The sequence below is a fragment of the Rhodanobacter sp. K2T2 genome, assembly GCF_013408815.1.
Taxonomy (GTDB): Bacteria; Pseudomonadota; Gammaproteobacteria; order Xanthomonadales; family Rhodanobacteraceae; genus Rhodanobacter.
This window is the reverse complement of sequence record NZ_JACCCA010000003.1, coordinates 1-115343: the sequence shown is the minus strand read 5'-3', so window position 1 is coordinate 115343 and position 115343 is coordinate 1. Positions and strand designations below refer to the sequence as shown.

The following is a 115343-nucleotide window of genomic DNA, read 5'->3' as shown; positions in this document are numbered from 1 at the left end:
TAACGATCGCGCCACCGACGGCCTGCGCCAGGTCGGGCAGGCCGAGCTGGCGCAGGCCGATGCCGCGCTGCTGGCCGGTCATCTCGACCAGGCCGCGCAGCAGGCCGCCTCCGCCCGCGATCTGCTGGGCGGCGGCAGCGACGTCGACCGGCTCGATGCACAGATCGCGCAGGCGCGCGCGGCGCAGGGTTCGTCGCAAGTGAAGACCGTCGACCTGGTCGATCAGGCCCAGCAGGCGCTGGCCGACGGCAAGCTCGAAGGCCCGCACGGCGCCGGCGCGCTGTACAAGCAGATGCTGCAGGCCGACCCGAACAACGCGGTGGCTGCGCACGGGCTCGATCAGGTCGGTGATGCGCTGGCGGTGCAGGCGCACAAGGCATTCGACGCCAACGACAGTATGACCGCCAACGCGCTGGTCGAAGAACTGGCCGCGCTGCAGCCGAACAGCGGCGCGCTGCCAGCGTTGCGCGCGCAGCAGGCGCAAACGCGCAAGCAGGACGACAGCGCACTCGACACCGAACTCAAGCAGGGCGCCGACGCGTTTCGCGCCGGTCGCATCGTGGGCCAGGGCGACGACACCGCGCTGGCGCATTACAAGGCAGCGCTCGCCATCGACCCGGACAATGCCGAGGCGCACGCGGGACTGGGCAAGGTGGCGCAGGCGCTGACCGTGCAGGCCAGCGCGGCCATCGACGCCGGCGATACCGCACAGGCCACTCAGCTGCTCGATCAGGCCACGGTGCTGGCGCCGAAGTCGGCCGACCTCGCGGCGGCGCGTGCGCGCCTTAACGGCGCAGCGGCGCAGGGCGCATCATCCCAGGCGGGCGATCCGAACAACGCTTCGCCCGACGACGCCGTCGAAGCGTCCGCGCCGGTCGTACTGTCGCCGCAGCAAAGCGCTGCCGTCGCGCGCATGGTGCAGCGCGCGCAGATTGCCGCCGCGCGCGGCGACATCATGCTGCCGCCGGGCAACAGCGCCTACGATCTGTACCGCAACGCGCTGGTGATCGACGGCAGCAACGCGGCCGCGCTGCAGGGTTTGCAGGCGCTGCCGGTGCAGGTTGAAAAACAGTTCAACCAGGCGCTGGCCAACGGCAATCTCGGACAGGCCAGCAATATGCTGGACAACCTTGCCGAGCTGGCACCGGGCGAAGCATCGCAGGGCGCGCTCAGCGATCGCCTGGCCGGCGCATGGCTGGATCAGGCCGAACAGCAGCTGCGCGATGGCGATCGCGTCGGTGCGACGCAGTCGCTCGATCGGGCCCGCAAGCTGTCGCCCAACCAGCCGCGCGTGCTCGATCTAGCCGCGCGCCTGCAGGGCAGTCCGTGAGCCGCGCATGATGCCGGTTTTGAGCCAAAGGAAGTCGCCTTGACCGTATTGGTTCTCGGGGGAAGCAGCCAGATCGGTCATTTTCTGCTGCCGCGCCTACTCGATCGCGGCGAGTTGGTTATCGCGCTGAGCCGGCATCCGCCAGCCAATGCACCGTCATCGGCGCAGTGGCGGCTCGGTCAGCTGCCCTATGCCGTGCCGGCGCTGCCGCCGCTGTCGGCGATCATCAGCTTCGGCCCGTTGCTGGCGCTGGCGCAATGGCTGGCGGACAACCCGCTGATTGGCGCGCCGCGCGTGATCGCCACCAGCTCGATGAGCGCCGAAACCAAGCGCGATTCCAGCGTGCCGGTCGAGCGGGAAATTTCGCGCCAATTGCGTGACGGCGAGACCGCGCTGGCGGCGGCGTGCGCGCGTCACGGTTGCAGTTGGACGGTGCTGCGACCCACGCTGATTTACGGCGCCGGCAAGGACAAGAGCCTGACGCCTATGGCGCACCGGGCGATGCGCTATCGGCTGTTTCCATTGCCGTCCGGTCGCGGCCTGCGCCAGCCGGTGCACGCCGACGATATCGCGCAGGCGGTGATCGCCGCGCTTGATTGCCCGGCCTCGGGCGGGCGCATTCTTTCGATCGGCGGCGGCGAGCGGCTGACTGCGGGCGAAATGTTTGCCCGCGTGCATCGTAGTCTGCCGTGCGCCACGTTGCCGTTGCCGCTGCCAGCGTGGCTGTTGCGGCTGGGTCGCCACGGCTTGCCGCGACTTCGCGGTCCCCTACATCGGCTCGACGCCGATCTGATTGCCGACAACGGCGAACTGCAGCGCCTGCTCGGCATCAATCCGCGACCGTTTCGCCCCGACGCCTCGGTCTGGATGCCGACGCGTCGCTGAGCGCGCAGATTTGAATGTGTAAAGGCCCTTCACGGATTGCCCGCAAATTGCCTGCAAAGCGGCTGCTGCGTTCATGGGCGCGCGAGGATGCAGGCCTTATGATCGGCGCACCTGATTGCCGGATTTTCCCACGTTGGATTTTTTGAATCGTCTTGGCGCGTTCGCGCGCCGCTGCTGGCCCTGGTTGCGGATTCCTGTTTGGGTCGGTATGGGTCTGTTGTTCGGCTTCGTGCTGCCGTATACGCTGATCCTCAACAAGCGCGTGCAGGATCGCTTCAACGATCTGGTGTTCGCCGTGCCCACGCGTGTCTATGCCCGTCCGCTGGCGCTGGCTGTCGGCACGCCGATGACGCCCGCTGCGCTGGAGCTGGAGCTGACCTTTTCCGGCTACAGCCGCGACGGCGGTCAAATCGCCGGCAGCTGGAGTAAGCGGGGGGCCACGTACGTCATTTCCTCGCGCGGCTATGCCGGCCCGGACGGGGGCGAACTGCCCAAGCGCGTGGAGGTGACGCTGGGCAACGGCAGCGTGCAGCAGGTGCGCGACGCCGTTACCAAGGACGCGATTCCGCTGGCGCATCTGGACCCTGCACGTATCGCTACGCTCTACGGAGCCAAGCAGGAAGAACGCCGCTTTGTACAGCTGGCCGACGTGCCGCCGCTACTGCTCAGTGGACTGCAGGCGGTCGAGGATCGCGACTTCAAGCATCACATCGGCATCGATTTCAGCGCGATTGCGCGTGCGATGTTTGCCAATATGCGCGCCGGCCACACGGTGCAGGGTGGCTCGACGCTGACCCAGCAGCTGGTGCGCAACTTGTTTCTCACGCGCGATCAGAACTTCACCCGTAAATTCAACGAAGCGCTGATGTCGCTGCTGCTCGAAGCGCATTACAGCAAGGGCCGCATCCTTGAGGCCTACGTCAACGACGTGTTCCTCGGCCAGCAGGGCGATCAGGCGGTGCACGGTTTTGCCGCGGCGGCGGAGTTCTACTTCGGTCGCCGAATGGAAGATCTGCGCCCGCAGGAAATCGCCCTGCTGGTGGGCATGGTCAAGGGGCCGAGTTATTACGACCCACGCCGTTCGCCCGAGCGCGCGTTGGCGCGGCGCAATCTGGTGATCCAGGAATTCGCCAATACCGGCCTGCTGACGGCGGCGCAAACCAATGCCGCACAGGCCTCGCCGCTGGGAGTGATCAGCGACGGCCAGCTGCCGCACAACCGCTTCCCGGCGTTTATGCAACTAGTGCGCTCGCAGATTACCGCAGACTTCGACGAGCAGTCGTTGCGCGACGGCAACCTGTCGATCTTCACCACGCTCGATCCGACGGCGCAGCTGTATGCCGAGCAGGCGATCACCACTGCGCTGAAAGGTCTGGGCAAGCGCGCGAACGAGGTGCAGGCCGCCGGTGTAGTGACCGATGCGCCTACCGGTAGCGTGCTTGCCGTCGTCGGCAGCCGCACGCCTGGCGAGCAGGGCTTCAATCGCGCCATCGATGCGCGGCGTCCGATCGGTTCGCTGGTCAAGCCCTTCGTCTATCTGGTGGCGCTGACCCAGCCCGATCGCTGGAACCTGGCGACGCTGCTCGACGACAGCCCGGTCAGCCTGCGTCAGCCCGACGGCAGCTACTGGGAGCCGCACAACGACGACAACCAGAGCCACGGGCAGCTGCCGATGGTCGATGCGCTGGCGCATTCGTGGAATCTCGCGACGATCCATCTCGGCCTCGCCGTGGGCCTGCCGCGGATCCAGGCCTTCCTGAAATCGTTCGGACTGGAAAACGTCAGCCCGAGTCCTTCATTGCTGATCGGTGCACTGGATCTCTCGCCGCTGCAGGTGGCGCAGATGTACCAATACCTCGCCGCCGACGGCCACGCGCTGCCGCTGGTGGCGGTGCGCGGTGTGGTCAATGGCAGCGGTCAGACGATCAAGCGCTATCAGGTGCAGACGGGCCAGGGCGAATACCAGGACGCGGTGCGCCTGACCACGTGGGCACTGCAGCAGGTCACCCTGTTCGGCACGGCGCATTCGATCGGCGACTCCGACCTGGCGCGCCTCGATGCGGCCGGCAAAACCGGCACCAGCAACGACATGCGCGACAGCTGGTTCGCCGGCTATACCGGCCAGCATCTGGCGGTGTTCTGGATGGGCCGCGACGACAACAAGCCGACCGTGCTGTTCGGCGCTACCGGTGCCTTGCGCGCCTGGCGCGAGCTGTTCGAGAAGCTGCCGACCAAACCGCTGTCGACCACGCCCGCGCCGGGTCTTGAACTGGCGTGGATCAATCCGGCCGACGGCAAACCGACGTCGTCGTCGTGCCAGGGCGCGCGGCAGTTCGAGGTGGTGGCTGGCTCTCTGCCTGCGGACACCGAGGGCTGTTTCTGGCAAGGTGTGAAAAGCCTGTTCGGCGGTGGCGATCAGCCTGCAGTTGCGGGTAGCGCGCCGCCGCCACCCAACCCCGATACACCGCCCGATAACACGCTCCGGAATTGATCATGCTGCCTGTCACGAAACCCGTTTCCTTTCTGTTGCTGGCATTCGCCGTCGTTTCGCTGGGCGCGTGCAGCTTGTTCGAGCCGCAGCCGACCGTGCCGGCCAAGCCGGCCTATACGCCGCCCGCTTACGATCTGGTCGCCGCGATTCGCGCGGCGGGCGCGCACGAAAAATCGGTGATCGACGTCAACCCGTTGCGCGACGCCGGTGTGGCCGGCCTGCAGGACGCGGCGAAGAGCGACGAACAGGCCGGCCGCTACGCCGACGCTGCGGCCAAGCTCGATCAGGCGCTCAAGCTCAGCCCGAACTCGCCCGATCTGCTGCAGGACCGCGCCGAGATTGCCGTGCGGATGAAGGATTACCCGATGGCCGAAAGGCTGGCGCATCAGTCGTGGTCGCTCGGTCCCAAGCTCGGGCCGCTGTGCGCACGCAACTGGCAGACCGTGGTGGAAATGCGCCTGCAGCAGAACGATCAGGCCGGCGCCGAGACCGCGCGCAAGTGGGTGCAGCAGTGCCACAAGCCGGGCCAGCCGCGCTATTGATGTCACGCATTCGCTGCCGTGGTTTTGACGCATCGCCGCGGCAAGCGATACTGCATGAATGATTGAACACGACGACATCGGCGCCTTGCTCGGCGCCGACGGGCCGTTTGCCCGCGAGTTGCCGAACTTCGTGCCGCGCGAGGCACAGCAGACGATGGCGGTCGCCGTACAGCGGGCGATCACCGGCCGCGACACGCTGATCGCCGAGGCCGGCACCGGCACCGGCAAAACCTATGCGTACCTCGTGCCGGCGCTGCTGTCGGGCGAGCGCGTGATCATTTCCACCGGCACCAAGGCGCTGCAGGATCAGCTGTATTTTCGCGATTTGCCGAAGGTGCGCTCGGTGCTGGGCTCGCGCCTGAAAACGGCACTACTGAAAGGCCGCGCCAATTACCTTTGCCTGTACCGCCTCGACCAGACCGTGCGCGAGGGCGCCACCTTCGACCGCACGCAGGCGTCGCAACTGGCGACCATTCGCGCATGGTCGGCGCGCACGCGCCGCGGCGATCGCATGGAGCTGGCCGAGGTGCCGGAGGAATCGCCGCTGTGGCCGCGCGTCACCTCCACGCCGGAAAACTGCCTCGGTGTCGAGTGTCCGTTCTTCGACGACTGCCATGTGGTGAAGGCGCGACGCGAAGCGCAGGAGGCCGATGTGGTGGTAGTGAATCACCATCTGCTATTCGCCGATCTCGCCTTGAAACAGGAAGGCTTCGGCGAAATCCTGCCTGGCGCCGCGGCCTTCATTCTCGACGAGGCGCATCAGATTCCCGAACTCGCCGGCCAGTTTTTCTCGCAGAGCATCAGCGCGCGCCAGCTCACCGAACTGGCGCAGGATGCGCTGGCCGAATGCAGCGGCATCACCGGCGCGATCGGCCTGTTGCTGGAGCCGGTCGAAGCCCTGCAAAACGCCGTGCGTCAGCTGCGCTTGACGATGGATGCGCTGCCGGCACGTGGCGCGTTTCAGCAGCTGGAAGCTCAGCCGGGTGTCGACGCGGCCCTCGGCGATCTGCGCGATCTGCTCTCCACCCTGGCCGAATTGCTGGCATCGCAGGCCGAGCGCTCGCGCGGCTTCGACAACCTGCACGAGCGCGCGCTGCTGTTGGTCGGTCGACTCGATCGTATCGTCGAAGATCACACCGATCGCGACGTGCGCTGGTATGAGCATTACCCGCGCGGCTTTGTTTTATATGCCACGCCGCTCGATCTGGCCGAACCCATGCGCGGTCTGCGCGAACGCACGCAGGCGGCGTGGATCCATACCTCGGCCACGCTGTCGGTCGCTGGCGACTTCGGTCACTTCGCGCGGCAGATCGGTCTGGACGATCCGCAGACGCTGAGCCTGCAGAGTCCGTTCGATTATGCGCGACAGGCGCTGTGCTATCTGCCGCCGCCGCTGCCCTATCCCAACGCGCGCGGCTACACCGACAAAGTCATCGAGGCGGTGCTGCCGGTGCTGCACGCGTCGAACGGCCGCGCGTTTTTGCTGTTCACCTCGCATCGCGCGCTGCGTCGCGCGGCCGAACTGCTGCAGGACAAATGCCCGTGGCCGCTGTTTGTGCAGGGCACGGCACCGCGTCCGCGCTTGCTGGAAGAATTTCGCGCCAGCGGCCACGGCGTGCTGCTCGGTGCCGCCAGCTTCTGGGAAGGTGTCGATGTGGCCGGCGAGGCGCTTTCCGTGGTGGTGATCGACAAGCTGCCGTTCGCCGCACCTGACGATCCGGTACTGATGGCGCGGTTGCAGGCACTGGAACAATCCGGCATCAATCCCTTCATGGGCTGGCAGGTGCCCAACGCGGTGATCGCACTGAAGCAGGGCGCCGGCCGGCTGATACGCGACGTGCACGATCGCGGCGTACTGGTGCTGTGCGATCCGCGTTTGATCAGCAAAGGATATGGACGTCTGTTTCTGGCCAGCCTGCCGCCGATGCCGCGCACGCGTGAGTTGGCTGATGTGCGGAGTTTCTTTGCTGCAGAGGTGTCTTCGAGGGTCGCTTCTGGTCGTGAGGAAGGCTGATCGACAGTTGTCGTGCTGCTCGGTTGAAGCCGGTTTGTTGGAAATTACTTCCAGAGCAAAAACTTTCTCTTGCGTGGACAAGAGAAAGTAGCCACTGCCCCGCAGGAGCGGCGCGAACAGCGAAGCTGGCCCGAAGTAAAGAGAAGGTCACCCCACTTGGCGCTTGCGGCTGCGCCCGCCAAGTACGTGAGCCGAGGTCTGGCTTTTCGCCAGTACGTCCATGTACTGGCGAAAAGGAATCGACACCCCTGTCGATTCCCCTTGCGGGCCTGGCGACCTCGCCTCACCGCTGCATAGGGGTTTGGTAGATCAACTGCAAAAGCTATGAAAGCTAAGTATTCAAGGCCAAAGCCCTTAGCTCAGAGCAGTTGCGGCACTTATTTTATTTTTACCGCTCACCCTGAGCGTGGACCCGCGGGCCGAAGTCGAAGGGGTGGGGGTGATCAATGGAGTCGCCGTGAATACGCGATGCTTTGTCTTTCGACTTTCGTGCGCCACACAGCCGTCATGCAAAACACCGACGTTGCCTGAAGTACGCCTCCGCCGGCTGTTCTGATCGACGCTCCCCACGTGGAGATCGACACGATGAATGGATGGATGCAAACGGTAACAGCGAAAGTTCTGGGTATCGCCTTGTTGGCACTGCTGATGACGATACCGCTGATGCAGGTGAATGGGCTGGTGAGCGAGCGTCAGCAGCTGCGCGAAAAGGCGATTGCACAAATTGCACAGGGTTGGGGCGGCGAGCAGGTGCTGGGCAGTCCTGTGCTGGTGGTGCCGACGCATGAGGCGTTGCCGGTCGCGAGCGGCAGCCCAGCGCAGTGGCGTGCCGGTACGCAAAGCATGCTGGCCGACAGCACGACGCTGGACGTGGCGATGGCGGTGGAGAAGCGCAGCTACGGCATCTACAGCGCACCGGTGTTCGTTGCCACGGTGCAGATGCATGCGAGCTATCGCGCCGATGATCTGGCGAAACTGCGCCAGGCCGTCGGCACGCCGTGGCAGGGCGGCAAGGCCGAATTGCGTGTACCGATCAGCGATCTGCGCGGCCTGCAACAGGTGACCCATCTGCTGGTCAACGGCAAGCCGGCGCGGTTCGATTCTTCGGCGGAACATCTCGGCGCATGGACCACCATCGTCGTGCCGGTCGATCTGGATTCACTGGCTGGGACAACGGGGCCTCAGGTCACGGATCAGCCGCTGCAGGTCGACATCAGCTTCAAGCTCGCAGGTACGCAATCGCTGCAACTGCTTCCACTGGCGCGCAGCACCGACGTGACGATGCATGCGCCGTGGCGCGATCCCAGCTTTATCGGTGCGGCGCTGCCGCTGGAGCGTCGGGTAGATGCCCACGGTTTCAGCGCACACTGGCATATGCTCGATCTCAACCGCAATTACGGTCAGCACTGGACCGATGGTGCGGCGGACATGACTGGCGCACTGCAGGCCTCCATTTTCGGCGTGCAGCTTTATCAGCCGGTGGATGTTTATCAGCGCAATGAACGGGCGGGCAAATACGGTCTGCTTTTCATTGCGATGACCTTTGTCGCGTTCTTTCTATTCGAAACGTTGAAAAAGCTGCGCGTGCACCCGGTGCAGTATCTGCTGGTCGGCGCTGCTCTGGCGACGTTCTATGTCGTGCTGCTGGCGTTGTCCGAGCAGATAGGTTTTGCAGCGGCCTACGCGTTGGCGGCCAGCGCGGTCGTGCTGATCGTAGGCGGCTACGCTACCGCCGTGCTGCGCGCCGCACGCGCGGGTGCCTTGCTGGCCGCCGTCCTCGGACTTATCTACGTGATGCTGTACGCACTGATCGCCGCAGAGCAGTACGCGCTGCTGATCGGCGCACTGGTGCTGCTGACGATGGTGGCGCTGATGATGTATCTCACCCGCCGCATCGACTGGTACGCACACATTGCCAGCGTATCGGCGCCGACAACACCGCCGCCGGTTATCATGGAGCAGCCATGAACATTCTCGCCATCGAAACCGCTACCGAAGCCTGCTCCGTTGCCTTGATCCATGGGCAGGACATCATCGCGCGCAGCGAAATTGCCCCGCGCCGGCATACCGAACTGGTCTTGCCAATGGCCGATGCCCTGCTGGCCGAGGCTGGCATCGGCCGTCATGCGCTCGATGCCATCGCGGTGGGCCGTGGCCCCGGCGCCTTCACCGGTGTCCGCCTTGGCGTGTCGCTGGCTCAGGGCATGGCGCTGGCGCTCGACCTGCCGGTGATCACCATCTCCTCGCTGGCCGCGCTGGCGCTGGAAGCGCCCGAAGACGAGGACGCCGCCATCCTCGCCGTCATCGATGCCCGCATGGGCGAAATCTACGCGGCCTGCTATCGCCGCGATGACAACGGCGGCCTGGTCGCGCTGGACGACGAACGCGTCTGCACGCCCGAATCCCTGCAGCTGCCCGACGCACCAACCTGGCAAGTCGTCGGCACCGGCTGGGCGACTTACTCCACCCTTCTCAGCGAACGTTTCACCGGCATGCTCCGCTCCGCCGACGGCGCTCGCTACCCGCAGGCCGCGCACGTTGCCGAACTTGCCATGCGCGAGTTCAACGCGGGACACGCTTACACCCCCGAACTCGCGCTGCCCGTCTATCTACGCGACAAGGTCGCGTTGACCTTGGTGGAGCAGGGCAAGGTTTGAGTTGTTTTTGGGCGGGTAAAGGTGGGCAATTAAGAAGAACTTCGAATCCTGAAAATGGGTTTTACAGTGTCAGCCTAGAGCCAGAGATCGACCGTTTCACTTCATGCTTTGGGTTGCGAGCTTTCCTCTGCGCGCAATAACAATCTGCCGTGTACGGCCTTGTATAAGTCGAAGCTATCTTTGGACTCGTGGCTAGTATTCGATAGTATGCCCTGTGAAGCGGGGCTTTCGTGGCGAGTAGCGATCGTCTGACCATGTATCGAACCAGGGGTTGTGGAAATGTTGAATGGCGAAGGAAGAGCCAAGGTCGTATTGGCTTCTATTTTTTTACTGGTTTCGATGATACCCGCCACTACCCAAGCTGACGTCTACAAATGCAAGAAGGCCGGCTCCGTTTCCTATCAGGAAACTCCCTGTGAGGGCGCCAATGTGCAGTCCACCCATATCGAAGATCGGGATTCAAACCACTTCATCGGCTGTTTTGCAACGACGGAAAGTCGGTTTTCACGTTCGATCGAGGTACGCGCCAACGGAGCGGGAACATATCAATTAGTTGATGAGGTCAATCCTCTTGGGTCCGGCGTCGTTTTGAAGCAAGCCACCAGCGAAGAGTTGCTGGCAGTCAGCAACGGACTTCATCTAAAAGTCTCCAACGGTTTGAGCCGTTACACGGGTCAAAATGGGACGGTCGTTATCTACACGAGTCGTTTCGGAAGTCGTTATGTAACTCGTGGTTCTCCGGTAACACAACCCATAACGGCGGGAAGTTTGTACGGTATATACAGGGGAAAAGATTCACAGGGCTTGCCACTCACTCTCCTCTACACAGGCGGTGGTGTGCCGCAAGTCATCGAAAAATCTTCTTGTCCCAAATACTAGAGAAATTTGTCTCGGCACTATGAGTTCGAAGGCATCAACAACATGTCGCGTGTCGGCGCGGCGGTAATTGGACGTTCAACTGGAAGGTACGGGACAGCTCATGTCGCCTTCCTGACAGTGCAGATAGGTTTTGAGTTCCGTGATGCGTTTGCTCGTCAATCCCGCGCGGCATTGGGCGACCAGCATGGGATGAATGCTGCCTTGCGCGGTGGCCGATGTTGAAAACGCACACTCGGTGTCGCGAAAACCAAGCCAGCTTTTCTGTGCGGCGATCAGTAGCTGGGTCGTTTCTTTATCGGCTTTCAGGCGGGCAGTGATCTGCTTATAAACCGTATTGAGTTCGGCATCGGTTTTTCTGTAAGTCTGGTCCGCGCAACTATTCATGGTCGTCTGCGTGGAAGCGTTGGTGCAATCGTCGGCCTGCACGGCGGCGATCGGTGCTACAGCGACGATGCTCAGCAGCATAGTGAGAATACGCATGCGTTTCTCCGCAAGTGGATGATGAAGTGGTTCGCGATCTTTGGAGCGCATTCGCGCCATAGGGCCGCTTCCGTGGCGTAGTTGAACCTGAACAAGTGACGATTGCCGCGAGCGCCTTACATCAGCTCGACCCATGCCGTGCTGTGCAGCCAAAAATCTTCCCGATCGGCGATAAAGCCGCTGGCCTTTTCGTAAATCAACCAGGCGTTGACCACATCGAGCAGATTCTGATCGTTAAGGCGCACGGCGAAGGCATGCGCGGTCTTGCCGAACTTGCTGACGTCGAGCGAGCGCAGCTGATCGGCATAGGCGTTTGCGGTGGCTTGCGGCAGCGGCTGTTCGGCGATCAATCCGTCCAGTTTGCCACTACGCACATCTTTCAGCGCCTGGCTTTCGTCGTTGATGTCCACGACCTCGCTATTGCCCAGCCATGTGTTGGCGGTGGCCTGGGTGACGGTGCCAGCGAGCACACCGATGCGGTGCTTTCCGCCTTTTTCGAGAGCGAGCAGGTCGTCGTTGCCGAGCGACTTGCGATTCACCACGAGGCCGAGCGGAAAGTCGCCATAGCTCTGACTGTATTTCAACAGCAGCGTACGCTGTGGCGTCACGCTGAGGCCTGACGCCAGTAGGTCGAAATGGCCATCGCGCAGGTCGCCGATGGCGCTGGCCCATGTGGTCGGCACCAGTTCGAGTTTCCAGTGCATGTCCTTGGTCAGCTGCCGGATAAAGTCGATCTCCAGGCCGATCCACTGACCGTTTTTGTCGCGCAATACCCAGGGAGCATTGAGCGCTACGCCGACCCGCAGTACGCCGTTCTTCTGTACGGAGGTCAGCGTATCGCCCGATACATGCATCGAACTCGCGGTGCTTGGCGTCGCGGCAATAGCGGCTGGCATGGGGATCAAGAAATTCGCTGCCGCAATCGAAACCAGATAGCTCAAAACCCGGAAAAAGCGCATATATTTCCCCTCGTTGGCTGCCAAGAATGACTGCGTCGGCATGTGGATAAGACACCTGGGCGGCACACGATGCAAGCCCGATGGCGCCCTGCCGCGCAGAACGCGCCTCCCGCCACGAACTCATCGTTGGGTGGCAAGCGGCTAGATGCTTATACCCCAACTCGGCCGCGCCGTTGCAAGCCGGCGCGGCGTTTTGTGACGGGCTGTGGGTGGATCGTGCAGTGTGCCTTTTGACCAGCTTTATCTGGTCACGTGACGACGAGTTCGCAGGAGCGGCTTTGCGGAAACGTCAGAGCTGCCCGATCACCTTCTGCACCAGCAGGCTGCTGACCGCGACTGCCACCCAGACACCCAGTCCCAGCAGGATGGGCTTGATGCCGCTGGCGGCCATGCGGCGCAGATTGGCGGACAGGCCGATCGCGGTGAGCGCTACGATGATCAGAAACTCGGCGGCGAAGTGAATGGACGGCTGGATGGTCAGGGGAATCAGCCCGGCGGTGCGTATTCCGGAGGCCACCAGAAACCACAGGATGAACCAGGGAAAGATCTTGGCGAGGCTGAAGTTGCTGGCGCTGCCGTCCTTGGCTGCGTTGCGCTTTTCGCGCGCGGCGACGACGAACGCCAGTACCAGGCAGACGGGAATGATCAGCGTGGCGCGAGTCAGCTTGACGATGGTGGCAAAGTCACCGGCGGTCTTGCTGTAGCTGTAGCCGGCGGCGACCACCGAGGAAGTGTCGTTGATCGCGGTGCCGGCCCACAGGCCGAAGCCGAGATCGGACAGGTGCATCAAGTGACCGAGCAGGGGAAACAGCAGCACGGCGACCAGATTGAACAGGAAGATCGTCGAGATGGCGAAGGCGGTGTCGTGATCTTCCGGGCGGATGATCGGGGTGACGGCGGCAATCGCCGAGCCGCCGCAGATCGCCGTACCCACGCCGATCAAGATTTTCAGCTTGTCGTGCACGCCCAGCCAGCGGCCGAGCAGCCATGCCGAAAGAAACGCCACGGTCATCGTCACCAACGTGACAGAGAGCGACTGCAGCCCGGTTTTCGCCACCTGACTCAGGCTCAGGCCGAACCCCAGCGCGATGATCGACCACTGCAGCACATACTTGCCGGCAAAGGCGATGCCCGGCCGAAAGTGCGCGCCCGGCGAGGTCAGATTGCCGACAACGATGCCCAGCACGATGCCGATAACCGGCCCGCCGACCAACGGCAGCAGGTGGCCTAACCAGAGCGCCACCAGCGCAATGCCGGCCGCCAGGGCAATGCCGGAGACAATCGAGTGCTGCGGCGTGGGCTGGGCGTGGATGACCTGGGCGTTCATGATGTGTGTCCTTGGGATGCGCCATTGTCCTCGCCGTCATCCATCAGGAAAACTTGGAATATCTGATGGAAGCGATAAGATTGACTGATGATCAATATCAGCCCGCGCCAGCTTGAGGTGTTTGTGCAGATCGCTCTGCACGGCAGCGTGCGTGCGGCGGCGGAGCGCCTGCACCTGACCCAGCCGGCCGCCAGTATGGCGCTGGCGGAAATGGAGCGTCAGCTCGATGCGCCGGTGTTTGCGCGCGAGCGCGGTCGTCTGCGACTGAATGCGCGCGGCCGCGAGCTGCTGCCGCTGGCGCAGGAGCTGCTGGAGCGCCACGCCGAGTTCGGCCGTCGCGGCAGCGAAGGGGCGGCGGCTCTGGCCGGTGAGCTGCGCATCGGTGCCAGCAATACCGTAGGCAACTACCGCGTCGGCGAACTGCTGGGCGCCTTTGCGCGCAGCCATGCGCAGGTGGCGATACGGCTGCGCGTGGCGAATACCGAAACCATCGCCGCGGGCGTGCTCGATCACAGTCTCGATGTCGGCTGTGTCGAAGGCCCGGTGACGCATCCTCTGCTGGAGGTGCGGCCATGGCGCGATGACGTGCTGGTGGTATGCGCGCCGCCGGATCATCCGCTGGCGCGCAAGCGCGGCCTGAAGCCGGCAGATTTTTCCGGCGCGCGCTGGGTCATGCGCGAGCCGGGCTCGGCCACGCGCACGATCAGCGAACGCGTGATGGCGCAGCTGCCGCCCGGAGAAACGGTCCTGGAACTCGACCAGATCGAGGCGATCAAGCAAAGCGTGGTGGCCGGTCTGGGCATCGCTTTTCTGCCTGCCGTGGCGGTCATCGATGCGTTGGCTGTGGGCCGATTGAAGGCCCTGAAGACGCCGTTCCTCGATCTGCAGCGCAAGCTTTCGATCGTGCTGCACCGGCAGAAATACCGCGGCGTGCTGCTGGATGCCTTTCTGGAAAGTGTCGCGCCCAAACGCTGATGGGCCGGTCGCTTCAGTGAAAATCGCGCGACTTGACGTCGAGCGAGCCGAGCATCGGCGTGAGGTCTTCCAGCCGCTGCGCGATCAGGTGCTGCACGCCATGCTGGCTTTCCAGGTAACCGTGCACGGCCAGCAGGTTCGATTGCAGCAGCACGCGGCGCTGGCGTTCGGAGACGCTGGTCCACACCACGACATTGGTGAGGCCGTATTCGTCTTCCAGGGTGAGAAAAATCACGCCGCTGGCTGTCTGCGGCCGCTGCCGCAGGGTCACCATGCCGGCCACGCGGATGTGCCTGCCGTTGGGTATCGTGCCAAGTTCCGATGAATCGCGATAGCGCCGCCGTTGCAATTCGGGCCGCAAAAAGGCCAGCGGGTGCTGGCCTAGCGTAGTGCCGGTGAGCAGGTAGTCGGCGCGCATGTCCTCGCAGGCGGTGGGCACAGGCAGTACGACGGACTCGGACTCGGCTTGAGCCGGCAGATGAGCGAACAGCGGCAGCGACGACTCCACTGCGGCGATGGCCCAGCGCGCGCGGTGGCGATGGCCGGCCAGTCCGCGCAAGGCGCCGGCATCGGCCAGCAGTGACTGCTGGCGTCGATCGATCTGCGTGCGCGCGCAAAGATCGGCGACATTGACGAAGGGCCGCTGTTCGCGTTGGAGCGCGATTTTTTCGGCCGTCGCCGGATGCAGACCATTGATCAGGCGCAGGCCCATGCGGATCGCCAGTTGCATGTGGCGGTCGACGTGATTCTGCAGCGTGCAGTCCCAGTGGCTGTGGCGTACGTCCACCGGCAGCACGCGGATGCCGTGACGTTTAGCATCCTGCAGCAGCTGGTCCGGCGAATAGAAACCCATCGGCGCGGAGTTGATCAGCGCGCAGGCGAAGGCGGCCGGCTCATGGCATTTCAGCCAGCTGCTGACATAGACGATCAGTGCAAAGCTGGCGGCGTGCGATTCGGGAAAGCCGTAGCTGCCGAAGCCCTTGATCTGTTCGAACAGGCGCTCGGCGAAGTCGGCGGTGTAGCCATTTTTCAGCATGCCGGCGAGCAGCTTTTCGCGATGCGACTCCAGTCCGCCGTGGCGCTTCCACGCCGCCATCGAGCGTCGCAGCTGATCGGCTTCGCCGGGCGAGTAATCGGCCGCGGCGATGGCGATCTGCATCACCTGCTCTTGAAACAGCGGTACGCCCAGCGTGCGCTTCAGCACCGTCTCCAATTTTTTCGAGGGGTAGACCACCGGCTCCTGTCCGTTACGTCGGCGCAGGTAGGGATGCACCATGTCGCCCTGGATCGGGCCGGGGCGCACAATCGCCACTTCGATCACCAGGTCGTAATAGTTGGCTGGTTTCAGCCGCGGCAGCATAGCCATCTGTGCGCGCGATTCGATCTGGAACACGCCGACCGTATCGGCGCGACTGATCATGGCGTAGGTATCCGAGTCGTTCGGCGGGATGCTTTCCATCGTGTGGTCGCCGCGGCCGTGTTCGCGCAAAAGCGCCAGTGTCTTGCGCACCGCGGTGAGCATGCCGAGCGCGAGGCAGTCGACCTTGAGCATGCGCATCACGTCCAGGTCGTCCTTGTCCCACTGGATGACCGTGCGGTTTTCCATCGCCGCGTTCTCCACCGGCACCAGGGTCGACAGCGGATGCTCGGAAATCACGAAGCCGCCGGGATGCTGCGACAGATAATGCGGAAAACCGATCAGCTCGGTGGTCAGCGCGATCACCTGACGCAGCAGCGGCGAATCCGGATCGAAGCCGCACTCGCGCAGATACGCCGGGATCGGCGCGTCCTCGTTCCAGCGGTCCATCGTGGCAGCCAGCTCACCGGCCAGATCGGATGACAGGCCCAGCGCCCGCGCCACATCGCGCACGGCGCCGCGGCCGCGGTACTGCGTGGCGACCGCCGTGAGCGCAGCACGATCGCGGCCGTAGCGGTTGAACACGTATTGCAGCACTTCCTCGCGCCGCTCATGTTCGAAATCCACGTCGATATCCGGCGGCTCGTCGCGCTCGCTGGAGATGAAGCGCTCGAACAGCATCTCCATCTGCGTGGGATCGATCGCGGTGATGCCGAGCACATAGCAGACGACCGAGTTGGCCGCCGACCCGCGGCCTTGGCAGAGGATTTTTTCCCTGTGTGCAAAGTTCACGATGTCGTGCACGGTCAGAAAGTACGAGGCGTATTTCTTTTCCGTGATCAGCGCCAGCTCGTGCCCGATCTGTTGGCGCGCCTTGTCGGGCGTGCCCTTCGGCCAGCGCCAGCGTTCGCCTGCTGTCGTGAGATGGCGCAGCCAGCTATTCGGGTCGTGGCCCTCGGGCACCAGCTCGCGGGGATAGGCGTATTTCAGATCCTCCAGCCGGAACTGGCAGCGATCGGCAACCGCCACGCTTTGCGCCAGCAGCTGCGGTGGATAGATCGCGGCCAGAGCCTTGCGCGTGCGCAGATGGCGTTCACCGTTGGCGAACAGGCGGTGTCCTGCCTCAGCCACGGTGGTCTTGTAACGGATCGCGGTGAGCGTGTCCTGCAGTGCGCGGCGCGAGCGCACGTGCATGTGCACATCGCCACTGGCGACCAGCGGCAGCTGCAGGCGTTCGCCGAGTGCCTGCAGCCAGGCGAGCCTGGTTGCATCGTCGGCGCCACGATGCAGTTCGATGGCGAGCCAGCCGCGATCGGGGAAGCGCGAGACGATCCATGCACCGTGAGCGTCGTCGCGCGCGGCATCTCTTTCCTCGGGAGGAAGCCACAAGGCCAGCAGGCCATCGGTATCCGTCACGTCCTCGCAGCGCAGTTGATAGTGGCCTTTCGGCGCGCGCCGACGCGCCAAAGTGAGCAGCTGGCAAAGTCGCGTGTAGCCGGCCTGCGATGCCACCAGCAGCACCAGCTTGGGGCCATCGTCCAGCTGCACTTCGCTGCCGACGATCAGTTTCATTTCCGTTTTCCGCGCGGCCTGCAGCGCGCGCACGATGCCGGCCAGCGAGCCATCGTCGGTGATCGCCAGTGCGTGATAGCCCAGTGCCTTGGCACGTTCGAACAGTTCGATCGCCACCGACGCGCCGCGCTGGAAGCTGAAAGCCGACAGGCAGTGCAGCTCGGCATAGTCGGGCAGCGGCAAGCTCACGCAAACCAGCCGTGCAGCATGAATTCGCCCAGCTCGCCGGCCGGCCTGTAGGCCCACGCGCGTTGGCCCATGCTGGTTTCCACCACGTAGTAATCGCGGCGCACGTCGGCCTCCCACCAGCCGCTCTCGATGCGTTCGGGACCGGCCAGAACGCGCAGGCGATGATCGCGTAGCGGTACGGGCTGTTTAAGCAGCCAGCCCGGTCGCGGAAGGGACGTCGGCAGTGATTTGGTTTGGACGTCTATTTGCCACGACCGTTCGGGCCGGTGATCGGCGCGCACGGCCAGCCCATGCACGGCGTCATCGCCGAGCCGCGCGCGCAGCCGTTCGCGCAGCTGCTGCCAGGGCATGGCCTGCTGTGGCCGTGCATCGAACAGATCGCGTGCGGCCGGCACAAAAGGCGGCATTTCGGTCGCGATCAGTTGCATCGCGCCGACCGATGCGCTCAGCGTCAGCGGTTCCAGCCGTCCGCGTGCGAATTCGAACAGCATCGCCGGATCGCGTTCGGCCGCCAGCAGGCCGATGCGCACGTCGGTGACCGGGCCGCGATCGTGCTCCAGTCGCAGCAGAAACTGCTGCACGCCGCCGTCGCGACCGGCCAGATAGACGGCCAGATCGTCGGTCAGCCGACGCAGCGGAAACAGCAGCGCCTGGCTGGACGTAACGTCGTAGTTGAACTCGATGCGCGCCTCGAACACATCGGCGGGCTGGAAATACGGCAGCGGCGTGGCCAGTGCGCCGGTGAGGCGATCGAGCTGCTGCAGCGCAGGCGCACCGACGCGCTTGCCCAGCGACGCGCGCGGCAGGGCAAATACCTGTTGCAGCCTGCGCAGGCCCATCCGGCCCAGGCTTTCGCAGACATCGAGCGGCAGGCCACTGGCATCGATCGGTAGCTGGCCCAGCGCCTTCTGCAGCGGGGCTCCCTGGCTGATGGCCAGGCCATCGTGCCGGTTCACCAGCGCGCGCGCGGCCCAGGGATTGGGCGCCAGCACGATGCGGTGGCGGAAGCCCAGCTCGGAAAGGTCGTGGCGCAGGCGCGCTTCCAGCCGTGGCCAAGGGCCGAACAGTTTGAAGCTGGCCTCGACTTCCAGCAGCAGCGTCGAGGGCAGGCTGCGGCTGACCAGCGAACCGTAGCGGTACGCCCAGGCAGCGAGGAAATCGTGCGTGCGCTCGGCCGCGGCGCTGTCGACGTCGACCTTGGCAAAGTGATGGCAAAGCGTCTGTGCCGTGGTCAGCGGCTGGCCGGCCTGCAGCCCTTCGGCTTCGGCGGCCTCGTTGACGGCCTGCAGCACGCGCCGCTGCGAGGGGCCGCTGATCAGCGCCAGCGGCAGGTCGGGTGCGGCGTGTCGGCGAAGGACGCCGTCGAGCGCCAGTTGCGGCAGCAAAATGCAGGCCCACAGCATGGCGTCGGCCTCAACGTGCGAGTGCGGAAAGCGGCAGCGGCTGCGTCGGCGGATTGCCGCCGCGGCATTTGATGACGCGCAGCTGCGCCGGTGCGGTATCGATGACGATGCGCAGGGCCGCCGGTGACGGGTTGGCCGCAGCTTTGGCATCGCGCATGGCGAAGCCGAGGCACTGCCCGGTTTCTGCGGCCACCTGCAGCCGGCGCAGCGCGCGATCGTCGGCCTGCAGCGGCCAGCACAGCACGGCCGCACACGCCGCCGAGCGCAGGCATTGCTCGGTCGCCCACAGTACGTCGCGCGGCTGGGCCAGCACGATCTGCAGCTTCTCCAGGCGGACGCCGGCATTTGCCCAGGCGCTGGCAAACGGCAGGTAGGGCGGGGCGATCAGCACGATTTTTTCATCGGATGAGGCGTCGCCGGCTTGCGATAGCCGCGCCAGCGTGGGCCACAGCAGGCGCAGCTCGCCGATGCCGTCCATCGGCAGCAGCAATTCACTGAGCGCCGATTCCGGCCAGCCGCCGCTGGGCAGCTGGGCGTCCAACGCGGCAAAGCCGGTCGGCTGCCTCGATGTCGGGCGCGCCTGTGGCTGGCCGCGCCAGACCCGGCGCGAATCGAGCAGGCTGTCGAGGGCAACGACGCTGGCCATCAGCCAGGCCTGATCAGGCCGGCGAACAGGCCTTCGATGGCGAAGTCGTTGCTGCGCGGATCGACCTCGATCGGGGCGAACGCGGGATTGCGCGGCAGCAGGCGGATGCGCGCACCCTTGCGCTCCAGTCGCTTGACGGTGAACTCGCCATCGAGCCGTGCGACCACGGTCTGACCGCTGCGCGCTTCGGGCGTGCGGTGCACGCCGATCAGGTCATGCGGCAGGATGCCATCGAGCAGCATCGATTCGCCGAGCACTTCCAGCAGGTAATCGGGCCGCAGTTGAAACAGCGCGGCATCCAGCGAAACCTGGCGACGCACCTCGGCATCCGAGGCGATCGGTTTGCCCGCCGCCACTCGGCCGAGCAGGGGCACCTGCATTATTTTGGCCGGCGCCTGACGGTTGATCAGCCGGATGCCGCGCGCCTGACCGCCCAACCATTCGATATGTCCGGCCTTGGCCAGTGCTTCCAGATGCAGTCGCGCCGAGCGGTTCTGCCGAAAGCCCAGCGCCGCGGCAATTTCCATTTGCGAAGGCGGGTAGCCCTGCGCATTGATGTGTTCGCGCAGGTAATCGAGCAAGGTTTGCTGGGTAGGCGAGAGTGACATGGTACTAATATTAGTACCGTCCGGCGTCGATTATGCAAGTGACGGGCAGACAAGGAAATCGTGATCGGGAAGCCGCACGCGTACGTGCTTTGATCGCTCTGCGGTCGGCACTCAGCTCAGCGCGCGATCTGCCGGGGCCAGGCATTCACCGAGAATTTCATTCATCAGCGCCTCGGCCTGTTCGTGCGTGTGGGCGCGCAGCAGGCGCGAGGCCTGCCGGCGCAGATGGGCATGGTCGAGCGTGGCCAGGCGGTCGCGCACGTGCAAAATCTGCGTGGGGTGCATGCTGAATTCGCACAGGCCCAGCACCAGCAGCAGCGCGGTGAAATTCACATCGCCGGCGATCTCACCGCACAGGCTGACCGGTTTTTTGGCGCGGCGACCTGAGCTGATGACGTGCGACAGCAGCCGCAGCAGCGCGGGCTGCAGCGGGTTGTAGATGTTTTCCAGCGCGTCGTTGCCGCGATCGGCGGCGAGCACGTACTGGGCCAGGTCGTTGGTGCCGATGGCCAGAAAATCCGAGTATTCCAGCAGTGCACGCACGTTGATCGCTGCGGCCGGCACTTCGATCATCGCGCCCAGCGGCAGCTTTTCCGGCAGGTCGACGTTTTCGCGTTTCAGCTCTTGCCGGGCCAGCCGGAACAGGGTGCGCACGGCGATCAGTTCGTCGGGCTGGGTAACCATCGGCACCAGCACGCGCACCGGGCCGTAGCAGGCGGCGCGCAGAATCGCGCGGATCTGCGTGGTGAACACGGCCGGGTAGCGCAGCGACAGACGCACGCCGCGCACGCCGAGCGCGGGGTTTTCCTCGCCGCGCACGACTAGCCCCGCGGCATCGGCCTTGTCGGCGCCGAGGTCGAGCGTGCGGATGGTGACGGGCAGACCGCCCATGCCCATCACCAGATCGCGATAGGCGATGAACTGCTCGTCTTCCGACGGCAAACCCTTGTGGCGCAGGAACAGGAATTCGGTGCGGTAAAGGCCTACGCCGTCGGCGCCGCGCGAGCGGGCGGCGGCCACGTCGCTGGCGCTTTCGGCGTTGGCGAGCAGGCAGATCTCGATGCCGTCGCGGGTGCGCGTGGGCGCATTGGCCAGCATGGCCAGGCGTCGGCCCTCGATCGCCGCTTCGCGCTGCCAGGCGCGGTAGCGCGACAAGTCCTGCGCGGTAGGATGAACGATCGCCTCGCCGCGCTCGGCGTCGAGCAGGATCAGGTCGTCGTCGTGAATGGTCGACAGCGCGTCGCGCGTGCCCACCAGCATCGGCAGGCCGAGGCTGCGGGCGAGAATCGCGCTGTGCGAATACGGGCTGCCGGAACTGCCGACCACGCCGAGCAGGCCGTTGCCGGCCAGCTGCGCCATGTCGCCCGGCGCGATGCTGTCGGCAATAAGGATTTCGCCGACGCGTGCAGCGAGTTTGCGTTCTTCGGGGCTGGTCTGGCGCTGCAGCGCGGAGATCACCCGGTTGATGACCTGCTCGATGTCTTCCTTGCGGCTGCGCAGGTAGGGATCGTCCATCGCCTCGAACACGGCGGACAAACGATCGCGCTGTTTTTTCAGCGCGGCGCCAGGACGGTAGTGGCCGATGCGCACCATGTCGTCCAGACCGCGCAGCAGTTCGGCATCGTCCAGCAGCAGGCTATGCGCGTCGATGAACTCGTTGACCTCGCGTGCCAGTGCGCCGTGCAGCTTGCCGCGCAGTTCGCGCAGTTCCTGCCGCGCGGTATCGAGCGCGCGGTGCAGCAGTTCGATCTGTTCCTCGACTTCGTCCTCGGCCAGCGGCCGGGTGTCGACGCTGTAGCGGCTCGGCTGCACCAGACGCGCGCGACCCAGCGCCATGCCGTGCGCCGCGATGGTGCCGCTGAGGACATGCCTCATGGCGCGGCACTCGCCGCGCGGGGAACAGGGACGCGCGCAGCGCGAACGCCAAAGGCGGCCCGAAGGGCGAGTGGCGAAGCCGCGAGTAACGGGGAATGGGGAACGTTAAGCATAAAGGAGGAGCGGGGCAGCTTCGGATAGGTAAGAAAAAAAGCGCAGTGTTTCAAACACGCCTTATGCGTGCCGTTTCCCATTCCCTGTTCCCTGCTGGGCCACCTCGGGTGGTTTCCCGTTCCCTGCTTCACCTCATGCTCCTTCGTCGAACTTGCGCGCAAACAGATCCGCCACGGCGGTGACGGCGGCCTGCTCGTCCGCGCCGTCGGCGCGAATGATCAGCGGTGTGCCGATGCCGGCAGCCAGCATCATCACGCCCATGATGCTCTGGGCATTGACTTCGCGACCGCGGCTGACCAGCCACACGGTCGCCTTGAACCCCTGAACAAGCTGCACCAGCTTCGCCGATGCGCGCGCATGCAGGCCAAGCTTGTTGGAAACCACGATTTCTTGTTCAAGCATAAATAAAATCAGGCATGGTCGATAAAGATTCCGCCGCGTCCGCCGCTGGCCGCGATTTCGGCCAGCTCGTCCAGCGGTTTGTCGGCGTAATTGAGGACACGCAACAGCATCGGCAGGTTGAGTCCGGACACGCAGCGCAGGTGCACGCCGAGTGCGCCGAGCGAGAGACCGATGTTGCATGGCGTGGCGCCATACAGATCGGCCAGCACTAGGACACCGTCGCCGTGATCGAGTTCGCGCGCGTGGCGTGCGGTGAGTGTTCGCATCACGTCCGGGTCGGCCTGCGGCGGAACCTCCACCGCAGCAACTTGCAGCGGCAGTTTGGGCATGACGTGATGCGCGGCGGCGATCAGCGCATTGCCGACCGCTTCGTGCGTCATCAAAAGTACGCTGACGTTCATGCCGTTGACCCTGTAGTGATATGACGAGGCATGGTGGTCACTCGAGTTCGCGATGGAAGGTGAGTACGCCCTCGCGTTGGGCGCGAAAATGGGCGGCAAGTTTTTCGACCAGATAGACCGAACGATGGCGACCGCCGGTGCAGCCGATGGCGATGGTCATGTAGCTGCGATCGTCCTGTTCGAAGCGCGGCACCCACGCGTCCAGCCAGCGTGCGGTGTCGGCAAAGTATTCGCCGACCAGCGGCTCGACGTCGAGAAAGTCGCGTACCGGTGCGTCCTTGCCGGACAGCGGGCGCAGATGCGGCTGCCAGTGCGGATTGGGCAGACAGCGCGCGTCGAACACGAAGTCCGAATCCAGCGGCAGCCCGCGGCGGAACGCGAACGACTGGAACATCAGCGTCAGCCCTTCGGTGGCCCGGGCGTAGCCGGTGGCGATAAGCCGACGCAGCTGATGCACGTTGAGCTCGCTGGAGTCGATCACCTTTTCGGCGATCGCCATCAGCGGCCGCAGCAGGCGACGCTCCTCGGCAATGGCGTCGGCCAGCGACACGCCGCGCATCGCGAGTGGATGGCGCCGACGGCTTTCCGAATAGCGTTTGATCAGCACTTCGTCGCGGCAGTCGAGAAACACCAGCTGCACCTGGACGCCGGCCGCGGCCAGATCGGAAAGCACCTGCGGCATATGCGCGAAGTCGGTGCCGCGGTTGCGGACATCGACGCCCACGGCAATGCGCCGATGCATGCCGCCGCTGCCCGGGTCGTCATGACCGCCGATCACCGCGTTGACCAGCTGCGGCAGCAGTGCCGACGGCAGATTGTCGACGCAATAGAATTCGAGATCTTCCAGCGCGCGCAGCGCCACCGTCTTGCCGCCGCCGGACAGACCGGTCAGCACGATGAGATGAATCTCGCGCGCGTCGACCAGCGGTGTGATCAGCGGTTTGCCGTCGTCAGTCATGCCATCACCACGGCGGTAGCCGGTTCAGTTGATGCGCCTGGCGATCGATAAAGGTCTGCGCCGGGTCGATGCCCTTGCTCTTCAGCGCGTGGCTGCGCACAGCGGCCTCCACCAGCACGGCGAGGTTGCGTCCCGGCGCCACCGGGATGGTGATCATCGGTACGGCCACGTCGAAGATCTCGCGATGGCCGATGTCGCCGGTGAGCCGGGTCAGCGCGTCGGTATCCTCACCGTCGCGCAATGGCTTGAGGTGGATCACCAGGCGCAGGTACTTGGACGGCTTGACCGACATGTGGCCGAACATCTCGCGGATGTTGAGCACGCCCAGGCCGCGCACTTCGAGCAGATCCTGCAATAGTTCGGGGCAGGTGCCGTCGATCACGTCCGGCGCGATAAGGGTGAACTCGGTGGCGTCATCGGCGACCAGGCGATGGCCGCGGCTGATCAGCTCCAGCGCCAGCTCGCTCTTGCCCGAGCCGGCTTCGCCGGTGATCAGCACGCCGATGGAAAACACTTCCAGAAACACGCCGTGCAGGGTGGTCTTGGCGGCCAGCAGGCGCGCTAGGTGATATTGCAGATAGGTGAGCAGCTCGTGCCCGCGCTTGGGGCTGATCCACAGCGGCGTATTGGTTTCCTCGGCGACTTCGCGCAGGTCCGACGGAATCGCCTGATCCTTGCTCACGATGAGCGCGACCGGCTGGTAGGCGGCAACCTTGTGGATCACTTCCCAGCGCTGGCGCGAATCCAGTCCGTCGAGAAAATTCAGTTCTTCGGTGCCGACGATCTGGATCTTGTTCGGGTAGATGACATTGAGATAGCCGATCAGCGATGGCCGGCGTGACTGCGTAGCGCCTGGGTCCAGCGCACGCGCCTCTCCCCGCATGCCGGAAATCCAGCGCAGCCCCATGCGTTCGTGAACGCCATCGTAAAGTTGTCGCGCGCTGATTCGATCCAAGGCCGGTCCTTCGCGCCGCGATAACAGCCCGGTGGGCCGGCGCGGCAGCATGACCATTGTGCCAGTTTGGACGCGGCGGCGCTCAGACTGCGGCCTTTCAGCCCAAGCCTTGCAGACGAATCGGCCCGCCGTGCCACCGATCGCGGATCGATGGCGGAGCGGGCCGTAGCGTGGGGTTTACACCGCCAGGCGGACTTCGCGCGCCTCGCGCTGATGCTTGTCGCAGACTTTTTCGCGATGCTTGCGCAGCTGGCAGAGCAGCTTGTCGAACATCACATCGATGGAAACGTACATGTCGGTTTCAGCGGCTTCGGCGTGCAGGGTGGCGCCGGTGGTGGCCAGGGTGCCTTCAACAAACTGCTGCAGCTTGTCGACGGAGATGACGACGGAGAGGCTGATCAGCCGGTTGTCCAGTCGTGTGAGTTTGTCGAGCTTGGCAGTGACGTGGTCCCGTAAGGCCTGAGTGACTTCAATATGCTGACCGCTGAGTTGGAATTGCATGGGCGCCTCCTCTGTTGGTGCATTTGCCGCATTTCGCGGCGGGTGCGACGGGCCTCTGTCATGCGGCAGGCGACGCGTCGTTTATCACTCTCTACAGGTATGTGGACGCTTTGGGCAGGGACAAGTTCCCTCCAGGATTCCGCGATCTGTCAGTTGGCGCGCTGACGTTCGCTGGAGCTGGGGATGCGCAGGCCTTCGCGGTATTTGGCGACGGTGCGGCGGGCAACCTGGATGCCTTTGCGATGAAGTTCCTCGGCGATGGCTTGGTCGGATAGGGGCTTGCGCGCGTCTTCGGCGCCGATCAGCTTGCGCAGCATCGCCTGGATTGCGGTGGCCGATGCGCTGCCGCCGTCTTCGGTGGAGACGCCGCTGGAGAAAAAATACTTCAGTTCGAACGTACCACGCGGCGTGTGCAAATATTTGCGCGTGGTCACACGGGAGATGGTCGACTCGTGCATGCCGACTTCTTCGGCCACTTCGCGCAGCACCAGCGGATGCATCGCTTCCGGACCGTAGTCGAGAAAGGCGCTCTGCCGGCGCACGATGACCTCGGCGACCTTGAGCAGCGTTTCGGCACGCGATTCCAGGCTCTTGATCAGCCAGCGCGCCTCCTGCAGCTGGCCACGCATCCAGCTGGCGTCTTCGCCGCGGGCGCGGGCGATCAGGCCGCAATAATGCTGGTTGAGCCCCAATTTGGGCTGGCAGTCGGCGTTGAGGCTGACCCGCCAGCGAGTGCCGTCGCGCAGGGCATAGACGTCGGGCGCCACGTATTCCACCGGCGTGGCGTCGAAGGCTGCGCCGGGGCGTGGGTCGAGACTGCGGATGAGCAGGGCGGCCGAGACCACGTCGTCTTCGGTGACGTGCAGACGACGTGCCAGGCGCACCCTGTCGTTGCGCGCCAGCAGCTCCAGCTCGGTATCGACGATACGCAGCGCCAGATCGCGATGCGGCGTGTCGGCAGCGAACTGCTCCAGCTGCACGCGCAGGCAGTCGCGCAGATCCAGGCTGCCCACGCCGGCCGGGTCGAAGCCCTGCAGGCGCCGGCGCACGGCGTCTATTTCCTCAATGCTGGCGCGGATGCCTTCCGGCAGCGCCGTCAGCAGGGTTTCCAGACTCTCGTCGAGGTAGCCATCGGCATTTATCGCGTCGATGAGCACGGCGGCGATGGCGTGCTGGCGTGGATTGAACGAGGCCATGTTGAGCTGCCACAGCAGGTGCTGCTGCAGCGTGTCGGGCGCGGCGTTCTGCGGTTCGAAATCCTCGTCGCCGCGCGATGCCGTGTTGCTGCTCTTGCTGCCCAGGCTGCTGCTGGAAAAATCGATCGGCGATTCGGCCGCACCGCCGCCTTCGGCCCATTCGCCGGTGTCGTCGTTGCTGTTGTCGTTTTCGGTGCCTGCGGCAGCGCTGGGGCGCTCCGGATTGACGTAGTCGGTATCGTCATCCGCGCCGTCGGCCGGCTCGACATCCTCGCTTTCTTCGGCGAACTCGAGCAGCGGGTTGCTCTCGGCGATCTGACGCAGTTCCGCCTCCAGCTCCAGCTGCGAGAGTTGCAACAGGCGGATCGCCTGCTGCAGTTGCGGCGTCAGGGTCAGCTGCTGATGAAGACGAAACTGGAGAGCAGGTTTCATGCCAGCCTGTTCGAAGGAACTGACCAACATCCTAACGCTTGGCTGCCGATGCGGCCATAGGCATGTGTGGAGGGCAAAGGTGCCAGCCTTGACCGGCGTCTCAAAGACGGAATTCGCGGCCCAGATAAACCTCGCGCACCTTCTCGTCGGCCAGGATATGCGCCGGCGTACCACGCGACAGCACTTCGCCGTCGTTGAGGATGTAGGCGCGGTCGCAGATGCCCAGCGTCTCGCGCACATTGTGGTCGGTGATCAACACGCCGATGCCGCGTTCCTTCAGGTGCCGCACGATGCGCTGGATTTCGCCGACCGAGATCGGGTCGACGCCGGCGAAGGGTTCGTCCAGCAGCATGTAGCGCGGCTGCGCGGCCAGCGCGCGGGCAATTTCCACCCGTCGGCGCTCGCCGCCGGATAGGCTGATGCCCTTCTGGTCGGCGATGTGCCCGATCTTCAATTCATCGAGCAGGCTTTCCAGCTCGCTGGCACGCTGCTGCTGGCTGAGTCCGTCGCGCAGCTCGAGCACGGCCATGATGTTGTCCGACACGCTCAGGCGGCGGAACACCGATGCCTCCTGCGGCAGGTAGCCGATGCCCAGTTTGGCGCGCGAATGCATCGGCAGGCCGGTGATGTCCTGCTTGTCCAGCTTGATGCTGCCGGCATCGGCCTCGATCAGGCCGACCACCATATAGAAGCAGGTGGTCTTGCCGGCGCCGTTGGGGCCGAGCAGACCGACCACTTCGCCCTCGCGGATCGAGAACGCAAAATCGCGCACGACCTGGCGCGCCTTGAAACTTTTTTGCAGACCTTCGGCAGAAAGCATCGGTTATGGCTGCTTCGATGAGGCGGGCGCGGGCGCACGGGCAGGCTGCGGTTTGGGCAGGATGACCATATGGACCTGGCCGTCGCTACCGCTGGTGCCGGTCATCTGCTGCGTCTGCGTGTTGTAGGTCAACTTGTCGCCGTGCGACTCGCCGCGGCCCTGCTGGTGCACGACCGCATGGCCGGTCAGTACGGCGATGCCGTTGATATTGTCGTAGTCCAGCGTGTCGGCGTCGCCGGTCATCAGATTGCCGGCATCGTCGATCTGCTCGATGTGCGCGAGCTTGCCCGGCGCAGCCGTGACATGGATGTGGCTGATTTGCGTATTGGCGTCGATACTCACCAGCGCCTTGTCGCCCGTCATCTTCAGCGTACCCTGCGTCGCCGTGACATTGCCGGTCAGCGTGGTGACGGTATTGGGCAGGTTGTAGCCATCGATGGACTTGGCATCCAGGTTCATCGGCTTCTGCCGGTCATCCTGTCGTGCCATCGCTGGCTGCAGCGCGAGCAGGCTTAGCAGCAGCAGGCCGAGCAGAGGACGGTTTGGGTGTGCGCGGCGGGAAAGTGATGTGGGAAGCATCGAGCAGCTCCAGATGGTTGTCGTTGAGACTGGCACGCATGCCGATCCCACGCATTGTACGTTGGCCTTGCACGATATTCGCCGATTCGGCGGTTTCCATGCGCTGTTCTTTCGGCCACGCCGTCACTTCGGACGTGTGCATGATCGTTTCGGCCTGGGCGACGCCCTTGGTATCGATGTAGGCCGGGCGATGCAGGTAGACCGGTCCCTGCAGTTTGAGCAGGGTGCCTTCCTTGTTGACCCAGCCGTACAGTGAATTGCCGTCCCAGTCGGGCAGGCCGGGAATCTTGGGCGGAAGCTGGAAGGTGGGCGTATTGAGATAGAGCGATTCATCGCCCTCGCGCCGTTCGATATGCGGCGACTGCAGCCGCATGCTCTGCTTGCCCAGCACGTCGTATTCGGTGACGTGGCTGTTGATCAGCGTATAGCCGGAACGCGGCGGTCCGACAAAATCATTCGGCGCGACCGATGGCCCGATCCACCAAAGCAATAATTGACCCATGCCGGCCAGCAGCGCGATGGCCAGCGTCGCCGCCAGCAGTCCGCGGTCGCGAAGATAACGGCGCAGGCTCACTGGGGCGGCACCGCAGCCGCGTCTTTGCCCTGGGCGTGCAGGATGAGATCGCAGACCTCGCGGGCGGCGCCAAGGCCGCCGCTCTTGCGGGTTTGCCAGTGCGCCTGTTCGGCAACCACCGGGTGGGCATTGGCGACAGCCACCGAGAGCCCGGCGAGTTTCATCGGCGGCAGGTCGGGCAGATCGTCGCCGACGAAGGCGGCCTGTTCGGTCGTGAGATGGAGTGCGTCCAACAGTTCGAGCAGGCACGCCGCCTTGTCGTCCTGTGCCTGGTAGATGTGTTCGATACCGAGTTCCTCGGCGCGCAGCGCCACCGGATGGCTGATTCGCGCGCTGATGATGGCCACCACCACGCCGTTCTGCTTCAGCCGCTTCAGGCCCAGGCCGTCGTGCACATGAAACACCTTGGTTTCGCGGCCGTCTTCGCCATACCAGAGCCGACCGTCGGTCAGCGTACCGTCCACGTCGAACACGGCGACGCGGATAGCGGCCGCACGGGCGAGAATGTCGGAAGGGACGTCGGCAAGGTAATTAATGGGCACGGGATGATGTTCTGAGGAAAGCCAAGTCAAGAGCGGCGTGTTTGATTTTTCTGATTTGCCAAGTCAAATCAGACCACGCGAGCCCGGAGCAGATCATGAATATTCAGTGCGCCGACCACGTGCTGTTCATCATCGACGACCAGCAGGGCGTTGATCTTGAGCTTTTCCATCAACTGCGCCGCTTCGGCGGCGAGCTTGCCGGCGCCGATGGTTTTAGGCTCGCGCGTCATCAGCTCGCCGACCTTGGCGCCGCGCAGGTCCACGCCGACATCGTCCAGCGCGCGACGCAGGTCGCCGTCGGTGAATACACCGAGCAGCCGCTGGTCGGCGTCCACGACGGCGGTCATGCCCAGATGCTTGCGGGTCATCTCGACCAGTGCGGTGGTGATGCTGGCCTCGGGCGATACGCGCGGCACATCGGTACCGCTGTGCATCACGTCGCTGATATGCAGCAACAGCCGCCGGCCCAGGCTGCCGGCTGGATGCGAGCGGGCAAAATCGTCCGAAGTGAAGCCTCGGGCTTCCAGCAGGGCGATCGCCAGCGCGTCGCCCAGCACCAGGGCTACGGTCGTACTGGTGGTCGGCGCCAGGCCCAGTGGGCAGGCTTCGCTGGTAATGCTGCCGTCCAGAACCACGTCGGCCTCGGTCGCCAGCGACGATTGGGACTTGCCGGTGATGACGATCAGCGGAATGCCCTGGCGCTTGATCATCGGCAGAATGAACAGCAGCTCGTCGGTTTCGCCCGAATACGACAGCGCCAGCACCACGTCTTCGGGCAGGATCATGCCCAGATCGCCGTGGCTGGCCTCGCCCGGATGCACAAAGAACGCCGGCGTGCCGGTGGATGCCAGCGTGGCGGCGATCTTGCGCGCGACGTGGCCCGACTTGCCCATGCCGCTGACCACGACGCGGCCCTTGCAGGCCAGGATGATGCGGCAGGCCTCGACAAACGCCGGCCCGATCCGTGGCCGCAGCGCCTCGATCGCCGATGCCTCCAGCCCGATGACCGAGCGCGCGCTGCGAACGATGAGGTCCGGATCCAGGGCAACGGTAGCAGGCGGAGCGATGCGAGCGTTCATGAAGTCTCTAGCGTGGGAAAGTATCGGCAACCGGCGGTTTCAACCCGGCGCCATGATGACACCGAACAGCGGCAGCCAAGACGCGGGCAATGTGGCTGCCATTTCTGCGCCAGCGTATTTCCATTACCATGGCACATTCGTACTTTAACGTCATAAGCCGACGCGTTGGATTCCAACGTCGCCAAACCGGCCTATCGGCTGACGCCCAGTCAGCTTTCATTCCCGAGGAAATCCCCTTTCATGGATCCAGCCAGCATCCAGGCACTGATCGAAAACGGCCTGGCCGGCGCCCAGGTTGACGTCAGCGGGGCCGATGGCGTGCATTTCGAGGCCACCGTGATCGCCAGCCAGTTCGCCGGCAAGCTGCCGCTGGCCCGTCATCGTCTGGTTTACGCCACGCTGGGCGACCTGATGGGCGGGGCGATTCACGCGTTGGCGCTCAAAACACTGACTCCCGAGGAAGCCGCGGCGCGTCAGTAATGTTTTTGCATTAATTGAAGCGTCCGGCATGGATGCCGGTTTGTTCTTTGCGCTCACGGAGGAGCGTACAAACTTTAGGAACATGATGGCCAAGATTTTGATCAGCGGCGGCGTGCCGCTCAACGGCGAGGTCGGCATTTCCGGCGCCAAGAACGCCGTATTGCCGATACTTGCCGGCTGCCTGCTGGCCGACGAGCCGGTCAGCATCGGCAACGTGCCGCACTTGCACGACGTCACCACGTTTATCGAACTGCTGGGCCAGATGGGCGTGCAGCTGGTGCTGGACGACCGCATGAAGATGCACGTCGATCCGCGTACCACCAGCACCTGCGTGGCGCCGTACGATCTGGTGCGCACGATGCGCGCCTCGATCCTGGTGCTCGGTCCGCTGGTGGCGCGCTTCGGGCAGGCCGAGGTGTCGCTGCCGGGCGGCTGCGCGATCGGCTCGCGTCCGGTTGACCAGCACATCCGCGGCCTGCAGGCGCTGGGTGCCGAGATCACCGTCGAAAACGGCTATATCAAGGCTCGTGCGAAACGGCTCAAAGGCGCGCGCATCCTGATGGACATGGTTACCGTCACCGGTACCGAAAACATCATGATGGCGGCGACGCTGGCGCAGGGCACCACGATCATCGAAAACGCGGCGCAGGAGCCGGAGGTGGTCGATCTGGCCAACTGCCTGATCGCGATGGGCGCGCAGATCGAAGGTGCGGGTACGTCCACCATGATCATCCATGGCGTGGAGCGTTTGCACGGCGCCGAATACGAAGTGCTGCCCGATCGCATCGAAACCGGCACGTTCCTGGTCGGCGCGGCGATGACCGGCGGCAAGGTCCGCGCCCGCCATGCGCGCGCGGACACGCTGGACGCGGTGCTGACGAAGCTGGAACAGGCCGGTGCGCATATTTCCACCGGCCCGGACTGGATCGAGCTGGACATGCAGGGCCGCCGGCCGAAGGCCGTGGATATCAGCACTGCGCCGTATCCGGCCTTCCCGACCGATATGCAGGCTCAGTTCACTGCGCTCAACTGCGTGGCCGAAGGCACCGGCATCGTCACGGAGACCGTGTTCGAGAACCGCTTCATGCACGCGCACGAACTGCAGCGGCTGGGTGCGGACATCCATCTGGAAGGCAATACCGCCGTGGTCAAGGGCGTCAAGGAAATGAGCGGTGCGCCGATCATGGCCACCGACCTGCGGGCGTCGGCCTGTCTGGTGCTCGCCGGCCTGGTAGCCACGGGCGATACCGTAGTCGATCGCGTTTATCACATCGATCGCGGCTACGAGAACATCGAAGAAAAGCTGGGCGTGCTGGGCGCCAAGATCCGTCGACTGCCGAACTGATCAGCTGCCTGCAACTCCCATAGAAAAGGCCGCTGATGCGGCCTTTTCTATGGGACGATCACTCTCGGTTTTATGGACGGCTGAAGCTGACCAACTGCAAGGTGAGATCGCCGCCGTCTGCCTGCGTGATCTTTACCGGCACAGGATATTTCTGCGGCACATACCAGGCGTCGAAACGCTTGCTGCCGTCGTCGCTGCGCGCGACTTTTTCCGCCTTGAACGTGCCGGCCGGCACCTGCACCGATTCGGTGCCGGTAACCTTGTACTGCTGCTGCTCGACGCCCTGGCGCACGCCGACCGGCACGGTTACCGTCCGCTTGCCGCTGGCCAGCGCCAGCCCGATCGCCAGCGGCAGGCTGTTGCGATCGGCCATGCCGGGAACGGCGGCGTAGCTGCCCGCACCCTTGCCCTCGTCGACGGTGACCTTGCCCGATGCCGGGTCCACGCTCATGTGGCGCTGCTTGCTCTTGAACGAGCTTTGCAGCTTGTATTCGTAGCTGAGCGTGGCAGGTACGTCGTTCTGCCAGCGAAAACGCGTGGTTTCCTCCGAGCTGGCGCCGATCATGGCGGCCATGCCGCCGGTGCCCTTGCTGGAGTTGCTGTAGGAATACTCGCCGTTGCCGGCGGTGCTGAGTTTGACGGTGGCGTCGCCGACCGGCTGACCATCGCTGAGCACCTGATAATGCGCAGTAAACGGCTGCGGCGAGGCGGCCAGCGCATTACCGGTGGCGAGGGCCAGTGCGAGACCGGCAGCAAGAGCGGGGAGGCGGGAGAAAGTTTTCATGCCGCAAGTTTTGCGCAGACATCCTGAACGTGCCGTGCAGATCAGTCGGCGATGACCAGGCCGTCGTCGAGCCACTGCAGTGGCTGCGCAAGCGCCCGCCCGTCGAATTGCACGGTGTCGTGCTCGAGCGCGAGCTTGCCAGCGGCGATATCGGCAACCACTGCGACAAGCAGCCGATGCTCCAGCGGCAGCAGGCGCTGCGCCAGCCGCTGTTCGTCGTCCTCGGGTTCGATGGTCATGCGCACCTGCGCAATCACCGGGCCGCCGTCCAGCTCGGCGGTGACGTAATGCACGCTGGCGCCGTGTTCGCGGTCGCCGGCTTCGAGCGCGCGACGGTGCGTATGCAGGCCGCGGTATTTGGGCAGCAGCGAGGGATGGATATTGATCATCCGGCCGATCCACGGCGTCAGCGCTTCGCCATCGATGATCCTCATAAAGCCGGCCATCACCAGCAGCTCGGCGCCGCTTTCGGCTAGGCGGCCGAACAGCGCCAGATCGAAGGCGCGGCGGTCGGGATAATCACGTGGATCGAGTACCAGCGTCGGAACGCCGGCCGATTCGGCAAGCGCCAGCGCGCCGGCGTTCGCCTTGTCGCTGGCGACCAGCACGAACTCGATCGGCACGTCGCCGCACTCGCGCGCCAGCAGCAGCGCCGCAAAATTGCTGCCGCGGCCGGAGGCGAGCACGGCGACGCGCAAGTGCTGTTTTCGCGTAGACATCGACCGCGCGCTCAGCCGATGCGCACGCGCTCGTCGCCGCGAGCCGGCTCGACTTCGCCGATGATCGAGCTGGCCAGGCCGTGCTTCTGCAGCAGCGCGCTAGCGGCGGTTGCCGCGTCGCGGGGCAGGATCACGGTGAAACCGATGCCGCAGTTGAACGTGCGCCACATCTCCTCGCGTGCCACGTTGCCTTCGTGCATCAGCCAGTCGAATACCGGCGGCAGCACGATGGTGCTGGCGTCCAGTGCAATGCCCAGACCTTCGGGCACCACGCGGATGATGTTCTCCTTCAGTCCGCCGCCGGTGATGTGGGCCATGCCGTGAACCGTGCCTTGCTTGAGCAGATCCAGAATCGGCTTCACATAGATAGTGGTCGGCGCCATCAGCGCATCGGCCAGCGTGGTCTCGCCGACGTCGAGGTCGAGTGGGCTGCCGGCGCGGTCGAGAATCTTGCGGATCAGCGAGTAGCCGTTCGAGTGCGGGCCGCTGGAGGCCACGCCGAGAATCACGTCACCGGCGACGATCGCTTCGCCGCCGAGCATCTGCGATTTCTCGACCGCACCCACGGTGAAGCCGGCCAGATCGTATTCGCCCGGTGGATACATGTCGGGCATTTCGGCGGTTTCGCCGCCGATCAGTGCGCAGCCGGCCAACTCGCAGCCCCTGGCGATACCGCCGACCACGGCCACGGTGGTTTCCACATCGAGCTTGCCGGTGGCGAAATAGTCGAGGAAGAACAGCGGCTCGGCGCCCTGCACCAGCACATCGTTGACGCACATGCCGACCAAGTCGATGCCGATGGTGTCGTGGCGGCCGAGAATCTGCGCCAGCTTCAGCTTGGTACCCACGCCATCGGTGCCGGAGACCAATACCGGTTCTTTATACTTGCCCGAAAGGTCGAAAAGTCCGCCGAAACCGCCAAGCCCGCCCATCACTTCCGGGCGGAAAGTGCGCTTGACCAGGGGCTTGATGCGTTCGACCACGGCATTGCCGGCGTCGATATCCACGCCGGCGGCGCGGTAGGTGAGGGCGTCAGACATGGCAGAAACCGGCGTGGATTGAGCCGCGCAGTTTAGCATTATGTGAGGACGGCACCGGGCGACACAGTGCGACCGGGCAAGCTGCCGATAGACGCTGGCGGCGCGATTGGGCAGACTTCCCCAGGGATTTCCCCGTTCGAAGATATCCAAGCCCATGCGCCTGTCACGCCTGCTCCTCGTCACCCTGCTGTTCGGTTTCGCCGTGCTGTCGCCGCTGCGCTCGCAGGCGCAGGGTTCGCCGTACTCGGTCATTGTGCCGGTCAACGACATCAGCGACGCCCAGCGCGACATCGCCTTCACCACGGCGTTGGGGCAGGTGCTTGCACGGGTCGCCGGCGGCCAGGATCTGCGCAGCAACCCCGGTTATGCCGATGCCACCAAGAACGCGGCGTCCTTGGTGCGCAAGTATCAGTATCAGCGCTCCGCTACCGGCATCAGCCTGCAGGTGGATTTTGAGCCGGGCACGATTCGCCGGCTGATAGCGACGCTTGGCGTGCCCAGCGCGGGCGTCAAGCCGCCGGTGCTGCTGCTGGTCGAGGGCGCGGACGGCAAACTGTTCGATTCATCGTCGCTGGGCAGCCTGGCTTCCTCGGCCAGCGCGCGCGGCACCAACGTGACCTATCCCGACGCCACCAGTCCCCCGGATGCCGACAAGGCAGCGGCGGCCGATGCGGCCACGCTGGCGGCGATCAATCAGCAGTACCACACCGGCCTGGTACTGGTGGGCAAGCTGCGCAGCGGTGGTGCCTCGTGGACGCTGATTTCCGGCGGCCAGCCACAGACCTGGAGCAATAAGGGCGCGACCGAGGATGCGGTGCTGAGCGACGCCGGCAATGGCATGGTCGACCGCCTCGGCAAGCAGCTCAACGTGATCGGCTCCGGCGTCAGCGAGGGCAAGTTCTGGGTCGATGGCCTGAAATCGGCGATGGATTACGCCAGCCTGCTGTCCGCGCTGCGTGCCGACCCGTCGGTCAGCAGCGTCAGTACGATCGGCGCACAGAACGATGGCGTGCTGCTCGACGTCAAGGCGTCGGTGCCGCTGAGCGCGCTGGCCGCCAATCTCGCCGCCGGTGGTCGCCTGCTGCTGTCGAAGAGCGCGCACGATGGTGCTGATGCCACGTTGAGCTGGCTGCACTGAACGCGCTGCTTGGTCGCCACTGACGGGCTGCCGTCGCGACCATTTCGACGCGGACGATTTTTGCGGCGACCGACCTTTCTGTTTCCTCACTGTCCATACCTACCCATCGGCATCCTTCGATCCGGTTTCAGGGGCTTTCCATGAACTTACCTGCGACACACGACGCTATTTCTCGCCGCTGGCAGATGCTCGCCATAGCGACCGTCATCGTTTACCTGCTCTGGCTGTTGTCGCCCGTGCTGATGCCTTTTGCCGTGGCCGGTATGCTGGCGTATCTGGGCGATCCGCTCGCCGATCGGCTGGAGCGGCTGGGTCTGAGCCGGGCACTGGCGGCGAGCATCGTTTTCCTCGTGCTGGTCATTGTGTTTGTAGCGGTGCTGTTGCTGCTGATTCCGTTGATATCGCGGCAGATCGAAAACCTCATCTCCAACTGGCCGCACTACGTCGATTGGGCGCAGAACACCGCGTGGCCCTGGGTGCAGACCAAGCTGCATCTTGATCCGAAGATGTTCCAGAGCGATCAGCTGATGGCCGACATCAAGGCGCACATCGGCTCGATCGGGAGCATCGCGACCGAAGTGCTGGGCAAGGTTTCACGCTCGGGCCTGGGTATCGTGCTGTGGTTGACCAACCTGGTGCTGATTCCGGTCGTGGCGTTTTACCTGCTGCGCGACTGGGATCGCTTGGTTGGCGCCATCGACCGCATGCTGCCGCGCTCGATCGAACCGACTGTTGCCTATCTGGCGCGCGAGTCGGACAAGGTGCTGGGTGCCTTTGTCCGTGGTCAGCTGCTGGTGATGCTGGCATTGGGTATTTTCTATGGCGGCGCGCTGTCGCTGGTCGGCATTTCGGTGGGCTTATTGATCGGCATCGTGGCCGGTCTGCTGAGCTTTGTGCCTTACCTCGGTTTCATCGTCGGCTTCGGCGGCGCTGTGATCGCCGTGCTGGTGCAATACGGCGACTTGACGCATTTGCTGATCGTGTGCGGCGTGTTCGTGGTGGGCCAACTGCTGGAAGGCTATGTGCTGGTGCCGAAGCTGGTCGGCGACAAGATCGGCCTGCATCCGGTGGCCGTGATCTTCGCCGTGCTGGCCGGCGGCGAGCTGTTCGGATTCCTCGGCGTGTTGCTGGCCTTGCCCGCTGCGTCGGTGATCATGGTGCTGCTGCGCTATCTGGTGGAGCGCTATCGCCAGAGTGAGCTGTACACCGAGGAAGGCGAAGAAGACCCGGTGATCGCGGAAGTGGAAATCGTCGTGCATAACGCCGATGGCAGCACGGTGGAAAATGAAACGACGGTGCCGCTGAAAGCCGGTCAGGTTCGTCCAGGCCAACCATGACTACGCAGTTGCCGCTCGCGCTGCGCTGGCCGCGTCGCCAGCGTTTCGAGCATTTCCATGCAGGCGCCAATGCCGCCGCCGTCGCTGCCGTGCAGGCGCTGGCAGGCGAGACGGATGCACCGTGGATTTATCTGCACGGTGCCCCGGGCAGCGGACGTAGCCATCTGCTGGTGGCGGCGTGTCAGGCGGCGCACGCCGCAGGGCGGGTAGTGCAGTATCTACCGCTGTCGACGCTCGGCGACAAGGCGACCGCGCTGCGCGGTGTCGTCGGCAGCGAGCTGCTGGCGCTGGACGATCTGGGCGCGATTGCCGGTGACCGCGACGCCGAGCATGCGTTGTTCGATCTCTACAACCGCGCCAAGGCCGATGGCAGCGCGCTGCTGTTCGCTGCCGACGCCACGCCATCGCAGCTGGAACTGACCCTGCCCGATCTGCGCTCGCGCCTGGGCGCCTGCACACAGTTCGCGCTCAAACCGCTGGATGACGACGAACGGCGCGCGGTGCTGAAGGCGCAGGCCACGTCGCGGGGCATCCAGCTCGATGACAGCGTGCTGGACTGGCTATTTTCCCGTTATGCGCGCGACTTGGGCGCATTGCTTGCGCTGCTGGATCGGCTCGATCAGGCATCGCTGGCGGCGCAGCGGCGAATTACGGTGCCGTTTCTGCGGGACTTTCTGCGTCAGGCCGATGATCCGCCGACCTGAGCGGCTGGTTTCTATGCCTGCTGAGCACCGCACAAACCCGACTCCCCAGGCGCCTCGATGGCGCCTTTTTTTCGGCTGCAACGATGCCTAAAGCGATCGCCGGTCCGATTGGACGTCTATCTCCATCGAGCTGGCGCCAAGCCGGTGGCATCCCTTTCCGGTCGCGGTACGTGCAGAGCGTATCTGGCGGCCGATTATCTGCATGCCGGGCAAACCCCCAAAGCGCGGCCGTGATTTCCCCGCGTCCTGTGCGGCCAGAACTGCCAAAAAAGGGCAGGTAGAAATCGTTTTAAGCCGTGCCGTTTTTGTGCATCGCCATTCAGAAAATGGGCAGAAAGTGAATGTCGAGGGGTCGTGAAGCAGAAAAACCTGAGGAAAATCACAAAATAATCGTCTTTTCCCACAGGTAACTTATTTCAGGCACGGCTAATGCATCAAATTACACGACGCTGGATACATCGAATCAATATTCAATTGGACAAGGTTTTTATTAAAGCATTAATCCGACGACTCGGTTATCAGCTAATAATCGGCTTGAGGATGTAAATACGGGGTGGGTCGTCCTGCAGCAATCGCCGCAGGTCTGTCGAACGGTGAAGAAGCTTTATCCGTTCATTGTCATGGTCGTACGAGGAGCACGTAGCTCCGGAGGTATTGAAATGAATGCATCAATCAGCAAGTTTCTTCGCGAAGAAGACGGCATTACGGCGCTGGAATACGGCATTCTGGCTGCGTTGGTGGCGACGGCATTGGGTGTTACCTTTCTGCCGAAGCTTAAGGATTTATACGCAACGCTATTTACGACCATGTCAAATGCGGTGGCGAATGCTAGCGGCTGAACTGGTGAAGAATATCTTCGCGGTTCCCGTTTCTTCATGACGACTAGTTGCCAAGAAGATACTTCATTGTGATTAGCCTATCTAACTAATAGCAAGTCATAGGGACGTAATGCATGACTTCACCCCCGCAGGCCATGGCTATTTTGCTCTGTCTTTTAACCATTGTCAGCGATGTTATTGAACACCGGGTGCGTAATACATGGTTGCTTGCGGCATTGATTATCGGCGCGGGTTGGATGATCTGGTCATGGCTGAATGAAAACGGCGCTCCGCCATGGACGGCAGGGGTCGGGTTGCTGATTGGTTTGCTGGCGTTACTGCCCTTTTACGTCATGCGCTGGATGGGGGCAGGTGACGTGAAGTTTTTTGCCACGCTGGGGTTTCTGCTGGGTGGCAAGGCATTACTGCCGATATGGATCATCGCCAGCGTGCTGGGGGGCATACATGCGGTCGCGATCTTGCTGTCCCGCCTCGTGATGCGACACGCCGGACCCGGGCTGACTGCCGTGCAGGCGCAGGTGGGGCAGTCGCATCTCTGGCAGCGTGTGCTCGCGGCCAGAGCCGGACGTAAAGGCCTGCCCTATGCCGCGTACATGGCCGTCGGCGCGCTGCTGACAATGAAATTTACGGATTTAACGCACTGGTGAAGCCGATGAATATCGCGACTCGCTCGGGTTTTGCTGTCTCCGGATTGTGCGGCCGCGCCGGCGCGACAGGTCGCGGGCAAGCAATGGCGCTGCGCTCCCGGCAGCGGGGTGTGGTCGCTATCGAATACGCGCTGGTCTTTATTTTCGGGCTGCTGCCGCTGCTGCTGCTGACGATTTCCGGCGTGCTGATTTTCGCGGCCAAGCAGTCTCTGACGCTGGCCGCCGATAACGGCGCGCGCGCTGCGCTGCAGTATGGCGTGAACAATGCGGCTCGGCAGGCCGCGGCTTGCGCGGTCGCCGAGCAGTCCATGCAGTGGTTGCTGAATTTTTCCGGCGACACCCCCGACTGTACCGATGGACCGATCGTGGTGTCGACCATCGCGTGCCCCTCCAACACCAGCCTGAGCTGTGTGCAGGTCGTGACCACGTTCAACTACCAAGCACATCCTTTTATTCCAGGCACGCAAATCGCTTACAACTGGCTGCTGGATTCCATCAGCAGCTCCGCCATCGTCCAGCTCGACAACACGTGAACCTAAGGATCGCCCGGCGATCCGGAGATTAGTCGATGCCGAAATTCACCCGCATAGCGGCTTTGTTACTGGTGGCGGTAGCGGCCGTTCTGGCTGTTTTGGCCTTCAGCATCGGTCGGCGCGCGGCCACACCGGTCGCCGCCGATGCGTCGGCTACGCACGGGCTCGGCTTTGCGCCCGAGCCAGCGACAGTGCCGGTGGTCGTTGCGGCAACAGCGCTGCCCGCGGGTACGCCGCTTACCGTGTCCTCCTTGAAGCTGATCAACTGGGCGCAGCGCCCTGCCGACGGCTACGGTGATGTGGATGCGGTGGTGGGTGGCGTGCCTTTGATCGATATTCCGGCAGGCACGGCGGTGACCTCCAAGGTGCTGGCTCGCGGGTTGTCGATGGCATTGAAGCCGGGCGAACGCGCCGTGGCGGTGCCGGTCGATGAGCAAGCCGGTGCCGGCAACCGCATCGTGCCGGGCGACTATGTGGACGTTTTCGTCAGCCTGAAGGCGCCGCCGGCGATGAGTTATCAGCCCGCCGCGCACGAGGTTGTACCGGATACATCGCAAACGCGTCTGCTGCTTTCCCGACTGCGTGTGCTGGCCTACGGCAGCGACGATCTGCCGTCGTCACCGGCAAAAACGCAGGCAGCGCCGATAGCCGGTGATGGCAAGCCCAGACCGTCCGGTGATGGCGACGCCCGGCCGGTCGCCACCACGGCACCGAACCAGAGCTCGCCGAAAGACGTGCCGCATACCGCCGTGCTCGCGGTACCGGTGGGCGAGGCGAGCCAGCTGCTGCTGGGCGTGCAGAACGGCAAGCTGTCGCTGGGCGTGCGCCAGCCCACCGATGAAGGCCAGCCGGACGATGCGCTGTTCCCGCAACCGCGCCCGGTGCTGGCCGCGCGCAGCGATCTCACCGCAGAGCAAAGGCAGCAGCTGCGGCAGCCGGAAAATCAGGCCTATGCCGGCATCGACGGCTCGGGTCTGGCTGGCCACGATCCGGCGGCGAGAAGTTTCGTTCGCGCGGTGCGTTCGAGCTCTTCCCCAAGTATCCAGATCATTCGTGGTGCCTCAGACGACAGCGCCCGCCCGGCCCGGAACAACCCATGATGCGATGGATCCTCTCCATGACCTCGATTGTGCACACTGCGCCGGCCCATCGTCAGCGAGCCATCGGCTGCTTCGCCTTGGCGATGATGGCGGTGCCCGCGGTGGTCATGACGGTATCTGCCGAGACGCTCGATCTGCAGGCGCACGAGCAGCGTCCGCTGCGGCTGGCCAAGGATCTCGAGCGGATTGCCATCGCCGATCCGGCGGTGGCCGATGTGGTGATGCTCAAGGGCCGGCCCGAGGCGCTGCTGGTCGGCAAGAAGCCGGGGCAGACGACCCTGCTGCTGTGGCACCGCGGCGCGGCGTCGCCCGAGCGGCTGGTGGTCAACGTGCGCAGCGCGCTGCAGGCGCATACCGAAGACGGCGGCGTGGATTTATCCGTGCAGGACGATAGCGCGCTGGTGCAGGGCAGCTCGCCTACGCTGCTCGATCACGAGCAGACGCGCGAAGCGGCATCGGCGGCCGTGGGCAGCAAGGGCCGTATTGTCGATGCTTCCACCGTCGCTACCGGCGGCGTGGTGCAGGTCGACGTCAAAGTGGTCGAGTTCGACCGCACGGCGCTAAACCAGCTCGGCCTGAGCTTCACCAACACGAACGGCGGTTTCAGCTACGGCGTGACCAGCCCCACCGCGACAGCCAATACGTCCGGCACCGGTGGCAGCGCGCTCACGTCGGCGTTCAATCTGGTGGCCGGTTCCACCACCGGCAAATGGAAGGCAAGCCTCAACCTGCTCAAGAGTGACGGACTGGCGCGCGTGCTGGCCGAGCCGAGTCTGGTGGCGCTGTCCGGCCAGAGCGCCAGCTTTCTGGCCGGCGGCGAGCTGCCGATTCCGGAGCCGCAGGGCCTGGGCACTACCACGATCGTCTACAAGTCGTTCGGCATCGGTTTGACCGTTACGCCGACCGTGCTGTCGGCCGACCGCATCGCGTTGAAGGTGGCGCCGGAGGCGAGCGACCTGGACTATTCCAATGCGGTGATCCTCAACAACATCTCGGTGCCAGCGCTCACTACGCGCCGCGAGGACACCACGGTGGAGCTCGGTGACGGCGAAACCTTCGTCATCGGTGGACTGGTCAGCCAGTCGGTGATGAGCACGGTCAACAAGATTCCGCTGCTCGGCGACCTTCCGGTCATCGGCGTCTTTTTTCGCGATCTCAGCTACAGCCGCCAGGACAAGGAGCTGGTGATCATCGTGACGCCGCATCTGATCAAACCGTTTGCCCGCGGCACCACGCTGCCGTTGCCGGGGCAGCGCGAAGCGAATCCGAATCTGCCGGTGTGGGGATCGTTCCTGCTCAATCCTGCCGGCTCGGACCAGTTGCCCGGGTTTTCGCGCTGAAGGCAGGAGTAACGATCATGCAGACACGCCCGATGCTTTATTCGATCAACAGGCCGGAGCTCGGCGTGGATCTTCCGTTCTACTCCTCCGACGAAAAGCGCGCCAAGCATGTGGCGACGCGGCTGCGCCACATGGCGAACGTGCACTGGGTCGACACGCGCGATATCGGCGGCACCGGCGAGCCGGTGCATCTGCCCGGCTCGCCGCTGGTGCTGCTGGATTACTCGCTGATGCAGGCCGAGCACTCGTCCATGCTCGCACGCCGGCTGATCGACGGCACACCGGGCGTGTCGCTGCTGGCGGTCGGTTCGCTGGGCAACGACAAGGCCGGCGTGGTGCTGGCGGCGATGCGCGCCGGCGTGAATGAATTTCTCGACATCGATGCCAAGGACGAAGACATTAGCGAACTGCTGGCGAGAATGAACTGCGAAGTGCGAAGCCCCGCCGCGACGCCGGCGCCGGCGCCGCGTTCGCGCGGACGGCTTGTGCTGCTGCTCGGCGTGCGTGCGGGCATGGGTACCAGCACGCTGGCCGCACACCTGGGTTCGCTGGCGAGTTCGGAAAAATCACCGGCGAAAAGTGCGCCATCCGATGCCGCGGGCGTGCAGGTGCTGTTGCTGGATCTCGGCCGTCCGGCGGGTGACGCGGCGCTCTATCTCAGCCTGCCCAACGAATTCCACTACGAAAATGCGCTGAAGAGCGCCCGTCGTATCGACGCCACGTTGATCAGTACGGCTTTCAGCACGCATGACGGCCGGCTGTCGGTGCTGTCGCAGACGGCCGGTACGCTGGAGAAACCGGCCGACACGGCCGAGCTGCCGGTGCTGCTCGATCGTCTGCGCCTGCATTTCGATCTGCTGTTGACCGATGTTGGCGGCCTGCCCGTTTCGGAAGTGCCGCTGCCCCTGCTGCGCGAAGCCGATGAAATATGGCTGGTCGTCGACCAGAGCATTGGCGCCATGATGTCGTTGGATGCCATCCTGCGGCAGCTCGACGCTCGCGCCATGCGCGATGCGCGGCTGTCCCTGGTCGTCAACCGGCACGACCCGAATGACGGCGTCACCGCCGCGCAGATCGCCAGCCGTTTCAACCTGCCGCTGCTTGCGCTGTTGCCGGAGCGTTCGCGCGCGCTGCGCGGCAGCGCCAATCAGGGCCAGCTACTGCATCAGACCTCGCCACGCGACTCGTATGTGCGGGCCTTGAAGGGCCTGCTCGGGCGGCTGCAGGTAGCCGATGCGTCGACGAACGAACGTGCCTGGTGGAAAAAGCTGATCGACAGGAAGGGCCGGTGAGATGGATATCGATCTGATCCCTTTCGAACACACCCAGCAGTTTCACGACACGGTATCGGCCGCGCACGAATTCCTGCTGAACCGCATCGAGGATCAGCGCCTCGACATTGCGACCTGGTCGCAGGCTACGGCGAGCAAATACGTCGGCATCGAAACCAACGCTTTCGTGCAGGAATGGCGCATCCCGATCAACGAAAGCGAAGTGCAGAAGGTGGCTTCGGCGCTGCTCAAGGAGTTGACCGGATACGGCCCGCTTGACGATCTGCTGTCCGATCCCGAGGTCGAGGACATTCTGGTCAACGGCTATCAGGACGTGTACGTCTCGCGCCACGGCGTGCTCAAGCGCGAGCCGGTGCGTTTCAGCGACAACCGCCACGTATTGCGCATCGTTCGCCGCATCCTCGCGCCGCTGGGGCGGCGGCTGGATGAAGCCAACCCCATGGTCGATGCGCGCATGGCCAATGGCGGACGCCTCAATGCGATCATCGAGCCGCTGGCGGTGAGCGGGCCGAGCGTCTCGATCCGCAAGTTTCGCCAGGATCCGTTCACGCCCGACGACCTGATGGCGCGCGGCGCGTTCGACCACAACCTGCGTGCGCTGCTGCAGGCGGCGGTGGAAAGCCGCTGCAATATTCTGATTTCAGGCGGCACCAGCTCGGGCAAGACCTCGCTGCTCAACGCGCTAGCGAGCTATATCCCGTTGAACGAACGCGTGGTCACCATCGAGGACACCGCCGAGCTGTCGCTCAACCACCCGCACGTGGTGCGGCTGGAAAGCCGGGTCGGCGGCTTTGACGGCAGCGGCGCGGTGACCACCCGCGATCTGCTGCGCAACAGTCTGCGCATGCGGCCCGATCGCATCGTAGTCGGCGAGGTGCGCGGCGCCGAAGTGCTGGAAATGCTGCAGGCCATGAACACCGGTCACGACGGTTCGATGTCCACCATCCATGCCAATTCGGCGCGCGATGCACTGAGCCGATTGGAAATGCTATGCGGATTCGCCGGCTTTCAGGGTAGCGAAGACAGCCTGCGTCGGCAGATCGCCAGCGCGATCGACTTTGTCATCCAGATAGCGCGTCTGAGCAACGGCCATCGCGTGATCTCGTCGGTAACGGAGGTGATTGGCCTGACCGACAGGATCATCACCACGCAGGAGATGTTTCACCACGAGATGTTTGTCGACACCAACGGCAGCGAGCGGAACCGCTGGCCCGCTCTGGGCTTTCATCCGCACACGTACAAATTGCACCCGTTTCGGGAGTTTCTCCAGCGCACCGCGATGGAGGTGCACGGATGATCCTCACGCTGGCGCTGCTCAGCATGGTCTCGCTGCTCATGGCTGGCGCCGTCGAACTGTGGTGGGGCAGCACTGCGCGACAGCAGCGGCGTCGAAGCGCTGAGTTCATCGAGCGCAGCCTCGCCAGCCGGGCGCATGTTGCGCCGCCGCTGCCCGCTGTCGCCGCGGGCAAGCCGGTGCGGTCGCAGGCGCTGCCGACCGACAGCCTCTTTTTGCGCGCGGGTCTGCCGACCGGTTGGCGTCTGCCGGTTCAACTGGCGATGCTGGGTCTGGGGCTGGCGTGGCTCGGCGCCTGGCGCATCGGTACGCTGTGGGCGATGCCTGTACTGCTGGTGGCGTACTCACTGCTTGTATGGCTATGGCTGCGTGGGCGTATCGAAAAACAGCGCCGGCAGATGATTCACCAACTGCCCGATTTTCTCGACGGCGTCGTACGCCTGGCCACGATCGGCAACAGTTTGCCGATGGCCTTCCAGACGGCGTCGAGTACGGTGCCCTTGCCGCTTCGCAGCGTGCTCGATCGCACCATGGTTTCCGTGCGCAGCGGCATGGATCTCGATCAGGCGCTGCAGCTGGCATCGCAGCCTTATCGGCTGGAGGCCCTGCAACTGCTGCAAGTCGTGCTGGGTACGGCGGTGCGTATCGGTGGGCGGGCCGATCATATCGTGCAGCGCATGAGCGACTTCATGCGCGATCTGGATCAGGCCCAGCACGAGCTGAGGGCGATTACCGCCGAGACGCGCATGTCGGCCTGGGTGCTGGGTCTTCTGCCGGTGGCGGTCGCGATCATCCTATCGCTGCTGAATCCGGCTTTTTTCCATCCGATGTTTACCGAGTCGCTAGGTCGCAAAATTCTGCTGATCGCCCTGGTCATGGAATTGTTCGGCGGCTTTCTGCTTTACCGGCTGGCGAAGTCGCTGTGATGGTCTTTGCCTTGGCGCATGGGAGCGTGTCTCGCGATGGCTGAATTCCTGCTCGCATCGGCGGTTTTCGTGCTGGCCTTGGCGCTGGCCCTCGTGGCCTGGGGCCTTCTGAACCGCGTGCGGCAAAGCGATCAGCATGAGCAGGTGATCAACGAAGCGCTGGCGCGCGTGCTTCGTCGAGGTGCGCAAGCCGACGAGGAGGCGGGCGCGTTGGTTACGTTCTGGCGCAGGTGCCGGCGTTGGCTGGAGTCGATCGGCACGCACGTCGAGGACGGTCACCTCGGCAAGGCGCTGCTGGCCAAGGAAGATCTGCTGTTGCTGGACCAGACCAATCACAACACCACATCGGGCCGCGCGCTTTTTCTGGGTCTGCGCCTGGTGATGGCGCTGCTGTTTCCGGTCATCGTGCTGGTTTTGCTGCACCCTTCCGGCGCCCGCGGGTTTGTCGAACTGCTGGCCGGCCTGGCGGTGGGTTTGCTGCTGCCGAAGCTCTTTTTGAGCTCCTGGGCGGCGCGTCTGCGCAAGCGTGTCGACAACGAGCTGCCGCTGCTGATCGATCTGCTGCGCTTGCTGCAGGGCATCGGTTTCAGCATGGATCAGAGCCTACAGACGATTGCCGAGCGCTTTCGGGTGGTGATTCCGGTACTCGGCCGGGAGATTCGCGAGGCCAATATGTCCTACGCGCACGGCCGGCCGCGCGAGCAGTCGCTACGCCGTCTGGCCGAATCGTTCGACAACGCGGATCTGAAAAGCCTGGTGCAAATGATTCTGCAGGTGCATCAGCACGGCGGCGCGGTGCAGGAGCCGCTGCGCGAATTTGCGGAGCGGCTGCGCGAGCAGCGCAAGCTGAACATGAAAGAAAAGACCGGAAAGCTCTCGGTAAAAATGACCTTGGTCATGATGCTGACCCTGCTGCCGGCGCTGATGGCGGTGCTTGCCGGGCCGGCCATCGTTTCGCTGATCGGCACCATGACCAAGCTGAGAGGACATTGACCATGACCTTATCGCCATCGCGACATGCCTGGCCTGCGCGACAGGCCTATTCGATGGCCGTGCTGGCAGCGTCGCTGCTGCTCGGCGCCTGCGCCAGTCACGGGGGCTACCTCAATCACGTTCAGCCCGAACTGGCGTCCGAGCCGGCGGCGCCGAGCGACAGGAACAGCAAGCCGATGTATCTGGATCTGATCCGGCAGATGCAGCAGCAGGGCGCGTATTACGCATCGCTGGCGAATATCGATGCGTATCGTCAGCGCTACGGCGACTCGCCGGAGTTGCGCCGCCTGCAGGCCGACGCCTTGCGCAAAACCGGACAGGCGGACGCGGCGAAAGCGCTCTACCAGGCGTTGGTGCATACCGATCAGGCTGCGGCTGCGTGGCATGGCCTGGGTATCATCGCGGCGGAGCAGCAGCAGAATGCCGCTGCCGAAGAAGCGCTGTCCCAGGCCGTGCAACGGGATCCGGTCAACGTGGATTATCTGGGCGACCTGGGCTACCAGCGCCTGCGCGCCGGCCAGGTGACCAGCGCGCACGAGCCGCTGGCCAAGGCGGCCGAACTGGCACCAAGCAACGTCAAGGCGGTGTCCAATCTGGTGCTGTGGATGCTGCTCGACAACGATGACGCCCAGGCCGACGCGACGATGCAGCAGGCCAATCTGCCGGAGGCCGCGCGCCAGCAGGTGCGCACGCTGGCGGCGCAGCTGCAGCCGAAGCCACCGGCGCATCCGAGGGTCGTTGCGTCGTTGTCGATCCATCGGCCGACGACCGCCGCTGCTTCGAGCACCGACCCTTCGGCAAGCCAGCCGTCGGCCGAACCGAGCGATGGCGTACCGCCGTCGATGCTGGAACGGTTCGGCGCATCGTCCACGAGCAGCGAGGCGCATCCATGAAGACTCCCTCGATACCCGCACGCGCTTTGGTCATGCGGTCACTCATGCTTTTTCTGCCGGCCGCGGCCATGGCCCAGCAAACGCCGGTGACCGGGCAAATGATGGGGCAGGGCAGTACCGTAGCGCCGGCATCGGGCAGTCCTACTTCGGCATCACCATCGACGGTCGCCATGAGCGCTGCGCCCGCGCCAAGGGGGTACGGCTCAGGCGGTATAGCGCCCCGAGCCGTCGAGTCGCCGCCGCCTGTCACGGTCATTGGCGAAACCACGCGCAGTCTGCTGCAGATGCAGGTCGACGGCGCGCAGGCCGGCAAACACCTGCCGATGCTCGGTGCGGAGGCCAGCGCCAGCTACGACCGCTATCTGAAAAGCTTCAGCCACGACATCCCAGAGTTCTATAAAACGGCGGTGAGCAAAGACAGCAACGGCAATGCCGGTGGTCAGTGACGGATCATCATGAGCGCCCTCACGCCGAGCACGAGAGCAATGCAGCGTTCTGCTGACGGCGCGGTCACGACGCTGGTCTTTGCGCGCAGCGGCCGCGCGCGCCAGCGCGGCTCGATGGCGGTCACCATGATGCTGATGCTGGCAGGTCTGGTCGCCATGCTCGGACTGGTCGAAATCGGTTACCTGTACTGGGCCAAGCGCGACACGCAGAAGGTGGTCGATCTGGCCGCACTGGCCGGTGCCCAGCAGCTGGCGACGTGCTCGACCGACAACACCGGCAACACGGCGGCGTTGGGCAATGCGACGGTCGACAACGGTTTTACCGGCACGCTGACGATCGACTGTGGCCATTGGGACAGCACCCAGCCGGGCGATCAGCACTTTGTCGGCGTCACGCCCACGCTGCCGCTGAATGCGGTGCGCGTGCAGGCCAGCCTGCCGCTGATCCCGTTTTTCGGCTTCGCCAACTTCAACAGCATCGGCGCCACCGCTATTGCGATCAGCCGCGGTCCGCCGATCGCATCGTTTTCTGTTGGGTCCAGCTTGCTCACCGTCGATCCGAGCAGCCCGTTGGGCCAACTGCTCAACCAGGCTCTTGGCTCCTCGCTGGGGCTGCAGTTGCTGAGCTACAACGGTATTGCCAACGCCAATATTTCGTTGCTTGATCTGGTCAAGACTCTGCCGGTCGATGTGGGCACCGTCAATGGCGTTCTTACGAGCCAGATCAGCCTCACTGATTTTCTGACGGCTTACGTGAATGCGCTCAACCAGAGCGCCAGTGGTTCGGGCATCGACATCGGCTTCGTCAATCAGCAGGTGGCCCTCATCGAAGCCCGGCTCGGCAATATTCCGATCAACCTGGGCGATATCCTCAACGTCGACGCGACGACCCAGGATCCCAACGTTGCGTTGAATACCAACGTCAACGCGCTGGACATACTCAATGCCGTTCTGCTGGCGGCCGACAGCGCCAACGCCGTTGCGCTTCCTGCGACGAGCGTCAATGTGCCGGGCGTAGCAACGGTCAGTCTGGCCATGAGCGTTATCGAGCCGCCGCAGATCGGCGTAGGTGGCGTTGGCACCGTGGCACACACCGCGCAAATTCGACTGGCCTTGAACATCTCTGCGCTGAGTACGCCGATCACCGGTCAGGCACTGGTGGGTATTCCGCTTTATCTCGAGGTGGCACCCACCGACGGCACGATAACCGCGCTCGAATGCAATGTGCCGGGCAGCGGCGGCCAGAACTCGGACAGCGTGACCATCACCACGGCGCCCGGCGTATTGAACGCGTTTCTCGGTACGTTACCGGCTGGCGCCATCAACAACATCCGCGAGTCCTGGTCATCGCTTATTTCAGCCGGGACCGTGGCGCCCCTGGTCAACGTTTTCGCCTTGGGCATCGAAATTGCCCAGTTGTCCGCATCGGCCAATGTGCAGATCGCCACCAATCCAGCCACGCCTCTGACCTTCAGCGTCGACCCGACGGTTCCCATTGCCCAACAGCCCAACATGACGCAGACGGCGGGCACATCGTCCGCGGTTCTTGGCACTCTGATTGGCAGCCTGCTGGGTTCGACCTCGTTGAAAACCACGCTCACTTTAGCGGGTGCTTCGGTCTCGCTACCCTTGGCTCCGCTGTTGGCTACGCTATCGGCCGCTCTGGTACCGGTGTTTTCAGCGCTGGACAGCGCACTGGTCGGCCCGCTGCTGCAGACTTTGGGCATCAATATCGGCACGGCCCAGGTCAACCTGCGCTCGGTCAACTGCGATACCAGTGCCCAGCTGGTGTATTGAGCGGCATTCGAGGTGGCGCGCTGCGGTGGATCGACAACCACTTGACCCTCGGTGCAGCGCCTTTAGACTCGGCGAATAAGAAAAGGGCCGGCGCATCGTTCGATGCCGTTATTGGCCGACCATCCAACGTACAATCGCCGGGAACGCAGGGGACGAACGCAATGAACAGCAGCGCGGGCACACGACGCGTCCGGAACGGGACGATCGCCCTGGCTTTGGCCAGCTTTTCGGTATTCTCCGTGGCGGCCACCGCACCACCGGCAGTGCCCGTAACGGCCCCGGCCCCATCGGCGAACGCTGACGTTGCCGATACGTCCGGCAGCTCGGTGGCGTACCTGCAGCATCTGGTCGATACGCACCAGCTGACGGAAATCCGTACCACCTACAATGGTAAGTACGGTGCCAGCGAGCTGTTTCAGCCGGAAAAACTCACCTATTTCGTGGCGTTGTTCCACGACAAGGTGTTCTGGCGCGTGATCCGCACCGACTCGATGAAGAACGCCGACGATGTCTATCGCGCCTTCGCCGCGCAGACCGAAAAGCTGGCCGAGGTGGATATCGATGCCTTGCGGCTGCAGGCGGGCAACAAGTACGCCGAGCAGATGGTGACGTTGAACCAGCAGCGCCTGCAGAACCTTCAACAGGATGCCGCGCACCAGCAGCAGCAATCGCAGCAGGTCGCGGCGCAGCAGCAGCAGGCCCAGCAGCAGGCAGTCTCGTTGAGCAATGACTTGCGCAATACCAGCAGCCAGCTCGATGCGGTGAAGCAGCAGATACGCGCTCTGGAGGCCCAGCAGAACAGCACCGAGATCGCGCTACCGCCGCCGCCGGAAACGCCCGCCGTTCCCGCTGCGAATGAAACCGTGCCCGCAGCCGCGCCGGCACCGGCCAATTCCACGCATTGATGCCTGAATTCGCACCACCCGCGCTCGGGCATCGGGTGGCTGCGACAGTGTTCGCCGATTCGCGTTTGCCGCTGAAGATAGCCGGCTAGACGGGAATCCTCAGGCCTTCAGCAGCGCAGGCGTCGCCTGCTGGCCGATGGCGTCGACCATGGCCTTGGCCACGTTGAGGTTGCCCGCCACGATATTGCCGCTGGCAGGAATGCCGTCGCGGCCGGCGAAGTCGCAGTAGCGACCGCCCGCCTCATGCACCAGCAGCACGCCGGCGGCCAGATCCCACGGCTTCAGGCCGATCTCGAAATAGCCGTCGTAGCGGCCTGCAGCCACATAGGCCAGATCGAGCGCGGCCGAGCCGGAGCGGCGGATGTCCTCGGCCTGGCCGAGCATCGCGCGGGTGATGTCCATCTGTGCAGTCAGATGCTCGCGCTGACGGAACGGAAAGCCTGTGCCGATCATCGCGCCGCCCAGGCTCTCGCGCTTGGATACGCGCATGCGGCGGTCGTTGAGGTAGGCGCCGTCGCCCTTGCTGGCGGTGTACAGCTCGTCGCGCAGCGGATCGAATACCACCGCGTGAATCGGCACGCCTCGTTCCAGCAGCGCGATGGAGACGCTGAAGTGCGGGATGCCGCGCAGGTAGTTATGGGTGCCGTCGAGCGGGTCGATCACCCACTGCAGCGGGCCCTTGCCGGTGGCGCCGCTCTCCTCGGCCAGGATCGAATGATCCGGGTAGGCGCGGCGCAGCTCCTTGATGATTTCCGCTTCGGCCAGCTTGTCGACTTCGGAAACGAAATCCAGCTGCTGCTTCTCGACGATATTGAGGCCGTCGATGCGGTTCATATAGCGCAGGATGATATTGCCTGCAGAACGCGCGGCGCGCGCCGCGATCGTGACGTGGGGTCTTGGCATGGCCTTGGACTTTGCAAAAGAGCGGAATCGCGACGCGCAAGTCTAGCAGAGGCGGGCGGTTCGGGCCTTTTTGGGCGATGGCTTCGGCTTCGGCGGGCGTCGCATCCGTTATCCTTGCTCGCTGATCCACATTCGGCACCGCGCCATGTCCGCATCCATCGACCTCGCCGCCCGCATCCGCTATGTGCTGGTGCGCACCTCACACCCGGGCAATATCGGCAGCGCGGCGCGGGCTATCCGCACCATGGGCTTTACCCGGCTGGAGCTGGTGCGGCCGGCGCGCTTTCCCGACGCCGAAGCCAACGCGCTGGCCGCGGGTGCGGACGACGTGCTCGGCAACGCTGGCGTCCACGATGGGCTGGTGGAAAGTCTTGCCGGTAGTCGGCTGGTGCTCGGCTTGTCGGCTCGCCGGCGCGGCATCAACCTGCCGGAAATCTCGCCGCGCGAGGCCGCCGCCCAGGCTCTGGCTGCGGCTGCTCGGGGTGAGGACGTAGCCCTGGTTTTCGGCAACGAGCGCACCGGCCTGGAGAACGACGAGCTGGCGCGCTGCCATGCGATGGTGCGCATCCCCAGCGTCGACGACTTCAGCTCGCTCAACCTGTCGCAGGCGGTGCAGGTGATGGCGTACGAAGTGCGCGTGGCCATGCTGGGCGACGTGCCGACGTTCGAGCCGGTGCAGGACGAACCGCCGGCCGACGCGGCACAGATGGAGCAGTTCTATACCCATCTGCTGCAGACGCTGGAAGATATCGATTTCCACAAAGGCCGTGCGCCCACTACGGTGATGCTGCGTCTGCGCAAGATCTATCAGCGCATCCAGCTGGACGAACGCGAGCTGCGCCTGCTGCATGGCATCCTGGCCGATACCCAGCGCATGGCGCGGCTTGCCGGCATCAAGTCAGCGGATGATGGCGACGCCTAGAGCGCCGTGCAGCAGCGCCTGAAGGTTTCGATTGCAATGGACGTCCAAATCGGTGTCCGGACGGGAATAGATCGACGCTGAGATCGTAAACAGGCTCTGAGGCGTCAGCCGGTTTTTTCATCCGCTTCGTATTCGGATACGCGCGTCACCAGCAGCTTGTCGATACGCGCGCCGTCGAGGTCCACCACTTCGAAGCGGATACCGCGCCACTCGAAGACTTCGCCGGTCTGCGGAATGCGGCCCAGCGCGGTCATCACCATGCCGGCAATGGTACGAAAGTCGTGCTCGTCCTCGCCCGGCAGGTGATCCAGACGCAGCAGCTCGCGCAGGTCGTCGGTCGACAGGCTGCCGTCGATCAGCCAGCTGCCGTCGGCGCGCTGCACGATCGGGCCGGTTTCGGTGCTGTCGCCGTGGGCGATCTGGCTGACGCCGACCACGGCGGCCAGCAGGTCGTTGACCGTCACCACGCCTTCGATATCGCCGTACTCGTCCACCACCAGGGCCAGTGGCGTTTCCGCGTCGCGGAATTCCTCCAGCAGATCCAGCGCGCGCGCCGTGGCCGGCACGAACAGCGGCTTGGACAAATGCTGGAACAGCTCCAGCTGGCCGTCGGCAAAGCTGTGCAGCAGGCGCTTGACCTCGACCACGCCGACCACGTCGCTTTCGTCGCCGCGATAGACCGGGTAGCGCGAGTACGGCGTCTGGCGCAGCACCTCGACGTTCTCTTCGCGTGGCGCGGCGATGTCCAGCCAGGCGATGCGCATGCGCGGCGTCATCACGCTATCGACCGTACGGTCGCCCAGGCGCAACACCCGGTTGACCATATTGTGTTCATCTGGATCGAGCACGCCCTGTTCGGCGCTTTCCGCTACCAGCATGCGGATTTCTTCTTCCGATACTACGCCGCGACCGTGCTGATTGATCCGCATCAGCCGCAGCAGCGCGTTGCTCGACACGTTCAACAGCCACACGAACGGTGCGGTAATGCGCGACAGCACCAGCATGGGAAACGCCATATAGCCGGAGAACTTCTCCGGCGACGACAGCGCCAGACGCTTGGGTACCAGTTCGCCGATCACGATCTGGATAAACGAAATCAGCACAAAGCCCAGCACGATGCCCAGCACGCGCGCATATGGTGCCAGCCATGCGGAGTGGCCCTCGTTGTGCAGAATCTCACCGATCTGGCTGCCCAGGGCATCGCCGGCAACCGAGCCGGTGATCAGCATCACCAGGGTGATGCCGACCTGCACCGTGGAGAGAAAGTGCTCGGGCGCCTCGGCATGGCGCAGTGCCATGGCGGCACGGCGACTGGTTTTGGCCATCTGCTTCAGGCGGCTCTTGCGCGAGGCCACCAGCGCCATTTCCGACAACGCGAAAAATCCGTTGCACAGCGCCAGCACGAGGACGAGCGCAATTTCAATCAGCATCGCGTAGAGGTTACCGGCCGGGAGATGGCCCCAGTGTAAGGGCTGGCGGGCTCCAGTTCACGTGCGCGCGGGTGCGGCGCGCGGCGGACGTCCTGTAACATTGTCGTCATCTCGCTCCCTCAGGCACGGCCCGCATGTTTTCACTGCAGACGATTTTCGGTAAAGGCGACAAGTTTTATGGCCTGCTCGAACAGAGCGCGGCCACCGTCTGCGAAAGCGCCAAGGCCCTGCACGAGCTGCTCAGCAAGCCGGGCCGGGGCTCGGTCATGGCGGCCTTTACCGCCACCCGCGCCCGCGAAAAGGCGCTGGCCGGACAGATCAGCGAGGGTCTGGTCAACACCTTCGTCACCGCGCTCGACCGCGAGGACATCGCCGCGCTCAACTCGGCGCTGTACAAGATTCCCAAGAGCATCGAGAAGTTCGCCGAGCGCTACGAGATCGTGTCCGATCGCCTGGTCGGGGTGAACTTCGCCCAGCGCGCGCTGATCCTCGAGCGCTCCACCGAGGTAGTCGAGGAGATGATCGGCGAGCTGCGTCGCGGCCTGCGCATCGATCCGGTGAAGAAGCTGCAGGACCGCCTGCAGGCCTTGGAGTCCGAGGGCGATCGCATGCTGCTCGATCCCTATCGCACGCTTTACGTCGAAGGCGGTGACGCGATGCGTGCCATGCTGGCCAAGGATTTGTTCGAGCTGATCGAAAAGGCGATCGACAAATGCCGCGACGTCGGCAATATCGTCTACTCGATCGTGCTCAAGAACTCCTGAGGGCGCCGCGGTGATCCTCAGTTTTCTTAGCGCGTGCAGTCCGGGCATGGCCTCGGCATTCGATGACCAGTGCGCGACCGCCGGAGATCGGGCATGAGTCTCGGCCTGGTCGTGGCTGAGGTGCTGATCGCCCTGGCCTTTACCTACATCAACGGTTTTCACGACACCGCCAACTCCATCGCTACTGTCGTCGCCACCAAGGTGCTGTCGCCCGGCCAGGCGGTGCTGCTGGCCGCGGTGACCAACCTGCTCGGCGCGATGCTCGGCACCGCCGTGGCCGCCACCATCGCCTCGGGCCTGATCAACGCCGGCGTGGTCGATGTCGGTCCGCAGCTGGTGATCTGTGCGCTGTTCTCGGCCATCGTGTGGAACCTGATCACCTGGTGGCTCGGCCTGCCTTCCAGTTCCAGCCACGCGCTGGTCGGCGCCCTGGTCGGTGCGGCGCTGGCCGCATCGGACAACGACATCGGCTCGGTGATCTGGGCGCAGGGCAATCTGATTACCGGCCACGGCGTGATCCCCAAGGTGATCATTCCGATGGTGCTGTCGCCGCTGGCCGGCTTTATCGTGGCCTTCGCCCTGATGGGTGCGCTGTACGCGCTGCTGGCGTGGTTCGCCAATCGGCATAACTGGCTGCAGCGCTTCGGCCGCACGCCCTTCGTCAATAGCTTTTTCGGCAAGGCGCAGATCGTATCGGCCACGGCGATGGGCGTGGCGCACGGCATGAACGATGCGCAGAAAAGCATGGGCATCATCGCGCTAGCACTGGCCGGTGGCACGGCCGCGCATCAGTTCGATCAGCTGCCGCAGTGGCTGGGCTTTTTGCGCATCGCCGAAAACACCGCCGGCGGTTTCGCCATTCCGATCTGGGTGAAGGTCGTCTGCGCGCTGACCATGGCCGCGGGCACGGCCGGCGGCGGCTGGCGCATCATCAAGACGCTGGGTCACAAGATGGTCAAGCTGCATCCGATCAACGGGTTTGCTGCGGAAACCAGCTCGGCGGCGGTGATCCTCACTGCCTCGATGTTCGGCATTCCGGTATCGACTACGCACAACGTCTCGGCATCGATCATGGGCGTAGGCGCGGCCAAGCGCTTCAGCGCCATCCGCTGGTCGGTGGTCGAGCGCATGGTGTGGGCCTGGATACTGACTCTGCCGGTCACGGCGCTGCTCGCCTACGGCTTCGTCAAAGCCGTCAGGATGATCTGGTAGTAAAGGAACTAGAGCGCGTTTTCGGGCGTGCTGATGATTTGCTCCAGCTGGTCGCCCAGGGTGCCGAGTTCGGCAATTAGCCGCTGCAGCTCGTCGCTGTCGAGAAATTCGTACGGCCGGTTTTCGCACAGGTGCAAATACGGCGCGCCGTCAAGATCGGCTACCGCCAGAAAGCCGGTGCGCTGCTGCCAGTTGAAGCGCAGGCACCGGCTGGGATCGGTGCCGGCGAGTGGACCGATCGGCGTCGAGATACGCAGATAGCGCCGCTCGGCTTCATCCTCCAGTTCGGCGAGATAAATGCCCTGGTGGCGATCCTTCGACAGCTCCAGATCAAAGCTGATCAGGTACGGATCGTTGTGGCGCAGCGCGTGCTGGCTGCCGATGTGTGAGCGCACGGCTTCGAAGTGGCGCATGGTGCAGCTACCTTCGCTTACGTCGGGCGCTCTACTGTGCCACGTCCATGCGTTAACGCGGCGTTGGCGACCGCCATCGCATGGCGTACCGTGTCGCGCGACGTCGCTTCGATGAGGGTAAGTCATGCTGAATTCGGCCATCGATGAAAAGCACGCCCGGGTGTACGCGGCGATTGCCGCGATCCCGTACGGTCGTGTGGCGAGCTACGGCGCCATAGCGGCACGCGCCGGCTTGCCCGGTCGCGCACGCCTGGTCGGACGACTGCTGGGCGAAGTCCCCGACGGCATGGTGCTGCCCTGGTATCGCGTACTGCGTGCCAGTGGGCATATCGCGATGCCGGTGGGCAGTCGCGGGTTCCGCGAGCAGAGTCGCCTGCTGCGATCGGAAGGTGTTGCGGTGATCAACGGGCGCGTCGCGCTTGCCGTGTTCGGGTTGGATGGGGATGTGGATCGGGAGTTGTGGGGTATGGGCGGCGAATGAGGCGGGCGGGCAACAGGGTGTTCGCGCGTCTCTACGGCCCAACCGTGGCTCGAACAACCTCGATGATCGCAGGCTTACGCCACGCTGTTCGGCGCCGGAGAGGGTTCATCGACGTGCTTCCACGCGTAGGCTCCTGGAATGATGTGGTCGCTGGTGCCGCTGACGTAGAACGTTTTCGTTCCCACCGTTTTGCGATAGGCCATGAAAACCGTCGGTGGCTCGTCGTTTTCCATCGATACACTGATCAGTACGTCTTCCAGAGGTGCGGGCTCCCGGTCAGTGATAGGTTTCCAGGGCGTTGCGGTCGCTAGCCAGTCGGGCGGATTGGCACCGACATGAATCACTCGCCAGATAACCGAGTTATTTGCTTCTCTGGAAATGGCCGTCACGGCGGTAGTGACGCGTTCGCGCTGGGCGGATTCGAAATAAAGCATGTCCAGCCAGCCACCCGACACGTAAATCTGCAGCTTGCAGGAAGTGGGCTCTCCGGCATTGCGTTCCATCATGCTTGTTCTCCAAAGTCAGGCACATGTCGAGCTGGGTGCTTCGATGCTGCCGCCTCGTCAGGAAACGCGTCGGTGGGCGCTGGCGCCATGAGATATGCGTGGCATCGCCGCGGGTCTCGTCGTCATGACGCGATGGCGCGAAACCTCATGCGGCCAATGAAGCGCCGCGCGCTGCCGGTGTGTCCGTGGATATCGACGCGGTCAAGCCGGCTGCTCGGCCTTTAACGAGGCGCATGCCAACGAGGCTGGCGAATTTTGTGGATTGCCACGGCGCACGGCAGTGGTAGCCTTTGGCACAATACGGAAACAGTTCGGGTAGGGGTTCTGCGCCGAGCGTGCGGTTGTCGGTGACGTCGTCGTTGTAGCGGTAGCTGCGATCGCCTGAGTTCTGTGGCGTGTCGGCCATGCGTTGCTTTGGCCGGAAAGTCGGCCGGTGTAACGGACGGCAATGGCTGTGGGCAAACGGTAGCTGCGCATGGTCGTCCGATGCTGCGCGACCGGCGAGCTTGGCGTAGAGCAGCCACAACCGCTGCCGTATGCCTGTCGTTCGCGGCAGGTTTTCCCGGGCATCCGTGGTGGTCATGGTGTTCGGTTCCCTGAGGTATGGCTTCCACGGCATGGATATTGGCACAAATGTTCGGTCAATTGCAACAGATATTCGGTCGTCGGTTGTGATGCAGGCCAGCGCCGCTCATGGATACATTTATTTCTTGAAAAACAAATATTTATTTCCGAATAACGTCGCTGCTTCGCTATCGAATTCATCGCCGACGCGAGAATTTCATGAGCGATAAGCCAAAAATTCGGTTGGATACCGGCAAGCGGTTGGCACAAATTCGCGGTTCGACGAACCAGGCCGATTTCGCCGTTTCTCTCGGCGTCCATAAAAATACCTACGGTGGGTACGAGCGGGGCGAAGTAGAGGTCGGCGCCGAAGCGCTGCGCCAGCTGGCGAACAGCGGCTGGAGCCCGCTATGGGTGCTCATGGGCCAGGGAGAACCGCGCCTGCCGGACGGTGTCATGATCGCTACCGACCCATCGGCCGCATCGGCACATGGCGATGCCGATGCGCATTATCGCCGGGACGAGCGCCATACCTCTCCGGAGGGCGCTCGTGTACGCGACAGGGCGGCGAGAACGGCCTGGGACGATTCCGCCCGGCCAGTAAGACACGATGTGATGAAGGCCGCGCTGGAGTTGAGCGCCGAGGCGATCGGCGAAAAAGCATTGTCCGCGGCAAAGCATGCCGAGCTGATCGCCCTCGTTTATGAATTGCTTGAAGAAGGCCTGCCCAAGCCCAAGGTGCTGCGTTTCGCGCGAGCCGCTTCGACCTAAGAGCCTGTTCACGATCTCCCCGTACCTCGCGTTGTCATCGAGCGGCCGTCAGAGGGTGGCGCGTGGCGCCGGCTTGCCTGGCTGGCAAGCCAAGCGCCGAAAAGGTGTAAATCGCGCGCTGCCGCCTGGCGGCCGCTCGATGACAACCCTGCGGGCCGGGGCCGTTTGCGCGCCTCCCGGCGTCATCACTCCGTCGTGGACGGACGTCCACTCCTCGCTCCTCAAAGCCGGCGCCATCCATGGCGCCTCACCGCGTACCCTCGTTCTTCCTTAGCCTGCGCGCAAACGGCTCCCGGCGCGGGGCACACGGAGATCGTGAACAGGCTCTGATGACGCAACGCGTCGGTGCCGTGCCAGTGGGTTGGAGGCCGGCTCTTGTCAGCGGTAATCCGCAGACAACAGCGCCACCTACCCACATGTCTATCAGCCCAGCCGGTATGCCCCATTTGTTAGCATGAGCGAATGCCAAGCAACGCTCTCGACATTCTTCAAACTGTTTTCGGTTACCCGAATTTCCGCGGCCAGCAGCAGGCCATCGTCGACCATGTGGTCGAGGGTGGCGATGCGCTGGTGCTGATGCCGACCGGCGGCGGCAAGTCGCTGTGCTACCAGATCCCGGCGATGGCGCGGCAGGGCACGGGTATCGTGGTATCACCGCTGATTGCGCTGATGCAGGATCAGGTCGACGCGCTGCGCGAGGCCGGCGTGGCGGCGGCGTATCTCAATTCCAGCATCGGCGCGGAGGAACAGCGCGAGGTCGAGCGACAGCTGCTGGCGGGTGAGCTGAATCTGCTTTACGTGGCGCCGGAGCGACTGCTCACCGGGCGCTTTCTCAACCTGCTGGAACGTACCGAGGTGGCGCTGTTCGCGATCGACGAGGCGCACTGCGTGTCGCAGTGGGGGCATGATTTTCGGCCGGAGTATCGCGAGCTGGCGGTGCTGCACGAGCGCTTTGCGCAGGTGCCGCGCATTGCGCTGACGGCCACGGCCGACCCGCGCACGCGCGAGGAAATCGTCGAGCGGTTGTCGCTGCAGCAGGCGCGCCAGTTCGTGGCCAGCTTCGACCGACCGAACATCGGCTATCGGGTAGGCCTGCGGCATAACGCGAAGCGGCAGCTGGCGGAGTTTCTGGAAGGCCATCGCGGCGAGTCGGGCATCGTCTATTGCCTCAGCCGGCGCAAGGTGGACGAAACAGCCGAGTGGCTGGCCGAGTCGGGCGTGGAGGCGCTGCCGTATCACGCCGGTCTCGATGCGGCAAAGCGCAGCGCGAACCAGAAACGTTTTCTGCGCGAGGACGGCGTGGTGATGGTGGCCACGGTCGCCTTTGGCATGGGCATCGACAAGCCGGACGTGCGCTTTGTCGCGCATCTGGATCTGCCGCGCAGCATGGAGGGCTACTACCAGGAGACCGGTCGCGCCGGCCGCGACGGCCTGCCGGCGGAGGCGTGGATGATCTACGGCCTGTCCGACGTGGTAACGATGAGCCAGATGATTGCGCAGTCCGAGTCGGCGGACGATCGCAAGCGGGTGGAGCGGCAGAAACTGGAATCGCTGCTGGCGTATGCCGAAGCCACCGGTTGCCGCCGCCAACTGCTGCTGGGCGCGTTCGGCGAGGTGTATCCCGGCCCGTGCGGGCATTGCGACAACTGTATCGAGCCGCCGAAAACCTGGGACGCCACGGTGCCGGCGCAAAAGGCGCTGTCGGCGGTGTATCGCAGCGGCCAGCGTTTCGGCTCCGGCCACGTCATCGACATTCTGCGCGGCGAGGAAACGCCGAAGGTGCTCAGCTCCAATCATCATCAGCTCAGCACCTTCGGCATCGGTGCGTCGATGGACGAAAAGCAGTGGCGCTCGGTGTTTCGCCAGCTGCTGGCGGCCGGCCTGCTCGAGGCGGACGCCGAGGGCTACGGCACTCTGCGTCTGACGCCCGCCAGCCGCGCCGTGCTCAGCGGCGGCCAGACGGTGAAATTGCGCGAGGACGTACGGCCGCCGCGCGGCGGCAGCCGTCGGCGCGACAGCAAGCTCGTCACTGGTGGCAGCCTCGGGATCGAGGCATACGAGCAGTCGATGTGGGACGCGCTGCGCGCCGTGCGTACGCAGCTGGCCAAGCAGCACGGCGTGCCGCCGTACGTGGTGTTCCACGACGCCACGCTGCTGGCGATGCTGCGCGCGCTGCCGGCGAACGAAGAGGAGCTGGCCACCATAAGCGGCGTCGGCGAAGCCAAGCTCAAGCGCTACGGCCGGGATTTCCTTGCCGTGATCAACGCACAGGAATAGCTGCCGCGATCATCGCGTGGCCGAATTTGTACTTCCGCCGAATATCCCGCTTTTGCCGTTTCGTGCTGCGCTGCGGCGGGCGATCCGATGACCTACACGCAACAATTGGCGGGCATGGCCGCAAGGACTTGGCGTGCCTCGGCACGAGCGTGCCGCACTACAGAGGTTTAGTCGGCAGCACGCATGAAGGGCAAGTCCACCTCATTCGATATTGCGCATCTGGCCGGGGTTTCCCAGTCCACGGTGTCGCGCGCGCTGCGCGGCAGCCCGCTGGTGAACGAGGAGACGCGTCGGCGAATTCAGGCGGCGGTGGAGCAGCTCAATTACAAGGTCGACAAGAACGCCTCCAACCTGCGCCGCATGCACTCGGGCACGCTGGCACTGCTGCTGTTCGAAGACCCGACCACCGACGAGTCGCACATCAACCCGTTTTTCCTGTCGCTGCTTGGCTCGATCACCCGAGCCTGCGCCAAGCAGGGATACGACCTGCTGATCTCGTTTCAGCAGCTGTCGCACGACTGGCACGCCGATTTCGCCGAGAGCAAAAAGGCCGACGGCATCATCCTGCTGGGCTACGGCGATTACATTGCCTATCGCGACAAGCTCGACAAGCTGGTGGCGCACGGCACCTGCTTCGTCCGCTGGGGCGCGGTGCTGCCCGATCAGCCCGGCCTGTCGATCGGCTGCGACAATTTCGAAGGCGGCACCGCGGCCACGCAGCATCTGCTCGACCAGGGCTGCCAGCGCATCGCATTTCTCGGCGAAGCCTCCAGCCACTACCCGGAATTTTTCGAACGCTATCGTGGCTACGCCGAGGTGCTGGCGCAAGCCGGCCTCGCCGCGCGGGCAGAGCTGCAGGTGGATGCGGAAAGCACCGAACACTCCGGCTATGCGGCGATGCAGACGCTGCTCGCGCGCAAGGAGCGGTTCGACGCCATATTTGCCGCCAGCGATCTGATCGCCATCGGCGCGATGCGCGCGCTGTCCGATCAGGGCCTGCGTGTGCCGCAGGATGTGGCCATCGTCGGCTTCGACGACATCGCCATGGCCAGCTACGTCAACCCGCCGTTGACCACCGTGGTGCAGGACACGCGTCACGCCGGCGAGGTGCTGGTCGATAGGCTGCTCAGCCTGATCCGTGGGCAGCCCGCCGAGAGCGTCGTGCTACCGGCCAAGCTGATGGTGCGGCGTTCCAGCCAGAAAAGCGCTGCGCCTCCAAAAACAGGACGCGCGGCGCGCTAAACCGCTGGCGCCCGATGGCAATGCGCGCATCGGCTACGTGGTCACCGTCAGGTGAGCTTCGCCGCGAATGGCTCGCGCACGCGCAGCGTGCACAGGCCGGCGACGATCAGGCTGGCGCCGCCCAGCGCCAGCGCCCAGATCGGCTGGCCGTGAAAGAACAGCTTCAGCAGTACCCCCAGCACGCTGGCCGCGAGCAGCTGTGGAATGACGATAAAGAAATTGAAGATGCCCATATAGACGCCCATTTTCGCGGCGGGCAGGTTGTCCGATAAAAGTGCGTAAGGCAGCGAGAGAATCGAGGCCCAGGCAAAGCCGACGCCGACCATCGAGACCAGCAGCCAGTGCGGATCGCGAATGAATACGAACGAGATCAGCCCCGCACCGCCCAGCCAAAGATTGATCAGGTGGCTCACGCGCATGCCGAGCATCCGCACCAGCAGGGGAATGAGCACGGCTGCCAGCACACCGACGCCGTTATAGGTGCCCATCAGCACGCCGGCCCAGTTAGCGCCTTCGTTGTAGGCCACGGAGGTGGTGTCGCTGCTGCCGTAGAACGTTTGCGATACGGCCGAGGTGGTGTTGATCCACATCGCAAACATCGCAAACCACGAGAAGAACTGCACCCAGTTGAGTCGGCGCATCGGCCGCGGCATACCGTGCAGATCGCCCATGATCTGACGTAGCGGCCCCGTGCTGTGGGTCAGCGTCAGCCAGACAAACAGCAGTCCGAACAGGATTAGCCCGCCGGCCAGAAGATAGAGCTCCTTGGCCAGCGCAAAGTGGCTGATCAGGAACAGCATCAGCGCGCCCAGCGCGAGAAACAGTGCGCCGGGCTTCCAGGCGCCGGAAGCATTCGTCGGTTCGTTGGGCAGCGCCGGTTCGTCGAAGGACTGTAGCTGCTCGGGCGGGTATTCGCGCGTGCGCAGCACCGTCCACAGCATGGCGCCCAGCAGCACGGCGCCGCCGATATAGAAAGCGAACTTCACCGTGTGCGGCAGCTCGCCCGGTGCCGCGGTGTTGGCCACGCCCCAACGCGTCAGCAGGTACGGCAGGAACGAGGCCACCACCGCGCCCACGCCGATAAAGACGCTTTGCATCGAGTAGCCCAGTGCGCGCTGCGAGGGCGGTAGCTGATCACCGACAAAGGCGCGGAACGGCTCCATCGAGATATTGAACGAGGCGTCCATGATCCACAGCAGGCCGGCAGCCACCCACAGTACGGGCGCGTTGGGCATCGCCAGCAAGGCCAGCGTGGCCAGCACGGCGCCGGCAAAAAAATACGGGCGGCGGCGACCGAAGCGGTTCCAGGTGCGGTCGGAGCAGTAGCCGATGATCGGCTGCACGATCAGGCCGGTCAGCGGCGCGGCAATCCATAGCACCGGAATATCGTCGACGTTGGCGCCGAGCGTCTGAAAGATGCGGCTGACGTTGGCGTTCTGCAGCGCAAAGCCGAACTGGATGCCGAGAAAGCCGAAGCACATGTTCCAGATCTGCCAGAACGACAACGTGGGTTTGGCATTCATGGTGGGATGTTTCCGGGTGCGAGCAGAGCGATCTGCAATTCGTGGATATTGGCGTCGTTCAACGGCCCGCTATCACCGCCGGCGCCGCCGGTGTAATGCGCGAAGTGAGCGAGATAGCTCATGTTGAAGCCGTCGTCGAGATTGAAGCTGCAATGATTGCCGGCTTTGGCGGTGAACTCGCCATAGGTGGAGGCCTGCTCGCCGAGGCTGTGCGGCATCACCAGCGGCACGCGCTGGGCGTCTTCGTCGCCGCACTGCACGATCAGCATCTTTACCGCCGCAGTAATGCCTGTGTTTATCGGCCCGTGATCGTTGGCGTAGCTCAGCCACACGCGATAGTGGCCGCTCGTGGTGGCTGTCCACTGGCGCGGCCATGCGCCGCCGATTTTTGCGGTATCGCCAACGCATGTCGCCGGGCTTTGCAGGGATTCGAGGCCGTGTGTATCGACGCGCGTGGCGCTGAAACATTGCAGGCCGGGTTGCTTCGCGACGATCGTTGTTTCATCGATCGATTGCATCCGCCCGCCGTTGAGATAGATCGTCTCCTTGCCATCGACCTGCAAGCGCCAACCATCGGCCACGCTCGTCACGACCGGTGCATCCGGCCCCACCGGCGCGTACAGCGGCGCATCGGTACGCAAGGCCTCGTCCGTGACGCGGATCGCTTTCAACGTGACGAGTGTCGTCGTACCCGACGTGCTGGCGTGATCGGCAACCAGCAGATTGCCGTCGCCCAGCGTGGAAGGCAGCTGCAGCGTGACGGTCTGCTTTGGCAAGATCAGCGTGATGGTGCGTCGTGCGCCGAACAGCATCGGCACCAGCGAAGTCGGCAGCTTCGGTTCGATGCGGCCATCGTCGTTTAGCCCAAACACGCCTTCGGTGACGGCAGCCAGATACGCCGCGACCGACCACAGCTGACGCGGCGAATTAACGACCGGCCCGCTGAGCGGGCCGTCGTCGAGGTGCTGGCCCTGGGTCAGCAGCTCGTAGTTTTCCATATTGGAGCCGTACAGCGCCGCGCCGCGCATGATCGACTGCAGCTCGTGCGCGATGCGCGCGGGATCGTCGACGCGGCGCGCCGCGCGCAACGCATAGGCGCTGACGAAGGGCCAGATCGCGCGATTGTGATAGATCGGCTGATCGATACGCTCGGGCCAGATCACCGGGCTGCCGGCCGGCCAGGTCGGATAGCTGGCCAGCGCCTGCCGCGCGCGATCGCCCTCGGCCACGCCGCTGGTGATGGCCAGCGCGATGCCGAGCAGATCGTAGCTGTCGTAGGGCGTGCCGTCGCCGCCGATATAGCTCATGTACAGATGGCGATCGTCGCGCCAGAAGCGCGCGTTGATCGTCGATTTCAGCGCCGCCGCCTGCGCGCGATAGTCCGCCGCAGCACTGGGATCACCATGCGATAACGCCAGCGCGGTCGCCATCTGCAAGGCGCCGTAATGCAGCACATTGGTCGACAGCGCGAACGACTGAGCGATCGCGACCACGTTGTTCTGCGTCCACGCGGGATAACTCTGTTCGCGCCAGTCCAGGAACGAGGTCTCGCCGCGATAAAGCCCGAAGCGCTCATCGAATGCATAGGTGCGATTCTGCGCCAGCGTGTGGCGCAGCGCGGGGTACACCCGCGCCGCAAACGCCGGGTCATCCAGCAGGTGGCGCGCGCCGAGAAACCACACCACGCGATCGGTGCTGATCGGCCAGCTGCCGCCGGAGCCGGTGTCCTGCATCACCATACTTTGGCTGGCGGCCGCGCCTGCTGGCAACCGCACCTCGGACAGCTTGAACTGCAGGCCGTTGCGCGAGCGCGCGGGATCGAAACGCCACAGGCCCAGATCGACCGCGTACGACAGATCGCGCGTCCACACGTAGGGCCACTTCAGCCCGGTCTCGAAACACTGGCAGGGAATCGGCTGGCCGTGATCGAAGGCGTCGTCGCGGATCGCGCTGACCGAATCCTGGGCGAGATCGTCCTGCGCCATCGCGAAAAGGCCGTTGAACAGCGTGCTGGCCGTGTCGACCCGCATCGCCTGCGCGGCGATCGCGCGCTGGCCGTATGGCCATGCCAGCGTGTAACCGCCCTGCGCGCCGAGTGTCATCGCGACATGCACGCCGTGCCAGTCGAGGCCGTCCTGCCACTGCGGAGTCGGGGTGGCAGCACCGGCTGCCAGCGCCGCCGTGAGCAGCAGGCTCAGCATGCTGCCAAGGTGTGCAGCCGGTGGCTGGTGCGTGATGTCATCGATGGCTCCCCGCCGCGTGATGTCGCCGTGCCTCGCCGTGATGGCGGGACGCAGGGCGCCATGGTAATCAGCGTCGCAATGCAGCAACCAGCGGCTGCATACGTATTCATCGACAGCGGCGTCGAAGCGTCTGCTGCAGGGCGGGCTGACTGAATCATCGCCTCAGCGCGCCAGCGACAGCACAACGTCCTGCGCCACGGCCGCCTTCACCCGCACATACGTCACCGCGCCATAGCGATCGTGCCCGCTCGACCATCCTTCGCCGCCTGCTTTGACGAGCGCATCGAGACTGTCGAACGAGGGCAGGGCGGCGCTTTCGCGGTTCACCGCGCTGGCTGAGCCGCGGTGGATCTTCAGCAGATAGAACGCCAGCGCCGGCGTGCAGCTGCCGACCACAGCGCCGATCTCGACGTGCACGGCGTTGTTTTGTCGCTGCAGGGCCAGCGACTGGCGGAACGACACACCGTGTTCGTAGGCGTAGGTGCTGCCGTCGTCGTCGTAATAATCGAACGTGGTGCGCCGGTCGTCGGGAAACATGTCGACATCAAGCTGGGTGAGCGGTCGCTGGCCGACGTAATCCATCACCGGCTGCGTCGGGATGATTGCGCCTTGGCGGATGAACAGCGGGATGTCGTGCCAGCGCACGCTGTCGATCGCGATGCGCACACGCTGGCCGCCGCGGTAGGCCTTGCCGCTAAACCAGTCGGTCCAGGTGCCGGCCGGCAAGTAGATATCCTTGGACGTCTGCCCCTCGATCACCACGGGCGACACCAGCAGGCTGTCGCCGAACAGCCAGGCGTCAACGTCGTTGCGCACCTGCGGGTCGCGCGGCCAGTCGAAGGCCAGCGGACGCACCAGGCCGACGCCGTCGATGTGGCGCGCGTATTCATAGCTGTAGATGTACGGGATCAGCGCGTAGCGCAGGCGGATCGCGTCGGTGGCTGCCGCCTCGGCGTCGCTGCCGTAAAGCCATGGCTGGCGCTTTTCGTTGAAATCGCCGTGCACGCGGAAGATCGGCGTGAACGCGCCGAACTCGACCCAGCGCGCATAGTTCTCGTTCGACGGGTGGCCATGGGTGAAGCCGCCGCCGTCCATGCCCCACTGCATCGCGCCCACGTCGACCGCACTGAGCATGCGCGCGCGCTGGCCGGCCATGCTGGCAAAGCCAGTGGCGATATCGCCCGACCACAGGCCGTAGGCATAGCGCTGCGAGCCCAGCCAGAAATTGCGGTTGACCGACCACACGCGCTGGTCCGAATACGCGCGCTGGCCGTCGTAGAGCGCACGCTGCATATTGAGAAACTGGCTGTCGCCGCCGCTGTCGTCGGCCTCGTCGTTCCACCAGCCGACGATGCCGGTATCGAAGGAATGCTTCAGCGCGTCGTTGAAAAACCAGGCGCGTGCGGCAGCCTTGTCGAAGTCGATGACGCGCACCGGCTTGTGCGAGAAATAGTCGTCGCTGGTCGCTGTATCGGCCAGCCACAGGTCGTGCGATGTGGCGTAACGCCCTTCGACCGTATCGACGTGCACGCGTGGCTTCATGATGCCGGTGAGGTGCATGCCGCGCTGATCGAGCAGCGACTTCAGCTTGCCGCTGGGGCCGTCGGGAAATTTCACCGGGTTCCAGCGGAATTCGCCGTAGTCGTCCTCGCCCCAGGCCTTCCAGTCGAAGTCGAGGGTGAAGTTGTCGATCGGGATGTGCTTGCGACGGTAGGTGTCGATGATCGATAGCAGCTCCTTCTGGTCGATGTTCCACTGGCTGTTGGTAAAGCCCATCGCCCATTTCGGAAACAGCGGCGTATGGCCGCTGAGCCGTGCGATCGTGCCGAAGATCTCGGTTGGCCGTCCCAGCAGGATGAAATAATCGATATTGCCGACGGGCGTCTGGACGTCCATATGCGCGTCGGCGAGAACGAAGCTGACGCCCTGGCTATTCACTAGCAGCCCGTAACCCGCCGTGCTCCAGACGAAGGGCGCGCCGGCGTGTCCCTGCGCGCCGGCGGTGGCGAGCTGGTGGCCCTGCCGCAGGAGTCCTGCCGAAGCACTTTCAATCGCGTTATAGCCGCCGATGCCGTACATCGCATCGGCCGCATCGTGGGTGAGCTGCAGCTTGCCCTGCGCCAGCGAGGCGAGGTCGTGCTGGCGCAGCAGCAGACGATGCGCGGCATCCTCGATGCGCAGCTCGCGCTGGGCCTTGTCCCAGATCACGTGGACGTCGGACGCGTCGAGTTCCCGCGTGGAGGCCGTTTCCAGCTGTCGTACATTCGGCAGCACGGCCGGTTGCCAGGCAGGATCCAGCATCAGCGAATCGACCCCACCTGCTGGCGCGCTGGTTCCGGCGGTCCGTTCTGCGCGAAACTGCACGCGCACGGTATTTGCTTCGACCAGCGCGATCGTCAGCTGCCCGTGATCAACCGGGATACGCAGGCAGTTACTGCAGGGTGTCGAGAGCGCAGGCGCTGCGTCGGATGATCCAGCGCGCACTTGTGTGGCGGCCAGCAAGGCCATTGCCAGCAGCGATGCCAGCGCGGCGTTGCTTTGGCGGCGCATCGGCGCGGTTGCCTGACCATGCAGCAAAACGCGCCTGTAACTTTTCCGATCGACCATCGCCCGTCCCTTTTGCTGGAAGCGGCCATGGTAGGCCCGCCGTCGAGCCGGAGCGCGGCGCTGCATACGTATTCATGCGTGCTGTGAGATGTGCGGTCTGGGGCTGCATCGGCGTCCGGTGGTCAACCATCGGATGCCGACGTGCGATGTTGCCGCATCAAGTACGTTGCAATGCCGGGCTATTCGGCGTCGATGCCGGCACATTGCCCTGCGTGCGTATCACTTTATGGATGAAACGCAGTTTGTCGATCACCGGCGGCGCCAGTGCGAACGGGTAGCCGTCCGGCGTACCCATGCTGCGGTTGAGACTGTTCAGCACGTAGGTCAGCGGGAACCAGCGCTCGATCATTTCGCTGAAGGAGCGCGTCACGATGTCCACCGGCTCGACCTGCAGCGACGGTTCGCTGGGGTTGGACGGTGCCAGCATCAGGCCGCAGGCACTGGCGGTTTCCAGCGTGTCGACCATGTGCATGTAATGTGCCCAGGTTTCCGCCCAATCCTCGAACGGGTGCATAGTGGCGTAGGCGCTGATGTAGGACGATTCCCAGTTCGCCGGCGGCCCTTCCTGGTAGTGACGCTTGATTTCTTCGCCGTAGTCCACGCGTTCGTCGCCGAAGATCGCACGGCACTCGTCCATCAGCGGCCCTTCCTGCATCAGGCGCATGAAGTAGTAGTGGCCGATCTCGTGGCGAAAGTGGCCTAGCAGGGTGCGATAGGGTTCGTGCAGGCGCGTGCGGGTTTTTTCGCGATAGCCGTCGTCCGCCTCGGCGATGTTCAGCGTGATCAATCCGTCGGAGTGGCCGGTATGCACCGGCGGCTCGCCCAGCTGGTTTTCCAGAAACTCGAAGGCGAGCCCGGTTTCCGGATTCTCCTCGCGCGATTCGATCGGCAGGTCGAGGTGCGTGAGCGTATACAGCAGGCGGCGCTTGGCGCGCTCGAGCTTGTACCAATATTCGCGATTTTCGTCGGACGACAGCGTGGGAATGGTGAGCGTGAGCCGGCACGATTTGCACAGCGATTCGGGATCGTCCGTAGGAATCATCCGGTTGCACACGTGCTCGGCGATATAATTCTGGCACTGCTTGTAGCTGCGGCCGTTGCTGCGTGCATCCAGGCTGCGCCAGAAGCCGTTGTCGTCCGGTTCGAACGCGGTCACGTCGTCCAGATCGTAGACGTAGCCCAGCATGTGGCCGCAGCGCTCGCACAATACGTTTTCGAAAAACACCTGCTGGTTGCAGCTATTGCAGTGGAACGTTTTCATGACCTTCGCAAACCCCCTGGCCGCGCCTTTGCGCACCTTCGAACCGTCATTCTGTCGATGCGCACGCATGCTGGAAGTGAATCGTGGCGCGGGCTGCATCGATCGACCCGTTTAACACTTTTGAGCTTGGTCAGCGCCGTCATGCCGCGCCACCGCGAGAGGTGCGGCATGACGGCGAAACGCGGGTGAAGCCCGTGTAGTCAGCACTGTTTTTGCCACTGCGCCAGCGCATCGCTGGTGGCGTTATTCAGCGGCAGCTCGTCCAGCGGCAGCATGGTGACGCTCACTTTCAATTCCTGCTCGCCGCCGCCGAGAATCACGCCGCGCAGCGGCGACACGTCGCCGAAGTCGCGGCCCCAGGCCAGCGTCACGTGCTGGCTGCCGGGCAGCAGATTGTTGGTGGGATCGGCGTCGATCCAGCGGTCTTCGTCCTCGCCCGGGCACCACACCGACACCCAGGCATGCGAAGCGTCGGCGCCGATCAGTCGTTCCTGGCCGGGCGGCGGCGTGGTGAGGATGTAGCCGCTGACGTAGCGCGCAGCCAGACCGATCGAGCGCAGGCACGACACCATCACATGGGCGAAGTCCTGGCACACGCCGCGCCGGCGCGTCAGCACATCGGCCACGGGCGTGGCGACGGTGGTGGCTTCGGGGTCGAAGGCGAAGTCGCGATGGATCTTTGCGTTCAACGCGAGCACGCTGTCCAGCAGCGATCGACCGGGTGGGAAGCAGTCCGCCGCATAGTTGGCGAAGCGGCGTTTGATCCGCCCATACGGCGAGCCGAAGCGGTATTGCAGCGCGGCCAGCGTGACCGGCGAGGGCGAGTCGCCGGCGTGGTATTGCAGGCGGTTGCGCACGGTTTCCCACGCCGGCGTATCGGCGAAGCTGGCCGGGTCGGGCGAAAACACCTCGACGACGCTTTCGGTGCGTACCCACAGTTCGTCGTGCGGTGCCTCGAACGCGAGCATCGCCGAGGCATTGCCGAAAGCATCGTCGTGTTCCCGTTGAAAGCTCGGCTCGGGGATGATCTGGCGCCGATGATCCAGGCACTGCTGGCGCGTCAGCTCGCGCGGCGTCAGGTGCAGCAGCTGACGCGACAAAGCCACCGGCGCGTCGTACCGGTAATGCGTGTCGTGGGTAACTCTGTAACGTGCCATGTGCGAACGATAGCAGGCTATCGCCGTGCCACTTTCTCAGGCGGCCAGCGTTTGCCGGCTGCGCTCGCCGACATGGGTGAAGTGGCGGGCGGCAAGCACGTCGGAAAGCTCGCGCGCCGCGCGGGCGGTGTTGCCAAGCAGTGTCGCCAGGGCCAGCAAGACCGACTCATCCGGTTGCTCCAGCGTGGACAGCTCGAAGCCGGTGTATTCCTGCAGCACCGCCAGCAGCTCGTCCGCCAGCGCGTAGTGATCGCCGCCGAGATCGGCGGATAGTTCGCCCAGATGGATCAGCAGCTGGCGCAGCTGGAATACCACGCCGTGCGGATTGCTATCGTCGAACACCACCAGGTCGAGCACCGGCAGCAGCTCGGGCTGCGCGCGATAGCGGCTGCGATAGGTGATGGAGCTGTCGGCCACTTCGAGCAGCCAGTCCAGGCTGTGCCAGCCTTGATCGACGCCGTGATGCAGAAAACAGGCGCTGGCCGATGCCATAAAGGCCAGCCGCTCCAGATGACGGCCTATCATCAGAAAGCGCCAGCCGTTGTCGCGCGTCATGCCGTCCATCGCGAAACCCGACAGGCCCACGCCGAGAATCAGGCTGTTGTCCAGATACTCCAGGGCAGCGCTGAGTCCCGCTTTTTTGCGCGCATCCATTGTCGGCGGAAGCGGCAGCTGGTTGAGCATCAGCCAGTTGTCCAGCGACAGATGCTCGCGGATCTGGGTGCCGGTCCAGGCCAGGTGACGCAGGTTGGCGGTCAGGCTCTCTACGCGCCTGGCATCGCAAATGGCCGTCCATATCGCGTCGTCGGGTTTGGGCTCGGGCTCGTCCTTCTCCACCGGCGCAAACAGATTCAGTCCCTTGCACAGCACCAGCGCCGATTCGCGCGCCGGCATGGCGCTGGTGTCGGCATAGCGCGTGAGCGTGATGCGCAACAGGCGCGCGCTGTCGTCGCAGCGGCTGGTATAGCGGCCGAACCAGAACAGATTTTCCACCAGTCGCGACGAAAGATTGGACGGGCTGCGCACCAGCTCTTTCGCGGTGATGGTGTTGGCCAGCAGGCTGAAGCGGCTCACCGGCACGTCGGAAAGTACCCAGGTGTCCTTGCTGCCGCCGCCGCGCTGCATGCTGATCATCTGCGCCACCGGCGTGCCGGCCACGCGGGCCAGACCGCCGGGCATCACGGTATAGCCACCGTCGGTATTCGCCGTGGCGTAAACGCGCAGGCCGACCGGCCGCGCCGCCAGATGATGCTCTTGCGAGATCACTGGTACCTGCGACAGCCGCACCATCTCCTGCGCCACCCAGGCGCGCGGCTGTTTGCGCAGGCGCAGAATCAGCGCGGCGCGCGCCTTGCCGCGCATATCGCGACCGAGCATCGGTCGGTGCGTGGTCGACGGGTAGGCCGGCTTGATCACCAGTTCGTCCAGATGCGCGATCACGTACTCCAGCGCGGCCGGTTCGCCGCACCACCAGCTCGCCACCGCCGGCATCGCCAGCGATTCGCCGAGCAGGCGTTCGCACACGCGCGGCAGAAACGCGGCGATCGCACCCGATTCGACCAGGCCGCTGCCCGGCGCGTTGGCGATCAGCACGCGTCCTGCGCGCGCCACCTGCAGCAGACCGGGAACGCCCAGGGCGGAATCGCCGCGCAGCTCCAGCGGGTCGCAGTAGTCGTCGTCGAGCCGGCGCAGAATCGCATGCACGCGCTGCAGGCCGGTCAGGGTCTTCAGATACACCGTCTCGCCGCGTACGGTGAGATCCTGGCCTTCCACCAGCGGAAAGCCGAGATAACGCGCGAGGTAGGCGTGCTCGAAATAGGTTTCGTTGTACGGGCCGGGCGTCAGCAGCACGGTCAGCGGCGTTTCGCCGGCGTCGTGCGGCGCGTGCTGGGTCAGGTTCTGGCGCAGCGCGCGGAAAAACTCGGCGAGGTGCTGCACTTTCAAGTCACGAAAGAGTTCGGGAAAGGCGCGCGACACGATCAGCCGATTCTCCAGCGCGTAGCCCGCGCCCGACGGCGCCTGCGCCCGATCGCCGATCACCCACCACTGGCCATCGGCCGACCGCGCCAAGTCCACCGCGTACAGATGCAGAAAGCGCCCGCCCGGCGGCTGGAGCCCGCGGCACGGCCACAGAAAATCCGGATGCCCGTACACCGTCGCCGGCGGAATCAGCCCCTCGGCCAGCAGCGCTTGCGGGCCGTAAAGGTCAGCCAGCACCGCATCCAACAATCGCGCACGCTGCGCCACGGCGGTGGCAAGCTCCGACCATTCGCTGGCTGGCAGCAGCAGCGGCAGCGGATCCAGATCCCACGGCCGCGCCGCGCCCTGAGTCGACGCGTACATGTTGTACGTCACGCCGTTTTCCAGCACCTGGCTGCGCACAAACTCCTGCCGCTGGCGAATCTGCACCACCGACGTCTCGCGCAAGTGCGTCAACAGGGGTCGCCAGTGCTGCCGCGGCATGCCGTTGGCGTCGAGCATCTCGTCATAGCGATCGCGATGCGGCTGGTAAGCGTCGGTGATCATCGGAGCCGTGAAGGAAACGTATATCCGACAGTCTAAAGAAACACGACCTGATGTGGCAGCTCGGATTCCATCAGCGCCGTGCATGCGCGAATCCTCGCAGGTTGGGATGAGCGTCAGCGAGCCCCAACATCGCACTCCCATCGTCGCCGCGGATTTTCGCTCCCTGGGGCCATCGACTCCCGCTACTGGGTTATGAACAAGCCAACAGTCAGCACGATGCCGATGATCACAATAAGAACGCGCAGCAGCTTTTCCGGTACTCGTCGAAGCACCCATGCGCCCACCAGGCCGCCCAGAATGGCGCCTGCGCCCAGCAGCAGGGCGGGTATCCATATCAGCGAAGGGGAAAACAGGAAGACCAGCAGCGAGGTCGTGTTGATCACTGCGGCGAGCGCGTTTTTCGTCGCCGATGCCGGCCGCGCCGACAGCCCCATCAGCCCGAGCGAGGCTACCGTCATAAAGCCGATGCCGCCGCCGAAATAGCCGCCGTATATCGATATTGCGCTCTGCAGGAAAACGGCCGCGGCCGTGGGTATCGGCTTGCGCTTTTCCGTCGTGCGGCGCCCGAAGGCGGACCACGCAAACAGGCAGGTGGCGAACAGGATCAGCCACGGCAGCATGGATTTGAACAGGTCGCTCGGCGTCCACAGCAGGAGCAGTGCGCCGATCAGGCCACCGCTGGCACCGAGCACGCACATCATCTTGAACGAGAGTGTCTCGGCATCCTCGATAAGCCGCCGGCCAGCCAATCCGGTGACTACCTGTCCCGGATACAGCGCGACCGACGAGGTGATATTCGCGGACCGTGCATCGAGCCCCGCAAGCATCAACGCGGGAATCGTGATGAACGACCCACCACCTGCGAGTGCGTTCTGGGATCCGGCCCAGAGGCCGGCGATAAAAAGCAGTCCGAGCGTGATGGGTGTCATGGCATCAAGCATAAGGGACGCCGGTATAAGCCTTCGAGTCTTGAAGACTGGCTGCTTAAACTCATTCTTATTAGCTGTCGATCTTAGCTGTCGATGCCTCAATCGACCCAAAGCTGTGTTCGAAGAATTTCTAACGTCGAAGGTCTAGCGTAAACGGGAAATTCGGATTGCGCTCCGCCGGCTGTGTGCCAATACGGCCCGGGGTGTGTCCGAGGCGGAAGAAGCGGCTGAGGCGGCGGCTTTCGGCGGCGTAGGCGTTGACCGGGAAATCGTCGTAGCTGCGGCCGCCCGGATGCGCAACGTGGTACTGGCAGCCGCCCATGCTGCGGTCCATCCAGGTGTCGACCAGGTCGAACACCAGCGGGGCGTCGGCGGGGAGGGTGGGATGCAGGCTGGTCGGCGGCTGCCACGCCTTGTAGCGCACGCCGGCGACGAATTCACCGACGTCGCCGGTGGGCGCCAGCGGCAGGGCGCGGCCGTTGCAGGTAATCACATAGCGATCGCCGGCCATGCCACGCACCTTGACCTGCATGCGTTCGACCGAGGCGTCGACGTAGCGCACGTTGCCGCCGGCCGAACCTTCTTCGCCGAGCACGTGCCACGGCTCCAGCGCGTGACGCAGTTCGACGTCCACGCCAAGGCTGGCGAAATCGCCGACCTTGGGGAAGCGGAATTCGACGTGCGGCGCGAACCAGTCCAGCTCGATGGGATAACCGGCAATGCGCGTTTCCTCGAGCACGTCGGCCAGGTCCTGCTTGACGAAATGCGGCAGCATGAAGCGGTCGTGCAGTTCGGTGCCCCAGCGCATCAGGCGCGGCGGTTCGTAGGGTGTTTTCCAGAAGCGTGCGATCAGCGCGCGGATCAGCAGCTGCTGCGCCAGCGACATGCGCGCGTGCGGCGGCATTTCGAAGGCGCGCATCTCCAGCAGGCCCAGGCGGCCGGTGGCGCTGTCGGGCGAGTACAGCTTGTCGATGCAGAACTCGGCGCGATGCGTGTTGCCGGTGACGTCGATCAGCAGATTGCGCAGCAGTCGATCGACGACCCAGGGTTCGATAGAGTCTGGTTCGATATCGCCGCCGGGCGAGGGCATCTGGCGGAAGGCGATTTCCAGCTCGTAGATCGAGTCGTTGCGCGCTTCGTCGATGCGCGGCGCCTGGCTGGTCGGGCCGATGAACAGGCCGGAGAACAGGAACGACAGCGACGGATGATTGTTCCAGTACGAAATCAGGCTTCGCAGCAGATCGGGCCGGCGCAGGAACGGCGAGTCCAGCGTCTGCGCCGCGCCGAGGGTGAAGTGGTTGCCGCCGCCGGTGCCGGTGTGGCGGCCGTCGAGCATGAACTTTTCGGTGATCAATCGCGTTTCGCGCGCCGTGTCGTACAGGTGCGTGGTGCGCTCGACCAGCTCGTCCCAGCCGGTGGCCGGATGAATGTTCACCTCGATGACGCCCGGGTCCGGCGTGACGCGGAACTGGTTGATGCGCGGGTCGCGCGGCGGCTCGTAGCCCTCCAGGATCACCGGCGTTTTCAAAGCGGATGCAGTCGCTTCGATCGCGGCCACCAGCGCGATGTAATCGTCCACTTCGTCGGTCGGCGGCATGAACAGATACAGGATGCCGTCGCGCGCCTCGGCGCACAGCGCGCGGCGGGCGATGTTGTCGGCCGATTCGCCGACTGCCGGCGGGACCTCCTCGGCAGTAGTGACATGCCCGTTCAGAGCGACGCCGCTCTCGATCGGCTGCAGCTGTTTCTTCAGCGCGTCGGCGCTGGGCAGCTTCAGCACCGGGCGCGAGGGATCGGGCGGTATGACAAACGGGAAATCGATCTTGCGCACCCACGGCTGCGAATCCAGCGGCAGGCGATAGCCCAAGGGGGAGTCGCCCGGCACCAGATAGCAGCGCTCGCTGCGCAGGTACCACGAGCCGCTTTTCCAGCTGCCGTCACTGCTGCGCGACACCGGCAGTACGTGGCCGACGACTTTATCCAGGCCCTGGCCGAAGACTTTGGCCAGCCGCTTGCGCTCCAGCGCATCGTCCAGCTTGGCATCGTGCGGATCGACGTTGACCGGGAGCTGGCGCTCGCGCCAGAGGTAATAGAACGCATCTTCGTACGCGGGGAATACGTGGCCGGCCTGCACGCCCAGCGTTTTCGCCACGCCGTGCAGAAAGCGTTCGGCCAGCGCGGCATCGGCGCTGCCCGGCTTGCGCTCGTCGGCGTGCAGCGACGGATCGCTCCACAGCGGCTCGCCGTCGCGGCGCCAGAAGCAGTTGAGCGACCAGCGCGGCAGTTGTTCGCCCGGGTACCACTTACCCTGGCCGAAATGCACGAGGCCGTGGGGCGCGTACTTGGCTCGCAGCTTGTGGAACAGTTCGCCGGCCAGCTTGCGCTTGGTCGGGCCCAGCGCGGCGATGTTCCACTCGGCGCCGTCGGGGTCGTCCATCGCCACGAAGGTCGGCTCGCCGCCCATGGTCAGGCGCACGTCGAGCTTTTGCATATCCTCGTCGATGCGATGGCCGAGCGCCTCGATCGTCTGCCACTGGTCTTCGGTATACGGCTTGGTGACGCGCGGCGCTTCCCACACGCGCTCGATCCGCATGACGTGTTCGAACTCGACCTCGCTTTCGTCCACACCGCCGCTGATCGGCGCGGCCGAGGAGGGCTCCGGGGTCGCGGCCAGCGGGATATGTCCTTCACCGGCGAACAGGCCCGAAGTCGGGTCCAGACCGATCCAGCCCGCGCCGGGCAGATAGACCTCGCACCAGGCATGCAGGTCGGTGAAGTCGACCGTGGTGCCGGATGGGCCGTCCAATGATTTGACGTCGGGCACCAGCTGGATCAGGTAACCGGAGACGAAGCGCGCGGCCAGCCCGAGATGGCGCAGCAGCTGCACCAGCAGCCAGGCCGAGTCGCGGCACGAGCCCGAACCGTTGGTCAGCGTTTCTTCCGGCGTCTGCACGCCTGGCTCCATGCGGATCAGGTAGCTGACGTCGCCCTGCACCAGCTGGTTGATCATGACCAGGAAGTCCACGCTGCGCAGCGGCTCGCGCGGGATCTTGGCCAGGTAGCGTTCGAACAGCGGCGTCATCGGCAGTTTTTTCAGATACGGCGCCAGCTCCTCACCCTGTTCCGCGTCGTATGCGAAGGGAATGGTTTCGGCGTACGGCTCGAGAAAAAAGTCGAACGGGTTGATCACCGACAGCTCGGCGACCAGGTCGACCTCGATGCGCAGCTCGCGCGTGGGCTCGGGGAACACCAGCCGCGCCAGCCAGTTGGCCTGTGGGTCCTGCTGCCAGTTCACGAAATGACCGGCCGGCTCGACCTTCAGCGAGTAGCTGAGGATCGGCGTGCGGCTGTGCGGTGCAGGCCGCAGGCGAACCACCTGCGGCCCCAGTTTCACCAGCCTGTCGTAGCGGTAATGTGTGATATGGGTCAGGGCAACATGGATCGACATGGGATCTCGATAGTGTTGTTGGCGGGCTTGTGACACCTGCCATGAGTGAAGATTTTCTACGCGTTGCGATCGGGGCCTAGGCCGTTGACCGGCGCCAGTAAAGTGCTGAAAGCCGACTCGATGTGTCTACCTTAACGGCCCTCGTGTGAGTAGACCATTGTGATGTGTCGTTATGGGCGCCCCCTGATCGCTTGGACGCATGCCAACGGCCGGCGCAGGAAAATCCGCTACGATCGTCGCGATAGTGCACCAGCCGGGGCAAGCGGGTAGAGCTAATGAACAGCACGGATATTTTCCTGATCGCCATGACGATCATCTTCAGCGTGCCGTACCTGATCTGGCGGCTGGGCCGCACGGATTACTACGCGCCGCTGGTGGTGGTGCAGATCGTTACCGGCATCGTGCTGGGGCCGGGCATTCTCGGCGCGGCATTCCCCGACTACTACGCCACCGTCTTCAGCCCGCCGGTGATCCAGGCGCTCAACGGCATCGCGTGGTGGGCGGTGATGGTATTCGTGTGGATTGCCGGCATCGAGCTCGATCTGAAGCAGGTCTGGCTGCAGCGGCGCGAGTGCGGCATTACCGCCGGCCTGGCACTGGGCGTACCGCTCATTTTTGGGAGCCTGGCGGCTGCCGGGCTGCTGGCGTGGCGCACGGGGTTTATCGGCGAGGCCGCCGCGCCCTGGCAGTTTCTGCTGGGCGTCGGCATGGCCTGCGCGGTGACCGCGCTGCCGATCCTGCTGCTGCTGATGGAGAAGCTTCAGATCATGCGCGCGCCGTTGGGTCAGCGCGTGCTGCGCTATGCGAGTCTGGACGATCTGGCGATCTGGGGCGTGCTGGCGCTGATCCTGCTCGACTGGCATCGGGTCGGGCTGCAGTTGCTGTTTCTGCTGCTGTTTGCGCCGACCGCGTGGCTGTTCCGTAGGCTGATGCAGCGGATACCCGAGTCCGATCGCTGGTACGTCGGCCTGATCTGGCTGGCCGCCTGCGGCTTTGCCGCCGATCGCGCGGGCCTGCACTTCATGGTCGGCGCGTTTCTGTCGGGGGCGGTGATCGATCGCGAGTGGTTCAACCAAGACCATATGGACCTGCTGCGCAAGCACGTGCTGCTGGTGGTGATGCCGGTGTTTTTTCTCTCGACCGGGCTGCGCACCAACTGGACGGTCGGGGGAGGCGCGGTATTTATCGCCGCGGCGGTGCTGTTGGTCGCCGCCGTGGCCGGCAAGTTGGCCGGCATCCATCTGGCCGGCCGCTGGCTAGGCTGGCCGAAGGGCGATGCGTGGATCGTCGGCTGGCTGCTGCAGACCAAGGCGCTGATCATGATCATTTTCGTCAACATCCTGCTGGATCGTCATCTGATTACCGGCGCCACCTTTACCGCGCTGCTGCTGATGGCGGTGGCCAGCACCATGCTCACCGTGCCGATGGTCAGCCCGCGGCTGATACGCGCGAAGCTTTCGCCGAGCGGGTGACGTCGTTCTGTAACGTCAAACCAATCGCAATGACATGCCGATTGCCTAGCATTGCCGCAATAAGTTGCGTCGTGCTTCAACATCGGCGTTTGTGGCGGCCCTGGCGTGTGCCGGCCGCATCATTGGGAGGCTGAAAATGTCGTATTGCCCTTCCGCACGTATCACCGTGCGGCCTTATCGTGTTCGTCTGTTGGTCGCTGCCATCGCGGCGACCTTGGCCAGCCATGGCGCCATGGCCGCTGACGTCACGACGTCGTCGAGCACCGTCACTGGCAGCGAAGCGAATACCGCGCCAGCGCCGGCGGCGCCACAGGACAGCCCTGCTTCGAGCGCCAGTGCTTCGCCCAAGGATCTCGACTCGGTGGTGGTGAGCGCCAAGAGTACGCGCTCGGCGGTGTCGCTGACCGGTAAGGAGATACAGAAAATCCAGCCGGGCGCCAGCCCGCTGAAGGCGATTCAGACCCTGCCCGGCGTGCTGTATCTCACTGCCGATCCGTGGGGCAACAACGAGCAGAACACGCAGCTGTTCGTGCACGGTTTCAGCACGCAGCAGCTCGGGTACACGATGGACGGCGTGCCGCTGGGCGACCAGCAGTACGGCAACTACAACGGCCTGTCGCCGCAGCGCGCGGTGATCAGCGAAGACGTGGGCTCGGTGACGCTGGCCTCGGGCGCGGGCGATCTATCCACAGCGTCGACCTCGAATCTCGGCGGCACGGTGACCACGGTCTCCAGCGATCCGTCCAAGACTTCCGGCCTCAAGTTTGCACAGACCTTCGGCAGCTATTCGACCACGCGCAGCTACCTGCGCTACGACACCGGCGAATTCGGCAACGGCAATTCGGCGTATGCCTCGTTCGTCAACCAGGATCAGCGTGCGTGGGATTTCGCCGGCCATCAGCGCGGCGTGCAGGCCGACGGCAAGTTCGTGCACGACGACAGCAACGGCAAGTTCACTTTTTTCGCCGACTACTCGGACAAGGTCGAGCCGAACGAGGACAGTGTCTATCACGGCACCGCGGCGGGTCAGGGCACGGTGCTGCCGTATACGCGTGCCTTTACCTATCCGAATTTTCCGTACGCGCTGGCGTATCTGGGCGCCAATGGCGCACCGCCCGCGTCGGCCGGCAACAATTATCGCAACTATTACAGCGACGCTCAGCGTACCGACTATCTGACGTACGCCAAGTACGACTGGAAGATCAGCGACGGCGTAACCTGGAGCAACCAGGTCTACTTCCACCACAACGACGGCGTCGGCGTGGTGGCCGGCCCGATCCAGGTGGCGGGGCTGCCGGCACTTTTCAGCGTTTACTACCCGGGTCAGAACCTCAAGCAGGTGTTCGGCAATTCGGGCTATGCCACGCGTACCACCGAGTACCAGATCAACCGCACCGGCTTTCTCTCCAGCGTGGATTGGGTGGCCGGCAACAACCAGCTCGACGCCGGCATTTGGTACGAGTTGAACCGCTCGGGCCAATACCGCCGCTGGTATGCGCTGGACGTCAACGACCCCACCTCGCCGTATCAGCGGCCGAATGACGATCTGACGCCGCTGATCACACAGTACAACGTCGAGAACCGCACGCAGGTCGTGCAGCCGTACGTGTCCGATCAGTGGTTCATCACGCCGGAGATCACGCTGTCGGCAGGCTTCAAGTCCAGCTTCCAGTTCGCCACCGGCCGCGTGCCGACCCAGCCGCTGCCGGGTTCGACCGTGGGCGTGACGCAGCTGCCGGCGGGTACCATCGACACGCGGCAGAAATTTTTGCCGCAGATTGGCGCGACCTGGGATATCACCGCTCAGGATCAGCTGTTCGCCAACGTGCAGAAAAACACGCGCCAGTTCATCACCTACGGTGCGGGCGGACTGTCGCCGTGGAGCTTGGGTAGCCAGGCCGCGTTCAATCAGTTCAAGCAGACGGTGTCGCCGGAAACCGCGTGGACGGAAGAACTCGGGCTGCGTACGCAGCATGATTTCAATCTTGGGCCGGTGAGCGGTATCGATGGCCAGGTCAGCGTCTACCACGTCGACTTCTCTAACCGCCTGCTGTCGATCAGCCCGACCCCGGTGATTTCATCCATCGTCGGCGGCGCGCCGATCATCGCCAACGTCGGCAGCGTCACCACCAACGGCGTGGATATTGCCGGTACGCTGCATTTCGGCGATCACCTGAGTTTCTACGACGCCCTGTCGTACAACCAGTCGCAGTACAACGACAACTACCTCAGCGGCACTACCGTGGTGCCGACCTCGGGCAAGAACGTGCCGGGCAGCCCGGAGTGGCTGAACAAGTTCATTTTCAGCGCGAACTACGGCGCGATCAGCGGTCAGCTGGTGGGCGACTACGTCGGCAAGGTCTATGCGACCTATACCAACGATTTGTCGGTGCCGAGCTACTTCCTGCTCAGCGCGCAGGCCAGTTACGCAATACCGGGCACGCTGGGCATCCTGCACGATGCCAAAATCAGCTTGAACGTCAGCAACCTGCTACAGAAGAAGGGCGCGTACGAAGTGGTGGTCGGCGCCGCCTCGGGTACCTACAATACTTACCCGATCGCACCGCGGCAGTTTTTCGTGACGTTCTCGGCGAGTTTGTAAGAGGGTTGGAATAACCTCGCTTTCGAAACGCTTCGCGCAGAAATAAAAGGCCTCTTCCAAACGGAAGAGGCCTTTTTGCATCGACCTGTCGAAGCGCTCAGCGCACGATGGCGCTGCTGTACGGCGGTAGCTGCAGCTTTCCCTGAGCAAGCGCAATGTCTTGACGACTTTTTTCCTGCAGCGTGTCGAAGCGGTGTCCGAGAGCATGCGATACGTCGACCGTCTGCGTCTCGCCCGATAGGTTGTGTACGACGAGCACACGGCTTTGCGCATCGCTGAGCTGCCAGGCGGCGATCTGCGGATTGGATGGCGACCATGCGCTCAGCGTGCCGTCGCGCAGGGCGCCGATCTGGCGACGCCAGCCGATAAGGATGGTGTAGTAGTGCAGCAGGGAATTGGCATCGGCCTGTTCGGCATCGACCGACACCTCGGGACCGTCGCCCGCACTGAAGGTTTTCCAGTGCGTTTCATCGGCGCCATGATCGTCGCGATGCCAGCGCATCGGCTCGCGGATATTTTCGTCAGGCTTCTGTCCGCGCATGCCAAGCTCTTCACCGTAGTAGATGAAGGGATGGCCGGGCAGGGTCAGCAGCATCGCTGCGGCCATACGCATATGCTGCGCGCTGCCGTCGAGCTGGCTCATTACCCGGTTCTGATCGTGATTGGAAAGGAACGGCGCATCGACGCCTGACTTGCCGGTCACTTGGCGATACGCCGCTTCGGTGCGAGCCAGCAGCGCGCCGAGATTACCCGCGCGTTCGCTCTTGGCGCTTTCGATCAACTGCGTGGCCAGCGGAAAATCGAAGGCCGCACTGAGCGGCTTGAAATAGGGCGCGATCTCCTGCGGATTATCGCGCGTCACTTCGCCGACCACATACGCATCGGGTTTGACGGTATCGAGGCCGTGGCGAAAGTCCGACCACCAGGTGATGTTCTTGGCCAGAATCTTCGGATCGTTCCGTTGCGACTTCAGGTCGAAGTAGATGTGCTGCGCGGCATCGAGCCGGAAGCCGTCGACGCCCTTGCCGAGCCAGTAGCGCCCGAGCTTGATCATTTCCTGGCGCACCGCGGGCGTGTCGTAGTCGAGGTCGGGCATGGCACGGGTGAACGTGCCCAGATAATGCTGGTCGCCCAGCGCATGCCACGCCGGCGTATCCGTGGCACTGATGGCCTTGAGGTCGGTGTGCGCGTTCGACCAGTTGTACCAGTCGTGCTTCGGATTCTTCGGGTCCACTGCGGACTGGAACCACGGATGCTGATCGCTGGTGTGGTTGATCACCAAGTCGATGATCACCGCAATACCGCGCTTGTGCGCCTCGTCGAGCAGCTTCTGAAAATCCGCTGCCGTACCGAACTGCTTATTGATGCCGTAATAGTCGGTGACGTCGTAGCCGTGATAACTCGGCGAGGGATTGATCGGCGTCAGCCACAGGCCGCTGACGCCGAGCGACTTCAGATAATCGAGCTTGCCTGTGATGCCGTTGAGATCGCCGATGCCGTCGCCGTTGCTGTCGGCGAATGCTCGTACAAAGATTTCGTAGTAAACGCCCGAAGGCGCCATGGCCGTGTCCGACGCATGTGGCGCGGTTGATGGCGCCTGTGCGCCGACGGACAGACTCAGCAGCGAGCCTAGAAATCCGAGTGCGATGGCGCGGCTCAAAAGGGGAAGTGTTCTCGACATACCGTATCCCGAAAGCATCGCGGCTATTTTGCGTCCACGAGAAAGAAAAAGCCGACCCCGAAGCCATGCCTCTGGATCGGCGGAGAAAGCATGGCCGGCCACCGTGAGGGCGATGGCCGGCGCGCCCGACGTTAGAACGTGAGATTGAAGCCAAAATACGACGTGCGACCGAAATACTGGATCGTGCCGGTCTCCTGCGAATTGCCGAAGTAGGTACGCGTCGGCTGATTGGTCAGGTTGAGCAGTTGATAGACCAGGCTGAAGTCCTTGTTGACCTTGTACGAGGCCTGGAAATCGAAAACGGTTTCCGGCGCGAAGTACACGACTTGATTGGTCACCGCGATCTGCGAGTTGGACACGAACGACGAGCGGTAGTTGCCGGAGATGCGTGCCGAGAAGGGCCCGAGGTCATAGAACAAGGCGGCGCTGGCGACCTTGCGCGAATAGCCGGGCAGCCCTTGTTCCTGCGGTGCGCCGCCCAGTGTCGATTCCGCCTTGGTCGAGTTTTGCGTGTAGGCGTAATTCAGCTGTATGCCGAGGCCGGACAGGACGCCAGGCAGGATATGCGTCTTCTGGTAATCCAGCTCGACGCCGCGCAGATCGCCGCCCTTGGCATTGTAGGAGGTCTGATAATCGCCATTGAGATACGGTTTGCCGGTGGCCGGATCCGTCGGTACGACAATGCCGATCGTGGAGAAATCGAAGTTGCTGTAGGTAATGGTCTGCACGAACGAGTCGATGTGCTTGAAGAACGCATCGGCCACGAACACGCCGGTGGAATCGTCGAAATAATGCTCGTAGGTCAGATCGTACTGCCGGGCACGCAGCGGATTGAGATACGGGCTGGTACTGCCGTAAATGTTGTAGGTGTTGTTGTTGGTGATGTATGAGCCGGCACCGGCCAGCATCGTCTCGATGGGCGGATGCGACAGCACCTTGCCTGCCGAGAAGCGCATCTGATCGCTGTCGGTGAGGTGGTAGGCGAGATTCAGCGAAGGCAGGTAATCGGTATAGGTCTTACCGACGTCGACATAGTGGTAATCGCGATTGACCACGCCATAGCCGTCGGTGATCGGATCGCCGGTGCCCGCAGCGACCGGCTGGATGCCGTCGCTGTATTGTGAGAAGCGGGCGACGCGGACGCCGACGTTACCGGTCAGCTGATGATCGAACACTTGGGTGTCGATATCCGCCATCACAAAAAGATCGCGTGATTTTTCGTTGACCGAACCGCTTTGAATTTCCGTCCAGCTGTTGTTCCAGTCTTTCACCGGATTGATATTGGTAATGCCATTGGCCGCGAGAATCGCCGGTCCGTTGAGCTGCAGGAAGCACGGGAAAGCGCCGAACTTGCCCTGCCAGCAGGTGGGCGTGGCGTTATTGCTGTTGAGCCTCAGCGGCGGTTCACCTGCCACTGGCGATACGTTCCATTCCGAGCCGTAGGCGTATACGCTGCGATCGGCTTGGTACGTGTGGTTATCCAGATAGACGCCAGCCTCGAGCGCAGAGACGACCGGGTTATTGAGAAAGTCGTATTTCACGCTGGTGCGGAATGCCTTTTCGCGATCGTGATACACGTACGGATACACGCCGTAGCGCGATAGAGCCATATCGTTGAGATTGGTGTACATGCCTGGGTTGGCAAAGCTCGCCGTACCCACCTGGCTGCCGTTCAACCGATACGTGACGGACTGTGCGGCCAGGGTCGGATTGGCCGTGCCGAGGTTGTTGTACGGATCGGCGGTGGCATCGACGTTGATCTGGTTGCTGGAGGCGTGCGACAGCGAGGCGTCCATATCGACGTGCCAGGGGCCATCGTTCCATTTCAGGTTCAACCCACCGGAAAATACATTGGTGATCTTGGTGTAGTTGTCCAGCGTGGTCTCGTTGGAAAACTGATTGCCCTGCGCGCCGTTGGCGTTGCTGCTGACTGTGGCGCCGAGCAGCGAACCGTTCGCGCCGAGTACGGGATTGGTGATCAAGGTGTTGCCATAGTCGAACTGCTGCGAGCGGAAACCGTAGCCGAACGAGCTGTTGTTGAACTTGGAGAAAAAGCTGTCGCCGGCGATCTGCAGGTGATCGGTCGGTTTCCACACAATGGTGCTCAGATAGCCAGTACGCTTCTCTTCGCCGCCGTTCTGCTGCAGCTGGATGCCGTCGGGCACATAGACGTTCTGGCCGGCGGCGCCGACTACGGTTGTCTTTCCGGCCTGATTGGCCAGCGATCCCGCGCTCGCCTGACCGGTGAACGGCGAAGAATCGTACGACTCGCCCACGAACTGCTCCGACACATGCGGCTGATACAGTTGCGCAAAGCCGAGACCCACGCCCAGCGTGTCGTTCAAGAACTTGCCCTGCCATGCGGCACTGAGGCGATATCCCAGCGAGTTGGCGCCGGTCACGTCGTGCGCCTGACCGTCGTAGCTGCCGCGCGCATCGATGTTGAGCGACTGTTCCTTCGTGTTTTCCAGCGGATTGGCGGTGCCCATGTCGATGGTGGCGCCGACGCCGCCTTCGACCAACGAAGCCTGCGACGACTTGTAGACCGTCGCCATGTTGATCAGCTCGGACGGATACTGATCGAAGTCGGTGTAGTTGCTGCCGCTGGTCGACGGCTGCACGCGGCCGTTCAAGGTGGTCAGCACAAAGTTGCCGTCGAGGCCGCGCACGTTGATCTGCGATGCCTGTCCCGAGATGCGCTCGGCGGCGACGCCCGGCAGACGGGTCAACGCATCGGCGATCGACTGGTCGGGCAAGCCGCCGATATCTGCGGCAGTGACCACGTTCTGGATGTTGTCGGCGTAGCGCTGGTAGTCGATCGACTTTTCGATGCTGCTGCTGAAGCCGGTCACGGTGATCGCCGACAGGCTCTTGGCCAGCTTCTTCTTTTCGCTGGGGCTGGCGGCGTCGCTATCGTCCTTGGCTTTTTTGGCGGCGCTGGCCTTGGTGTCGGTGGTGTCGTCTTGCGCTGTGGCCGCGGGCGATGCCGACGTATCGACCGAAGCGGTACTACCCGGCTTGGTCGCGCTATCGCCCGGCGCCGCGTAGGCAGTGGCGGTGATGAACAGCCCGGCCGATATCAGCGCCACAGCCATTACGTTGCGTTTCAGTAGCATGTTCTCGTCTCCCCACGAAAATGTGTTGGTGCTTGGGCGCTTGCTGCCCCAGGCCTTGTTGACGGCGGTGGCAGGCGGCGCTGGTCGGTGATCCCAGCGGCGTGCCGGCATGGTAGGGCCGACGTTCCGGCACTCACCAGTTTCTGCATACGTATTCATCACGGCGGCACCCCGTCGCCCATCGCGGTGCAGCATGTGACGCTCGCGCTGTATTCCGCACGCCGCTATGCGCATGCAAATCGTTGTGATGAAACAATGTTTCGCCAGTTTGAAGCCGGCGGTCGGATGCTTTTGGGCAGCCTCTATCGACCGATGTAACGCAATTGCAGCACGAATGAATACGTATGCAGACCTCTGCGTGATGCCACGAGCCTGCCGCTAAGCTGCTGCCATTCGCCGACGAGCGCCCGCGTGGCACGGACGGCTCATGTCATGGGGTTTCGTTCAATGTCCGACGCAAGCTGGTGGCGCGGTGCCGTCATCTACCAGATCTATCCGCGCAGTTTTCTCGACACCAACGGCGACGGCGTCGGCGATCTGCCGGGCATTGTCGAGCGGCTCGACTATGTCGCCAGCCTTGGCGTGGACGCAATCTGGATTTCGCCGTTTTTCAAATCGCCGATGGCCGACTTTGGCTACGACATTGCCGATTACCGCGACGTCGATCCCTTGTTCGGCACGCTGGCGGATTTCGATCGGCTGCTGACCAAAGCGCACGGGCTTGGCCTGAAGGTGATGATCGATCAGGTGCTCAGCCATACCTCGGTAGAGCACGCATGGTTTCACGAAAGCCGAGAGAGCCGCGACAACGCCAAGGCCGACTGGTACGTGTGGGCCGACGCACGCGACGATGGCAGCCCGCCCAACAACTGGCTGTCGCTGTTCGGTGGCTCGGCCTGGCAGTGGGAGCCGCGGCGAGGTCAGTATTACCTGCACAACTTCCTTGCCGCGCAGCCGGATTTGAATTTTCATAATCCGCAAGTGCGCGGGGCGATACTCGACAGCGTGCGGTTCTGGTTGGACAGGGGCGTGGACGGTGTGCGGTTGGATGCCATCAACTTCTGCTTTCACGATCGTCAGCTGCGGGACAACCCGCCCAAGCCGAAGGACAAGCGCGTGGGCCGCGGTTTCAGTCCGGACAACCCCTACGCGTTTCAGTATCACTACTACAACAATACGCAGCCGGAGAATCTCGCGTTTCTAGGCGAGCTGCGTGCGCTGATGGACGGCTATACGGACGTCGCGGCGCTGGGCGAAATTTCCTCGGAGGATTCGCTCGCCACCATGGCCGAATACACCCAGCCGCATCGCTTGCACATGGGCTACAGCTTCGAACTGCTGACCGAAGATTTCAGCGCTACTTATATCCGCGATACGGTGCAGCGGCTCGAAGCGAAGATGACCCAGGGCTGGCCATGCTGGGCGATCTCCAACCACGACGTGGAACGAGTGCTGTCGCGTTGGGGCAAGGGCAGGCCGGCGGGGGCTCTGGCCAATCTGCTGACCGCGATGGTTTGTTCGTTGCGTGGTTCGGTCTGCGTGTATCAGGGCGAAGAGTTGGGTCTGACCGAAGCCGAGCTGTCGTACGAGTCGCTGCGGGATCCTTACGGCATCGCCTTCTGGCCTCAGTTCAAAGGCCGCGACGGCTGCCGCACGCCGATGCCGTGGGACGAAGGTGAGCACGCCGGCTTCAGCCGAGGCACGCCATGGCTGCCCGTACCGGAACAGCATCGCGCACTGGCCGTGATCCGCCAGGAAAGCGACCCGCATTCGACGCTGCACGGCTTTCGCGCCTTCATGCACTGGCGCCGGTCGCATCCGGCGCTGCGCTGGGGCGATATCCGCTTCATCGAAACCGCCGAACCGGTGCTGGCCTTCACGCGCAGTTTCCAGGGCAAGACCGTGTTGGCGGTATTCAATTTGGCCGATGCGCCGGTGGAGCTCGAACTGCCGCAGGCAGCTGAATCGGTGGAAATGCTTGGCCACGGCCTCGCGCGCGGCGAACTGCAAAACCGGCAGATGCATCTGCCCGCCTACGGCGTGTGGTTTGCGTCGTTGCCATCCAGTCGCGTCCGTCACGGGGCTGAGGACATGGCTCAGATGGCTGTCGAATCACGCTGAAAAAAAGCCACTCCGGTCAGGGAGTGGCTTGGTGGGTTTGGCTACTGCTGAGGATTACTTGCGTTCGGCAGCGGTCTTGTCGCGGGTGGCGCGAAACTCGGAATCCTTGCTCCAGTCCGGCCACTCGTCGGAGTTGGCCAGTTGGCTGCCGAGCACGTAAAGCACCTGCAGATCGCGCGCCATGCCCGTGAACGGCCAGTCGGCCTGCCACTCGTCGCCCTGCTGGTGATAGCGCTTGGCGGTGTAGTCATCCTCAGCGGCCTTGCCCGCCGCCAGTCCGCCGTCGACCCAGTCGTTACCCGAACCGAACGAGATCGCCGGCACCCCGCGCTTGGCAAACGAGAAGTGATCGGAGCGGAAGAAGTGTCCCGCTTCCGGCTTCGGGTCGGGGCTATAGACCATGCCGAACGTCTTGGCGTCGGCGATCAGGTCGTCCAGCAGGCCCAGTTTGGCGCTGCCCGAGATGGTGAAATTGCGCGATGGGCCGTGCGGATCGAGCGCATCCATATTGATCACGCCCACCGTCGTGGCCAGCGGGTACAGCGGCTTGGCAGCATAGTATTCCGAGCCGAGCAGGCCTTTCTCTTCGGCGGTGACGTTGAGGAACACCACCGAGCGTTCCGGTCGCGGCGCCTTGGCAAAGGCGCGGCCCAGCTCGATCAACGCCGCCGTGCCTGTGGCATTGTCGACGGCACCGTTGTAGATGCGGTCTCCCTTGGCATCGGGCTGGCCGACGCCCAGATGATCCCAGTGCGCGCTGTAGATCACGGTCTGGTCGGGCTTTTTGCTGCCGTCGATGCGGCCGACGATGTTGTGCGAAGTGATGACTTTGGAATCGACCTTGAAACTGGCCGAGAAGCTTTCGCCCTTCAGTGTCACCGGCTTGAACGCACGCGTCTGCGCTTGTTTTTTCAGCGCCTCGAAATCGAGCCCTGCGCGCTTGAACATGTCGACGGCGAGGTCGCGCTGAATCCACGCTTCCAGCTGCGGGTGCACGGCGGCCGGTTTGTCGCGCACGATGTCGAACATAGTGATGATGTTGGAGTTCTTCACTGTGTTCCAGCCGTAGGAGGCCGGTGCGGTTTCGTGGATCACCAGCATGCCGAGCGCGCCCTGGCGTGCGGCCTCTTCATACTTGTAGGTCCAGCGGCCGTAATAGGTCATGGCCTTGCCGCCGAAATCGCCGACGCCGGTTTCGAAGTCGGGATCGTTGATCAGCACCACGGCGATCTTGCCGTGCAGGTCGACACCTTTGAAATCGTCCCAGTGACGCTCGGGCGCGCTGACACCGTAGCCCACGAACACCAGCGGTGCATTGGCGATCGCCACGGACGTCGAGCCGTCCATCGGTGCGCGCACGGCGATTTCGTTGCCTTGTGCAAGCGACTGCGATTTGCCGTCGATCGACAGGCTCAGCGTCGGCGTACCGACGATTTCGGTGCGCAGCAGCGGCACGGCCTGGGTCCACGCGCGCTTGCCGTTGACGAGGTCGCCACCGGGCTGCAGGCCGGCGGCCTTCATCTGCGCGACGACATAGTCGATGGTCTTGGTTTCGGCCGGTGTGGCCGGGCCGCGGCCTTCGAACGCATCGGAGGAAAGCGTCTTGACCTCGTCGGACAGACGGTGTGGATCGAAGGTGGGCGCATTGACGGCGGCGGCCGTCACGGCCGTCGAGATGGCCAGCGCGAGCGTGGAAAGAATCAATCGTTTCAAGAGTGGCTACCTGTCGTGGGAATCCACTCCCGATAGTAGGGAGCCGATGCCGACAGGTCTAGCCGTCCGAAGGTCGGCGCAATCGTCGCCAGCTCAGATGCCGGCGTACCACTCGTAGCCCTGATCTTCCCAGTAGCCGCCGTTGCCGCTGCCGATCTTGGCGAAGCTATCGACCAGCTCGATGCTGCCGATGTACTTGGCCTGCTTGTAGCCCAGCTGGCGACCCACGCGCAGGCGCAGCGGCGCGCCGTTCGACACCGGTAGCGGTTTGTCGTTGAGGTCGAAGGCAAGCAGCGTCTGCGGATGGCGCGCTTCCTCGATATCGACGCTTTCGTAGTAGGGCGTGTCCACGTCCATATTGTCCAGGCAGTGGAACACCACGAAGCGCGCCTTGGGATCGACGCCGACGTGATCGAGCAGGGCGGACAGCTGCGTGCCCTGCCATTTGCCGATGGCGCTCCAGCCCTCGACGCAGTCGTGGCGGGTGATCTGCGTACGATTGTCGAGTTTTTTCAGATCGTCGATGGAGAACTCGCCTGGGGTCGTCACGAGGCCAGTCACTTTGAGTTTGTAATCGCGGAAGTTGTTCGCCATCAGCGCCTGGTATTCGTCCGTGTCCGGCATGGTGGTGCCGTTCGGATGGAAGGTCGGCGAGATATCGGCCTCGGTGTATTCCTTGGCCATGGCGCTGGAGGGCGACAGCAGCGCCTGCACGCGTCGGTTCAGCCCTTGAGCCTTGCCGAGCACCTTCGGGCCCCAGCTGCTTTGCGAAATCTTGTCGCAGCCGGCGACCAGCAGGCCCGCGGTGCCCATGATGGCCATGCGCAGAAACGTCCGACGGTCAGTCATGGGTCGTCTCCTTAATCACCGCCACCGGTTCGGTTTTGACCACGCTCACCGGCTCCACGTCCACCTTGTAATAGCCTGTGATCATGCCGCGCAGCTGGTTGAACACGCCGCTGATCAACACCTCGAACACGTGGATCAGCACGAAGGCGACGAAGGCCCAGGCGATGATGAAGTGGATCGTACGCGCCGCCTGCCGGCCACCGACGAGCTCCACCATCGGCGACAGCACCGCATCCATTCGCGGCGACATCGCCAGGCCCATCAGCACGATGCCGATACCGAAGACGAAGATCACGATCAGATACGCCAGCCGCTGCAGGATGTTGTAGCGCAGCGCTTCCTCACCGTGCGGATGTTTGAAGCGCACGTGGTCGGCGATCGACCGGCCGATGCCGCGCCAGTCTGCCTTGGTCGGCCACAGGTCGCGCTGCACGTGCTTCTTCGCCAGCGAATAGCCGATGTAGCAAAGCCCGTTGAGCACGAAGATCCAGGCAAAGAAGAAATGCCATTGCCGGCCCATCGACAGCCAGCCCGGACCGGGCACGGTGAGCCAGGAGGGAAAGCCGCGCGCCGTCGGCGTGCCGTCCGGCCCCTTGGAAACACCGAGCACCCCGGTGGTGTTGAACTCGTGCTTACCGATGCGGGTAATGCCTATGAGGTTGCCGCTCGCGTCTTCGCGCGCATCCAGCGCCAGCAGCGGTTTGTCCGGGTTGTTGTAGTTGCCCCACGACAGGCTTGGATGCGCATTGAAGATCTGCAGGCCGCTGAAGAACATCAGCGACAGGCTGACTACGTTGATCCAGTGCATCAGCCGGATCGGCAGCGAGTGGCGGTAAACCAGCCGTTTTGATGCGGCCGGAGCGGGCGGCGTGATCGCCGCAGGGCTCGGGCCCATCACGTTTTCTGTCACGGTTTCCGTGGTCATGAAAGGGTTCCCCGGCAGCGGATCAACGGCTTGATATCGAGTTTACGCGGTAAGTCTCTGATCCATTCGCTGCAGATACCTTCCAGGTTACCTGCCATCCGCAGGCGGGTTGAATCTTCAATCAACCATGGTGGGCATGGTCGTGTTCTTCCGCAGGGCCGTGTGAGCAGGCGACCCAGGACGACTCCCCGACTAGATAGTGCTCTTTTTTCCAGATCGGCAGGCGCATCTTGACCTGGTCGATGATGTAGCGGCAGGCGCGGAACGCCTCGTCGCGATGCGGCGAAACCACGCCGATCCATACCGCGGTATCGCCGACCGCCAGGCTGCCGACGCGATGCACGCAGCGGGCGTCGGCGATGCCGAAGCGCTGCACGGCCTCGTCGATGATGCGCTCGCCTTCGCTGATCGCCAGCTCGTTATAGGCTTCATAATCCAGGCCGCTGACCTCGCGCCCCTCGTTGGTTTCGCGCACCCAGCCTTCGAATACGCAAAAGCCGCCGCAGCCCGGGCGCTGTAGTTCACGCCGCAGCGTATTGGTGTCGACCGGCTGCGCGGCAATGCTGACGCGGCTCATCCGCCGGCCACCGGCGGAATGAAAACGATCACGTCGCCTTCGGCCAACGGCTGCTGCCAGTCGCGAAACTGCGCGTTCACGGCGACCTTGAGCTGGGCGGTATCCAGCCGGAAACCGTGCCTCTCGCGCAGCTCGGCGTAGAGCGCGGCGAGGGATTCGGCAGCGCTGGAAATGGTTTCGCGACCTTGCCCGGCCTGCTCGCGCAGCTGGGCAAAGTATTCCACGGTAACGGAGGTCATCAGAGGGCAGCTCGCAGTGTGGCCAGTTCTTCGGGTGTGTTGATGTTGTCCAGCGCATGCGCCGTGTAAGGCTGCAGCAGTTGCGTGTTCCCCTGGATCAGCGCCTTGCGCGGGCAGCTGCGTCCGGCCAGAACGCGTTCCAGAAGTTTGGCGTGACTGGCCGGCTCCCACAGCGCGCACAGCGGCTCGGGCAGGCCGTCGTGGGTGCTGATGAAGGCCGTTGCATCGCGACTGGGATCGCGCGCCTGCAGCAGATGTTGCAAGGTTGCGGTATCCAGTCGCGGCAGATCACAGGCTACGACCAGCCACGCCACGTCGGGGTAGAGCGCCTGGGCGGACAGGATGCCAGCGGCGGGGCCGGCATCCTCGAAGGCATCGACGATTTGCGGCAGGTCCCGACGCACCGGTTCGTCGCGCTGGTCGCTGCGCACCGAAATGAAGACCCGATCCAAAACCGATGAAAGCAGGCGATACGTCCACAGCAGCTGCGGTTCGCCGTGGTAGTCGATCAGCGCCTTGTCGTGCTGCATGCGCCGGCTGGCGCCGCCGCTGAGCACCAGCCCATAGACGGTGGCGGCCGATGATTGCGTCGACGCGCTCATGCGGACGTCGCCTCGGTATTCACATCGCGCTTGCCGCCGGATTTATGCAGCAGGCGCACGTCGCGGATCACGATGTCGTGCGACATCGCCTTGCACATGTCGTACACCGTCAGCGCGGCGATGCTGGCGCCGGTGAGCGCTTCCATCTCCACGCCGGTGGTGCCGTGGCAGGCGACCTCGCAGACGATGACGATCTCGTCACCTTCGACACTCAGATCGACGCGGCAGCGCTGCAGCATCAGCGGATGGCACAGCGGAATCAGCTGCGGCGTGGCCTTGGCACCCATCACGCCGGCCAGGTTGGCGGTCGTCAGTACCGGGCCCTTGGGCGTCATATGGCCGGCCTCGCGCAGCTGCGATGCTACGTCGACTGGCAGCAGCACACGCGCCTGCGCCCGCGCCACGCGTTGCGTGGCAACCTTGGCGCCGACGTCGACCATGCGCGGCTGATTGTCCGAACCCACGTGCGAGAGCATTCAGCCTCCGATGTAATACATTTCGATTTTTTTGTGATGCTGCGCTTGCGGCGTGGCGCGCTCTTCGCTGTAACGATCCGTACGCTGCAGCCAGGCGCTGCGCATCATGTCGAGCAGCTGTTGGTCCGAGGCGCCGCCGCGCAGCGGCGTCTTCAGATCGATGCCGCGCTCGGCGAACAGGCAGGTATACAGCGAGCCGTCCGATGAAATGCGCGCGCGCGTGCAGGCGCCGCAGAACGGTGCCGTCACCGACGAGATAAAGCCGATCTCGCCTTGGCCGTCGCGGTAGCGATAGCGCTTGGCCACCTCGCCCTTATAGTGGCCGGACAGGGCTTCGAGCGGCCAGCGCTGCTCGATCTGCTGCAACAACTCGGCCGACGGCACCACTTCGGCCATCGACCAGTGGTTGAGGTTGCCTACGTCCATGAATTCGATAAAGCGCACCACTATGTCGCTGCCGCGGAAATACTCGAGCATGTCGATCAGCGTGTGATCGTTGACGCCGCGCTGCAACACTGTGTTGACCTTGAGATCGCCCAGCCCGGCGGCGCTCGCGGCGCGGATGCCTTGAAGCACACGCTCCAATTCGCCGCGGCCGCCGTTCATGCGCGAGAACACTGCGGGATCGAGCGAGTCCAGACTCACGGTGACGCGCTTCAGGCCGGCCGCCATCAGCGCAGGCGCCTGCTGGGCCAGCAGCACGCCGTTGGTGGTCAGCGCGATATCTTCGATCGATTCGATCGCACGCAGCTCGCTGACCAGTTCGGCCAGATTCGGACGCAGCAGCGGTTCGCCGCCGGTAATACGCACCTTGCGCACGCCCAGCAGGGCGGCAAGCCTGGTCAGTCGCACGATTTCATCGAAATCGAGCCGTTCGGCCGTCGGCAGAAAGGCGAAATCCTTGCCGTACTTGGCTTCCGGCATGCAGTACGGGCAGCGGAAGTTGCAGCGATCCATGACCGAAATGCGCAGGTCGTGCAGCGGGCGAGCGAACATGTCCAGCGGCGGAGCCAGCCTGGCAAGGAGCGCGTCGGGGAGGGCGTCCAGAGAGTTCATCTCACCAAGGATAGTAGGTAGCGATGAAACCGGCGGGAAAGTGCGACCTTTCAGGCGGCAGTTCGACAAAGCCGTGAGTCTGCGTCAGCGCGGAGAAATCGCCCGAGGTCTGCGGCGGCAGCGGCATGGCGATGGGCAGGCCGGCGATATCGGTCTGCATTCGCACGGGGACGAAATAGGTGAGCGTGGCGGCAAAGTCGATCGGCGCTGCCAGGGTCACGCAGGTCGGCGGCGGCGCCGTGCAACCCATGGCGCCGAGCAGCGCCGGCATCACGTATCGCGTGGCGCAGACCAGCACTGAGACCGGATTTCCGGGCAGCGCGAACACGGCCTGACCCTTCGGCCCCATGCCGAACCACATCGGCTTGCCCGGGCGCTGGGCTATCTTGTGGAACACTCGTTGCACGCCGAGCTCGCTGAGCACGCCCGGCACAAAGTCGCGTTGGCCCATCGACACGCCGCCGGAGAGGATCAATACATCGCGCGTGTCGAGTTGCTCGGCAATAGCCGCTTTCAGCACGTCGCGGTCGTCGGTAACGTGCTTGAGCTTCACCTCGCTCAGACCGCGGCTGGCAAGCAGCGCGGCAAGTGCCCGATCGTTGGATCGGCGGATCTGCCAGGCGGCTACCGGGGCTTCCACATCCACCAGCTCGTCGCCGGTAGCGAGAATCGTCACGCGCGGCTGGGTGGACACCTCGACCGAGCCGTAGCCGTTGGCGGCGATCACGGCGATTTCCGGCGCGCGCAGCTTGGCACCGGGCTCGATAAGCGTTTCGCCGGCTTGGCAATCGTTGCCGCGGCGGTGAATAAACTGTCCGCGCTGCGGCTCGTAGTCGGCCGCGACAGCCAGCTGCGATCCTTCACGCCGGGTTTGTTCGACGGCGATCACCGTGTCGCAGCCGTCCGGCATCACGGCGCCGGTCATCACCTCGACGCAGGCGCCTTCCGGATGCATCGTCATCGGCGCCATGCCGGCTGCCTGCATGCCCGCAATATCGAAGCGGCGCTTGCTGTTCGAGAAATCCTCGAAACGGATCGCCATACCGTCCATCGTGACGCGGTCGAACGGCGGCTGGTCGCGTTCGGCGACGATGGATTGACGCAAAATGCAGCCTGCGGCGTCATCGATGGAGCGGGTTTGCGCGGCGAACCGCCCCATGTGCTCGCGAATCAGCTGTTCCGCCTCGCTGGCAGAAATCATCGTGGTCAAAGGCTGATTGGGCATAGGTTGGTCAGTGTAGGTGGGCTTGCAACGAGCGCATAGAAGCATTCGACGCGTGAAGCCGCTGGGTTACTTCTCGTAAGCTCGACGCGTTATCCCGACAGCCGCTCGGGGGTGCCTCCATCCCGGTGTCATCGCTCCGTCTGAACCGACAGCTATTCCTCGCTCCTCAAAGCCGGCGCCATCCATGGCGCCTCCCCACCTACCCTCGTTCTTCCTTGGCCTGCGCGCAACCCCTCCCGGCGCGCGGTAGGTAGAGATCATGAACAGGCTCTTAGTCAGACGGATTGGGGACTGACGGCTTGTCGATGGAAGATGGCGGCGGCAGAACCACCTCAGGATTGGCCTGTTGCGCCTCCAGTTCTCGGATTTTCGCTTTCAACGCGTCCAGCTGGCTGCTGGTATGGCGCAAATCATTGGAAAGCGCCACTGCCTGCTGTTGCGCCTGCTGTTGCTGCGCAGCTACCTCCCGAGCCTGCTGTTGCTGGCGATCCGCCTCCTGCTGCAGGTTTTTCAGCCGCTTTTCATTCATCGCCACCATCTGCTCGGCATACGCGTTGCCCGCCTTCAGCCTCAGTGCGTCGATATCGACTTCGGCCAGCTTTTCGGACTGCCGGGCGAAGGCGTCGTAGATCGATTCCGCGCTTCGCTCCGAGTCGGTCTGGATGACGCGCCAATACTGGTCGCCATGGAAAAGCGCCACGTAGTAGCTGAGCTTGTCCGGTTGAAAAAACAGCGTAGCGCCGTAGTGGCCGTTGAAGGTCGTGCGCAATTGGGTCAGCTGACGGCTGTCGATCAGCTGGTGCAAGTAGGCCACCGTTCCGCTGGAGGCCCGCTGGGGCGCACGCTTGCTCTGTACGGCAGGTGCGCTGGGATGGTGAACGGGGGCGACACATGCCGAGACGCCGGTGAAAGTCAGTGCGATCAACCACCTGGAGAATCGTCGTCCGTGCCCGCTGTCGATCATCGATGCAATCCCTAACCTAACTTGAGCAGTGTTACCGGCGATGGCATAGCCCGCGGTGGGCGGATGGCCCAGTTTATTCCGCCCAAAACCAAAACTAAGGAGTCTAATAGTGCGGCGCAATGGGTCAAGTGGCGCTTGCCAGGCCCCTAGGCGCCTGGCGCGACTGGAGGGCGCGAGATTTTGCGCAATGACACTCGATTCAACGGGGAACGAAATGTTGCCGAATTTGCGCACTCTTTATCGAGGCGCAAGGCTTCAATCGAAACAGAGCCAGGCAATGAGCAAGATTTCAAGCGATTAAAGACTCGGCCGTCGCCAAGGAAGCGAAATTGGTCGAGCGAGCGGTCCGGGCTCAAATCGAAGTCGGTTCAAGTCGCCAATAGATTGGTCGCCAAATGGAGCAGGGCATCATGATTGCAAAAAACGCAGGCGCGTTACTTCCCCAAGACCTGATATCGCTCAATGGCGTACTCAAGGTCTGCGACATGGAAACGGTAGTGCTCGGCGCCCACCTCAAACGAGCGGCCATCGACTCCGAAGTCGTGGGCGACTCGGTTTTATGTCACATCGAAACGGATTTTTCTTTCCGCGGACGTTTCGCGATTCCCGCCGATTGGTGCCTGCTCGGTTGCCTGCACGACGCGAATAACGCAACCGGGTGCAACGGTACGCCGATATCGTCGGGCACGGCGTTTACGGTATTTCCCGGCAGCGTCAGCGAGTTTGTTTTCGGTGCCGACAGTCGCGCCAGCATCATGCTTGTGCCGTTACAGCGTCTAAGGCATAAATTTGCCAAGCTTGTGCATCCAGACTTGGATATCCCCGTCCGTCTTCTGGCGATGTTTGACCTTACCGGTTCGCAGCTCGGTACCACGCTGTCGGCCAATTTCGAAAAGGTGCATCAGCATCTGTTCCAGGAACCTCGTGCCGACGCGCCGGCTTCTCTCATCGAAAAAGAGCTCGATATCTTGCTGGAAAATCATCTGCTGGCCGGCCTCAGCGCGCAGGCCGATGATCGACCGCAATGTTCGCGAGGGCGGCGTGCTCATTATCAAATCGTGCAGCGGGCCGAATACTACATGCGCGAAAACATGCGTCGGGTGATTTATCTCGACGAACTCTGCAAAGCGGCCGGCGTCAGCGAGCGCGCATTGCGTTATGCATTTGACGATCTGCTGGGGCTTTCACCCAACCGCTATCTCTCCATGTTGCGATTGTGCACGGCATTCAGGGCTTTGACGGTCGCGGATGCCAGTCGGCGCTCGGTGAAGTCGGTCGCATTGAGTTGTGGGCTATGGGATCTCTCCCGTTTTGCCGATCACTATCGACACACATTCGGCGAATTGCCTCGCGATACCTTGATGCGCGCACCGCCCGCCGAAACAACCGCACCATCAACGGCGCGTGAAATTGCCTATAGCTGAATCTCGAATGGTGCTTTTTCAAAAACACAGCGATGCCGAATCAGCTCGTTTTTTTGTGGTGCGCAACCGAATAAGCACGCTTTTCTCTGAGCGCGACTCTCGCGTGACTCGATTTAGATTCAACAAACAGCGCATTTTTCCATTTGTCTTGCCGAATCGGTATATATGCAAGCGCCACTTCGCGCTTCGATAGAAACCAAATCGACGCATCGGATCTCGCAGAAGCAGCAGTGCGCAAATGCTGTTCCAGTTGCGTCGAGGCATGGCGACATCTAGCATGAATCACGTATTAGGGGGCAGCTATGAATCGTATCTATCGTCTGGTGTGGTGCCGTTCGCGCAGAGTTTTGGTCGTAGCGTCGGAGCTGGCATCCTCCCACCACGGCGACTGCTCAAGTAGCGCGAGCAAGGTCGATCGACGTACCTTCGGTGCCACGCGCAAGCTGCTGTTTATTTCCCTTGTGGGTGCGAGCGGGCTGTTGTTTGCATCGGGCGCCAGTGCTCAATCCAGTGGCGATGCCAAGTTGGATGACCTGCAGTCGCTCATCGCCAAATACGATACAAGCCATGCCAGCGCTGCGCCGGTGCAGACGGTCGCCAAGAGCGCGGTGGGCGATGCCGGTACGGCGTCGAGCGAAACCTCGGCATCTTCTCTTGCGTCAACGATGAAACGGCGCGCTTCAACTATCTCCATTGGCATGATGCCAGCGCACAAATCTTCCGCTTCCACGACAGAGGTGGCTTCTTCGGCGACAACGTCGCCTTCTGTGTCCGCCAAGGCGACGGCAGCGTACACCACGCCAGCTGCTTCCTCGCAGCGCGCGCTCAACCCACGAGACGCGATCACTTCGGCCAACACAAGCGAAGCGGATGGGGCTGCACTCACCACGGCCGATACGGCTGACCGAAAGCTCAATCAGGCGACCGGTGGTCCACTTGCGCAGCAGTCGAGCAGCGCGAAAGTGGGTTCGGGTTCCGCATCGGCAGCTAGTGCGCAGCCAGTGGCGATCAGCGGGCCCGCGCAGCCGCCTGCAGCTCCGGTAAGCGCACTGGACAAAGTGGGCTTGGTCCAGGCGAGCCTGCCGTCGACGCCGGAAGCAGGCATCGTGGATAAAGCAAGTCTGGTTGAGACGGCTCCGGCAGTTTCATCGACACCGGCAGTATCGGTTGCATCGACGCCAGTACCCAAGGCCCCGCTCGTTGTTTCGGCCGCCGCCGATGCGGTCGATAAAACTAGTCCCATAGCAACGATATCGACCCCATCTCTCCCTTCACCAGAGTTGGCTGTCAATGCGGCTGCCACGCTTCCACCGAAAACTCCCATCGCAGTAACTGCTACGGCGGACGCGGCAGATAAATCGAGTGCCGTTGAAACCTCGGCTGCCCTTTCTGCCGGGTCAGCAGTGCAGACGGCGCCTGCACCTACCTCCGTCACCAAGGCGTCCCTTTCCGGCAGCCTTGCTGCGAATGCCGCAGCGACCGGCAGCCTGTCCGGCTCGGTGGCTTTCGTCGGCGACGCGGCCGATCGTCGCCTCAAGCATTCCGTGGATACGTCGGCAACGGCATCTGTGGAAACAAGCTCAAGCGATGTTGTCGACGACACCGACGCACAGAACGTCGCTACGACGGCAGCCGCGAGCGTATCTCCTCTGACATTCGCGCCGCTGAATTCGGTTTCGACGGCAGCGACAGGGGCACTGCTGCCGTCGCTGAACACGCCGGTTTCGCTGTCCGGATCGGTCGCCGCGTCCGTGCCGGTGTTCCCCACGCCCAGCAGTTCGCCGACGGGTCTGATTGTCGGCAATGGAGGCGTCGTCGGTACCGCGACGCAGCTGCTGGGCTCAACGACCAACAGCCTTTTTGCTGGCGGCAATGGATACGTCACCAACGGCTCGCTGCAGGTCAGCAATGTCAACTTCAGCCAGGGCTATTCCGTTGTCAATGTGCTGGGCATTCCGACGCTCACGCTGAATCCGGTGGGCACGCTGCTGACCTCAACGACCGGCACCTTGGTCGGTGGCACGGGCGTGAACTCGCATCTGACCTTGCTTGGCGGGGTAATCTCCAATAGCTATATCAACAACATCAACAACGGTAACCAGAATGGAGTGCTAGGCCTGCTGTTGCCCAGCCAGGCGCCAGCCTTCGCCTCGACCTGCCTCAATGCTCTTGTGGTCAGCGTCGCCTGCTATGGCATCAATGCGGCGCAGGATTACCAGGTACTCGTTGGCGACGGCGCCACGGCCAACGGTTCGAAGGAAGTGGTGATCGGCACCAATGCCAGCCACACGCTTCCCCCGGTGAATGCCAATGTCGCCTTTCCGGGTAGCGGGCCCAATGATCCCAACAACCCCACCGGCGTGCCTACAGCTGATTACGAGGCGAGGTTGGGTCACTCCGTGGTGATCGGCGATAGTGCGTCGGGTACGGCAAACGCCCAGGTCATCCTGGGTGCGGAGGCGACCGCCAGCGCCGCCAACAGCGTGGCGCTCGGTTATCAGTCCGTGGCTAGTCGAGGTGCATCGGCCAATTACACGGCCTATGGCCTGACCGCGTTGCAACAGTCGGCGGGAGAGGTGTCCATTGGTTCGCCGGGCCAGGAACGTCAGATAACCAATGTCGCGGCAGGAAGTGCTGCTACGGATGCGGTAAACGTGGCGCAATTGCAGGGTGTCGCTGCCGATGCGACTAATTCCGTGCAATACGACGATGCCAGCAAGGCAAGCATCACGCTCGCCGGCACCCCCAGCATCGACGGTGGCGTGACCGGTGGCACCAAGATCACCAACCTGCAGCAAGGGGCACTGAACGCCACCAGCACCGATGCCGTGAACGGTGCACAGCTCTACGCGACCAACAACACCGTCAGCAATATCTACAACACCACCAGCAAATACTTCCAGGCCAACAGCACGGGTATCGGCAGCAGCGCGCTCGGCGTGGATTCCATCGCCGCCGGCCCAGGAGCCATAGCGACAGGCAACACGTCCGTTGCTTTGGGCAGTGGCGCGGCGACGGGCAACGACAACGCTATCGCGATAGGTACGGGGGCCAACGCCAACTTTGCCAACAGCATCGCCTTGGGTAGCGGATCGGTCACGACGGTCGGTGCGCAGACCGGCTATATCGCTTACGGGCTTGTTGCGCCGCAGACGTCCGCCGGCGAGCTCAATATCGGTAATCGCAAGATCACGGGAGTTGCCCCCGGGCAGTTGGGCACAGATGCCGTCAACGTCGAGCAATTGCAGGGCGTGGCAACCACGGCGGCCAATTCAGTGCAGTACGACGATGCCAGCAAGGCGAGCATCACGCTCGCCGGCACTCCCAGCATCGACGGTGGCGTGACCGGTGGCACCAAGATCACCAACCTGCAGCAGGGGGCACTGAACGCCACCAGCACAGACGCGGTGAACGGTGCACAGCTCTACGCGACCAACAACACCGTCAGCAATATCTACAACACCACCAGCAAATACTTCCAGGCCAACAGCACCGGTATCGGCAGCAGTGCGCTCGGCGTGGATTCCATCGCCGCCGGCCCAGTCGCCATAGCGACAGGCAACACGTCCGTTGCTTTGGGCAGCGGCGCGACGACGGGCAACGACAACGCTATCGCGATAGGCACGGGTGCCAACGCCAACTTTGCTAATAGCATCGCCTTGGGGAGCGGGTCGGTCACGACGGTCGGCGCCCAGACCGGCTATATCGCTTACGGGCTGGCCGCGCCACAGACGTCTGCCGGGGAGCTCAATATCGGTAATCGCCAGATCACGGGAGTTGCTCCCGGGCAGTTGGGCACAGATGCCGTCAACGTCGAGCAATTGCAGGGCGTGGCAACCACGGCGGCCAATTCAGTGCAGTACGACGATGCCAGTAAGGCAAGCATCACGCTCGCCGGCACCCCCAGCATCGACGGTGGCGTGACCGGTGGCACCAAGATCACCAACCTGCAGCAGGGGGCACTGAACGCCACCAGCACCGATGCGGTGAACGGTGCACAGCTCTACGCGACCAACAATACCGTCAGCAATATCTACAACACCACCAGCAAATACTTCCAGGCCAACAGCACCGGTATCGGCAGCAGTGCGCTCGGCGTGGATTCCATCGCCGCCGGCCCAGTCGCCATAGCGACAGGCAACACGTCCGTTGCTTTGGGCAGCGGCGCGGCGACGGGCAACGACAACGCTATCGCGATAGGCACGGGTGCCAACGCCAGCTTTGCCAACAGCATTGCGTTGGGCAGCGGATCGGTCACAACGGTCGGTGCACAGACCGGCTATATCGCTTACGGATTGGTCGCGCCGCAAATCTCCAGCGGCGAACTCAACATAGGCAACCGTCAGATCACCGGCGTCGCTCCCGGCAGCGCCCCGACGGACGCTGTCAACGTCGAGCAGTTGCAAGGCGTCTCGGCGGATGCCGCCAATTCAGTGCAGTACGACAGTGCCGCTAGAACCAGCGTGACGCTGGCCGGCGTGGTAAGTACGGATGGAGGGCTTACCAATGGCACTACGCTTACCAACCTGCATCAAGGCGTTTTGAGTGCGACAAGTACGGACGCAGTCAATGGCTCCCAGCTTTGGCACTGGACCCAGGACACAACGAATCAATACAGCAATTACAGTCTATACAACGATCTCACAAATACCGCTGGCACCAAGTACTACAGCGTGCATTCCTTATTGGCTGGATCGACAGCCACCGGCTTGAATGCAGCGGCGGCAGGCCCGAATGCCCTGGCCTCCGGCACGGATAGTTTCGCGATGGGCAACGGTGCCACGGCGCAGGGCGATTATTCGCTGGCGGTAAGCGACAACACTCTTGCAAGCGGCACCAACAGCATTGCCGTGGGAAGCGGGGCGACAGCCAGCTTTGCCAACAGCGTTGCGCTGGGTGCCGGGTCGGCGACCCTTGTCGGCGCCCAAATCAATTACGTTGCTTATGGCTTGGCCGCCCGGCAGACATCGGCGGGCGAAGTCAATATCGGCAATCGCCAGATTACCGGCGTTGCGGCAGGCTCTTCTCCCGATGATGCGGTGAATCTCGCGCAGCTGGAGGCGGTCACATCGCAGGCAGGGGGCGGCACAGCCAACAGCAAACTGGCCGTGGTGTACAACGCCGACCCATCCGGCAACCCAACCAACAGCGTGACGCTGACGGGGGACGGGACAGGCAAGCCGGTAACAGTGACCAACCTTGCCGCTGGTGCCGAGACGGCGGCAAGTACCGACGCCGTCAATGGAGGACAGCTGTATCACTGGACGCAGGACAGCACCAATGTCTACAGCAATTTGAGTCTGTACAACGACATTAGCGCTATCAATCAAAGTGGCGGGTCCAGCAGCAAATACGTGCAGGTCAATTCGACGGCCGGCGGCGCTACGGCTGGTGGCAGCAATAGCGTGGCGATCGGTCCGACGGCCAGTTCCGCTGGCGCAAACAGTGTTGCGGTGGGCAGTGGTGCATCCGCCGCTGCCGACAACTCGGTGGCGCTTGGCGCAGGCTCGGTGGCCAGTCGCGACAATACGGTTTCGGTGGGCAGTCCCGGCAGCGAGCGGCAAATCACCAATGTGGCGGCGGGTACGGCCGATACCGATGCGGCGAACGTCGGTCAGGTCAATTCAGGCGTTCAACAGGCCGAGAACTGGGCTGCCAACTATACCGACCAGCGGTTCGGAGCACTCAGCAGCCAGATTCAGCAGATAGGCAATCGCGCCAATGCGGGTGTTGCGGCCGCCATGGCCATGGCGGGGCTGCCCCAGGCTTACGAGCCAGGCAAGAGTATGGCTGCCGTAGCCGCTGCCACGTTCCGCAGCGAATCCAGCATTGCGGTGGGCGTTTCAACGATCTCCGAAGGCGGGCGCTGGGTCTACAAACTGACCGGCTCGGTCGACACTCGCGGCGACGGAGGCTTGTCGGTCGGTGCCGGCATGCAATGGTAGAGCGGGGGATAGAAAGCTGACCGACACGTTGGAGAAGGGCACGCCACCTCGCCGAATGGCTATCTGGCCCAACGCCACGACCATTTCCGCCCGCCATTTGGCGCCGATCGGGAATAGTGAGATATTGCGCACGGAACAGCGCAACTATCTTTGTTGGGAACCCGATGACTGTCATTCGAGTGCTGGAAATGCGCCCTTGGAAAGGGGTGCCGTTAAGTCTGGTCGCATTTCTACCCCTACTCTGTTTTGCAGTGCCGCAGCAAACGCATGCGTCTGACGCGGATGCGGTTCAGCCTGCCGCCGCGTCGTCTTCGACAGCGCCTCAAGCAAGGGTCTTCTTGATGCCCTTGGCCAACCCGCAGGCGGCCCATGCCACGGTTGTCGATAGCGTGGCGATTGGCAGCGGATCGGCGGCCACTGGCGACTACGCTGTAGCCGTCGGTGCCGGTGCCTCGGCGACGGCCGATAACTCGGTGGCCTTGGGGGCGGGTTCCGTGGCGAACGCTGCCAATACGGTTTCCGTGGGAAGCACTGCAACCACCCGACAGATAAGCAATGTGGCGGCAGGAACCGCCAGTACCGATGCTGCAAACGTGGCCCAGTTGAATGCGGGGGTGCAGCAGGCACAAAACTGGGCGCAAACCTATACCGATCAGCGAACCGCTGTGCTCGATAGCCAGATCCAGCGGGTAGGGAATCAGGTCAATGCCGGCGTTGCCGGCGCCATGGCGATGGCAGGGCTGCCGCAGGCCTATCTGCCGGGCAAAACCATGGCGGCCGCATCGGCTGGTACGTTCCGCGGTCAATCCGGTGTTGCGGTTGGCGTATCAACCATTTCCGAAAACGGCCGCTGGGTCTACAAGGCAACCGGTTCCTCCGATAGTCGTGGCAACGATGGCCTGACGATTGGCGCGGGAATGCAATGGTGAGATATTCCTCATCGGAAGCATAAATTTTACCGACCGGAATTCAGGGGACGTCATGCAAGGGTTCAAAGCACACCCGTGGTTGGTTCTGCCGGTTGCCTGCGCGTGGTTGTTGCTGACTACTGGGTGCAGCACGTTGCCCCAACATGCGCCTAAGGCGAGCCAAGCGCAGGGTGAAGTGGCGTTCCCGGATCCGGCCAAGTCCACCGTGCCCGAAGGCGCTTACGTCAGCCCGGAAAACCTGCGGCAGGTTATCCCCGGCATGACCAAGGATCAGCTGTACAAATTGCTCGGTACGCCGCATTTCGACGAAGGCGTGTTCGGCGTCAAAGAGTGGAATTACATCTTCAACTTTCGCCGTGAAGACGGCGAGGCGGACTTCTCCCGTTGTCAATACCAGATCGACTTCGACAGCAAACATCGCGTGCAGACGACGCACTGGAAACCGGAGTCATGTCGTCTGATCGTCGATAAACCGAAGACGGTTGAAGCGCCGGCGGTGCAAACGGCGTCAGCCGTGCCGGCACCGATGCCGACGCTACCGAGCGACCCGATTCGGCTGTCGGCCGACGCGCTGTTTGCGTTCAACAGTGCAGACCTGACGGAAGAAGGCCGCGAAAGCCTGGGCCAGTTCATGCAGGAGGTGCTGGTCGCGAGCCAGTTGCAAGATATTCTGGTCGTCGGTTACACCGATCGTATCGGCAGCAAGAAAGCCAACCTGCGCCTGTCCAAGCAGCGCGCGGAATCGGTGCGGGGCTATCTGATCCAGGGCGGCGTTCCGGCCAGCGCCATCCACAGCGAGGGTAGGGGCGAGGCGAGCCCGGTCGTGCAATGCAACGACAAAAAGCGTGCGGCATTGATCGCCTGCCTATCGCCGAATCGACGCGTCGAACTGTCCGGCAGCACGCGTCAGAAATAAGGCAACGATAGATTCGCAGGCCTCATCTCACAGCGCGAGCGCGGGATGTTTTGCATTTTCCCGCTCGCGGGGCTGCGCTGATCGCAACGTCGTCAGCTGTGTAAATGCACTGTCGCGCTTTAAGGCAGGCATGGCATTCGTACAAATGAAAGAGGCCACCCGCGAGGATAGCCTAATTCATTGTTCTACATGGTGGCCGGGGACGGAATCGAACCGCCGACACGGGGATTTTCAAAACTCAGTTTTACCAGTTTTGTGATGTGGGTGAAGACACAAATGGCATAAGAGAAACATCTGTAAAAATTTAGGCCACATTAAACCACGTTAAAACACGCCAAGGCCGTGTCCAGAGCGTGTCCAGAAACTCTGATAACCTCAACGGACTTTGTTTCGTAGAGACGAAGGCTGCTGCTCTGCGTTCCATAACCCACATTTAGTTCTGGCAAAGTCACGAAAGTTGAGATAGCTTCGGCCTCGTCAGGATGACAACAGGGGATGAAGATGAAAATCCGGTCGGTTTTCAGCGCGGGGGTTGTGCCTTCCGGCCTTAGCGCTGCCTCGCGTGCAGCGCTAGTCAGCTGTTCGAGCGAATCGCCTAGCCAGGCTATCGAGCGCATCCCGAATGTTTAGGCTTCGGAGCATATCGAAATTTTTATGTGTGGTCGTACCTTTTGTTGCGACGACCACGCTCTTTGCTCATGCATCGGGCCATCCACCGGCTAATCCATACGCCTGCGTAGAAGCCTCTTGCGGTATTCCGCATTCCGGAGCGTTTGACCAACTGGTTCTCGGCAAAGTAGTCAGTACAGGTACTGACGACGCCGCGCGATCACTTTTTCGGCGAATGCGTGCTGCTGGGTATTGGCAAGCTTTGCCAGCTGACGAGGCGCTCTTTTCTCAGAACCTTATCCCAATCGTTATCGATTCTGGTCATGGCAACATGACGGTACTGATGGCGCGCTGGGAGTTCGCACGCGTGCCTTTGCGGGAAGGTGATCTCGTTCGATACTCGCCGCATAACGGAGGAGTGGAGCCGCCGCCTGCAGACTCTGTCGCTCACAAATATTGGGACGTAGACGGGTGTGCTTTGGTGCTCTGTCGAGCGGGGGATAAGAAATGCGCAAGCTTTTATGTGCCGGGAATTTACCGTAAGCGCGACGGCGTCGCTATTTCTGCAGTGACTCAGAAGCCCCTACCTGGAGTTGCTGCGATTAATCCGGTGACTATGTTTCCCAAGCTGCCACCTCACTGATTTTCCTTTCCAACATACTTTTCATAGGGATATGTCGATGCACAATCTGGGCGTTTGCCGCCGTCATCTTTTGATGGCACTTGGCTTTTGTGCCATTACGGCTCCTATCTTTGTTCTGAACTCGACTGTCCTCATTCACCAGTCTGTAAGTGCGCCCCAGCGATACGGCGTCTTTGCTGAGCCGCTGGTTCCATTTGGCGATATCTCAAGCCGTAGCGAGGAAGAGCTCCTGCGTGCGGTAGCGACTTACCGAGCGAGTGGCGATGCGAGCAACACAGCCGTTCTTGAAAAATTTCTTGCATCACCTGCCGCCGACCCTTGGCGAGCGTCTCTATGGTTAAACATAGGCTTGGCGCGTGAGCAGGCGGGAATGTATTCCGATGCTCTTGATGCGTATGAACAAGCACGGCTGGGTGCCGCCAATCAGCGGACGGTTCGCGAGAGAGCTGTTGGGCAACGGGCTGTTGCCGCATTGCTGTCACTACACGTAAAACTGGGCCATCAAAAACAAGTACAGACGCTTCTAGCGGCGTATCCCAGTGGGCGCGAGGACGGCGTGCTGTCCGTCCCTCTTGGATCCGCAAAACAAGCGTTGAGCGAAATGAAGGGGCATCCCGAGAGCACCTTTGAGTGCGGCTGGATGGCCCTCATGACCTTATGGAACGCAGAGGGTGTGCATTTACCCGACAGCGTCACGCCCTCGCTCAAAGGTGATTCAAGGGGATATTCGCTTAAAGACCTCGTACAAATTGCAGCAGCAACAGCGCAACCGGTCACAGCGGTACATGTTGAGGGTCAGGGTGCCATTCCGATTCCTTCGGTTGTTCATCTTCGCAGTGGCCACTATGCGACCGTCGTTGCTCAACACGGTGGTCGTTATCACATCATTGATAGCGCGATGGGTCGCGATTTCTGGGCCTCTCAGCGGGCCTTCCACGCGGAGACAAGTGGCGATTACCTCGTGTCCTCTAAGACGCTCCTTGCGAGCAATTGGACGCGGCTTGGAATGGATGAAGCCGGTCGCATCCGTGGCGCCGGTATAACTTCGGGTCCTGACCTAAACGGTGGTACGAATCCCCCGCCGACTTGTTTGGATAGCGCGGCTGGTCCATCTACTGGCATGGCCCGTTATTGCGCGACGTCCATGCTTGTTGGCTTAGTTTTGAACGATACACCGGTGGCCTACAAACCACCGGTCGGTCCAACGGTTGATATTCACTTTACCTACAACCAGCAGGATCCAGCTCAGCCAGCGACGTTTTCTTACTCAAACGTGGGTCCCAAATGGACACACAATTGGCTCAGCTACGTCACCGACGACCCAACGAGTGTTGGCGCGAACGTACAAATATATTTGCCGGGCGGTTATGCGCGTTTCTACTCGGGTTACAACAGTTCGTCGAACAGCTTTGCCAACGAACCTCAGACCGGTGCGATTTTGGTTTTAGCTTCGACGTCTCCCCTGAGTTACGAGCGACGCATGCCTGACGGTAGCAAGGATGTTTACAGCGCAAGCGACAACAGTAGCTTTTACCCACGTCATATCTATTGGACACAGCACATTGACCCTCAGGGCAATGCGGTCACGCTTTCCTATGACAGCACCTACCGATTGAATACCTTGACGGATGCAATTGGCCAGGTAACGACCTTCAACTACACAAATTCTCTGTCCCCACTTTTGATTACGGGCGTGACGGATCCGTTCGGTCGTAAGACGTCCCTCGCCTATGACAGTGTGGGGCGTCTGCAGTCGATAACCGACGCCGTCAATATGACGTCGTCGTTCGGCTACGACTCGGGCACCTTCATCAATGCGTTGACGACGCCTTATGGAAAGACGGGTTTCGCATATGTTGAAAACGACAATGATGTGGTGAGCGGGTATCCATCATTCGATCGTACGTTGACGACCACCGATGTCCTGGGCCACGTCTCAGTGGTTCAATCCACCGACGCACCGACTGGAATTGCCTATGCAGATCCCGTAGGCGTCCCTGCGAAGCAGCAGGACGGGCAGGTCAACATGAACTACCGCAACACCTATTTTTGGGATGCATACGTTAACGCTCTCTATCCAGGCGATTATACGAAAGCACGAAGCATGCATTTTGCGCACGTTCTGGGTGGACTGCCGGCTCAGTATGGCAAGCCAGCACAATCTCTCGCGAAATCTGAAGAGCTCGAAAGCGTTCTTTACCCGCTGGAAAATCGCGTCTGGATGGACCACCCAGGCGGACAGCCATATTTCTCCGGTAGCTATTATCAGCCGAGTTCGACAGGAAGAATTTTAGCCGATGGCAGTTCTCAGACGGTTCAAAATCAGTACAACAATCCGTATTACAAGGTGACCTTGTCCACCGATGCGATCAACACGGTCAGTGGGGCTGATGGTCGCTATCTCGAGACGGACTATCGCTATGCTGCCAACGGTATCGATCTGCTAGAGATCGATCGCTTCGAGCGCAACTCTACTGCGCAGACACCTTATACGTCTTCTGAAACTTGGTCGAACTACAACAGTCAGCATGAGGCGCAGACCCATGTCGACGAAGATGGACGGACGTACGCATATACATACAATGCGTTTGGTCAAAAGACAACAGAGACAGACCCGCTCGGCCACACGAAAACGTGGTACTACGGTAGCAATGGGCAGCTAAATTCATTTGAGGATGAAAATGGCAATGCAATTTTCTACACCTACGATAGCGTTGGCCGCCGCGCTAGCGACATGGACTCGGCTTCCCATATCAAGAAGTACTCTTACGATAACCTTGACCGCTTGATTAGCACGACGTATTGGGACAAGTCCGTCGAGCAAAATATCTACACCTATCTTGATATCACTACTCACGTTGATCGACTAGGGCAGTCGACCTACTATCAATATGACGGCGTGCGTAATTTGGAGAGTGTTACGACTCCCCTCGGCGCCGTGACAACTTATACCTATTACCCCAATAATTTAGTCAACACGAAAACCGACGCAAATGGTGGCGTGACGACTTGGAAACGTGATGTCGAAGGGCGTGTCTTCGAACAGGATGATCCGAGTGGTTTAGCTACGACTTTTAACTTTGACGTCGCCAACCGTATGTCGGAGAGCGATAAGGGCGCAAATGGCACGCTCAGCGTTTTGCAAAAGACCCTCTATGATTACGACGCAAACGGTCGAGTTATCGGGACCACTGATCCCAACGGGGTCTACACTGCGACGACGTATAACGCTCGAGGATGGTTGCAATCGATCAGCGTGCTTGCGAACGGTAAGGGGCAGGCATCATCCAACGATGCGATAACTTCAGTTACCCATAGCACTGCGGGCGACTTGCTCTCAGTCACTGATCCGGACGGCGTGAAAACGACAGACACATACGATGCGGCGCATCGTTTGATCGCTGTGTCTGACACGCAAGGCAACACACGGCAGTACACACTAGATGCGGTGGGCAACAAGACTGGACAAAATATTTTTGTCAGCGGCGCAACCACTCCGGTAATGTCTTTCACAAGCACCTTCAATACGTTGAATGAAGAGTTGCAGCGAAGAAATCCGCAAGGAGCTGTTTCTATATTCACTTACGATGGTGATCGCAATGTTTTAACTTACACTGATACCTGGAGTTATGAGCAGTTAGCAACGTATGATTCGATAGGTAGGGTCAAGTCTTCTACATCAGCGGGAAGTGGTATTTACTACACGACGAACTACACATATGACGCTGACAGTCATCTGATTTCCGTAAAAGATCCGAGTGGCCTAGTGACGACGTACGTTCCAGATGCTCTTGGACACATCACTAAAACAACGAGTCCCGACACCGGTGTGACGCTGACGCCTTACGATGCACAAGGGCATTTGATCAGCAGGACGGATGCTAATGGCGTTCAAGTTACTTATGCGTATGATTCGCTCAATCGCTTGACGGCAGCGAATTACTCGGATAGCACTCAGTCAATTAAATACGTTTATGACGTAGCTCCTGGTGTGGGAAGTTGTAATGGTTTCCCCATTGGCCGCTTGTCGAGCGTAACGGTTGGTGGCAGTACGGCCACAAAATTTTGCTATGACAACCGAGGAAATATACTCGGAAAATCTCAGACAACCGCAGGGCAAACAGATACCACGGCAAACACATATACCTTGGGAGATCGTCTTGCCAGTACGACTTATCCGAGTGGTAGTGTTGCCGCATTTGCCTACGACAACCTCGGACATGCGACGAGTATTGGTTTGACAACGGCGACTAACGCGGCGAATTCGAGTGTTACTGCAAGAATCGTATCTAATAGCAATTATTTGCCATTTGGTCCAATTTCGTCCTACACGCTTGGCGGTCAAGCCCAGCCACCGGTTGGGGCAGCCGCCATCAACAGCGTCACCAAGTCTGTTGTTCGCACTTATGACAATAATTATTGGTTGAAGGGGGTAAACAGCACGAATCTGAACTTGGTCTTTTCGCTTAATGGCGCGGGAAAGATAACTCAGGCTGTGGATACCGCGCCTAGCCAAATAAAAACGGAAAATTATGCTTTAGATGGTATCTACCGGGTCATCCAAACCAGTGGCCCTAACAAAAGCGTAACGGGGACTTACAATTATAATTCCGCCGGGGATCGAATTTCTAAAACTGGCGGCAGCGGTCTGTCAAACGGTACCTACACTTATACAGCAGGGACCCATCAGTTGAGTGCGGTCGGTAATGCGCCGCGTGCAAATGATGCCAATGGCAATACAACAGGCAGCGTGGTGGGCGCACAAACTTATGGGTTCGCTTACAACCAACGCAACCGGATGAGTTTGGTTCAACAAAATGGTCAAACCGTCGCGACTTATACCTATGACGGGCTAGGGCAGAGAATACAAAAAGTAGCAACATCGCCGCAGTCAACCACAACGAACTATGACTATGATCGATCAGGCAATTTGATCGAGGAGCATACGGCATCGACCGTCAAAGATTACGTCTGGCTCGACGGCATTCCGGTAGCCGCTATCACTTCCAATGCGACAGGCCCTGCGAATGTTACGTTTGACTATATTCATGCGGATCAACTTGGCACGCCCCGCGTTGTAACAGATGTCTCCGGTGCCGAGGTTTGGCGTCGACCTTACGCTGGTGATGCCTTCGGCGAACAGACGCCTACATCAGCTGGCGGTTTAATTCTCAATCTGCGTTTTCCCGGCCAGTACTACGATGCGGAAACGGGAACGAACTACAATATGTATCGCAACTACGAACCGACTACGGGGCGCTATCTGCAGAGCGATCCAATCGGCTTGAATGGCGGAATCAGCACATTCGATTACGCGGAAAATAACCCGCTGATGTATACCGATGCGGCTGGTCTTTTGGTTGCGCCGAGCCCGCTCAACACGGCGCTCGAGCGAGCGCTTATAACGGATGCGGCTGGTGGTGGCCCGGAAGATCCGATCGGTGATGCGATAGCTGTTGGTGTGTTTGTCGGTTCGCTAGCAATCACTGAATTAAGTCAATCTGACATTGTTCAAAGGGCATTGGATCGTAAGGCCTACAGCACTGTCTGTAAGTCTTCCGTTCCCCCGTCTGGGGACAAGTGCAAAGACGCCGAAGCTAACCTTGAACGATTAAAGAAATGCGTGGCAATGCGTCAGAGCTTTAGGGAAAAGTGGGGCGCATCTTATTCTGATGGGCAGCCGGGCCATGATCAGCAAATTGACGAGTTGACTAAGGCAATTGAGGCGGCGGAAAAAGCTGTTGAAGACGCATGCAAGAAACCTTGCCCTTGAGAGCGACCATGAATATAGAAGATCTGCTTTCGAGTTACCAAATGTTGCCCGAATATAGCGGTACAGCATTGACTGATCTGAACCAAACTAGTTTATTTGGCGATAGACCTATAAATATTGCGGCAACGCGTGGATCCATGGATGAATTGGAGACTCTTTTTCGTGCAGGTGCATCAATCAACGATGGCGGAGAGCACGGCTACTCACCCCTCCATAACGCCGTAGAACAGGGTCACATTGGCGTTGTGGAGTGGCTTCTAAAGAATGGTTCTGACATCTCCAAGAAAGACGATTCAGGACAAACGCCTCTCGATCTGGCGCGGCTTTTGGGCGAGGTGGAAATCGTTGCTATGATTGAGCGGGTGACCACTTAGAAAGTGTTGGCATACCGCCGTCTTTGATCATAAGTCCCTTGTCGCGGATATGTCGAACTGACCCGGCCAACCAACTTTTTCATGTTGAGCCAAAACGCGTTTCATCGAATCATAGTATCTATCTTGCTCAATGTTGCCATGCGTGGTCCTTGGTACCTCAACGAACTTTCCTCTCTCGTTTTGCGTCGACCCTTGCTGCTGTTCGGCAAGTCCACCGATATCAAGATTTCAAACGGGATCATTCCAACGCCCGAGATGATGCTATGGGTCGTAACCGGGATGAGCGCTCCTCAGCTGATTGAAATGGGTTCACCTCATTCCAAACCGCTTTACAGTGCAATGGAGCGTGAAGTCAAAGGTGACCACCGGGCTTCAGCAACGACGGCGAAGCTGATTCGGCAAATCTTTGAATCAGCAAACCTCGTGCGGGTACCAGCGAAGGCCTCGCTGATGGAAGTCCTTGAAGCCCTTCCCCCTGGACCCATTTGGGAAACCCTTCGCTTGTCCGTTGCCCAACATCAGGACACCGATTATTACGCCATGCTGTAATGACCCACTGAAATCCTGCTCAGGTGTTACTTTCCCAAGGGAGCACCCCCATGAGCATCGTGATGGAAGAAGAAATCAAACGCTGGACCG

The 115343-nt window shown here is 62.8% G+C and carries 92 protein-coding genes (1 of these 92 running past the window's edge); 44 read left to right on the top strand and 48 right to left on the bottom strand.

Translation table 11 applies throughout. The features are described from left to right. The 8 genes from HDE78_RS06215 to HDE78_RS06180 all read left to right on the top strand — a co-directional run. A protein-coding gene (locus tag HDE78_RS06215; protein WP_179477672.1) for a tetratricopeptide repeat protein crosses the window boundary here: on the top strand, positions 1-1330 show its 3' portion. 407 nt of this gene lie to the left of the window's left edge; 1330 of the gene's 1737 nt are visible here — the last part of the coding sequence; its start codon lies off the left edge, out of view; its stop codon occupies positions 1328-1330. A gap of 39 nt (positions 1331-1369) precedes the next feature. Beyond that, the gene (locus tag HDE78_RS06210; RefSeq protein WP_179477671.1) at positions 1370-2215 is read left to right on the top strand and encodes an NAD-dependent epimerase/dehydratase family protein; all 846 of its coding nucleotides are present in this window, start codon (positions 1370-1372) and stop codon (positions 2213-2215) included. A gap of 133 nt (positions 2216-2348) precedes the next feature. Continuing rightward, positions 2349-4706, top strand: coding sequence for a penicillin-binding protein 1B (gene mrcB, locus HDE78_RS06205; RefSeq protein WP_179477670.1), 2358 nt, complete (start codon positions 2349-2351; stop codon positions 4704-4706). A 2-nt stretch (positions 4707-4708) separates the two neighbouring features. Next, positions 4709-5248 (top strand): tetratricopeptide repeat protein, encoded by a 540-nt coding sequence (locus HDE78_RS06200; RefSeq protein ID WP_179477669.1) that lies wholly within the window; start codon positions 4709-4711, stop codon positions 5246-5248. 58 nt (positions 5249-5306) lie between these two features. Further along, positions 5307-7262: an ATP-dependent DNA helicase gene (locus tag HDE78_RS06195; protein WP_179477668.1), complete on the top strand. Its 1956-nt coding sequence runs from the start codon at positions 5307-5309 to the stop codon at positions 7260-7262. A 585-nt stretch (positions 7263-7847) separates the two neighbouring features. Beyond that, positions 7848-9230, top strand: coding sequence for a cell envelope integrity protein CreD (creD, locus tag HDE78_RS06190; protein ID WP_179477667.1), 1383 nt, complete (start codon positions 7848-7850; stop codon positions 9228-9230). After that, positions 9227-9919 carry a tRNA (adenosine(37)-N6)-threonylcarbamoyltransferase complex dimerization subunit type 1 TsaB gene (tsaB, locus tag HDE78_RS06185; RefSeq protein WP_179477666.1) on the top strand — a complete coding sequence of 231 codons (693 nt, stop codon included), beginning with the start codon at positions 9227-9229 and terminating at the stop codon, positions 9917-9919. The genes creD and tsaB overlap by 4 nt, the downstream gene beginning before the upstream one ends. A 279-nt stretch (positions 9920-10198) precedes the next feature. Next, positions 10199-10798: a DUF4124 domain-containing protein gene (locus HDE78_RS06180; protein ID WP_218862097.1), complete on the top strand. Its 600-nt coding sequence runs from the start codon at positions 10199-10201 to the stop codon at positions 10796-10798. A gap of 75 nt (positions 10799-10873) precedes the next feature. Here the strand turns inward: HDE78_RS06180 and HDE78_RS06175 are convergent, their stop codons facing one another. The 3 genes from HDE78_RS06175 to HDE78_RS06165 form a co-directional block, all read right to left on the bottom strand. Then, on the bottom strand, positions 10874-11338 hold the full coding sequence (locus tag HDE78_RS06175; protein ID WP_218862096.1) for a lysozyme inhibitor LprI family protein: 465 nt from the start codon (positions 11336-11338) through the stop codon (positions 10874-10876). A 56-nt stretch (positions 11339-11394) separates the two neighbouring features. Next, complete coding sequence (locus HDE78_RS06170; protein WP_179477664.1) at positions 11395-12132, bottom strand: ABC transporter substrate-binding protein; 738 nt, start codon at positions 12130-12132, stop codon at positions 11395-11397. A 394-nt stretch (positions 12133-12526) separates the two neighbouring features. After that, entirely contained in the window at positions 12527-13564 is a 1038-nt protein-coding gene (locus tag HDE78_RS06165; protein ID WP_179477663.1) for a YeiH family protein, read from the bottom strand. 87 nt (positions 13565-13651) lie between these two features. Here HDE78_RS06165 and HDE78_RS06160 point away from each other — a divergent pair, with 87 nt between their 5' ends. Then, positions 13652-14539, top strand: coding sequence for a LysR family transcriptional regulator (locus HDE78_RS06160; RefSeq protein ID WP_179477662.1), 888 nt, complete (start codon positions 13652-13654; stop codon positions 14537-14539). 13 nt (positions 14540-14552) lie between these two features. Here HDE78_RS06160 and HDE78_RS06155 read toward each other — a convergent pair whose 3' ends face one another. From HDE78_RS06155 to HDE78_RS06080, 16 genes are all read right to left on the bottom strand, one after another. Continuing rightward, positions 14553-17657 (bottom strand): error-prone DNA polymerase, encoded by a 3105-nt coding sequence (locus HDE78_RS06155; RefSeq protein WP_179477661.1) that lies wholly within the window; start codon positions 17655-17657, stop codon positions 14553-14555. Beyond that, a complete protein-coding gene (locus HDE78_RS06150; protein ID WP_179477660.1) occupies positions 17654-19060 on the bottom strand; it encodes a DNA polymerase Y family protein in 1407 nt (468 codons plus the stop codon). Before HDE78_RS06150 ends, HDE78_RS06155 begins: the two co-directional genes overlap by 4 nt. A gap of 10 nt (positions 19061-19070) precedes the next feature. Continuing rightward, positions 19071-19706, bottom strand: coding sequence for a translesion DNA synthesis-associated protein ImuA (gene imuA / locus HDE78_RS06145; RefSeq protein ID WP_179477659.1), 636 nt, complete (start codon positions 19704-19706; stop codon positions 19071-19073). Continuing rightward, entirely contained in the window at positions 19706-20314 is a 609-nt protein-coding gene (gene lexA, locus HDE78_RS06140; RefSeq protein ID WP_179477658.1) for a transcriptional repressor LexA, read from the bottom strand. The genes imuA and lexA overlap by 1 nt, the downstream gene beginning before the upstream one ends. A gap of 111 nt (positions 20315-20425) precedes the next feature. Beyond that, on the bottom strand, positions 20426-22189 hold the full coding sequence (gene ptsP, locus HDE78_RS06135) for a phosphoenolpyruvate--protein phosphotransferase (RefSeq protein WP_179477657.1): 1764 nt from the start codon (positions 22187-22189) through the stop codon (positions 20426-20428). A 246-nt stretch (positions 22190-22435) separates the two neighbouring features. Continuing rightward, the gene (locus HDE78_RS06130; protein ID WP_179477656.1) at positions 22436-22705 is read right to left on the bottom strand and encodes an HPr family phosphocarrier protein; all 270 of its coding nucleotides are present in this window, start codon (positions 22703-22705) and stop codon (positions 22436-22438) included. A gap of 8 nt (positions 22706-22713) precedes the next feature. After that, positions 22714-23106 carry a PTS fructose IIA subunit family protein gene (locus tag HDE78_RS06125; RefSeq protein ID WP_179477655.1) on the bottom strand — a complete coding sequence of 131 codons (393 nt, stop codon included), beginning with the start codon at positions 23104-23106 and terminating at the stop codon, positions 22714-22716. Between the two features lie 37 nt (positions 23107-23143). After that, positions 23144-24064, bottom strand: coding sequence for an RNase adapter RapZ (gene rapZ, locus HDE78_RS06120; protein WP_179477654.1), 921 nt, complete (start codon positions 24062-24064; stop codon positions 23144-23146). 4 nt (positions 24065-24068) lie between these two features. Continuing rightward, on the bottom strand, positions 24069-25019 hold the full coding sequence (gene hprK, locus HDE78_RS06115) for an HPr(Ser) kinase/phosphatase (RefSeq protein WP_179477653.1): 951 nt from the start codon (positions 25017-25019) through the stop codon (positions 24069-24071). A gap of 177 nt (positions 25020-25196) precedes the next feature. After that, positions 25197-25520, bottom strand: coding sequence for a ribosome-associated translation inhibitor RaiA (raiA, locus tag HDE78_RS06110; protein ID WP_179477652.1), 324 nt, complete (start codon positions 25518-25520; stop codon positions 25197-25199). Positions 25521-25669: 149 nt separating this feature from the next. Continuing rightward, positions 25670-27148 carry an RNA polymerase factor sigma-54 gene (locus tag HDE78_RS06105; protein ID WP_179477651.1) on the bottom strand — a complete coding sequence of 493 codons (1479 nt, stop codon included), beginning with the start codon at positions 27146-27148 and terminating at the stop codon, positions 25670-25672. A gap of 100 nt (positions 27149-27248) precedes the next feature. Continuing rightward, positions 27249-27968: an LPS export ABC transporter ATP-binding protein gene (gene lptB / locus HDE78_RS06100; RefSeq protein ID WP_179477650.1), complete on the bottom strand. Its 720-nt coding sequence runs from the start codon at positions 27966-27968 to the stop codon at positions 27249-27251. 3 nt (positions 27969-27971) lie between these two features. Further along, entirely contained in the window at positions 27972-28457 is a 486-nt protein-coding gene (gene lptA / locus HDE78_RS06095; protein WP_255457671.1) for a lipopolysaccharide transport periplasmic protein LptA, read from the bottom strand. Beyond that, positions 28441-29121, bottom strand: coding sequence for an LPS export ABC transporter periplasmic protein LptC (lptC, locus tag HDE78_RS06090; RefSeq protein ID WP_179477648.1), 681 nt, complete (start codon positions 29119-29121; stop codon positions 28441-28443). The genes lptA and lptC overlap by 17 nt, the downstream gene beginning before the upstream one ends. Then, positions 29118-29663 (bottom strand): HAD hydrolase family protein, encoded by a 546-nt coding sequence (locus tag HDE78_RS06085; protein ID WP_179477647.1) that lies wholly within the window; start codon positions 29661-29663, stop codon positions 29118-29120. The genes lptC and HDE78_RS06085 overlap by 4 nt, the downstream gene beginning before the upstream one ends. Positions 29664-29731: 68 nt before the next feature. Further along, positions 29732-30742, bottom strand: a complete 1011-nt coding sequence (locus tag HDE78_RS06080) for a KpsF/GutQ family sugar-phosphate isomerase (protein ID WP_179477646.1) — start codon at positions 30740-30742, stop codon at positions 29732-29734. A gap of 240 nt (positions 30743-30982) precedes the next feature. Here HDE78_RS06080 and HDE78_RS06075 point away from each other — a divergent pair, with 240 nt between their 5' ends. Continuing rightward, on the top strand, positions 30983-31222 hold the full coding sequence (locus tag HDE78_RS06075) for a BolA/IbaG family iron-sulfur metabolism protein (RefSeq protein ID WP_179477645.1): 240 nt from the start codon (positions 30983-30985) through the stop codon (positions 31220-31222). Positions 31223-31307: 85 nt separating this feature from the next. Further along, positions 31308-32567 (top strand): UDP-N-acetylglucosamine 1-carboxyvinyltransferase, encoded by a 1260-nt coding sequence (gene murA / locus HDE78_RS06070; RefSeq protein ID WP_179477644.1) that lies wholly within the window; start codon positions 31308-31310, stop codon positions 32565-32567. 70 nt (positions 32568-32637) lie between these two features. Here the strand turns inward: murA and HDE78_RS06065 are convergent, their stop codons facing one another. From HDE78_RS06065 to purM, 3 genes are read right to left on the bottom strand one after another with little or no spacing between them, the layout of a single operon-like run. After that, the gene (locus HDE78_RS06065) at positions 32638-33351 is read right to left on the bottom strand and encodes a DUF3108 domain-containing protein (protein ID WP_179477643.1); all 714 of its coding nucleotides are present in this window, start codon (positions 33349-33351) and stop codon (positions 32638-32640) included. Between the two features lie 41 nt (positions 33352-33392). Next, positions 33393-34070, bottom strand: a complete 678-nt coding sequence (gene purN / locus HDE78_RS06060) for a phosphoribosylglycinamide formyltransferase (RefSeq protein WP_179477642.1) — start codon at positions 34068-34070, stop codon at positions 33393-33395. Positions 34071-34081: 11 nt separating this feature from the next. Further along, positions 34082-35149 (bottom strand): phosphoribosylformylglycinamidine cyclo-ligase, encoded by a 1068-nt coding sequence (gene purM, locus HDE78_RS06055; RefSeq protein ID WP_255457669.1) that lies wholly within the window; start codon positions 35147-35149, stop codon positions 34082-34084. 115 nt (positions 35150-35264) lie between these two features. Between purM and HDE78_RS06050 the strand changes: the two genes are divergently transcribed. From HDE78_RS06050 to HDE78_RS05975, 16 genes are all read left to right on the top strand, one after another. Then, entirely contained in the window at positions 35265-36248 is a 984-nt protein-coding gene (locus HDE78_RS06050) for a DUF2066 domain-containing protein (RefSeq protein ID WP_179477640.1), read from the top strand. A 140-nt stretch (positions 36249-36388) separates the two neighbouring features. After that, positions 36389-37585 (top strand): AI-2E family transporter, encoded by a 1197-nt coding sequence (locus HDE78_RS06045; protein ID WP_255457667.1) that lies wholly within the window; start codon positions 36389-36391, stop codon positions 37583-37585. Beyond that, positions 37582-38289, top strand: a complete 708-nt coding sequence (gene hda, locus HDE78_RS06040) for a DnaA regulatory inactivator Hda (RefSeq protein WP_179477639.1) — start codon at positions 37582-37584, stop codon at positions 38287-38289. Before HDE78_RS06045 ends, hda begins: the two co-directional genes overlap by 4 nt. 593 nt (positions 38290-38882) lie before the next feature. Then, positions 38883-39128 carry a Flp family type IVb pilin gene (locus HDE78_RS06035; protein WP_343205688.1) on the top strand — a complete coding sequence of 82 codons (246 nt, stop codon included), beginning with the start codon at positions 38883-38885 and terminating at the stop codon, positions 39126-39128. Between the two features lie 113 nt (positions 39129-39241). Then, entirely contained in the window at positions 39242-39775 is a 534-nt protein-coding gene (locus HDE78_RS06030) for a prepilin peptidase (RefSeq protein WP_255457666.1), read from the top strand. 5 nt (positions 39776-39780) lie between these two features. Continuing rightward, entirely contained in the window at positions 39781-40308 is a 528-nt protein-coding gene (locus tag HDE78_RS06025; protein ID WP_255457665.1) for a TadE/TadG family type IV pilus assembly protein, read from the top strand. Between the two features lie 35 nt (positions 40309-40343). Next, positions 40344-41408: a Flp pilus assembly protein CpaB gene (gene cpaB, locus HDE78_RS06020; RefSeq protein WP_179477638.1), complete on the top strand. Its 1065-nt coding sequence runs from the start codon at positions 40344-40346 to the stop codon at positions 41406-41408. An 83-nt stretch (positions 41409-41491) separates the two neighbouring features. After that, positions 41492-42748, top strand: a complete 1257-nt coding sequence (locus HDE78_RS06015) for a type II and III secretion system protein family protein (protein WP_179477904.1) — start codon at positions 41492-41494, stop codon at positions 42746-42748. Between the two features lie 17 nt (positions 42749-42765). Then, on the top strand, positions 42766-44040 hold the full coding sequence (locus HDE78_RS06010) for a fimbrial protein (RefSeq protein ID WP_179477637.1): 1275 nt from the start codon (positions 42766-42768) through the stop codon (positions 44038-44040). A gap of 1 nt (position 44041) precedes the next feature. Further along, a complete protein-coding gene (locus tag HDE78_RS06005) occupies positions 44042-45337 on the top strand; it encodes a CpaF family protein (protein ID WP_179477636.1) in 1296 nt (431 codons plus the stop codon). After that, the gene (locus tag HDE78_RS06000) at positions 45334-46260 is read left to right on the top strand and encodes a type II secretion system F family protein (protein ID WP_179477635.1); all 927 of its coding nucleotides are present in this window, start codon (positions 45334-45336) and stop codon (positions 46258-46260) included. Before HDE78_RS06005 ends, HDE78_RS06000 begins: the two co-directional genes overlap by 4 nt. 36 nt (positions 46261-46296) lie before the next feature. Continuing rightward, entirely contained in the window at positions 46297-47253 is a 957-nt protein-coding gene (locus HDE78_RS05995; RefSeq protein WP_179477634.1) for a type II secretion system F family protein, read from the top strand. 2 nt (positions 47254-47255) lie between these two features. Continuing rightward, complete coding sequence (locus HDE78_RS05990; protein WP_179477633.1) at positions 47256-48146, top strand: Flp pilus assembly protein TadD; 891 nt, start codon at positions 47256-47258, stop codon at positions 48144-48146. 44 nt (positions 48147-48190) lie between these two features. Further along, complete coding sequence (locus tag HDE78_RS05985) at positions 48191-48592, top strand: DUF3613 domain-containing protein (RefSeq protein WP_179477632.1); 402 nt, start codon at positions 48191-48193, stop codon at positions 48590-48592. A gap of 39 nt (positions 48593-48631) precedes the next feature. After that, entirely contained in the window at positions 48632-50389 is a 1758-nt protein-coding gene (locus HDE78_RS05980) for a TadG family pilus assembly protein (protein ID WP_179477631.1), read from the top strand. 161 nt (positions 50390-50550) lie between these two features. Next, entirely contained in the window at positions 50551-51294 is a 744-nt protein-coding gene (locus HDE78_RS05975) for a DUF2968 domain-containing protein (protein WP_179477630.1), read from the top strand. A gap of 99 nt (positions 51295-51393) precedes the next feature. Here HDE78_RS05975 and HDE78_RS05970 read toward each other — a convergent pair whose 3' ends face one another. Next, positions 51394-52197: an inositol monophosphatase family protein gene (locus HDE78_RS05970; RefSeq protein ID WP_179477629.1), complete on the bottom strand. Its 804-nt coding sequence runs from the start codon at positions 52195-52197 to the stop codon at positions 51394-51396. Positions 52198-52342: 145 nt separating this feature from the next. Between HDE78_RS05970 and HDE78_RS05965 the strand changes: the two genes are divergently transcribed. Continuing rightward, a complete protein-coding gene (locus tag HDE78_RS05965; protein WP_179477628.1) occupies positions 52343-53119 on the top strand; it encodes an RNA methyltransferase in 777 nt (258 codons plus the stop codon). 104 nt (positions 53120-53223) lie between these two features. Here HDE78_RS05965 and HDE78_RS05960 read toward each other — a convergent pair whose 3' ends face one another. Next, on the bottom strand, positions 53224-54549 hold the full coding sequence (locus HDE78_RS05960) for a hemolysin family protein (protein WP_179477627.1): 1326 nt from the start codon (positions 54547-54549) through the stop codon (positions 53224-53226). A 134-nt stretch (positions 54550-54683) separates the two neighbouring features. Here HDE78_RS05960 and HDE78_RS05955 point away from each other — a divergent pair, with 134 nt between their 5' ends. Both HDE78_RS05955 and HDE78_RS05950 read left to right on the top strand, forming a co-directional pair. Then, positions 54684-55313, top strand: a complete 630-nt coding sequence (locus HDE78_RS05955) for a pit accessory protein (protein ID WP_179477626.1) — start codon at positions 54684-54686, stop codon at positions 55311-55313. A gap of 93 nt (positions 55314-55406) precedes the next feature. After that, a complete protein-coding gene (locus HDE78_RS05950; RefSeq protein WP_179477625.1) occupies positions 55407-56525 on the top strand; it encodes an inorganic phosphate transporter in 1119 nt (372 codons plus the stop codon). An 8-nt stretch (positions 56526-56533) separates the two neighbouring features. On the opposite strand, the gene HDE78_RS05945 is transcribed toward HDE78_RS05950, so the two are convergent. After that, positions 56534-56938, bottom strand: a complete 405-nt coding sequence (locus tag HDE78_RS05945) for a hypothetical protein (protein ID WP_179477624.1) — start codon at positions 56936-56938, stop codon at positions 56534-56536. A 139-nt stretch (positions 56939-57077) separates the two neighbouring features. Here HDE78_RS05945 and HDE78_RS05940 point away from each other — a divergent pair, with 139 nt between their 5' ends. Further along, positions 57078-57419 (top strand): MGMT family protein, encoded by a 342-nt coding sequence (locus HDE78_RS05940; protein ID WP_179477903.1) that lies wholly within the window; start codon positions 57078-57080, stop codon positions 57417-57419. A gap of 74 nt (positions 57420-57493) precedes the next feature. Here HDE78_RS05940 and HDE78_RS05935 read toward each other — a convergent pair whose 3' ends face one another. Together HDE78_RS05935 and HDE78_RS05930 are read right to left on the bottom strand one after the other, a co-directional pair. After that, positions 57494-57925: a hypothetical protein gene (locus tag HDE78_RS05935; protein ID WP_179477623.1), complete on the bottom strand. Its 432-nt coding sequence runs from the start codon at positions 57923-57925 to the stop codon at positions 57494-57496. Between the two features lie 145 nt (positions 57926-58070). Next, a complete protein-coding gene (locus tag HDE78_RS05930) occupies positions 58071-58508 on the bottom strand; it encodes a hypothetical protein (RefSeq protein WP_179477622.1) in 438 nt (145 codons plus the stop codon). A gap of 200 nt (positions 58509-58708) precedes the next feature. On the opposite strand from HDE78_RS05930, the gene HDE78_RS05925 reads away from it, so the two are divergent. The 3 genes from HDE78_RS05925 to HDE78_RS05915 all read left to right on the top strand — a co-directional run bounded on the left by HDE78_RS05925 (position 58709) and on the right by HDE78_RS05915 (position 62779). Further along, a complete protein-coding gene (locus tag HDE78_RS05925) occupies positions 58709-59260 on the top strand; it encodes a helix-turn-helix transcriptional regulator (protein WP_179477621.1) in 552 nt (183 codons plus the stop codon). Positions 59261-59722: 462 nt separating this feature from the next. Beyond that, on the top strand, positions 59723-61537 hold the full coding sequence (recQ, locus tag HDE78_RS05920) for a DNA helicase RecQ (RefSeq protein WP_179477620.1): 1815 nt from the start codon (positions 59723-59725) through the stop codon (positions 61535-61537). A gap of 183 nt (positions 61538-61720) precedes the next feature. Beyond that, entirely contained in the window at positions 61721-62779 is a 1059-nt protein-coding gene (locus tag HDE78_RS05915; RefSeq protein ID WP_179477619.1) for a LacI family DNA-binding transcriptional regulator, read from the top strand. 47 nt (positions 62780-62826) lie between these two features. Here the strand turns inward: HDE78_RS05915 and HDE78_RS05910 are convergent, their stop codons facing one another. The 8 genes from HDE78_RS05910 to HDE78_RS05875 all read right to left on the bottom strand — a co-directional run bounded on the left by HDE78_RS05910 (position 62827) and on the right by HDE78_RS05875 (position 78473). Further along, positions 62827-64302: an MFS transporter gene (locus HDE78_RS05910; protein ID WP_179477618.1), complete on the bottom strand. Its 1476-nt coding sequence runs from the start codon at positions 64300-64302 to the stop codon at positions 62827-62829. Continuing rightward, complete coding sequence (locus HDE78_RS05905; protein WP_179477617.1) at positions 64299-66503, bottom strand: Six-hairpin glycosidase-like protein; 2205 nt, start codon at positions 66501-66503, stop codon at positions 64299-64301. Before HDE78_RS05905 ends, HDE78_RS05910 begins: the two co-directional genes overlap by 4 nt. Positions 66504-66707: 204 nt before the next feature. After that, positions 66708-69095: a TIM-barrel domain-containing protein gene (locus tag HDE78_RS05900; RefSeq protein WP_179477616.1), complete on the bottom strand. Its 2388-nt coding sequence runs from the start codon at positions 69093-69095 to the stop codon at positions 66708-66710. 214 nt (positions 69096-69309) lie between these two features. Beyond that, the gene (locus HDE78_RS05895) at positions 69310-70413 is read right to left on the bottom strand and encodes a putative zinc-binding peptidase (protein WP_179477615.1); all 1104 of its coding nucleotides are present in this window, start codon (positions 70411-70413) and stop codon (positions 69310-69312) included. Between the two features lie 200 nt (positions 70414-70613). Then, positions 70614-71570: a transglutaminase family protein gene (locus HDE78_RS05890; RefSeq protein ID WP_179477614.1), complete on the bottom strand. Its 957-nt coding sequence runs from the start codon at positions 71568-71570 to the stop codon at positions 70614-70616. A gap of 36 nt (positions 71571-71606) precedes the next feature. After that, positions 71607-74096, bottom strand: coding sequence for a circularly permuted type 2 ATP-grasp protein (locus tag HDE78_RS05885; protein WP_179477613.1), 2490 nt, complete (start codon positions 74094-74096; stop codon positions 71607-71609). 182 nt (positions 74097-74278) lie between these two features. Then, positions 74279-75025, bottom strand: a complete 747-nt coding sequence (locus HDE78_RS05880) for a sulfite exporter TauE/SafE family protein (RefSeq protein ID WP_179477612.1) — start codon at positions 75023-75025, stop codon at positions 74279-74281. Positions 75026-75155: 130 nt separating this feature from the next. Beyond that, entirely contained in the window at positions 75156-78473 is a 3318-nt protein-coding gene (locus HDE78_RS05875) for a transglutaminase family protein (RefSeq protein ID WP_179477611.1), read from the bottom strand. Positions 78474-78748: 275 nt separating this feature from the next. On the opposite strand from HDE78_RS05875, the gene HDE78_RS05870 reads away from it, so the two are divergent. Together HDE78_RS05870 and HDE78_RS05865 are read left to right on the top strand one after the other, a co-directional pair. Then, positions 78749-79945: a cation:proton antiporter gene (locus HDE78_RS05870; protein WP_179477610.1), complete on the top strand. Its 1197-nt coding sequence runs from the start codon at positions 78749-78751 to the stop codon at positions 79943-79945. A gap of 136 nt (positions 79946-80081) precedes the next feature. Beyond that, a complete protein-coding gene (locus HDE78_RS05865; protein ID WP_179477609.1) occupies positions 80082-82547 on the top strand; it encodes a TonB-dependent receptor in 2466 nt (821 codons plus the stop codon). 97 nt (positions 82548-82644) lie between these two features. Here HDE78_RS05865 and HDE78_RS05860 read toward each other — a convergent pair whose 3' ends face one another. Together HDE78_RS05860 and HDE78_RS05855 are read right to left on the bottom strand one after the other, a co-directional pair. Continuing rightward, the gene (locus tag HDE78_RS05860) at positions 82645-84228 is read right to left on the bottom strand and encodes an alpha-amylase family glycosyl hydrolase (RefSeq protein WP_179477608.1); all 1584 of its coding nucleotides are present in this window, start codon (positions 84226-84228) and stop codon (positions 82645-82647) included. A gap of 131 nt (positions 84229-84359) precedes the next feature. Continuing rightward, positions 84360-87344, bottom strand: coding sequence for a TonB-dependent receptor (locus tag HDE78_RS05855; protein ID WP_179477607.1), 2985 nt, complete (start codon positions 87342-87344; stop codon positions 84360-84362). A 447-nt stretch (positions 87345-87791) separates the two neighbouring features. Between HDE78_RS05855 and HDE78_RS05850 the strand changes: the two genes are divergently transcribed. Next, entirely contained in the window at positions 87792-89465 is a 1674-nt protein-coding gene (locus tag HDE78_RS05850) for an alpha-glucosidase family protein (protein WP_179477606.1), read from the top strand. A 54-nt stretch (positions 89466-89519) separates the two neighbouring features. Here the strand turns inward: HDE78_RS05850 and HDE78_RS05845 are convergent, their stop codons facing one another. The 10 genes from HDE78_RS05845 to HDE78_RS05800 form a co-directional block, all read right to left on the bottom strand. After that, positions 89520-91178: a M28 family metallopeptidase gene (locus HDE78_RS05845; RefSeq protein ID WP_179477605.1), complete on the bottom strand. Its 1659-nt coding sequence runs from the start codon at positions 91176-91178 to the stop codon at positions 89520-89522. A gap of 93 nt (positions 91179-91271) precedes the next feature. Further along, positions 91272-92027: a molybdopterin-binding protein gene (locus HDE78_RS05840; protein WP_179477604.1), complete on the bottom strand. Its 756-nt coding sequence runs from the start codon at positions 92025-92027 to the stop codon at positions 91272-91274. After that, positions 92020-92952 (bottom strand): cytochrome b/b6 domain-containing protein, encoded by a 933-nt coding sequence (locus HDE78_RS05835; protein WP_255457663.1) that lies wholly within the window; start codon positions 92950-92952, stop codon positions 92020-92022. The genes HDE78_RS05840 and HDE78_RS05835 overlap by 8 nt, the downstream gene beginning before the upstream one ends. A gap of 121 nt (positions 92953-93073) precedes the next feature. Further along, positions 93074-93529, bottom strand: a complete 456-nt coding sequence (locus HDE78_RS05830) for a molybdenum cofactor biosynthesis protein MoaE (RefSeq protein ID WP_179477603.1) — start codon at positions 93527-93529, stop codon at positions 93074-93076. Beyond that, positions 93526-93771: a MoaD/ThiS family protein gene (locus HDE78_RS05825; RefSeq protein WP_218862120.1), complete on the bottom strand. Its 246-nt coding sequence runs from the start codon at positions 93769-93771 to the stop codon at positions 93526-93528. Before HDE78_RS05825 ends, HDE78_RS05830 begins: the two co-directional genes overlap by 4 nt. Then, the gene (locus HDE78_RS05820; RefSeq protein WP_179477601.1) at positions 93768-94370 is read right to left on the bottom strand and encodes an NTP transferase domain-containing protein; all 603 of its coding nucleotides are present in this window, start codon (positions 94368-94370) and stop codon (positions 93768-93770) included. Before HDE78_RS05820 ends, HDE78_RS05825 begins: the two co-directional genes overlap by 4 nt. Next, positions 94367-94846, bottom strand: a complete 480-nt coding sequence (gene moaC / locus HDE78_RS05815; RefSeq protein WP_179477600.1) for a cyclic pyranopterin monophosphate synthase MoaC — start codon at positions 94844-94846, stop codon at positions 94367-94369. The genes HDE78_RS05820 and moaC overlap by 4 nt, the downstream gene beginning before the upstream one ends. Continuing rightward, on the bottom strand, positions 94847-95902 hold the full coding sequence (moaA, locus tag HDE78_RS05810; protein ID WP_179477599.1) for a GTP 3',8-cyclase MoaA: 1056 nt from the start codon (positions 95900-95902) through the stop codon (positions 94847-94849). A 1-nt stretch (position 95903) separates the two neighbouring features. Beyond that, complete coding sequence (locus tag HDE78_RS05805) at positions 95904-97127, bottom strand: molybdopterin molybdotransferase MoeA (protein ID WP_179477598.1); 1224 nt, start codon at positions 97125-97127, stop codon at positions 95904-95906. A gap of 271 nt (positions 97128-97398) precedes the next feature. Further along, positions 97399-98091 carry a DUF2968 domain-containing protein gene (locus HDE78_RS05800; protein ID WP_179477597.1) on the bottom strand — a complete coding sequence of 231 codons (693 nt, stop codon included), beginning with the start codon at positions 98089-98091 and terminating at the stop codon, positions 97399-97401. A gap of 395 nt (positions 98092-98486) precedes the next feature. Here HDE78_RS05800 and HDE78_RS05795 point away from each other — a divergent pair, with 395 nt between their 5' ends. Next, a complete protein-coding gene (locus tag HDE78_RS05795) occupies positions 98487-99515 on the top strand; it encodes a helix-turn-helix domain-containing protein (RefSeq protein ID WP_255457662.1) in 1029 nt (342 codons plus the stop codon). A gap of 502 nt (positions 99516-100017) precedes the next feature. On the opposite strand, the gene HDE78_RS21010 is transcribed toward HDE78_RS05795, so the two are convergent. After that, entirely contained in the window at positions 100018-100371 is a 354-nt protein-coding gene (locus tag HDE78_RS21010; protein WP_255457699.1) for a hypothetical protein, read from the bottom strand. A gap of 547 nt (positions 100372-100918) precedes the next feature. Here HDE78_RS21010 and HDE78_RS05790 point away from each other — a divergent pair. From HDE78_RS05790 to HDE78_RS05765, 6 genes are all read left to right on the top strand, one after another. Beyond that, positions 100919-105460, top strand: a complete 4542-nt coding sequence (locus HDE78_RS05790; RefSeq protein ID WP_345776035.1) for a YadA-like family protein — start codon at positions 100919-100921, stop codon at positions 105458-105460. A gap of 164 nt (positions 105461-105624) precedes the next feature. Continuing rightward, positions 105625-106389 carry a YadA family autotransporter adhesin gene (locus HDE78_RS05785; RefSeq protein WP_179477595.1) on the top strand — a complete coding sequence of 255 codons (765 nt, stop codon included), beginning with the start codon at positions 105625-105627 and terminating at the stop codon, positions 106387-106389. 52 nt (positions 106390-106441) lie between these two features. Further along, the gene (locus tag HDE78_RS05780) at positions 106442-107305 is read left to right on the top strand and encodes an OmpA family protein (protein WP_179477594.1); all 864 of its coding nucleotides are present in this window, start codon (positions 106442-106444) and stop codon (positions 107303-107305) included. Positions 107306-108594: 1289 nt separating this feature from the next. After that, entirely contained in the window at positions 108595-114330 is a 5736-nt protein-coding gene (locus tag HDE78_RS05775; protein ID WP_179477593.1) for an RHS repeat-associated core domain-containing protein, read from the top strand. A gap of 8 nt (positions 114331-114338) precedes the next feature. Continuing rightward, on the top strand, positions 114339-114704 hold the full coding sequence (locus HDE78_RS05770; RefSeq protein WP_179477592.1) for an ankyrin repeat domain-containing protein: 366 nt from the start codon (positions 114339-114341) through the stop codon (positions 114702-114704). Positions 114705-114785: 81 nt separating this feature from the next. After that, a complete protein-coding gene (locus tag HDE78_RS05765) occupies positions 114786-115253 on the top strand; it encodes a hypothetical protein (protein ID WP_179477591.1) in 468 nt (155 codons plus the stop codon). Positions 115254-115343 lie beyond the last annotated feature (90 nt).

Coding starts and splice junctions, on each gene's coding strand:
- HDE78_RS06045 (WP_255457667.1), top strand. CDS start 36,389: ATGAACTTACCTGCGACACACGACGCTATTTCTCGCCGCTGGCAGATG.
- HDE78_RS05770 (WP_179477592.1), top strand. CDS start 114,339: ATGAATATAGAAGATCTGCTTTCGAGTTACCAAATGTTGCCCGAATAT.
- HDE78_RS05875 (WP_179477611.1), bottom strand. CDS start 78,473: ATGTCGATCCATGTTGCCCTGACCCATATCACACATTACCGCTACGAC.
- HDE78_RS06195 (WP_179477668.1), top strand. CDS start 5,307: ATGATTGAACACGACGACATCGGCGCCTTGCTCGGCGCCGACGGGCCG.
- HDE78_RS05975 (WP_179477630.1), top strand. CDS start 50,551: ATGAACAGCAGCGCGGGCACACGACGCGTCCGGAACGGGACGATCGCC.
- HDE78_RS05900 (WP_179477616.1), bottom strand. CDS start 69,095: ATGCGCCGCCAAAGCAACGCCGCGCTGGCATCGCTGCTGGCAATGGCC.
- HDE78_RS05805 (WP_179477598.1), bottom strand. CDS start 97,127: ATGCCCAATCAGCCTTTGACCACGATGATTTCTGCCAGCGAGGCGGAA.
- HDE78_RS06160 (WP_179477662.1), top strand. CDS start 13,652: ATGATCAATATCAGCCCGCGCCAGCTTGAGGTGTTTGTGCAGATCGCT.
- HDE78_RS06075 (WP_179477645.1), top strand. CDS start 30,983: ATGGATCCAGCCAGCATCCAGGCACTGATCGAAAACGGCCTGGCCGGC.
- HDE78_RS06030 (WP_255457666.1), top strand. CDS start 39,242: ATGACTTCACCCCCGCAGGCCATGGCTATTTTGCTCTGTCTTTTAACC.
- HDE78_RS05850 (WP_179477606.1), top strand. CDS start 87,792: ATGTCCGACGCAAGCTGGTGGCGCGGTGCCGTCATCTACCAGATCTAT.
- HDE78_RS06065 (WP_179477643.1), bottom strand. CDS start 33,351: ATGAAAACTTTCTCCCGCCTCCCCGCTCTTGCTGCCGGTCTCGCACTG.
- lexA (WP_179477658.1), bottom strand. CDS start 20,314: ATGTCACTCTCGCCTACCCAGCAAACCTTGCTCGATTACCTGCGCGAA.
- hda (WP_179477639.1), top strand. CDS start 37,582: ATGACTACGCAGTTGCCGCTCGCGCTGCGCTGGCCGCGTCGCCAGCGT.
- HDE78_RS06000 (WP_179477635.1), top strand. CDS start 45,334: ATGATCCTCACGCTGGCGCTGCTCAGCATGGTCTCGCTGCTCATGGCT.
- HDE78_RS06165 (WP_179477663.1), bottom strand. CDS start 13,564: ATGAACGCCCAGGTCATCCACGCCCAGCCCACGCCGCAGCACTCGATT.
- HDE78_RS05945 (WP_179477624.1), bottom strand. CDS start 56,938: ATGCGCCACTTCGAAGCCGTGCGCTCACACATCGGCAGCCAGCACGCG.
- HDE78_RS06105 (WP_179477651.1), bottom strand. CDS start 27,148: ATGAAACCTGCTCTCCAGTTTCGTCTTCATCAGCAGCTGACCCTGACG.
- HDE78_RS06200 (WP_179477669.1), top strand. CDS start 4,709: ATGCTGCCTGTCACGAAACCCGTTTCCTTTCTGTTGCTGGCATTCGCC.
- HDE78_RS06050 (WP_179477640.1), top strand. CDS start 35,265: ATGCGCCTGTCACGCCTGCTCCTCGTCACCCTGCTGTTCGGTTTCGCC.
- HDE78_RS05855 (WP_179477607.1), bottom strand. CDS start 87,344: ATGCTACTGAAACGCAACGTAATGGCTGTGGCGCTGATATCGGCCGGG.
- HDE78_RS05980 (WP_179477631.1), top strand. CDS start 48,632: ATGCAGCGTTCTGCTGACGGCGCGGTCACGACGCTGGTCTTTGCGCGC.
- HDE78_RS05985 (WP_179477632.1), top strand. CDS start 48,191: ATGCTTTTTCTGCCGGCCGCGGCCATGGCCCAGCAAACGCCGGTGACC.
- HDE78_RS05930 (WP_179477622.1), bottom strand. CDS start 58,508: ATGACCACCACGGATGCCCGGGAAAACCTGCCGCGAACGACAGGCATA.
- HDE78_RS05905 (WP_179477617.1), bottom strand. CDS start 66,503: ATGCTGAGCCTGCTGCTCACGGCGGCGCTGGCAGCCGGTGCTGCCACC.
- HDE78_RS05835 (WP_255457663.1), bottom strand. CDS start 92,952: ATGACCACGGAAACCGTGACAGAAAACGTGATGGGCCCGAGCCCTGCG.
- HDE78_RS06005 (WP_179477636.1), top strand. CDS start 44,042: ATGGATATCGATCTGATCCCTTTCGAACACACCCAGCAGTTTCACGAC.
- HDE78_RS05870 (WP_179477610.1), top strand. CDS start 78,749: ATGAACAGCACGGATATTTTCCTGATCGCCATGACGATCATCTTCAGC.
- purM (WP_255457669.1), bottom strand. CDS start 35,149: ATGCTAAACTGCGCGGCTCAATCCACGCCGGTTTCTGCCATGTCTGAC.
- HDE78_RS06170 (WP_179477664.1), bottom strand. CDS start 12,132: ATGCATGTATCGGGCGATACGCTGACCTCCGTACAGAAGAACGGCGTA.
- HDE78_RS05795 (WP_255457662.1), top strand. CDS start 98,487: ATGGAGCAGGGCATCATGATTGCAAAAAACGCAGGCGCGTTACTTCCC.
- cpaB (WP_179477638.1), top strand. CDS start 40,344: ATGCCGAAATTCACCCGCATAGCGGCTTTGTTACTGGTGGCGGTAGCG.
- HDE78_RS05800 (WP_179477597.1), bottom strand. CDS start 98,091: ATGATCGACAGCGGGCACGGACGACGATTCTCCAGGTGGTTGATCGCA.
- moaA (WP_179477599.1), bottom strand. CDS start 95,902: ATGAACTCTCTGGACGCCCTCCCCGACGCGCTCCTTGCCAGGCTGGCT.
- HDE78_RS05765 (WP_179477591.1), top strand. CDS start 114,786: ATGTTGAGCCAAAACGCGTTTCATCGAATCATAGTATCTATCTTGCTC.
- lptB (WP_179477650.1), bottom strand. CDS start 27,968: ATGCTTTCTGCCGAAGGTCTGCAAAAAAGTTTCAAGGCGCGCCAGGTC.
- HDE78_RS05775 (WP_179477593.1), top strand. CDS start 108,595: ATGCACAATCTGGGCGTTTGCCGCCGTCATCTTTTGATGGCACTTGGC.
- raiA (WP_179477652.1), bottom strand. CDS start 25,520: ATGCAATTCCAACTCAGCGGTCAGCATATTGAAGTCACTCAGGCCTTA.
- HDE78_RS05935 (WP_179477623.1), bottom strand. CDS start 57,925: ATGATGGAACGCAATGCCGGAGAGCCCACTTCCTGCAAGCTGCAGATT.
- HDE78_RS06175 (WP_218862096.1), bottom strand. CDS start 11,338: ATGGCGCGAATGCGCTCCAAAGATCGCGAACCACTTCATCATCCACTT.
- HDE78_RS06125 (WP_179477655.1), bottom strand. CDS start 23,106: ATGAACGTCAGCGTACTTTTGATGACGCACGAAGCGGTCGGCAATGCG.
- ptsP (WP_179477657.1), bottom strand. CDS start 22,189: ATGAGGCATGTCCTCAGCGGCACCATCGCGGCGCACGGCATGGCGCTG.
- moaC (WP_179477600.1), bottom strand. CDS start 94,846: ATGCTCTCGCACGTGGGTTCGGACAATCAGCCGCGCATGGTCGACGTC.
- HDE78_RS05890 (WP_179477614.1), bottom strand. CDS start 71,570: ATGGCACGTTACAGAGTTACCCACGACACGCATTACCGGTACGACGCG.
- HDE78_RS05970 (WP_179477629.1), bottom strand. CDS start 52,197: ATGCCAAGACCCCACGTCACGATCGCGGCGCGCGCCGCGCGTTCTGCA.
- HDE78_RS06180 (WP_218862097.1), top strand. CDS start 10,199: ATGTTGAATGGCGAAGGAAGAGCCAAGGTCGTATTGGCTTCTATTTTT.
- HDE78_RS05995 (WP_179477634.1), top strand. CDS start 46,297: ATGGCTGAATTCCTGCTCGCATCGGCGGTTTTCGTGCTGGCCTTGGCG.
- HDE78_RS05910 (WP_179477618.1), bottom strand. CDS start 64,302: ATGAATGCCAAACCCACGTTGTCGTTCTGGCAGATCTGGAACATGTGC.
- recQ (WP_179477620.1), top strand. CDS start 59,723: ATGCCAAGCAACGCTCTCGACATTCTTCAAACTGTTTTCGGTTACCCG.
- HDE78_RS05965 (WP_179477628.1), top strand. CDS start 52,343: ATGTCCGCATCCATCGACCTCGCCGCCCGCATCCGCTATGTGCTGGTG.
- HDE78_RS06130 (WP_179477656.1), bottom strand. CDS start 22,705: ATGCTTGAACAAGAAATCGTGGTTTCCAACAAGCTTGGCCTGCATGCG.
- HDE78_RS05830 (WP_179477603.1), bottom strand. CDS start 93,529: ATGAGCCGCGTCAGCATTGCCGCGCAGCCGGTCGACACCAATACGCTG.
- murA (WP_179477644.1), top strand. CDS start 31,308: ATGGCCAAGATTTTGATCAGCGGCGGCGTGCCGCTCAACGGCGAGGTC.
- HDE78_RS06025 (WP_255457665.1), top strand. CDS start 39,781: ATGAATATCGCGACTCGCTCGGGTTTTGCTGTCTCCGGATTGTGCGGC.
- HDE78_RS05865 (WP_179477609.1), top strand. CDS start 80,082: ATGTCGTATTGCCCTTCCGCACGTATCACCGTGCGGCCTTATCGTGTT.
- rapZ (WP_179477654.1), bottom strand. CDS start 24,064: ATGACTGACGACGGCAAACCGCTGATCACACCGCTGGTCGACGCGCGC.
- HDE78_RS05820 (WP_179477601.1), bottom strand. CDS start 94,370: ATGAGCGCGTCGACGCAATCATCGGCCGCCACCGTCTATGGGCTGGTG.
- HDE78_RS06150 (WP_179477660.1), bottom strand. CDS start 19,060: ATGCTGTGGGCCTGCATTTTGCTGCCGCAACTGGCGCTCGACGGCGTC.
- HDE78_RS05925 (WP_179477621.1), top strand. CDS start 58,709: ATGAGCGATAAGCCAAAAATTCGGTTGGATACCGGCAAGCGGTTGGCA.
- HDE78_RS06080 (WP_179477646.1), bottom strand. CDS start 30,742: ATGAACGCTCGCATCGCTCCGCCTGCTACCGTTGCCCTGGATCCGGAC.
- lptA (WP_255457671.1), bottom strand. CDS start 28,457: ATGGCACGACAGGATGACCGGCAGAAGCCGATGAACCTGGATGCCAAG.
- HDE78_RS05915 (WP_179477619.1), top strand. CDS start 61,721: ATGAAGGGCAAGTCCACCTCATTCGATATTGCGCATCTGGCCGGGGTT.
- HDE78_RS05950 (WP_179477625.1), top strand. CDS start 55,407: ATGAGTCTCGGCCTGGTCGTGGCTGAGGTGCTGATCGCCCTGGCCTTT.
- HDE78_RS05785 (WP_179477595.1), top strand. CDS start 105,625: ATGACTGTCATTCGAGTGCTGGAAATGCGCCCTTGGAAAGGGGTGCCG.
- creD (WP_179477667.1), top strand. CDS start 7,848: ATGAATGGATGGATGCAAACGGTAACAGCGAAAGTTCTGGGTATCGCC.
- HDE78_RS05780 (WP_179477594.1), top strand. CDS start 106,442: ATGCAAGGGTTCAAAGCACACCCGTGGTTGGTTCTGCCGGTTGCCTGC.
- purN (WP_179477642.1), bottom strand. CDS start 34,070: ATGTCTACGCGAAAACAGCACTTGCGCGTCGCCGTGCTCGCCTCCGGC.
- HDE78_RS05885 (WP_179477613.1), bottom strand. CDS start 74,096: ATGATCACCGACGCTTACCAGCCGCATCGCGATCGCTATGACGAGATG.
- HDE78_RS05840 (WP_179477604.1), bottom strand. CDS start 92,027: ATGACTGACCGTCGGACGTTTCTGCGCATGGCCATCATGGGCACCGCG.
- HDE78_RS05955 (WP_179477626.1), top strand. CDS start 54,684: ATGTTTTCACTGCAGACGATTTTCGGTAAAGGCGACAAGTTTTATGGC.
- HDE78_RS05960 (WP_179477627.1), bottom strand. CDS start 54,549: ATGCTGATTGAAATTGCGCTCGTCCTCGTGCTGGCGCTGTGCAACGGA.
- HDE78_RS05895 (WP_179477615.1), bottom strand. CDS start 70,413: ATGAAAACGTTCCACTGCAATAGCTGCAACCAGCAGGTGTTTTTCGAA.
- imuA (WP_179477659.1), bottom strand. CDS start 19,706: ATGGCCAGCGTCGTTGCCCTCGACAGCCTGCTCGATTCGCGCCGGGTC.
- HDE78_RS05860 (WP_179477608.1), bottom strand. CDS start 84,228: ATGTCGAGAACACTTCCCCTTTTGAGCCGCGCCATCGCACTCGGATTT.
- HDE78_RS05880 (WP_179477612.1), bottom strand. CDS start 75,025: ATGACACCCATCACGCTCGGACTGCTTTTTATCGCCGGCCTCTGGGCC.
- HDE78_RS06010 (WP_179477637.1), top strand. CDS start 42,766: ATGCAGACACGCCCGATGCTTTATTCGATCAACAGGCCGGAGCTCGGC.
- HDE78_RS06015 (WP_179477904.1), top strand. CDS start 41,492: ATGATGGCGGTGCCCGCGGTGGTCATGACGGTATCTGCCGAGACGCTC.
- HDE78_RS05990 (WP_179477633.1), top strand. CDS start 47,256: ATGACCTTATCGCCATCGCGACATGCCTGGCCTGCGCGACAGGCCTAT.
- tsaB (WP_179477666.1), top strand. CDS start 9,227: ATGAACATTCTCGCCATCGAAACCGCTACCGAAGCCTGCTCCGTTGCC.